This is a genomic window from Nannocystis pusilla, from assembly GCF_026626665.1.
In the GTDB taxonomy this organism is placed as follows: Bacteria; Myxococcota_A; Polyangia; order Nannocystales; family Nannocystaceae; genus Nannocystis; species Nannocystis pusilla.
This window is the reverse complement of sequence record NZ_JAPNKE010000002.1, coordinates 6,230,848-6,346,190: the sequence shown is the minus strand read 5'-3', so window position 1 is coordinate 6,346,190 and position 115,343 is coordinate 6,230,848. Positions and strand designations below refer to the sequence as shown.

Annotated in this window: 83 protein-coding genes and 12 pseudogenes (1 of these 95 running past the window's edge); 43 read left to right on the top strand and 52 right to left on the bottom strand. The window is 70.7% G+C overall.

Annotated elements, in window-relative coordinates; translation table 11 throughout:
* Positions 1-36: 36 nt before the first annotated feature.
* Positions 37-333: pseudogene (locus OV079_RS27980) on the bottom strand (LysR substrate-binding domain-containing protein); the annotation flags it as partial.
* 327 nt (positions 334-660) lie between these two features.
* On the opposite strand from OV079_RS27980, the gene OV079_RS27975 reads away from it, so the two are divergent.
* The 3 genes from OV079_RS27975 to OV079_RS27965 all read left to right on the top strand — a co-directional run bounded on the left by OV079_RS27975 (position 661) and on the right by OV079_RS27965 (position 4,750).
* Positions 661-1,476 carry a hypothetical protein gene (locus tag OV079_RS27975; protein ID WP_267772000.1) on the top strand — a complete coding sequence of 272 codons (816 nt, stop codon included), beginning with the start codon at positions 661-663 and terminating at the stop codon, positions 1,474-1,476.
* A gap of 642 nt (positions 1,477-2,118) precedes the next feature.
* Positions 2,119-3,957, top strand: coding sequence for a tetratricopeptide repeat protein (locus tag OV079_RS27970; RefSeq protein WP_267771999.1), 1,839 nt, complete (start codon positions 2,119-2,121; stop codon positions 3,955-3,957).
* Positions 3,958-4,444: 487 nt separating this feature from the next.
* On the top strand, positions 4,445-4,750 hold the full coding sequence (locus tag OV079_RS27965; RefSeq protein WP_267771997.1) for a hypothetical protein: 306 nt from the start codon (positions 4,445-4,447) through the stop codon (positions 4,748-4,750).
* Positions 4,751-5,248: 498 nt separating this feature from the next.
* Here OV079_RS27965 and OV079_RS27960 read toward each other — a convergent pair whose 3' ends face one another.
* A complete protein-coding gene (locus OV079_RS27960; protein WP_267771996.1) occupies positions 5,249-5,716 on the bottom strand; it encodes an energy transducer TonB in 468 nt (155 codons plus the stop codon).
* A 141-nt stretch (positions 5,717-5,857) separates the two neighbouring features.
* Between OV079_RS27960 and OV079_RS27955 the strand changes: the two genes are divergently transcribed.
* Together OV079_RS27955 and OV079_RS58710 are read left to right on the top strand one after the other, a co-directional pair.
* Entirely contained in the window at positions 5,858-6,019 is a 162-nt protein-coding gene (locus OV079_RS27955; RefSeq protein ID WP_267771994.1) for a hypothetical protein, read from the top strand.
* Between the two features lie 817 nt (positions 6,020-6,836).
* On the top strand, positions 6,837-7,124 hold the full coding sequence (locus OV079_RS58710; protein WP_420829432.1) for a phytochelatin synthase family protein: 288 nt from the start codon (positions 6,837-6,839) through the stop codon (positions 7,122-7,124).
* A 27-nt stretch (positions 7,125-7,151) separates the two neighbouring features.
* Here the strand turns inward: OV079_RS58710 and tnpB are convergent, their stop codons facing one another.
* Complete coding sequence (tnpB, locus tag OV079_RS58705; protein ID WP_420829431.1) at positions 7,152-7,466, bottom strand: IS66 family insertion sequence element accessory protein TnpB; 315 nt, start codon at positions 7,464-7,466, stop codon at positions 7,152-7,154.
* An 820-nt stretch (positions 7,467-8,286) separates the two neighbouring features.
* Here tnpB and OV079_RS27945 point away from each other — a divergent pair.
* The 13 genes and pseudogenes from OV079_RS27945 to istB all read left to right on the top strand — a co-directional run bounded on the left by OV079_RS27945 (position 8,287) and on the right by istB (position 29,088).
* A complete protein-coding gene (locus tag OV079_RS27945; RefSeq protein ID WP_267771990.1) occupies positions 8,287-14,067 on the top strand; it encodes an NACHT domain-containing protein in 5,781 nt (1,926 codons plus the stop codon).
* 423 nt (positions 14,068-14,490) lie between these two features.
* Positions 14,491-14,988, top strand: a pseudogene (locus OV079_RS27940) (response regulator transcription factor); the annotation flags it as partial.
* Positions 14,985-15,269: a hypothetical protein gene (locus tag OV079_RS27935; RefSeq protein WP_267771989.1), complete on the top strand. Its 285-nt coding sequence runs from the start codon at positions 14,985-14,987 to the stop codon at positions 15,267-15,269. The pseudogene OV079_RS27940 and the gene OV079_RS27935, both read left to right, overlap by 4 nt.
* On the top strand, positions 15,221-16,369 hold the full coding sequence (locus OV079_RS56270) for a sensor histidine kinase (protein ID WP_267771988.1): 1,149 nt from the start codon (positions 15,221-15,223) through the stop codon (positions 16,367-16,369). Before OV079_RS27935 ends, OV079_RS56270 begins: the two co-directional genes overlap by 49 nt.
* Positions 16,370-16,442: 73 nt before the next feature.
* Positions 16,443-17,039, top strand: a complete 597-nt coding sequence (locus OV079_RS27925; RefSeq protein ID WP_267771987.1) for a class I SAM-dependent methyltransferase — start codon at positions 16,443-16,445, stop codon at positions 17,037-17,039.
* Between the two features lie 457 nt (positions 17,040-17,496).
* On the top strand, positions 17,497-18,399 hold the full coding sequence (locus OV079_RS27920; RefSeq protein WP_267771986.1) for a carbon-nitrogen hydrolase family protein: 903 nt from the start codon (positions 17,497-17,499) through the stop codon (positions 18,397-18,399).
* A 481-nt stretch (positions 18,400-18,880) separates the two neighbouring features.
* A complete protein-coding gene (locus OV079_RS27915) occupies positions 18,881-20,086 on the top strand; it encodes an alpha/beta fold hydrolase (protein WP_267771985.1) in 1,206 nt (401 codons plus the stop codon).
* A 1,279-nt stretch (positions 20,087-21,365) separates the two neighbouring features.
* Positions 21,366-23,429 carry an nSTAND1 domain-containing NTPase gene (locus OV079_RS27910; protein ID WP_267771983.1) on the top strand — a complete coding sequence of 688 codons (2,064 nt, stop codon included), beginning with the start codon at positions 21,366-21,368 and terminating at the stop codon, positions 23,427-23,429.
* Entirely contained in the window at positions 23,426-24,856 is a 1,431-nt protein-coding gene (locus tag OV079_RS27905) for a tetratricopeptide repeat protein (protein ID WP_267771982.1), read from the top strand. The genes OV079_RS27910 and OV079_RS27905 overlap by 4 nt, the downstream gene beginning before the upstream one ends.
* Positions 24,853-26,184, top strand: a complete 1,332-nt coding sequence (locus tag OV079_RS27900; RefSeq protein WP_267771981.1) for a metallophosphoesterase — start codon at positions 24,853-24,855, stop codon at positions 26,182-26,184. Before OV079_RS27905 ends, OV079_RS27900 begins: the two co-directional genes overlap by 4 nt.
* Positions 26,185-26,600: 416 nt before the next feature.
* A complete protein-coding gene (locus OV079_RS27895) occupies positions 26,601-26,834 on the top strand; it encodes a hypothetical protein (protein WP_267771980.1) in 234 nt (77 codons plus the stop codon).
* Between the two features lie 9 nt (positions 26,835-26,843).
* Complete coding sequence (istA, locus tag OV079_RS27890) at positions 26,844-28,331, top strand: IS21 family transposase (RefSeq protein WP_267778660.1); 1,488 nt, start codon at positions 26,844-26,846, stop codon at positions 28,329-28,331.
* Between the two features lie 16 nt (positions 28,332-28,347).
* The gene (istB, locus tag OV079_RS27885) at positions 28,348-29,088 is read left to right on the top strand and encodes an IS21-like element helper ATPase IstB (protein WP_267771979.1); all 741 of its coding nucleotides are present in this window, start codon (positions 28,348-28,350) and stop codon (positions 29,086-29,088) included.
* 107 nt (positions 29,089-29,195) lie between these two features.
* Here the strand turns inward: istB and OV079_RS27880 are convergent, their stop codons facing one another.
* The 3 genes from OV079_RS27880 to OV079_RS27870 all read right to left on the bottom strand — a co-directional run bounded on the left by OV079_RS27880 (position 29,196) and on the right by OV079_RS27870 (position 31,271).
* Complete coding sequence (locus tag OV079_RS27880; RefSeq protein WP_267771978.1) at positions 29,196-29,438, bottom strand: transposase domain-containing protein; 243 nt, start codon at positions 29,436-29,438, stop codon at positions 29,196-29,198.
* Between the two features lie 3 nt (positions 29,439-29,441).
* Positions 29,442-30,878: a protein kinase domain-containing protein gene (locus tag OV079_RS27875; RefSeq protein WP_267771977.1), complete on the bottom strand. Its 1,437-nt coding sequence runs from the start codon at positions 30,876-30,878 to the stop codon at positions 29,442-29,444.
* An 87-nt stretch (positions 30,879-30,965) separates the two neighbouring features.
* Positions 30,966-31,271 carry a protein kinase gene (locus tag OV079_RS27870; protein ID WP_267771976.1) on the bottom strand — a complete coding sequence of 102 codons (306 nt, stop codon included), beginning with the start codon at positions 31,269-31,271 and terminating at the stop codon, positions 30,966-30,968.
* A 174-nt stretch (positions 31,272-31,445) separates the two neighbouring features.
* On the opposite strand from OV079_RS27870, the gene OV079_RS58700 reads away from it, so the two are divergent.
* Complete coding sequence (locus OV079_RS58700; RefSeq protein WP_420829430.1) at positions 31,446-32,444, top strand: DNA adenine methylase; 999 nt, start codon at positions 31,446-31,448, stop codon at positions 32,442-32,444.
* Between the two features lie 597 nt (positions 32,445-33,041).
* Here OV079_RS58700 and OV079_RS27865 read toward each other — a convergent pair.
* The gene (locus OV079_RS27865; protein WP_267771975.1) at positions 33,042-33,296 is read right to left on the bottom strand and encodes a hypothetical protein; all 255 of its coding nucleotides are present in this window, start codon (positions 33,294-33,296) and stop codon (positions 33,042-33,044) included.
* A 216-nt stretch (positions 33,297-33,512) separates the two neighbouring features.
* Positions 33,513-33,989: an HNH endonuclease gene (locus OV079_RS27860; protein ID WP_267771974.1), complete on the bottom strand. Its 477-nt coding sequence runs from the start codon at positions 33,987-33,989 to the stop codon at positions 33,513-33,515.
* Positions 33,990-34,387: 398 nt separating this feature from the next.
* On the opposite strand from OV079_RS27860, the gene OV079_RS27855 reads away from it, so the two are divergent.
* Positions 34,388-35,428, top strand: coding sequence for a hypothetical protein (locus tag OV079_RS27855; RefSeq protein ID WP_267771973.1), 1,041 nt, complete (start codon positions 34,388-34,390; stop codon positions 35,426-35,428).
* On the opposite strand, the gene OV079_RS27850 is transcribed toward OV079_RS27855, so the two are convergent.
* The 3 genes from OV079_RS27850 to OV079_RS27840 all read right to left on the bottom strand — a co-directional run bounded on the left by OV079_RS27850 (position 35,390) and on the right by OV079_RS27840 (position 38,077).
* The gene (locus tag OV079_RS27850) at positions 35,390-36,232 is read right to left on the bottom strand and encodes a hypothetical protein (protein ID WP_267771972.1); all 843 of its coding nucleotides are present in this window, start codon (positions 36,230-36,232) and stop codon (positions 35,390-35,392) included. The genes OV079_RS27855 and OV079_RS27850 overlap by 39 nt on opposite strands.
* The gene (locus OV079_RS27845; RefSeq protein ID WP_267771971.1) at positions 36,121-36,780 is read right to left on the bottom strand and encodes a hypothetical protein; all 660 of its coding nucleotides are present in this window, start codon (positions 36,778-36,780) and stop codon (positions 36,121-36,123) included. The genes OV079_RS27850 and OV079_RS27845 overlap by 112 nt, the downstream gene beginning before the upstream one ends.
* 385 nt (positions 36,781-37,165) lie before the next feature.
* Positions 37,166-38,077: a hypothetical protein gene (locus OV079_RS27840; RefSeq protein ID WP_267771970.1), complete on the bottom strand. Its 912-nt coding sequence runs from the start codon at positions 38,075-38,077 to the stop codon at positions 37,166-37,168.
* Positions 38,078-38,139: 62 nt separating this feature from the next.
* Between OV079_RS27840 and OV079_RS27835 the strand changes: the two genes are divergently transcribed.
* Together OV079_RS27835 and OV079_RS27830 are read left to right on the top strand one after the other, a co-directional pair.
* The gene (locus tag OV079_RS27835; RefSeq protein ID WP_267771968.1) at positions 38,140-39,087 is read left to right on the top strand and encodes a serine/threonine-protein kinase; all 948 of its coding nucleotides are present in this window, start codon (positions 38,140-38,142) and stop codon (positions 39,085-39,087) included.
* Positions 39,084-40,811 carry a serine/threonine protein kinase gene (locus OV079_RS27830; RefSeq protein WP_267771967.1) on the top strand — a complete coding sequence of 576 codons (1,728 nt, stop codon included), beginning with the start codon at positions 39,084-39,086 and terminating at the stop codon, positions 40,809-40,811. The genes OV079_RS27835 and OV079_RS27830 overlap by 4 nt, the downstream gene beginning before the upstream one ends.
* A gap of 4 nt (positions 40,812-40,815) precedes the next feature.
* Here the strand turns inward: OV079_RS27830 and OV079_RS27825 are convergent, their stop codons facing one another.
* From OV079_RS27825 to OV079_RS27810, 4 genes are all read right to left on the bottom strand, one after another.
* Positions 40,816-41,679, bottom strand: a complete 864-nt coding sequence (locus OV079_RS27825; protein ID WP_267771966.1) for a helix-turn-helix domain-containing protein — start codon at positions 41,677-41,679, stop codon at positions 40,816-40,818.
* A 1,284-nt stretch (positions 41,680-42,963) separates the two neighbouring features.
* Positions 42,964-44,025, bottom strand: a complete 1,062-nt coding sequence (locus OV079_RS27820) for a tyrosine-type recombinase/integrase (protein ID WP_267771965.1) — start codon at positions 44,023-44,025, stop codon at positions 42,964-42,966.
* The gene (locus tag OV079_RS27815; RefSeq protein ID WP_267771964.1) at positions 44,022-44,567 is read right to left on the bottom strand and encodes an integrase arm-type DNA-binding domain-containing protein; all 546 of its coding nucleotides are present in this window, start codon (positions 44,565-44,567) and stop codon (positions 44,022-44,024) included. Before OV079_RS27815 ends, OV079_RS27820 begins: the two co-directional genes overlap by 4 nt.
* Positions 44,568-44,625: 58 nt before the next feature.
* A complete protein-coding gene (locus OV079_RS27810; protein WP_267771963.1) occupies positions 44,626-46,296 on the bottom strand; it encodes a hypothetical protein in 1,671 nt (556 codons plus the stop codon).
* A gap of 154 nt (positions 46,297-46,450) precedes the next feature.
* On the opposite strand from OV079_RS27810, the gene OV079_RS27805 reads away from it, so the two are divergent.
* Entirely contained in the window at positions 46,451-48,820 is a 2,370-nt protein-coding gene (locus OV079_RS27805; protein WP_267771962.1) for an FG-GAP repeat domain-containing protein, read from the top strand.
* Between the two features lie 48 nt (positions 48,821-48,868).
* On the opposite strand, the gene OV079_RS27800 is transcribed toward OV079_RS27805, so the two are convergent.
* A complete protein-coding gene (locus tag OV079_RS27800; RefSeq protein WP_267771961.1) occupies positions 48,869-50,428 on the bottom strand; it encodes a hypothetical protein in 1,560 nt (519 codons plus the stop codon).
* A 615-nt stretch (positions 50,429-51,043) separates the two neighbouring features.
* Here OV079_RS27800 and OV079_RS27795 point away from each other — a divergent pair.
* Positions 51,044-52,732 (top strand): LamG-like jellyroll fold domain-containing protein, encoded by a 1,689-nt coding sequence (locus tag OV079_RS27795; RefSeq protein ID WP_267771960.1) that lies wholly within the window; start codon positions 51,044-51,046, stop codon positions 52,730-52,732.
* On the top strand, positions 52,636-54,825 hold the full coding sequence (locus OV079_RS27790; RefSeq protein ID WP_267771959.1) for a hypothetical protein: 2,190 nt from the start codon (positions 52,636-52,638) through the stop codon (positions 54,823-54,825). Before OV079_RS27795 ends, OV079_RS27790 begins: the two co-directional genes overlap by 97 nt.
* A gap of 211 nt (positions 54,826-55,036) precedes the next feature.
* Here the strand turns inward: OV079_RS27790 and OV079_RS27785 are convergent, their stop codons facing one another.
* Positions 55,037-55,261 carry a hypothetical protein gene (locus OV079_RS27785; RefSeq protein WP_267771957.1) on the bottom strand — a complete coding sequence of 75 codons (225 nt, stop codon included), beginning with the start codon at positions 55,259-55,261 and terminating at the stop codon, positions 55,037-55,039.
* 12 nt (positions 55,262-55,273) lie between these two features.
* On the opposite strand from OV079_RS27785, the gene OV079_RS27780 reads away from it, so the two are divergent.
* The 3 genes from OV079_RS27780 to OV079_RS27770 all read left to right on the top strand — a co-directional run bounded on the left by OV079_RS27780 (position 55,274) and on the right by OV079_RS27770 (position 57,524).
* Entirely contained in the window at positions 55,274-56,035 is a 762-nt protein-coding gene (locus OV079_RS27780) for a hypothetical protein (protein ID WP_267771955.1), read from the top strand.
* Complete coding sequence (locus OV079_RS27775) at positions 56,032-56,415, top strand: hypothetical protein (protein WP_267771953.1); 384 nt, start codon at positions 56,032-56,034, stop codon at positions 56,413-56,415. The genes OV079_RS27780 and OV079_RS27775 overlap by 4 nt, the downstream gene beginning before the upstream one ends.
* A 248-nt stretch (positions 56,416-56,663) precedes the next feature.
* On the top strand, positions 56,664-57,524 hold the full coding sequence (locus tag OV079_RS27770; protein ID WP_267771951.1) for a sulfurtransferase: 861 nt from the start codon (positions 56,664-56,666) through the stop codon (positions 57,522-57,524).
* A gap of 184 nt (positions 57,525-57,708) precedes the next feature.
* Here OV079_RS27770 and OV079_RS27765 read toward each other — a convergent pair whose 3' ends face one another.
* Together OV079_RS27765 and OV079_RS27760 are read right to left on the bottom strand one after the other, a co-directional pair.
* The gene (locus OV079_RS27765) at positions 57,709-58,182 is read right to left on the bottom strand and encodes a nuclear transport factor 2 family protein (RefSeq protein WP_267771950.1); all 474 of its coding nucleotides are present in this window, start codon (positions 58,180-58,182) and stop codon (positions 57,709-57,711) included.
* A 338-nt stretch (positions 58,183-58,520) separates the two neighbouring features.
* Positions 58,521-59,297 carry a YoaK family protein gene (locus tag OV079_RS27760; RefSeq protein WP_267771948.1) on the bottom strand — a complete coding sequence of 259 codons (777 nt, stop codon included), beginning with the start codon at positions 59,295-59,297 and terminating at the stop codon, positions 58,521-58,523.
* 117 nt (positions 59,298-59,414) lie between these two features.
* On the opposite strand from OV079_RS27760, the gene OV079_RS27755 reads away from it, so the two are divergent.
* On the top strand, positions 59,415-59,840 hold the full coding sequence (locus tag OV079_RS27755) for a sporulation protein (protein WP_267771946.1): 426 nt from the start codon (positions 59,415-59,417) through the stop codon (positions 59,838-59,840).
* A gap of 524 nt (positions 59,841-60,364) precedes the next feature.
* The gene (locus OV079_RS27750) at positions 60,365-61,018 is read left to right on the top strand and encodes a hydrolase (protein WP_267771945.1); all 654 of its coding nucleotides are present in this window, start codon (positions 60,365-60,367) and stop codon (positions 61,016-61,018) included.
* 31 nt (positions 61,019-61,049) lie between these two features.
* On the opposite strand, the gene OV079_RS56265 is transcribed toward OV079_RS27750, so the two are convergent.
* A complete protein-coding gene (locus OV079_RS56265; RefSeq protein WP_267771944.1) occupies positions 61,050-61,940 on the bottom strand; it encodes an AraC family transcriptional regulator in 891 nt (296 codons plus the stop codon).
* A 201-nt stretch (positions 61,941-62,141) separates the two neighbouring features.
* Between OV079_RS56265 and OV079_RS58695 the strand changes: the two are divergent.
* Positions 62,142-62,906 (top strand): annotated as a pseudogene (locus OV079_RS58695) (AraC family transcriptional regulator); the annotation flags it as partial.
* A 123-nt stretch (positions 62,907-63,029) separates the two neighbouring features.
* On the opposite strand, the gene OV079_RS58690 reads toward OV079_RS58695, so the two are convergent.
* Entirely contained in the window at positions 63,030-63,671 is a 642-nt protein-coding gene (locus OV079_RS58690; protein WP_267778659.1) for a glutathione S-transferase family protein, read from the bottom strand.
* Positions 63,672-64,088: 417 nt separating this feature from the next.
* Here OV079_RS58690 and OV079_RS27730 point away from each other — a divergent pair, with 417 nt between their 5' ends.
* On the top strand, positions 64,089-64,544 hold the full coding sequence (locus OV079_RS27730; RefSeq protein ID WP_267771942.1) for an SRPBCC family protein: 456 nt from the start codon (positions 64,089-64,091) through the stop codon (positions 64,542-64,544).
* Between the two features lie 154 nt (positions 64,545-64,698).
* On the opposite strand, the gene OV079_RS27725 is transcribed toward OV079_RS27730, so the two are convergent.
* Positions 64,699-65,601, bottom strand: a complete 903-nt coding sequence (locus OV079_RS27725) for a LysR family transcriptional regulator (RefSeq protein ID WP_267771941.1) — start codon at positions 65,599-65,601, stop codon at positions 64,699-64,701.
* Between the two features lie 118 nt (positions 65,602-65,719).
* Here OV079_RS27725 and OV079_RS27720 point away from each other — a divergent pair.
* The 3 genes and pseudogenes from OV079_RS27720 (at position 65,720) to OV079_RS27710 (ending at position 68,116) form a co-directional block, all read left to right on the top strand.
* Positions 65,720-66,497: pseudogene (locus OV079_RS27720) on the top strand (NAD(P)H-dependent oxidoreductase).
* A 385-nt stretch (positions 66,498-66,882) separates the two neighbouring features.
* Positions 66,883-67,482, top strand: coding sequence for a hypothetical protein (locus tag OV079_RS27715; protein ID WP_267771940.1), 600 nt, complete (start codon positions 66,883-66,885; stop codon positions 67,480-67,482).
* Between the two features lie 13 nt (positions 67,483-67,495).
* The gene (locus OV079_RS27710) at positions 67,496-68,116 is read left to right on the top strand and encodes a hypothetical protein (protein WP_267771939.1); all 621 of its coding nucleotides are present in this window, start codon (positions 67,496-67,498) and stop codon (positions 68,114-68,116) included.
* Between the two features lie 31 nt (positions 68,117-68,147).
* Here the strand turns inward: OV079_RS27710 and OV079_RS56260 are convergent, their stop codons facing one another.
* The 22 genes and pseudogenes from OV079_RS56260 to OV079_RS58655 all read right to left on the bottom strand — a co-directional run bounded on the left by OV079_RS56260 (position 68,148) and on the right by OV079_RS58655 (position 97,147).
* Positions 68,148-69,377, bottom strand: coding sequence for a cytochrome P450 (locus tag OV079_RS56260; protein WP_267771938.1), 1,230 nt, complete (start codon positions 69,375-69,377; stop codon positions 68,148-68,150).
* Positions 69,374-70,147, bottom strand: coding sequence for a thioesterase II family protein (locus OV079_RS27700; RefSeq protein ID WP_267771937.1), 774 nt, complete (start codon positions 70,145-70,147; stop codon positions 69,374-69,376). Before OV079_RS27700 ends, OV079_RS56260 begins: the two co-directional genes overlap by 4 nt.
* Positions 70,144-70,785: a phosphopantetheine-binding protein gene (locus OV079_RS27695; RefSeq protein ID WP_267778658.1), complete on the bottom strand. Its 642-nt coding sequence runs from the start codon at positions 70,783-70,785 to the stop codon at positions 70,144-70,146. Before OV079_RS27695 ends, OV079_RS27700 begins: the two co-directional genes overlap by 4 nt.
* 611 nt (positions 70,786-71,396) lie before the next feature.
* A pseudogene (locus tag OV079_RS58685) lies at positions 71,397-72,716 on the bottom strand (acyltransferase domain-containing protein); the annotation flags it as partial.
* Between the two features lie 199 nt (positions 72,717-72,915).
* Positions 72,916-72,990: pseudogene (locus tag OV079_RS58680) on the bottom strand (hypothetical protein); the annotation flags it as partial.
* Positions 72,991-73,574: 584 nt separating this feature from the next.
* A pseudogene (locus OV079_RS58675) lies at positions 73,575-74,723 on the bottom strand (beta-ketoacyl [acyl carrier protein] synthase domain-containing protein); the annotation flags it as partial.
* Positions 74,724-74,856: 133 nt separating this feature from the next.
* Positions 74,857-76,818: a beta-ketoacyl reductase gene (locus OV079_RS27685; RefSeq protein WP_267771936.1), complete on the bottom strand. Its 1,962-nt coding sequence runs from the start codon at positions 76,816-76,818 to the stop codon at positions 74,857-74,859.
* Between the two features lie 40 nt (positions 76,819-76,858).
* Positions 76,859-77,077: pseudogene (locus OV079_RS58670) on the bottom strand (polyketide synthase dehydratase domain-containing protein); the annotation flags it as partial.
* Complete coding sequence (locus tag OV079_RS27680) at positions 76,981-78,927, bottom strand: acyltransferase domain-containing protein (protein WP_420829543.1); 1,947 nt, start codon at positions 78,925-78,927, stop codon at positions 76,981-76,983. The gene OV079_RS27680 and the pseudogene OV079_RS58670, both read right to left, overlap by 97 nt.
* A complete protein-coding gene (locus tag OV079_RS27675) occupies positions 78,864-80,246 on the bottom strand; it encodes a beta-ketoacyl synthase N-terminal-like domain-containing protein (RefSeq protein ID WP_267771934.1) in 1,383 nt (460 codons plus the stop codon). Before OV079_RS27675 ends, OV079_RS27680 begins: the two co-directional genes overlap by 64 nt.
* Before the next feature lie 107 nt (positions 80,247-80,353).
* Positions 80,354-80,656: pseudogene (locus tag OV079_RS58665) on the bottom strand (beta-ketoacyl synthase N-terminal-like domain-containing protein); the annotation flags it as partial.
* A 180-nt stretch (positions 80,657-80,836) separates the two neighbouring features.
* Complete coding sequence (locus OV079_RS58660) at positions 80,837-81,490, bottom strand: phosphopantetheine-binding protein (RefSeq protein WP_420829429.1); 654 nt, start codon at positions 81,488-81,490, stop codon at positions 80,837-80,839.
* A 17-nt stretch (positions 81,491-81,507) separates the two neighbouring features.
* Positions 81,508-84,192 (bottom strand): annotated as a pseudogene (locus OV079_RS27660) (amino acid adenylation domain-containing protein); the annotation flags it as partial.
* A complete protein-coding gene (locus OV079_RS27655; RefSeq protein WP_267771932.1) occupies positions 84,189-85,022 on the bottom strand; it encodes a condensation domain-containing protein in 834 nt (277 codons plus the stop codon). The pseudogene OV079_RS27660 and the gene OV079_RS27655, both read right to left, overlap by 4 nt.
* Positions 85,019-88,630 carry an SDR family NAD(P)-dependent oxidoreductase gene (locus OV079_RS27650; protein ID WP_267771931.1) on the bottom strand — a complete coding sequence of 1,204 codons (3,612 nt, stop codon included), beginning with the start codon at positions 88,628-88,630 and terminating at the stop codon, positions 85,019-85,021. The genes OV079_RS27655 and OV079_RS27650 overlap by 4 nt, the downstream gene beginning before the upstream one ends.
* 155 nt (positions 88,631-88,785) lie before the next feature.
* A pseudogene (locus tag OV079_RS27645) lies at positions 88,786-90,450 on the bottom strand (beta-ketoacyl synthase N-terminal-like domain-containing protein); the annotation flags it as partial.
* Positions 90,447-90,734, bottom strand: a complete 288-nt coding sequence (locus OV079_RS27640) for a phosphopantetheine-binding protein (protein ID WP_267778655.1) — start codon at positions 90,732-90,734, stop codon at positions 90,447-90,449. The pseudogene OV079_RS27645 and the gene OV079_RS27640, both read right to left, overlap by 4 nt.
* A complete protein-coding gene (locus tag OV079_RS27635; RefSeq protein WP_267771930.1) occupies positions 90,689-92,785 on the bottom strand; it encodes a beta-ketoacyl synthase N-terminal-like domain-containing protein in 2,097 nt (698 codons plus the stop codon). The genes OV079_RS27640 and OV079_RS27635 overlap by 46 nt, the downstream gene beginning before the upstream one ends.
* 20 nt (positions 92,786-92,805) lie before the next feature.
* Entirely contained in the window at positions 92,806-94,152 is a 1,347-nt protein-coding gene (locus tag OV079_RS27630) for an NAD(P)/FAD-dependent oxidoreductase (RefSeq protein WP_276602819.1), read from the bottom strand.
* Between the two features lie 88 nt (positions 94,153-94,240).
* Positions 94,241-94,495: an acyl carrier protein gene (locus OV079_RS27625; RefSeq protein WP_267771928.1), complete on the bottom strand. Its 255-nt coding sequence runs from the start codon at positions 94,493-94,495 to the stop codon at positions 94,241-94,243.
* Positions 94,492-96,003 (bottom strand): amino acid adenylation domain-containing protein, encoded by a 1,512-nt coding sequence (locus OV079_RS27620; protein ID WP_267771927.1) that lies wholly within the window; start codon positions 96,001-96,003, stop codon positions 94,492-94,494. Before OV079_RS27620 ends, OV079_RS27625 begins: the two co-directional genes overlap by 4 nt.
* Positions 96,004-96,005: 2 nt before the next feature.
* Positions 96,006-97,147 (bottom strand): annotated as a pseudogene (locus OV079_RS58655) (acyl-CoA dehydrogenase family protein).
* Positions 97,148-97,608: 461 nt separating this feature from the next.
* Between OV079_RS58655 and OV079_RS27600 the strand changes: the two are divergent.
* From OV079_RS27600 to OV079_RS27570, 7 genes are all read left to right on the top strand, one after another.
* Complete coding sequence (locus OV079_RS27600) at positions 97,609-98,052, top strand: class I SAM-dependent methyltransferase (RefSeq protein WP_267771925.1); 444 nt, start codon at positions 97,609-97,611, stop codon at positions 98,050-98,052.
* Positions 98,053-99,578: 1,526 nt separating this feature from the next.
* A complete protein-coding gene (locus OV079_RS27595) occupies positions 99,579-104,126 on the top strand; it encodes a protein kinase domain-containing protein (RefSeq protein ID WP_267771924.1) in 4,548 nt (1,515 codons plus the stop codon).
* Between the two features lie 71 nt (positions 104,127-104,197).
* Entirely contained in the window at positions 104,198-104,806 is a 609-nt protein-coding gene (locus tag OV079_RS27590) for an RNA polymerase sigma factor (protein WP_267771923.1), read from the top strand.
* 199 nt (positions 104,807-105,005) lie between these two features.
* Positions 105,006-105,800 carry a GDSL-type esterase/lipase family protein gene (locus OV079_RS27585; protein WP_267771922.1) on the top strand — a complete coding sequence of 265 codons (795 nt, stop codon included), beginning with the start codon at positions 105,006-105,008 and terminating at the stop codon, positions 105,798-105,800.
* A 478-nt stretch (positions 105,801-106,278) separates the two neighbouring features.
* Positions 106,279-107,811, top strand: coding sequence for an MAC/perforin domain-containing protein (locus tag OV079_RS27580; protein WP_267771921.1), 1,533 nt, complete (start codon positions 106,279-106,281; stop codon positions 107,809-107,811).
* Positions 107,812-107,848: 37 nt separating this feature from the next.
* Positions 107,849-108,442, top strand: a complete 594-nt coding sequence (locus OV079_RS27575; protein WP_267771920.1) for a hypothetical protein — start codon at positions 107,849-107,851, stop codon at positions 108,440-108,442.
* A gap of 108 nt (positions 108,443-108,550) precedes the next feature.
* A complete protein-coding gene (locus OV079_RS27570; protein ID WP_267771919.1) occupies positions 108,551-109,075 on the top strand; it encodes a hypothetical protein in 525 nt (174 codons plus the stop codon).
* 167 nt (positions 109,076-109,242) lie between these two features.
* Here OV079_RS27570 and OV079_RS27565 read toward each other — a convergent pair whose 3' ends face one another.
* The 8 genes from OV079_RS27565 to OV079_RS27530 form a co-directional block, all read right to left on the bottom strand.
* Positions 109,243-109,860, bottom strand: a complete 618-nt coding sequence (locus OV079_RS27565) for a CBS domain-containing protein (protein WP_267771918.1) — start codon at positions 109,858-109,860, stop codon at positions 109,243-109,245.
* A 125-nt stretch (positions 109,861-109,985) separates the two neighbouring features.
* On the bottom strand, positions 109,986-111,347 hold the full coding sequence (locus OV079_RS27560) for a sigma-54-dependent transcriptional regulator (RefSeq protein ID WP_267771917.1): 1,362 nt from the start codon (positions 111,345-111,347) through the stop codon (positions 109,986-109,988).
* Positions 111,347-111,892 carry a two-component system sensor histidine kinase NtrB gene (locus OV079_RS27555; RefSeq protein WP_267771916.1) on the bottom strand — a complete coding sequence of 182 codons (546 nt, stop codon included), beginning with the start codon at positions 111,890-111,892 and terminating at the stop codon, positions 111,347-111,349. Before OV079_RS27555 ends, OV079_RS27560 begins: the two co-directional genes overlap by 1 nt.
* Positions 111,893-111,909: 17 nt before the next feature.
* Positions 111,910-112,161: a hypothetical protein gene (locus OV079_RS27550; protein ID WP_267771915.1), complete on the bottom strand. Its 252-nt coding sequence runs from the start codon at positions 112,159-112,161 to the stop codon at positions 111,910-111,912.
* Positions 112,137-112,934, bottom strand: a complete 798-nt coding sequence (locus OV079_RS58650) for a protoglobin domain-containing protein (RefSeq protein WP_267778652.1) — start codon at positions 112,932-112,934, stop codon at positions 112,137-112,139. The genes OV079_RS27550 and OV079_RS58650 overlap by 25 nt, the downstream gene beginning before the upstream one ends.
* 197 nt (positions 112,935-113,131) lie before the next feature.
* A complete protein-coding gene (locus tag OV079_RS27540) occupies positions 113,132-113,536 on the bottom strand; it encodes a response regulator (RefSeq protein WP_267771914.1) in 405 nt (134 codons plus the stop codon).
* Positions 113,537-113,685: 149 nt separating this feature from the next.
* Complete coding sequence (locus OV079_RS27535) at positions 113,686-114,369, bottom strand: sigma-70 family RNA polymerase sigma factor (protein ID WP_267771913.1); 684 nt, start codon at positions 114,367-114,369, stop codon at positions 113,686-113,688.
* Positions 114,306-114,953 carry a sigma-70 factor domain-containing protein gene (locus OV079_RS27530; RefSeq protein WP_267771912.1) on the bottom strand — a complete coding sequence of 216 codons (648 nt, stop codon included), beginning with the start codon at positions 114,951-114,953 and terminating at the stop codon, positions 114,306-114,308. The genes OV079_RS27535 and OV079_RS27530 overlap by 64 nt, the downstream gene beginning before the upstream one ends.
* Positions 114,954-115,212: 259 nt before the next feature.
* Between OV079_RS27530 and OV079_RS27525 the strand changes: the two genes are divergently transcribed.
* Positions 115,213-115,343: the 5' end (the start) of a hypothetical protein gene (locus OV079_RS27525; RefSeq protein ID WP_267771911.1), read on the top strand. Its footprint extends 316 nt past the window's final position; the window shows 131 of its 447 coding nt (coding positions 1-131); its start codon is at positions 115,213-115,215; the stop codon falls past the right edge of the window.

Sequence of the window (115,343 nt, the reverse complement as noted above, 5' to 3'; positions counted from 1 at the left end):
GCGCTCAAGGAGCCGGGAGAGGTCGAGCGCGAGCCTCTACGACCGACGCACGCCTTCGCGCTGCATTGCCGGGCCGACGCGCTTCGAGGTCGCGCTCATCAGCTCGGCCATGAAGTCGAGGAAGACGCGCACCTTCGGGAGCTGCGCCTTCTCCTTCGCGTAGAGGGCGGTGACCGGCACCTCTTGCTGGAGCTCGGATCGCAGGACCGCTTCGAACGTGCCGCGGACGAGGTCGTCGCGCACGACATGCTCGAAGACTTGAACGATGCCCTGGCTCGCGCGTGCCGCTTCGAGGATGGCCCCGATGCCGTTCGAGAAGAGCCGTCCCGTCGGCGCGAGCGCGAGGTCGCCAAGCTAGAGCGACTTCGGACCTGTCCTTTGTAATACAATCTTGCGCTCAACGCCGCGCCAAGCGGATCTAAACCGCATGCACCGTATTGGTGATGTGGTGTACAGGAGGTGCTAGACCTCCCTACGGGCCCGTATACGAGGAGTTGTCTCGAAAACTGCCCGAATAGCGACAAAATCGGGACGAATTTTCGAGACGACGGGGCTATCACGAGCACAGCGGGCTCGGCTCACTCGCATGGTCGTTCGCTGCAGCAGGCAGGGCCGGCCCGAGCCCTGTATGCCTGCACACGTTCCTGCTACGCCTCGAACATGCAGCTCCCGCTCGCCCAGCTCCTCCGAGCCTACATCCGCGCTTTCTCGGCTCGACCCGACGTATCGATCATCGACGCCGCGTTCGCTCCCCCGCTCACCGCCGAGGAGCGGGCCGGTCTCCCGCTGCCTCCGGAGCTCGACGCCTTCGCGGAGACCCTCGGCGGCGTCGAGTTCACGTGGGTGTTCGAGCAGGACCAGCACAACCCCGACCAGAGCAAGGGAGTCAACGGCGGCCACCTGAAGATCCCGTCGATCCGGAATTTCGCATGGCATCCGCGGCCGAGCGGCGTGCGCGGCAACTTCGCCGCGCGCGCTGTTCTCGACTCCATGACCCCCGAGGGCATCGGCTGGTGGATCCACCGTGCCAACGAGTCACCGAAGCAGGCCCAGACAGCCTTCGAGGACGCCAACGACTGCACGCTGAAGCCCATGGACTCGCTCACGGCCTATCTCACCATGGGGGCCCGTTACGCCTTCGTGTGGTACTGGCAAGCCGGGACCGCGACTGGCCGGGGCTATTACGACCGCCTGCGCCGCGCGAGCGTCCCGTTGAACACGTCGACGGCCAAGATCGAGGCCCGCCTGGTCGACGTCGGACTGCTGCCGGAGGAGGCGGCCGGCCTTACAGTGGCTCGGCGCCAGCGCCGTGCTGCTGCTGCACCGCGACGGCAGCCGAACGACGCCGAATACCACGTCGTCCTCCGAGAAGCCCCCGGCCAACATCACCAAGAATTCGGCTGTCTCGAACGCCACCACCGCGAAGGCGACCGGCGAGAAGACAACCAAGAAACCCGCCGCAAAGGCGACCGGTGAGAAGACAGCCAAGAAACCCCCGCCGCCGCGTCGGCGACTGGCGAGAAGACAGCCAAGAAGCCCGCCGCCGGGAAGACTGGCAAGAAGACCGCGTGACAGCTGCTCGACCCCGGAACCCAGCGCCCGCGCTGGTGATGCCCGACGACTGCGGCGGCGGGCCGACGCGCTGCCAGAACATCCCCCCACCACCGTGACCTCCGCGAGACAGGTAGTCGACGCTGCGGCCGACCTCGATCCGGATCGAGACGTCGGCCGAGCCAGATGCCCCGCCGACGCGAACGCCCGGGATGAAACCGCGGGTACCAATTAGTCGGCGTTGGAGACCGCGTCGAACGACCCGCGTCCTTCGGCTCCACATGCGCACAGCGACGGCTGGGGTTTGCAGTGGCGCGTGAGGCAGCGCAACTGGGAGTGCGCGTCGGCGATGCGACGAGCTCGGACGGCCGGCATCTCGGAGGTGGAGCTCTTCGCCTTCAAAGCCATGTCTGCGCCTACAAAGCCTCTGCAATATCTCGTCTTCTCCTGCCCGACCGTGCTGTCGGTGCTGCTCGTGGCCACCGGAGTGGGCTGCGGCGCGGGCACCGTCGGAAGGCCGTGCGACCGACCTCGCCGACCGCCGCGGAGGCCCTCGGTGCGGCCGAGGTGACTTGTCGCGAGGGGGTGAGCGACGCCCAGCCGCTGGTCGTCGACATGTCATCGTCCGCGCGCGTCGACCTCGAGGTCGCGATGAGAGAAGGCCTCGCGGTCGTGGCCTACGATTGCAAGAGCATGCGTCTGCTGCCCGCGTGCAAGTTCCCGGGTGGCTACAAGTTCGCCGGCGTCAGTCGCAAGGAAGAGGTGGTCAAGCTCAACGATCAGGGCGAGATCGCGGCCAACCTTCCGTTCAACGGCGTCAAGATCGCCGGCGGCATCGACCGCGACGCCGCCCTCGACCTCGCGCTCGTGCTCGTCGGCAAGCAGACCACCCCCACCGACGGCGCCGGTCGACCCGAGCTCACCGGTCGCTGCGACGGCGCGACGCACTTCGTCCGGTCGGCCAGCATCGGCGCGTTCGCGATCGGCGTCGGCGCCCGCGGCGAGGCGCGGATGGTCGCCGACGTGTTCGGCTACGGCGCCAGCGCCAACAGCTCGAGCCAGCGACAGAGCATGAACAAGGACGGTGACCTCGCCGAGTGCCGGGGCGCGACGCCCGACGACGTCAAGCCGCCGGCCCAGTGCCGCTCGGCGATCCGCCTCGAGCTGGTGCCGATCATGGCCACCGCGCCCGCCTCCGCCGACGCGCCGGCGCCGGCGCCGGAGCCCACCGCGATCGTTGCCAGCTGCCCTGCCGGCATGAGCATGGCGGCAGGCAGGTGCACCGCCGACACCTCCGGGCCGTACGTGTGCGCCGCCGGGGACGAGGCTCAGTGCGACGCGCAGTGCCAGAAGGGCAGCGCCGGCAGCTGCCACAACCTCGGCGTCCTCTTGCAAGGCAAGAAGATCGAGGTCGCGGGCGGCGGCTCGATCGTGCAGCAGGTCCAGGAGCGCGACGAGAAGCTGCGCGAGCTGTTCACCACGGCCTGCGAGGGCGGCCTCGCCGAGAGCTGCGATCGTCTCGGCTACGTCCGCATGTCGCTCAAGGCCCCGCGCACTGAGGTGCAGGACGCCTGGCAGCGCGCGTGCAACCTCGGCCATGGGCCCGGGTGCCGCGTCCTCGCGGGCGACTTCCTCCGCGGCGCCGCTCCCGACCTCGCGCGCGGCCGGGGGCTGCTCGACCGCGCGTGCAAGCTCGGCGACGCGTTCAGCTGCGGCTCGCTCGCCGACTCCTTCCTCAAGCCGAGCAGCGGCAGCGCGCCCACGCCCGACGAGGTCGCCCAGGGCATCGCGGTGTTCAAGGACGCCTGCGCCGCGCGCCGTCGCTACGCCTGCCGCGAGGTCGCCAGGCTCTACAGCGACGGCAAGCTGGTCGCCAAGGACGACGTGGTCGCCCTCGAGTACCACGAGAAGAGCTGCGCCACCGGCAACACGCTGTCTTGCCTCGACGCCGGACTGATGGTGTTCGCGGGCCGCGGCGCCGCCCGGGACGTCGCGCGGGCCGAGGTGCTGTTCGAGCGCACCTGCCCGACGGTGGACGCCGGCTCCGCCTGCGCGGACGCAGCCAAGGCGTTCCGCGAGGGCAAGCTCGTGCCGAAGGACACCGCCCGCGCCGCCTCGTACTTGGAGCGCATGTGCGCCGCCAGCGGCAACGGCTGCATGCACGTCGCCGACATGTACCTCGATGGCAAGGACGTGCCGAAGGACCGCGACCGCGCGCTCGGGCTCTACGAGGGCATGTGCACCAAGGGCAACGGCGCGGCGTGCCTGAAGCTCGCCGACCAGCTGCAGCGCAGCGACAAGGCGCGCGCCAGGGAGATCTACGGTTCGACGTGCAGCCAAGGCCTGGTCGAGGGCTGCGACAAGTTCAAGAAGCTCGGCGGCGACCCGGCCACCGTCAAGCCCTGAATAGTCCTTCGACGTCGAGATTCCAGATATTGGTGATGTGGCGTACAACCCTAGCTAGGCCCCTCTACGAGCTCGAATACGAGGGGTTGTCTCGAAAGCTGCCCGAATCGCGACAAAATCGAGACGATTTTTCGAGACAACCGGGAGATCGCATCGTCGCGCATCTCGGTTCCTGTGCATCTCAGACAGTCCAGCGGGACAAGCCTTGAGGCCGCCAGTCGGCGGGCCGCCGTGACAAGGGCTTCGTCCCGCATCAAGCTCCCCGATCTCATGACGAACGACGGCGAGCGCCCAGCAGCGAGGCCCAGCAAGTCGTCGCCGCGGACCCGAAGCCGACACCACCGACACCACCCCCGCGCCGCGTCGACAGCCGGTGGCGGGCGTCGACGTCCCGCGGCAACAGGCGTCGCGGCAAGTGCGCAGTCGGGCATGTTGCGCTTTACTGCCGTTGTTGACAAGGCTATCTTGTCTGCGGAACACGCACATTATGCCCAGCACGACAGACTTTGACGAGTTCATCACATGGCAGAATCTCGGCCGCGATGATTATGAGGAGATCGAGGATCTCTACCGCACAGTTCAGGAGCGTGAAAGCAGCGTTTATTCCTTCGAGAGAACCAACGCAGGGCAGATGCTAGTCAAATCAAACTCCGGCCACACTCTCGTTCTCGCCAGTGAAGCTGCGCGTACCGCATTCTGTCGGTATCTCGAAAAAACGTTTGCGTCCGACCACCACGGTGATATTGAAATGTGGGCAGGGTTTGAGCGAGCAATGGCAAATCCCAACGCATGACGAAATGTGGTCGTTGTTCCTTGCGGGCGGGTCGAAGTCGAAGGGCACGCCGAAGGGCCTGGCCGCGCCCGCGGCGATGGAGAGCACGGCGATCTGAAGCTTGGGGAGCGACTGGTCGTCCCCCGGCGAGCACCCCGGGCTCGTCGAAGTCGATGCACTTGCGGCCGCCGACCGGCTTGCGGACGAGGTCGCGCTGCGCCTGCTGGACCCGGCGACACGTCGCCGGCGAGCCGGTCGTAGATCTTGTGGAACAGCGCGCACGAGGGGCAACATCCGCGGCCTTTGCACGCGAATGGCACCAAAAGCTCGTCGCCGTATTTGAGAGCAGCAAGCTCGTGGGCCTGCCGCATTCGGCGGAGACGAGCGAGATCTCGCGGGTCATCGCCAAGAAGCGCGCCGCTCAGGAGCAGCTCCGCGAGCACTTAATAGTCTCGCACTTGAGGATATGTCCTTTGGGACATCGTCCGGCAGCGAACTGCCCGCGCCCAGGCCGCCCGCTCACAGGAACTTGAGGTTGAACCGCGCGTGCGTGCACACGCGAGCGGCCTTCCCCTCGCGCATGAACGGCTTGAACCGCCAGCGCTCGACCGCGTGGCGGCAGGCCGCCACGAATCGCTCGGAATTCGGCCCCAGCTCCTGGACCTCGATCGCCTCGGTCTTGCCGCTGGTCGTGACGCAGTACGCCAGGACGACGCGGGCCTCTCTGTCCTCCGGCACACGTGCTTCGGCCAGCCGCCGTTGATCCGGCTGCGGCGAGTAGAGCGCGTTCAACTGCGCCTCCTCGGGCGCGATCGACTCGGCGGGCGCGCTGGCGACCGGCGCCGGCTCGATCGGCAGCGGCTCGGCGGGCGGCGACGGCGGCGGCGGGCTCGCGGCCGCAGGCCGCTCCGTGCTCGCGTGGCGCGCGGGGGCGCAGGCCGAGGCGACCGCTATCATCGTGAACAGGTGGCTCCGCAAGGACCTCATTGACGCCATCCTATCAGCGAGCCGCCGGCGCCGCGCGCTACCGTCTCAACACACACCCGCGGTACCGAACCCGCCGCGAGGCCGGATGCGAGTGTCGGTCGTCGCGCGCTGAGCAGCAGGCCGACGTAGAGTCTTGAGATCATGTCGCCGATCGCGTTGGCGATGGCGCGGGAGCAACTGCACGGCGACGCAGACGCCGGAGCCGCGCATCGCCGGCACGGCCAGGCCAAGCGCGAGCAGACCGAGCGCGAGCAAGGGGCCAGCGACGGGGCCGAGCATGTCGGCGGTTCGCTCGAGCTGTAGCGAGAGCAGTCCGTCGAGCCGAACGAGAACGTCACCCGCTGGCCGGGACTAAATCCTTCAACATGCCGCCGCACGCTACGTACTCGTCCGTACTGCCCGCGATTACGACAATGCTGATGTGCCAGTGACCACCCAATCTGGCTTTTTGTTCAGATCGGACTAGCGATGCGGCCGGCAGCTACCCTCTCCGCCATTCCGCTTCGACCAGGGCCAGAAGCCTGGCGGAGAGGGTAGCTGCCGGCCGCATCGCTGTCAAGGAAATTCACAATCCACATTGTAACCCGGCCTACGGCCACTTGCAAGGGGTTTCCGTGAAAAATCTGACAGTCGACTGCCCGCTCTGCCGGGCCACCTCGATCAACTCCGGCCTCCACCTCGGCGACGGCGAAGCATACAACACGTGCATGTGGTGCTGCTACCCTCTTTCGGGAGGGTACGTCGCACACCCCGGGCGTGTCGACGCGACCTGGCTGCACACCGCGGCTGTGCTCGCAGAACTCCCGCGGGATGTCGAGGCGGCCGTTCGGGCCGCCGGTCGCAAGCACAGGCGGTAACCATGTGCCCGCACGAGATTCGCGGCAACGGGTCGCATCGCGCTCACACCAGCTCTCGCTGGCTGCGTTGCGGGGCCCGCGTGCGGCCACTCGGGCGTCCGCGGGCACAAGCCCGGGGGCCGCCGGAGCGGGCCACGTCAGCTCGAGCCGCCGGCGCGGTAGTCTTCTCGGCGTGCAGAGCCTCTACCGCCGTCCGCTTCCCGCCGAGCTCGTCCCCTTCGCTTCGCCGGCGGGTCGCGTGCGAGGCCGGCGCGACCGGCGGCATGGAGGCGTTTTTCCAGCTCATCGAACAGTTCCACACGCAGACCGATCCGGCGTTCTGCGGGCTCGGCTCGCTGGTCGTCGCTCTCAACGCGCTCGGCGTCGATCCTGCGCGGCTGTGGAAAGGACCCTGGCGGTGGTTCAGCGAGGAACTGCTCGACAGCTGCCTGCCGCTGCCCAGCGTGCGCGAGCGGGGCATCACGCTCGACGCCCCAACCGCGCATGCCAACCCTTCTTGGCGAAATGCCGCCCTTGGCCTCGCAGAGGGGCTCTACGTGCCGCTTATTTAGTTGGCACGGCCCGTGTGTCGGGTCGCGTTATCCACGTGATCTTGGACCGCGATCGAAGCGGGGTTTGAGGGACGGTGCGACGACGGGAGCGGGAGGATCGAGGAGGAGGACTGATGCCGAGGGCCCTGTACAGGTCGGCGAGGTCCGCGGCGGTCGGCACGGCGCCGCGGTCGGCGCCTTGACCTGGGTTCGCGCCCGGTTAAAGAAGACGAAGAGGTGCCCCGACAGTGGGTCCTGTGCCAGCACCTCCCGCGCCGCGTTCGCCAGGCCGTCGTAGCTGCACTGCATCCGCACCGGCTCCGCCGCGAAGTAGATCCGCACGCTCGGCGGCAGCGTCAGCATGCCGCCTCCGCCGCCTCGATCACCGCGCGCACCGTCTCGCTGTCAACCGCCCCATGCACCCGCACGAGCCGTCCGCTCCTCAGTACGACCTGGATCGCCGCCTCCGACGCCGCCTCCCTCACCCTCACCGCCACGAACTGCGGCCCCGCTTCCTTCACCCCGTTCTCGCCGAGCCGCGACCTCCAGTACCCCAGACGCTGGCTCGGATTCCGTGCTCCCGGCAAAACTCTTGGGCACTCTGCCCGCTCTCACGCCACCGGCGCATCAGCTCGCGCCCCGCTTCGAGTGTCCTCGCCTGCTCCTGCTCTCGCCACGGTCGGGTCTGTTCCATCATGCTCACACCCTGCCCGCGTCTTCTGTCTATCAGGAAGATGGGACGCGTCGGGTGCTTACGCCAGCGCAGTTCGATGCTCTCGCAAGGACGGCTTCTTTGGACGTTCGGACATGGGAGGCGAGCGACCTTACCATGACACCGTGGCACCTGGTCTGCGGTCGCTGCCCTTCTGACCTCGCGGTGTCGTCCTGCCCCGGTATGTTGCAGTGCAAGTGTTGGCACATGAGAGCCAGCCGCCAGCTGGTCTCGAGCACGTCGGTCTGCGCGCCCGGGGACGGGTTGGGGGCGCCAGTGAGGATCTCAAGGAGTTGCCTGGCGGTCTTTCGGATTGGTGGCGCCGAGCGAAAGTCCGCGTGCGGCGACCAGCAGTCTGGCCAAGACCCTGGCCGGAACCGAGCGAACTCGGTGCGACTGCCCCGGATAACTGCGGCGACTGGCGGCTTGTCACCCGCGCGCCGGATCGGCTTCAATCGCCAAGGAGCCACGTTGACCGCCGCACTGGAGCACTACCGCCGACAGCTCGCCGAGGAGCTGGGCAGGATCGATCTGCGGATGATCCCGGGCCTCGCGGCGGACCCGGCCGCGATCTCGCTCGGGCTCGCGGCGACGATGGTGTTGCCGCGGCTGGTCGATCCGCGGCGCGAGGGCAAGCCGCGCGCCGTCGGCGACGTGCTGGCCGCGGCTCGTCGCGCGGTCGTGCAGGGCGACCCGGGAGCGGGCAAGACGACGCTGCTGCGCTGCCTATGCCTCGCGTACGCGGACGAGAGCTCGGCGCTGCTGCAGCGGATCGCCGGCGGGCGCACGCGCCAGAAGGACGCGCCGGAGCTGCCCGGCGAGCTGGTGCCGGTGCTGCTGTCGCTGTCGAGCTTCCGTCCGACGCGCGGCAGCCCGGGCGAGCTCGAGCGGTGGATCGAGGACCTGCTCGTCGAGGATCACGACGCGACGACCGCGAGCGAGGTGCTCGCGGCCGTGCGCGCGGGTCGAGGGCTGGTCTGCCTCGACGGGCTCGACGAGATCGCCGACGAGGGGATCCGCGGCAAGGCGGGGAGCTCGATCGAGAAGTGGGCCCGGCGCGTCGGCGGGGTCTGCTGGGTGACGACGCGGACCCACGGCGCGCTCGCGCTGTCAGGGTTCGCGGCCCACGCGGTGCAGCCGTTCGGCCGCGAGGAACTGTTCGACTACGTCAGTCGTCGCGAGCTCGCGTGCGGGCGCGGACCGGCGGAGGCGAGCCGGCGCGCGCAGGCGTGGTTGCAGCGCTTCGCGGCCAGGCCGGAGGCGCTCGCGGTGCTGCGGCACCCGCTGCTGCTGGTGATCGCGCTGGCGAGCGAGGACGCGGGGCGCAGCCTGCCGACGGAGCGGGTCTACCTGTACGAGAACGTGATCGACACGCTCGTGACGGCGTGGAACCGGACGCGCCGCCCGGCGGACGCGCTGCAGCGGCTGACCGGGAGCCCGATCGATCCGGACGCGATGCTGCGCGCGCTGGCGACCGTCGCGCTGGGCTTCTACGAGGAGGGTGAGCTCGGTGGAGCGGTGCACCGCGGGCAGTGGGAGCGGGCGCTGGCGCGGCGCCTCGGCGGCGGCGAGCCCGGGGAGCTCTACGCTCGCGACGTCGTCAAGACGCTGATCGAACAGGTCGGGCTGCTGGTGCCCGAGGGGCCGGAGCGGCTGCGCTTCTGGCACGCGAGCCTCGGCGAGTATCTGGCGGCGACGGCGCTCGCTCGCGCAGCGCGGGTCCGGCCGGAGGCGATCGTTGGGCCGACCGGGTCGACGCAGGGGCGAGAGATCGTGCGCATGGCGGTCGCGTGGACGCGGACGGTCGCGGGCGATCCGACGCTGGCCTCGCGCATGCTGGCGACGCTGCTCGACGGCGAGGCCGGCGGACCGTGGACGCGCCTGTTCGGCGAACCGATCGGCGTCGCGGTCGACTGCGTGCGCGACGGGCATCGCCTCGACGCGCAGGGGTTCTCGCGCGTCCTCGGCAGGGTGCTCGATCTGGTCGAGCGCGCGCCGTCGTGGGAGCACGCGGAGATGCTGGCCACGCTCGCGCAGGTGGAGCCGGAATTCACGCCGGCGCCGCAGGAGGCGCGTCGGCTGCTCGCGCTGCCGAGCGCCGGAACGCCGCTGCTGCCAGCGCACGTGTTCGAGGCGATGATGCGATGGATCGCGCGGATGACCGTGGACTCGCCGGAGGCGCAGGCGCTGTGCATGCGAGTGATGGCGGGACGGCACGACGCGGGGAAGCTGTGGGCGGCGCTCGGGCTGCTGCGCGCAGGAGTCGCGGATCCGGAGGTGTGCCGGTGGGTCGCGACGCGCCGCGAGCAGGCGCCCGACGAACCACTGGCGCTGGACGAGCCGTCGGCGCCGCCGGAGCTGCGTGCGAGACGGCGGGCGCAGCTCCGCGCGCTGATGGCCGCGCCGCCGACGCGGGAGGAGCAGCAGGTCGGCCTCGCCGCGGCGGTCGTGCTGGCGCTGCTCGGCGACGACGGCGAGGACGTGCTGGCGACGCTGCTCGACGGTCGTCCGCGCGACTCGTCGTACCGGAGGGCGTCGCGCGCGGCGCTCGCCGGGGTGGCGCGGGCGAGCGAACCGTGCCGGCGCTGGCTCGCGGAGGCGCTGGCCGGCGCGGACGAGGCGCGGCGAGATGCAGTCGTAGATGTCCTTCAGGACATGCTCAATGAGCCAGGCGCGCGGGATGCCGCCGTCGCGGTGGTGTTCCTCGCGCTCACCGGCGCCCGGGCTCGCGGGCTGCTCCCGGAGGCGCGCGAGATCCTGGCGCGCCGCGAATCTATCTTCCGGGACATAAGCTGCACGTTCCACGAGGCGCTGCGGCGGCTGGCTACGAGCGAGCAGGACGGACTGGCGGCGCTGGCGGCTCGCTGCTGCGATCGGGCGGGTGACTTCACGTCGCGGTGGACCTGCGCCGCGGTGATCTGGGAGGCGGCGTTTCGCCAGCGAGGCGCGCTGGTCGGGGAATTCGCGCCGTGCCTGTTCGAGGGGGCCGTCAGCGACGAGACGGAGGTCGCGGTGATGTCCGCGTATTGCCTCGGTCGCACGTGGAGCGAGTGGACCACGAGCGAGCGGACGATTCTGGTCGCGGCGTGGGTTCGCGGGTTCGCGAGCAGCGGCGAGTCGACTGCGAAACAAGACGATCCGTTCGCGGGGAGCGATCCGTGGGCGGGCGCGGAGCACGGGCCGCTCGACGCGATCGCGCGGGCGGCGTGGCGCGTATGCGAGAAGCTCCCGTCACCGCTCGGCCCGGATGAGCGCGCCGTGCTCCGCGCGGCGCTGACGAGCGAGCAGGCGCTGCAGCGCGTGCTCGCGGCGAGCGTGCTGTGGAAGGACCCGGCCGAGCGCTCGCTGTGCGAGGTGCCGCTGGTCGCGGCCCTGCGAGCGGACGACGTGCGGCAGGTGTGGGTCGCCTTCCAGGCGCTCGATCCGGTCGAGCCGGAGCTGCGCGAGGCGGTGCTCGTCGCGGGGATCGAGCTGGTGCTCGCCGGATGGCTGCGGCCGTTCGTCGGACGCCACCCGCCGACCAGGGCGATGCTCGCGACGTACCTCGCTGCGCCGTGCTCGATCGCGCGCTATTCGTGGGCGTGGCGGAGCATGGCCCGCGAGATGCTGCAGTGGCTCGCGCAGCACCCGGACACGCGCGAGCTGGCGCTGTCGCGGCTGCGAGCCGGCGAACGATCGGAGGTAGCGACGGCGCTGCTGGCGAGCTGGATGGACGCGCCGGAGCGGGTCGCGGCGGTCGTCGAGGCGGCGAGGGCCGCCGGGGCGAGCGAGGGGGTGCGCGCTGCGCTGCGCGAGATCCTGCAGCGCGAACGCCGAGAGCCCGAGCCGGCGACCCTGCGCGAGGCGGCCGAGGCAGGGCTCGTGGCGCTGCTGCGTGAGGACCTCGAGAGCGACGAGCTCGACGCGCTGCACGACGCGGTGCGGTGCGCGCAGTGGTACGGTCTGCCACTGGACGTCTCGCCGGCCGTGCGGGCGCGCCTGTTGCAGGCGCCGACGTCGGCGTGGCGCGTCGAGGAGGCCGGCCGGTGGCTAGCGATCCGCTGCGAGCCCGAGCAGCGCGAGTCGTTCGCGCAGCGGTGGTTCGGGCTCGGGCTCGGCGAAATCGCCGCGGCGCTGCGACCGTGCGCCGCCGACGACGATCTGCTGGCGGCGATCCGTGCCGGGTTGCTGCTGTGGCGTCACTTCGGCGAGTCGGAGCCGCTGCGGACGGCGGCGCGCCGGATCCTCGAGCGGCCCGGGGACGACGGGGACGACGGGGACGCGTTCGGCAAGTACGACGATATCTATTTGCTGGTGTCCGCCGCGGCGCGCGGGCTGATCTCGGTGACGATCGTCGATCGTAGACTGAAGGGCCTGCGCCGGATGGCGGTCGCGGCCCTGGTCGAGCTCGAGGACGACTACGTGGTTCCGGCACTGCGACGATTGTTGCTCGCGCCCGAGGGGCTGCGCGAGTGCTGGTGGGACGACGCGCTCGCGTACTGGTGCGCGGAGCACCAGCCGCGCTCCTGCGCGACGATCGAGGCGGAGGTCATCGAGAAGATCGCGTCGCGGCCTGTGCACGAGCTGAGCCGGATAGCCCGCTGGCTGCGCCGCGCGTCGGCCCTGTCGACGCCGGTGCTCGCGGCGCTGGCGGATCGGTGGTCGCGCTGGCTGTACGATGAGGCGTTGGGGCCGGACGTCGGCTTCGCGTCGTTCATCAAGGGCGAGGAGGCGGTCCCGGACGAGGTGCGCCTGGGATGGTCGCGCGAGCTGGACGGGGCGGAGCCGGCCGCGCGCGGACGGGCGGCGCTGGCGCTGGCGCAGTACGGCGAGACAGGCGAGGCGCTCGTCGATCGGCTGATCGAGGTGGGTCGCTGCGCCGGGCAGCCGGCGTGCGGTCGGGCGTACGCGCTGCTGCACCGGCCCGAGCGGGTGGAGCAGTTTCGGCGGCGACGGCGGCCGGCGGCGCAGCGCTGGCAGACTCCGGACGAGGCGCTGCGGCTCGCGGCGCTGTGGCACACGGCGGACGAGGCGGAGCACGAGCGCGAGCTGACGGTGCCGCTGCTGCGCGCCGCCGCGGCCCACCCGGACGAGCGCGACGCGTTGCAGGCCGCGAGCGACCTGTGGCTGCTCGACCGCGCGGAGGGGCTCGCGGCGCTGCGTCTGCTGAGCCCGCGATCCACCGGGGCGGCCGCGTTGCTGATGCACATGTCCGATCCGGCGGGAGAGGATCGGCTGTGGTGGGCGCTCGAGCACGCGGGCGCGGACGACCACGACTGGCACGCGGCGGCGCTCGTGCTGTTTCGCCGCGATCCGGCGGACCCGCGGCTGGCGCCCGCGCTGGCGCGGATCGCCACGTGGGAGCGCGACGGCCGGGCGCTGTGGTTGTTGTATGCGATCTCGCCGGCGCTAGCGACCTGCGCGACGCTCGATCGGCTCGCGCGGACCGGCGTGCACCAATTCAACGAGGACCAGCTGCTGTACGCGCTGTGCCGGGGAGCGCGACCGGGCGCGCCGCCGTCGTCGGTGCTGGGCGGGTGGTGGTCGGAGTTCAAGCTGTCCGACGACGATGACTGGAGCTGGCGCCGCGAGTCGCACGAACATCCCGCGGTGCGCGCGGCGCTGGGCAACGCGTCGACCCTGGACGCCCTGGCGGCGGGGCTGCTGGCGCTGTCGCGGACGGTGCGAGAGGCGTCGCCGCCGCTGCGAGACACGCTGGTCGCGCTCGAGCGCGGCGTCCTGGTGGAGATCCCGGCGGCGATGGCGAGGTCGATCGACGTCGCGCCGGAGCGCTGGACGGCGCTGTGGGAGCGAGCCGGCCGCGGTGATTGCAGCGACACCGAGGTCGCGGAGATCCGCGCGCTCGTCGATGTTCGGGCGACCGATCGGCCGGGACAGCGGCTCGCGCGGCTGTGGCTGCGACGACAGCTGCCGGTCGAGGCGCTGCTCGAACGCGAAGAGCGCTCGCGGCGGAGGATCGGCGACGGCGCGCCCGCTTCGTTGCTCGGCCACCTCGATCGATTGCTCGCTGTCGGTTTCCCGGACGAGAGCTCGCTGCGCGCGTTCCTGGCCGATCAGGGTCTGACGGATCACGTCGCCGGGCTCGGAGCGGCTCCGCAGACGCTCCGGTTCGACGCCGCCCGCGCGCTGCTGTCGCGCAAACACCACGACGAGGCGGTCAGGCGGGCCGTCGAGATGGGCGCGCTGTCCGAGGCCGTGCTCCCGGACTGGGAGGCGCTGCTGCGGGCGGAGGCGGAGCGGGCGAAGGAGTAGCTAACCTCCGGGACCGTCAGATCGCGCCGCGTCGTGTCGGGCGAAGACGTCACGAACGCCCAGCCGGCCCTCGACCGCAGTTCGGCCTCAACGAGCAAGGCATTCTCCGCGCGCGCCAGGTGTGGAACCGCTCGGTTCCACTTGCGCCCTTGTTGGCCTCCAGGTGGTCTGGGAACAATGTTCAGTTATTCGAACTTGGTGATGTGGTGTACAACCGCAGCTAGACCCGTCTACGGGCCCGAATTCGAGGGGTTGTATCGAAAGATGCCCAGATCGCGACGAAATCGGGACGAATTTTCGAGACGACGAGGGGATCGCACGGTCGCGCATACGGCCTTGAGAGCACGCAGGGGACTCCCTCCGGACCAAGCCCTCGGGCCGCGGGCCCGGCGACCGTCGAGACAAAGTACCGCCCCCTGGACGGGTCTGGCCTTACTGCCGACATTGCGCGCGCGCGGCATCGACATTCCGGTGATCGTGCTCACTGCGCGCGGAGAGCTGGAAGACCGCCTGGCCGGCCTGAACCAGGGCGCCGACGACTACCTCGCCAAGCCGTTCGCGGTGGAGGAAGTGCTGGCCCGTCTGCGCGCTGTGCTGCGCCGTCCCGGTCGGCTCGCCGCGGATACGGTGCGGGTCGGCCGCCTGCGCTTCGACCTGCTCCATCGCGAGGCCAGCATCGACGACGCGCCGCTCCTGTTGCCGCGGCGCGAACTGCTGGTTCTGGAAACGCTGCTGCGGCGCAAGGGCCGCACGGTGCTGCGCGGCGCGCTGGAAGAGGCGGTGTACGGCTTCGACGACACCGTGCAGCCCAACGCGCTGGATACCCATGTCTCGCGCCTGCGCGGCAAGTTGGCGCCGGCCGGCGTGGAGATCCACGCCATCCGGGGTGTCGGCTACCTGCTGCGCGAGGCGATCGCATGAGCAGCGGCTCGTTGCGCTGGCGGCTGGTGCGGCGGCTGGTCGCGCTGCAGGCCGCTCTGCTCGCCATCTTCTGGCTGTCGTTGCTGGGGCTGTCGTGGCTGAGTGGCGGACCGATAATGGCGCTCGAATCGGAAGATCGCGTGCTGGACATAGTGCGCGAGTCGATCGCACGCGCGCCCGACGGAGCATCGTCCTTCGCTCCACGCCCGCGTTCACCGCGCTGCGCGCCGACGTGCCAGGCCTCTGGTTCACCGTCCACGACGCGCAGGGACATTGGCTGACGGAGGGCGATGTTCCACCTGAATACGCGCGCATCGGCGATGCCCTCGACAGCATCGGACAGGCGCGCCTGGGCTGGAACCTCGGCGATCCCCCGCGCCCCACCGCTCGCGTGAAGCGCATGGACACCGCCGCCGGCACGGTGCAGATCATGACAGGACCGGGCGGGACGGTGCTCGCGGACCAACTCGCCAGGTTGGCGTTGCTCACGCTGGCCACGGTCTGGTTACCGGGCGTGCTGCTGATGGCCCTCGCCACCCTGGTGGCGACGCCACTGGTGGTACGCCGGACCATGCGCGGTCTTGACCGCGCCGCTGCTGACGCCATGCGCATCGACGTGGAGCAGCGTGGCGTGCGCCTGCCCGTGGCGCACGTGCCGGCCGAGGCGGCACCGCTGGTGGATGCAGTCAACGCCGCGCTGTGCCGCCTGGACGAGGGTTACGTCCGCCAGCAGCGCTTTCTCCTGGACGCCGCCCATGAGCTGCGCACTCCCATCGCGATCCTGCAGGTCCGGCTGGAAGGTCTGCCGGATGGCGCTCACCGCACGCAGCTGCTGGAGGATGTGGCGCGCCTGGCCAACCTCGCCGAGCAGATGCTGGATGCGCAGCGCCTGCGCCAGAAGGACATCGCGTTCGCGCCGGTGGACCTCGCCGCCCTTGCTCGCCGTGTGGCCGCCGACCTCGCGCCGCTGGCCATCGCCGCCGGCTACGGCCTCTCGCTGGAAGACGAAGGCGTCGACGCGATGGTGGTGGACGGCGATCACGCCGCGCTCGAGCGCGCCCTGGCGAACCTGGTGCAGAACGCCATCCAGCACGGCGGACGCCGCGGAACGATCACACTGCGCGTGCTGGCCCCTCGCACGCTGGAAGTGGCCGACCAGGGCGAAGGAATACCGGCGGAGGAGCGCGAGCGCATCTTCGAGCCCTTTCATCGCCTGCGCGCGCAGACCGGCGGCACCGGCCTCGGCCTGCACCTGGCGCGTGAGATCGTGCAGCTCCACAGCGCGCGTATCACCGTACGCGACGAAACCGGCGGCGGCGCCTGCTTCCGCATCGCGTTCCCGCCGACTGCCATGACTCCTCATCTCCCGCCGCGCGCGTGAGACTCGGCGCCACGCCATGTTGCCGCCATGCTCGTGCGGAAAATGGCCCGTGCCCTTCACTTCACGGAGCCTCATGGCGATCGCCCGAGACATCTTGCGCTTCTTCCACCGCTGGCTGGCCGACCCGCGCCACATCGGCGCCATCGTTCCTTCCGGACGCGCGTTGGCCGACCTCATCACCCGCCATGTCCACGGCCGCAGCGGGCGCGTCGCGGAGTTCGGCGCGGGCACGGGCGCCTTCACTCGTGCCCTGCTGTCACGCGGCGTGCGCGAAGCCAACCTGGTGCTGATCGAACGCGACGAGGAATTCGCCACCTGCCTGCGACGGCGCTTTCCTCGTGCCCACGTGCTGACCATGGAGGCGGAGCGCTTCGGCGAGTGGGCGCAGGCGGAACGCTTCGCCGCGGGCGCGATCGTCAGCGGGCTGCCGCTATTGAATCTCACGCATGACAGCCGCAGGCATATCCTCTCCGGCGCATTCTCGAGCCTGTGTGGCGACGGCGCGCTGTACCAATTCACATACGGCCTGACCTGCCCTGTGCCCGGGGCGTTGCTGGAGCACCTCCAGCTCGAAGCCATCTGCATGGGCCGGGTGCTCCGCAATCTGCCGCCGGCCGCCGTGTACCGCATCCATCGCCGCCGCTCCATTTCGGTGGCGGCGTTCGCCTGAGGTCGACCATGGAGCAGACCGGATGGCTCGCCCTCCTGCTCGGCAGCGGCCTCGTCGGCATCGGCGCCGCGGCGTTCGCGGAGAAGCTGCTGCCGGTATTTCCTTCGTACGTGCTCTACGTGTTTCGCGCTGGTGCTGCTGGGCCATGTCACGCCCGTCGTGCGCCTGTGCGTGCCGTTGATCGCCGGCGTGCTCGAACTGCGTGCCGCGACGTTCCTCGGCGCGACCATCCTGGGCAATGCAGTGTGGAACGCACCGCGCATCGGCCTGGGTTACGCACTACGCGGATATACCCGCGAGCCGGTGCACGTGGGACCGTGCAGTACCCGGAGGCCGCGTAATGCGTCGGCCCGAAAGACCACCCGTAAGCCGGGTCCGGGAAATCCGCACGCACGGTTTGAAAGGGGGTCTTGCCCAACTTCTCCGCCACGCGCGGAAAGGAAAGTAGGATCTACCAATGCGCTGCATGCGCCGAGCACGCCTGATCCTCGCCAGCACTGTCACCATCGCTGTCAGCGCCGTCGTCGCCCTCCGCATGATGGCGGCGCCGCCGCCCGCAGGCTTGCAGACGATTGGGCTCGCCGAGTGGCTGCGCGGTGCCGAGCGGCCCGACTCAACGCAGTGGACGCGGCGGATGGCGGTCGCGGTCGTCTCGTCGCCGTCCCAGCCCGACAAGCGGGCGAACCTCGACACCATCGCTGCGACGGCGGAGCGGATCTCGCGCGAACACCCGAGCGTGCGGCTCATCGTCTTCGGCGAGGCGTCGCTCGGGCTCTACCACGACCCCTCCGACCCGCACGGCGCACAGATGCGGGTCGCCGAGCCGATCCCCGGCCCCGCTACCGACGCGCTCGGCGCGCTCGCGCGGCAACTCGGCGTGTACCTCGCGGTCGGCCTCATTGAGCGCCGCGGCGACTCGCTAGCGAACGCACTCGTCCTCCTCGCCCCCAACGGAGGCATCGAAGCGGTCCACCGCAAGATGCTCCTGCACGACCTGGACGTGCGCAACGGCGTCACCGTCGCCGCGCCGAACGCACAGGTGATCGAGGTCGAGGGATTCCGTGTCGGCCTCGCTATCTGCGCCGATGCGAACGCCCGCTGGCTGATCGACTCTTACCACAGCGAGGGAGTCGACCTGCTGGTCTACGCGGTCACCTCCGCTGTCCCGTGGGTGAGCCTCTGGCGCGGGACATGGCCAATGGCGCGCCACTACGGTGCTTGGATCCTCGCTGCCAACCGCGCCGGGACCGAAGGGGAGGACGTGTACCCCGGCACCGCGTTCATCGCCGCCCCCACGGGAGCGCTCTGGGCCGTGCACGAGAAGGGCCCAGGCTACGCAGTGGCCGTCGTCGGCAAGTGACGCGGCCCCGAGACGGCGTGCCACCGTCGAGCGTGTACCACTCGAGCTTGTCAGCGACCGACAACAACTTGCCGCTCTCTTCGAGGCGCGCGAGGAAGTCGGCGAGGTGCCGGCGCACCAACACGTACCACCGGGTGAAGCGACTCATCGACAACCGCTCGACCGAATCATCCTCGTGTACAAGGAAGACCCAAACGACAAGGCTCATGACCTCGCTATGGCTGCGACGGCGTGTCAGGTCAAGCCAGCCACCGTGCCATGTGAGAGTCCTCGCGGCATACCGGCCCTGCTGTCAGTCAAAGAAGCGTGCCGACGGGAACCGTCCATGCACATAAGAAGGCCGATGCGCAGGTCGAGTGTTCCCGGAGCGAAGAAACGCCGACGTCGGCTGATCCTCATCGCTGTCGCTGTCATCGCAGCTCTGGGCGGGCTCTGGGGCTACCTCGAGCTCCGGAGCCTGTTCCGGGTGCCCGATACACGATTGGCGCTCGACGCCTACTATCCCGAGATGCCGCCCGATGATCGTCACCGCTACTTGGTGCTGCCGATCGACCACACGGCTCCGGAGCGCGGGAGCTACAAGGGGTTTTATCTCCTGAGCCCCGGATTTCGTCGGGGGGCGCCGGTCGTCTTCCTGCTGACCGACGGCCAGATGGAGCTTGTCAATACGCATCCGGACTTTGCGTTCTTCGACAAGCTCTTCGGGGAGGTCTCCTATGTCCTGATCGGGGTGCGCGGCCATGCTCCGACGTTGTTCCCGGAGGTCTACCGTGACGACGGCAGCCTCGACCCGGCGACGGCGATGGCGCTGTACGGTTCGGACCAGCAGGTCGAGGACATCGAGGCCGTCCGCCGCGACCTCGAGCGCAGCGGGGATCTGCCGCCCGACAGCCGCATAGCGATCTTCGGCGCCTCCGGGGCCGGCGTTTTGGCGCAGCAGTACCTCGCCAAGCACGGCAGGCACGTGACGCGGACGATCTTGCAGGTGACCGGGGCGCCGGACCTCGCGCGGTCCAGGGGCGAGACGTTCACCCCGGCGTTCGCCGAATTTCACCCCGAGGGTGCAGCCCTCCTTCGCGCCTGCCTTCGCAACGGCGACGTCGACACGGCCGGCCTCTCCTACGTCTTGTACCAGCTCGCCCGCGCGCGACCCGACGCCAGGCAGGCCCAGAGAGAGCTCTTGCAGGATGGGTGCAGCGCTCTCCTGTACCGGATTCGGCCGCAGTACAGCCTCGCGCTGATGAAGTTCATGATGCGCGCGCCGTCGGCAGCCGCTGCCAAAGTCCGGTGGCACGAGCTGGCCGGGCACGATCTCGCACGGTACGCCCCCGGGCGGCCGGAGACGATCAACCTGATGTACGAGTTCGCGGCCGAGGTCCTCGGCGAGTTTCGGGAGATGGCCCCCAAGGAGTTCCAGATCGACCGCGCAGGCTTCGACGGCGAGGTCCTCGTCATCTCCGGTACCGAGGACGTCGTGTTCTCGACCGCGATCGGCCGAGCGCTCGCCGAGGCGTACCCAAATGCCCGGCTCGCACTGTTCGAGGACTGTCACCGGTTGTCGCTACACGAGGACTACTACCGCGAGCTGCGGGCCGCGTTCCTCACGGGCGGCTTCGGCTCGTCGGCGTTCCAGCGCCTCTACGACGATCCCCGCCAGCTCGATCGCCCTGCTCGCCCGTCGCCCTGATCCCAACTAACTCAGCTTGAAGAGGAGCGGGCCAACTTTGGTTCGCCTGTCAAGAGGTCGAAACCATGCACCTGAAACGCCGGTTCCACTTCGACCTGGATTCAGGGCCAGGAAGGAGCTTTAGACAGTAGTCCGTGGAAGATTTTGGTGACGTGGTGTACAGGAGGCGCTAAGTACCCCTGCGGGCCCGTTTGCGGCTGCCAGATCCGGAACCATCCAAAATCGCGACAAAATCGAGACGAATTTTCGAGACGACCGGGAGATCGCGTGACCGCGCAACAAGACCTCCCAGCCACTCTAGGCCCCCCTTTCGACCGAGCTTTCGGGCCGCCGGTTGCTGGGCCGACGAGACAAGCGGAGTGGGGTGGACGGACAAGCCCGAGCGACACGCGCCATCACGCTCGCCGGTGGGCACCCCAGTGGGGGGCCCAGGTCGAGCGCTTGACGTGAACAAAGGACAGGCGGCATCTCTTTTCCCATCGACGACGATGAGCAACTGTCCGCGTTAACCCATCGCCGGGCTGACCCGGCCGGCGGGAGCGCCGCGGGAGGTGCTTGGTGGTTGGCGCCTGCTCGGTCACCGATGCGCAGCACGACGAGCTCACCAGCCTGATGGACTGCATCCGCTAGGCGCCCGCACTATCCAACCCGCTGGGCCGCAGTACGGCCGCGCGGAACGGCGTTCGGATTGGTGATGTACGGAGGCGACGGGCCGTGCGACCGTTGCCGACGTGAAGTCCGCCGTCGCGTCGAGCGCCCACCCCTACAGTGTCACGGTGTCGATCCTGCCGTGCAAGGCGGCGGGATCGTCAGCGTTCGATCTGACGCTCTTCGATCACCAGTACCCGGGGTGGTTCCTCACCTCGACAGAGACGCTCGACTTCTCGGATCCGCAGTCGCGCGACTTCCTGCGCGTCTTCCTCAACCCTGAGCCAGGCGAATTCGTCACCGTGGCGGCCGGACTGGCCTTCGGGCAGCGGCTCGCCGGTCGTCTGTTCTCGCCGAGCGGGCTGGGCGCCGCGTGGAGAACGATCGGCGAGCGACGCGCGAGACGGCCGATCCGTCTCGAGCTCGTGCTTCCCGCGGATGACGGGACGGGGCGGTACGCCTCCGCGGCTAAGCTAGACGAGGTCCCGTTCGAACTGCTTGCGGACGAGGGGGCGGAGGGTTCTGGTTTCGCCGGCCCGGATGGTGCCTGGTGCGAACCTTCGAGGAACTACCTGCACAGCCTTTCCGCATATCGCCGGGAACGCGAGCGTTGTGCGCGTGGGCCAACACGTTGGTCGAGCTCGACAGCGGGACCACGACGAAGCTATCCGAGGCGATCTTCGAGGCGCACGAGGCCGTGTTCATGCGCGAGGCGACTGCGCTAGGTCTGTCGCCGCGGACAACCCTTCGACGTACCACGTATGCGAGCCTGGGTGCATGTCTGCGAGAGCGACCCGAGACGCCTGTGCTGTCGCTCGTCGCCCACGGCGGGACGGGTGGCGGAACGGTCGTACTGCACGCGGCGGATGATAGCGACGAGGGCGTTGGCATCGAGGCGCGGACGTTCGCCAAGGTCTGCCGGGACGGTGGCGTGCAGGTGGCCCTATTGTGGATCTGCCACGGCGCACGGCGTCATGCGGCGTTTTCCTCGCTCGCGGACGCCTTGCTCGCGCCGGACCAGGGAAACGCCGCCGCCGTCGTCGCGTCGTCTGCGGCGCTCGTCGCCGATCGGACGGCAGCATTTCTCGGCCCGCTGTTGCGGTCGCTGCGTGATGTCGCCGGTGGAGACCTTGAGCGTGCGGTCACCGAGGGGCGGTACGCGCTGGCCGAGGACGACCTGCAGTGGGCCGCGCCGGTCTACTACGCCCGGCCGTATCAGGGGGCATCGGTGAGCTTCGAGGTCCGCGTCGACCAGGTGCTCGCCGCGGCCGAGACGGCGGCAACGAACAGGGAGGTGGATGGCATGCCGGCGGCGAGGCCGTGGTTTCGCGGACGGCAGGACGAGATCGCGCGGGTCATCGCGCTGCTGGCAGCCCACCGGCTGGTGACCCTCATAGGCCTGCCGGGTACGGGTAAGACGGCACTGGCGGCAGCGGTTGCAGGACAGGCGTTTCGCGAGCGGCTCGCCGGGATCGAGCACGCTGTGTGGCTGGATGTCGCGGCTCGATCCAGCGTGCCGGCGCTGCGCGAGGCCCTGGCGGCACTGTTCGGCCTCGAGGCTACGCGCTGGAAGGACGACCTGACGCTGGCGAAGGCGCTGGGGGCGAGGCGGGCCTTGGTGGTGCTCGACAATGTCGAGGACCTGCTGCATGCCGACGGCGAGGGGCTGCGGTTGCTGATCGACGCGTTGCAGCGGTACGCACGCGATCTGCGGATACTTGCCACCTCCCGCCGGGCGCTTGGTTCGCTCGACGGCGCAGAGGAGCAGCCGTTCACGGTCCTCAGGCTGCCTCCGGGCGTCGACCGGGAGGTGTTCCTCGCCGTCGCAGGAGCGCGTCTCGCCGACGAGCGGGGCGACGCCGCCGCGGTGGACGAACTGGTGAACGCGCTCGCGGGACATCCTCAGTCGATCGTGCTAGTTGCCGGGCAGGTCGGCCGGGGTCGCTCGCTCGGCGAGCTGCTGGCGCGGGTGAAGGCCGAGGACGCCGAGGTCGTGCACGACGCCGAACTACTGGACGAAGATGTCGCGCAGACGCCGGATGCCCGGCTGCGGACGCGGCGCCTGGTCAGCAGCCTCAACCTCTCGTTCCAACCCCTCGTCGAGCACGTGCCCCGCGCGGCGGAGATGTTCGTGTGGCTCGCGGGATTCCCCGCCGGGCTCCCGCGGGTGCTCATGGAGGAAGTGTTCGGGCCGGGCGCCGAGCGGTACGCGGGCCGTCTGCTCGCCGTGAGCCTGGTCGAGCGCAGTGGCCCGGACGATCGGCTCGTCCTTCCGGGGCCGGTCCGGTGGTACGCGCGTGCTCGCCTGGACGCGACCGTGAACGGCAAACCGGTGATGACCGCTGCACGCAAAGACGAGCTGGTCGAGCGCTCCGTGGCGGCACTGAGCGGGTGGCTCGGGGCGTTGAAGATGAAGTTGGGTCAGCGAGGGGCGGCTGCGGCGTGTGAACGCGCTGCTGCGGAGGGCACAAACCTAGCCTCGTTGTGCGCGTGGCCAGAACGGCTCCCGCCGCGGCTGCACAAGCGAGCCGCTGCCGGATTCGCGGCCTACTCGGCGATGGCACTGCATGGCGGATTTCACCGGACCGCCGTCGTCGTCGGCGAACAAGTGCACGCGACGCTTCATGGCGAGGGCGGGGCCGCTGCCGTCATCGGCGGGGCGCTGGGAATTTGTACGTGCGGGCGGATCGGTTGAAGGAGGCAGAGGAAGCGTACGAGAAGGCGCTGCCGCAGTATCGAGCGAGCGAGGAGTCGCTGGGTGAGGCGAACACGCTTGGGGCGTTGGGAGATTTGTACGTGCGGACAGATCGGCTGAAGGAGGCAGAGGAAGCGTACGAGAAGGCGCTACCGCAGTACCGAGCGAGCGAGGAGTCGCTGGGTGAAGCAAACACGCTTCTGGCACTGGGAGAATTGTACGTACGGACGGCGAGGTTGAAGGAGGCGGAGGACGCGTACGAAAGGGTGCTAGCGCAGTACCAAGCGATCGAGGCGAGGTTGGGTGAGGCGAACACGTTGAAGGCGTTGGGAATTCTGTACGTGCGAACGGAGCGGTTGAAAGAAGCAGAGGAAGCGTACGGGAAAGCGTTGCCACTGTACCAAGTGATCGAGGATCGGCTGGGGGAGGCGAACACGCTTCGGTGGCTCGGAGCTTTGTACGTGCGGAAGGCAAGGTTGAAGGAAGCAGAGGATGCGTACGAGAGAGCGCTGTCGCAGTACCGAGCGATCGAGGATCGACTGGGTGAAGCGAACACGCTTGGGGGGCTCGGAGCTTTGTACGTGCGGAAGGCAAAATTGAAGGAAGCAGAGGAAGTGTACGAGAGAGCGCTGTCGCAGTACCGAGCGATCGGGGATCGACTGGGTAAGGCGAACACGCTTCGGGCGCTCGGAGCCTTGTATATGCGGACAGATCGGTTGAAGGAAGCAGAGGAAGCGTACGAGAAGGCGCTGTCGGAGTTCCGAGCAATCGGGGCGAGGCTAGGTGAGGCGAACACGCAAAAAGTGCTGGGAGATTTGTATGTGCGGACTGATCGATTGAAGGAAGCGGAGAATGCGTACGAGGAAGCGCTGTCACAGTACCGAGCGATCAAAGATCGGCTGGGTGAGGCGAGCACGCTACAGGGATTCGGCGGTCTGGCACTCGAGCGTGGAGCATCCAGCGCGGCGTTCGGGTTTTACCTCGACGCTTTGGCGCTCCAGCGCGAGCTCGACGACAGGCTCGGGATGGCCGGGACTCACGGATATCTGGCGAGGGTCGCCGCCCGGGCCGGGCGCGGCGAAAGGGCGATCGTTCTCGGTTGTCGAGCCTTAGCGATGTTGCAGCAGATCGATGATGTGTCCGGGCAGTCACTCATGGTTCAAGATCTGCTGGTGCTCCTGGTGCAACGCGAAGAGAGTGAAGACGCTGTCCTGGTGTTGGCTTGGGCGCTGGCGAGGCGGCTCGGGGATGCATTTGCGGGTGAGCTCGAACCGATGATTTGGGAACTTGGGATCGACTTGGAGACGGTATCGATGGACGAACTCGTCGATGCGGCTCTGGTGGAGTTGAAGGCCTGGTCGGAGCGGTATGAGCAGATCCTACGGGACCGTGGCGAGGATCCCTACGCTCCGCTGGAGGACGCATGACGGAACGATTGATCGTGGTCTCGGATCTGCACCTAGCGATCCCCGGGGCGCTCAACAATTTTCATGCGGGTGCGGCGCTCGCGGCGTTCTTCGTGGAGCAGGCGCGGCGCGACACGACCCTGATGCTGGCAGGAGACGTGTTCGACTTCCTGCAGGTCGAGGGGCGGTCGGCGACGCTGGACGGGAACAGCATCCCGGGGCTCGTTGAAGCGACGTTCGCGGCGGTGGCGGCGGAGACATGGGGGAGGGACCTGTTTCAGGCCCTGGGGGACATAGTCCGCGCCGGGGGCCGGTGCATTGTCCTGCCGGGCAACCATGATCCCGAAGCGGCGCATCCGGCATTCATTACACAACTGCGTCGGCGGACCGGGCTGGCGCCGGACGACCAGGGGCTCGCGGTTCACGTGGATGGGCCGTGGCGGACGCAGCTCGGACGGTGGGAGGTGGTTGTGAGCCATGGACACCGAGCTGACGTTTGGAACGACATCGACCCGGCGGCGATGCGCGCGGTGCTCGCCGGTGGGACGCTACTCCTGCCGGCGGGATCGCGGCTGGTGCTGCAGGTGCTCAACGCGTTCAAGCAGGCCCGCGACGAGGCCGGAGAGTTGCGGTTTCCGTTCGTCGACCTGCTCAAGCCGGAGGTGCCGGCGGTGCCGCTTCTGTTGCTGTACCTCGACCGTGAGCTGGCGATGCAATACCTTCCGGCAGCGCTGGGGCTTAGGGCCGAAGTGCTCGCGCGCTCCTTGGTTCGGGCGCTAAACGGCCCGACACTGGGGAAAGACAGGCCGGCGGCCGGGTCGTCCCCGGAGGACGAGATGGGCGAGGCGCTCGCGCGAACGTACACGGACGGGCAGCGCCGCAACCCGCCGCGGTGCGCCGACGAACTGCTGGCGTGGCTCAAAGGAGGACACGCGGGCGTACGCGAGGGAACCCTGGCCGTCCACGGCGGAATGCGGGCACGGGTGCTGCGTGCATTCCTGTGGCTCGCGTCGAGGGATGGGCGGTTCTTCATACGAAGTCATTGCAGCAAGGAGGACAGGGCTATCCTCGCCGAGCACATCCCTCCTGGTGCACCTCCCCGGCTCGTCATCGCGGGGCATACGCACGCGGCGCGTGAGGTGTGGCAAGGGCCAGACCACGCGTATCTCAATACAGGTACGTGGACCGACCTCCTCGCCCTGCCGGCGCGTGTCGACGACGCGGCACTCCGTCAGTGGATCGATGCGCTCGAACATCGAACCGTCCCGCGGGTGCGTCACCTGACCTACGCCGAGGTGACGCCGACGACGGCAGAGCTCCGTGAATACATGGGCCATGCGCTCACGTGATAGCGGAAGCGGATGATCTCGCGCGGCTGGGGAGCTCACCGGCGGCGCGCTCGATCGGCGAGACAGTTCTCGACGGCCCGCCTTCACGCAGCTCGGAACGTCCCCCTTCTCGCACGCGGGCGCGACCTCGTCCGTCCCGTCGCTACGGGAGCCAGGCCCGGTCCGCGCGGGCGGCGCCTTGCCGCCCGCCGCTACGACGCCCTCCCGAGCTCGCACGCGCGGTTGAGTCGGAGAGTATCTGTTCGGTAGACTGCGTCGTGACGCCGGGTCGCGGACCGGCTACACCCCGTGGGTATGCGCGGCGAGCGTGGCTGCGGAAAACGGCCCATCGTGATCGCCCGGATCGGTCCATCGTGATCGCGTAGATCGGCATCGTGATCGCGTAGATCGGCATCGTGATCGCGTAGATCGGCATCGTGATCGCCCGGATCGGCATCGTGATCGCGCCGATCGGCATCGTGATCACCCTGCGGCCGGCGCGCCGCCGGGCGGCCGAGCCGCCAACGGAACGGAGGACCCCCAGCGTGTTACGCGCAGCCGAATGCGCGAAGGGGGCGAGGTCGACGCTGAATCACCGGCCATTTCGCGTGGGAGGCGAAATGGCGACGCAGCGACTGACCATGAAGAACATCCGCGAGATCCTGCGCTAGAAGTGGGCGCTGCAGCGAAGCCACCGCGACGTGGCTGCGAGCCTCGACGTCAGCGCCGGCGTGGTCGGCAAGGTCGCCGGCAAGGCCAGCGAGGCCGGCCTCACCTGGGACGCGGTGCAGGCCCTCAGCGACGAGGAGCTGGAGCGCGTCGTCTACGACAGCGAGCCGGCGTCGCAAGCGCGGCCGCAACCGGACTTTTCGTACATCCACACCGAGCGCCGGCGCAAGGGCGTCACGCTCGCGCTGCTGCACATCGAGTACCTCGAGAAGCACCCGAACGGGTACCGCTACACGCAATTCTGCGAGCTGTACCGCGCGTGGCTGAAGCGGCGCGGCTTGACGATGCGGATCGACCATGTCGCCGGCGACAAGGCCTTCGTCGATTACTCCGGCAACAAGCTGCACATCGTCGATCCGAAGACCGGCGAGTGCATCGCGGTCGAGCTCTTCGTCGGCGTGCTCGGGGCCTCGAACCTCACCTACGCCGAGGCGAGCCTGACGCAGCGGGGCCACGACTTCATCGCCAGCAACGCGCGCATGCTCGAGTACTTCGGCGGCGTGCCGGCGGCGCTCGTGCCCGACCAGCTCAAGGCCGCGGTGACGAAGTCGTGCTGGTACGACCCGAAGATCCAGCGCACCTACGCCGCGCTCGCGGAGCACTACGGCACCACCGTCATGCCCGCCAGGCCCGGCAAGCCGCGCGACAAGGCCAAGGTCGAGAACGCCGTGCTGATCGCCCAGCGGTGGATCGTCGCGCGCCTGCGCGACGAGGTCTTCCACTCGCTCGCCGAGCTCAACGCGCGGGTCGCCGAGCTGCTCGAGGACCTCAACACGCGGCCGATGAAGAAGTACGGCAACATCAGCCGGCGCGCCCTCTTCGAACGCATCGAGCGGTCCGAACTGCGACCGCTCCCCGTCGAACGATTCGAGTACTGCGAGTGGAAGAATTGCCGCGTCAACATCGACTACCACGTCGAGATCGATCGCCACTACTACTCGGTGCCGTACACGCTCGTCGGCGAGGCCGTCGAGGCGCGCTTCACCGCGACGACCGTCGAGCTCCTGCACGGCGGCAAGCGCATCACCTCGCACGCGCGCAGCTTCGCCGCGGGTCGCCATACCACCAAGCCCGAGCACATGCCGAAGGCCCACCAGCGGCACGCCGACCGCTCCCCGAGCCGGATCCTCGCGCAGGCGAAGCAGGTCGGCCCGAAGACCGCCGAGCTCGCCCAGGCCATCATGAAGGACCGCAAGCACCCCGAGCACGGCTACCGCGCCTGCCTCGGCATCCTGCGCCTGGGCAAGACCTACGGCGACGCGCGCCTCGAGGCCGCGTGCGCCCGCGCCGTCGCGGTGCGCGCCCGCTCGTACCGCCACGTCGAGTCGATCCTCAAGAACGGCCTCGACCGCGCCCCGCTGCCCGACATCCCCGCCGACACACCGACCGACAAGCCCGAGGCCCACGAGAACATCCGCGGCCCTCGCTACTACAACTGACCGAAAGGACACACCGATGCTGAATCAGCAGACCATGGAAAAGCTCAAGGAGATGCGGCTGAACGGCCTGGCCGCCGCCTGGCTCGAGCAGCAGTCGCGGCCCGACTACGGTGGCCTCGGCTTCGACGAGCGCCTCGGCCTCCTCGTCGACTCCGAGTGGATGAGCCGCCAGAACGCGCGTCTCAAGCGGAACCTCAAGGAAGCCCGCCTCAAGCTCGGCAGCGCCTGCCTCGAGGATCTCGACTACGATGACCGCCGCGAGCTCGACAAGCCGCTGATCCGCCAGCTCGCCACCTGCAACTGGGTCGCGCAGCACCAGAACATCGCCATCACCGGCCCCACCGGCACCGGCAAGTCCTTCCTCGCCTGCGCCCTCGCCCAGCACGCGCTCCGCCGCCGCTACCGCGCCATCTACCGCCGCACCTCGCGGCTCTTCGACGAGCTCGCGCTCGCCCGCGCCGACGGGACCTATGCGAGATTGCTCGCCAAGCTCGCCCGCGTCGACGTCCTGATCCTCGACGACTGGGCCATGGCCCCGCTCGGCCCGGCTGAGCGAAAGGACATGTCGGAACTGATGGAGGACCGATTCGGCGAACGATCGACGATTCTCACCAGCCAGCGACCGCCGGAGCTCTGGCACGACCAAATCGGTGATCCGACCACCGCCGATGCGATCTGCGATCGCATGCTCTCCCAATGCCACCGCCTCATGCTAAAAGGTCCCTCACGCCGCAAGGAGGTCGCCTCCCAGACCTGAACACCCCATCAGCATCGCTTCGCTCCGTCCCCGTCCGCGCCGAGCCCGCCACCCCCGTCGCTCCGCTCCGACCCCTCCGGGGTGATCACGATGACCGATCCAAGCGATCATGATGGCCGGAATACGCACGTGGCGACGCGGAAGACGTTGGCGGCGAGGCGCTGCTGAGTGTCCTGTTGCTCGGCGGTCTGCTTCCAGAAGGCCGGGGCGAGCGCGAGGACGCGGCTCCTGGGCCAGGCGGGCAGGAGGCAGAAGAGGTCCCGGAGGTACGCCCAGGGCTCGATGCCGTGGAGCTGGCAGCTGGCCAGGAGAGAGGTCGGAGAAGCGGCGGGCATCAACGCCGAGCGCACGGCTTAAGTAGCGTCATCTTGAGAGGATCTCGTCATCTCAAGAATGAGGGAGGGATCTATCGTGAGGTTGTGGAGCCGCGCTTTTGAGATTTGCTTGTACTTCGTATATCCCTGTGCGCCGTGTCGGTTAGAATATTCATAACGAACGTTTCCTCGGGCCACTCGTCTGCCGTGAGCCCTCCATTCGTTCTCTTCAGCGTGAGCTCTGCAGAGAAACGGACATGTGTAATCCTGCTCAAGAAACTCAGCCCCGGTTGAGTACCTATCGTATAAGAACACCTCAAAGTCAGCGAGGTGCGGACAACCCCTTACCGAACACTTTGCCGGCTCATTGCGGGGGCGCTGGGCCCCATCTTCCTCTTCCCCATCCTCCTCATCTTCATCATCGTCGTCCATCTCATATGCCTCCTCACCATCTTCGCCATCTGCCTCCTCACCACCATCGATCCACCAAATCGGAAGACTTGTCGTTGAAGTGTCGAGCGAAGTGAGCCACTCGCGCTCGTGCTCACCAAGCGTAGATACAGCATTCATCCCTCCCGACAGCCCTTTCGGCTTGATTCCGTACTTCGACAAGTATGGTCTCATCCGAACTACATGACTTCGCCATCCCCTCTGGCGGAGGAACTCCGTCGTCCTTGCCGACGGTTCAATGTAATTAAGGAACAACACCAGCAACGCATCTATATCACGACGAGCAAGCCGTGGATACTTAACAACAGCAGCAAACACAACCCGGCGCAAAACAAGCCAGGCGACTACCTTTTTCTCAGATTCGGAAAACCTCGCCAAATGGCTCACCTTGAAATCTGAGACTAAGCCTCGAACACCTTTGCCTGCCTTGCACCCTGGCGGAATGGTTCCATCGCGAAACATCTGATCCAAAGCCGAGAAAATGTGCATCCAGTGTTTTGACACCGCATCCAACACATCCCCCCAGCGATCCGATGCACGAACTTCAATATAGTAGCGTCGAATCTCCTTTCGGCATGAATTCGAGAAAGATGGCGAATCAAGCCAAGATGATGGATCAGGCCCCTCTGCGGAGCCCGCCGAGTATGCATTTGTCAGATCTCGCACATCAGCCATAAGATCGGTGACTCGACCATAGCGATTCTCTTGTTTACTCTTGACGCATTTGACGTAAATGCGACGAACTTCATCATCGGAAATATCCGATGGATCAGGGTGGATTGGAATATCCCCCGTGACCATCTGGAAAAGCACCAAGCCCAGTTGATAGATGTCGGAGCGTTCGTTAAGCGATTTTGTATCCCCGCTGCGATGCTCGGGCGACATGTATACTTCCGTGCCGAGTCTCATGCCCGTTCTTGTCAAAGCCGCGTCGACTCTCTTCAAGTCTTTGGCGAAGCCGAGGTCGGCAACTTTCCAGACCCCGTCAACCTGAAGGATATTGTGAGGCTTAATGTCCCGGTGCACAATTCAAGGGAATGAAACGCTTTCACCCCTTCACAAATCTCTAGAAAAACGTTTAGGGCGTCGACGATAACCTCTTTGGTATCCAAACTAATTCACATCCTTAAGACAGTGTTGCGCCAGAGGCATCACCAAGAACGGTAGCCCTGCATGAACCCCATTGTCAAGAACAGGCATGATGTGCTGATGTACAGCAGACCTCATCAACTCGACCTCTCTGGCGAATCTGGCTTCCTCTCCGGTCTCCTTACAAATCTTCAAAGCGACTTCAGTTCCGGAGTTTCGGTCGGAAACTCTATAGACCTGTGCCTTACCGCCGATGCCGTTCCGACAGATTACCTCGTAACGCTCGGCGACAACATCATTGCAGTCCAGAATGTCCGGCTCGTCGTGCATTAAAGCAACGATATCGCGTCCGCGGACGTTTGGCGAGGTAGAATGCGACGTTAAAAACATACAAATCGAACCTTCGGCGTAAGTTTTGGAGGAATTGTTAGCTAGGCGATGTTGAATTTCTTGACGGTGAAGGCCAATACGGGCTACATGTACCTCAACTAGGGCTCCCGAAAGATGATCAAATACCTCGGCTCCAAGCGCACCCTAGTTCCTCAACTATGCGAACTAGTCCTTGGGTTGAGGGCAAAGTCTGCGATTGACCTATTTTCGGGCACGGCGCGAGTTGGTCATGCTCTGAAACGGCTGGGGATTCAAGTGCATGCCAACGATCACAATGCCTACGCCGCAACTTTGGCGCGCTGCTACGTCGAGACAGATCGCAATCTTGTGCTGCGAAACGCTCGTCTACTCATCGCTGAGTTGAACAAACTCCGCGGCGAAACGGGATGGTTCACTGAGAATTTCTGCATTAATAGTCGGTTCTTTCAGCCAAAAAATGGCGCGCGAATCGACGCGATCCGAGAGGCTATTGCGAGAAAGGAACTCGATCAACCGCTGGAATCGGTCCTTCTCGTTGCACTCATGGAGGCAGCCGACAGGGTTGACTCGACGATTGGAGTTCAGATGGCCTACCTCAAACACTGGGCCCCGCGCTCCTTTAACGATCTTGAACTGCGTCTCCCCGACGTACTTCCTCGTGCACGAAATGGAAAAGGCTCAGTTCATCAACTAGATGCTCTTGATGCCGCTCAGGTATTGACAGGCGATGTTGCGTACTTAGACCCTCCATACAATCAGCATAAATATCTAGGCAACTATCACATTTGGGAGTCGCTTATTCTGTGGGACAAGCCAGAGGTATACGGGGTTGCCTGTAAGAGGATTGACTGTCGCAGTCGGTTGAGTTCTTTTAACTCTCGTCTCCTGGCCGTTGATGCAATGCGTTCGGTTGTTTCATGTCTTCAGTGTGAACATTTGATCGTCTCCTTTAGCGATGAAGGATATCTCTCTCGCAGAGAGCTCGAAGAAATCCTCCGCTGTCGTGGGAAAGTCTTGGTTTTGGGACACGATTATAAGCGCCACGTTGGGGCCCAATTGGAGTATACAACCCGAAGGGGGAAAAGGTTGGCACCGTGGGCCGATTGCGAAATACGGAATATATCTACGTCGTGACGGAGTCAAACCTAGCTCTCCGGCGCCTTCATCAACTCTCGTCAGTCGCGACGTGCACGTTCGAGAACAGGGCGCCAGCCATTTAGCGTCTCAGGTTTCTTTTACTCTGGTGTCCGAGCTTTCTCATGGATGCTTCCGCGTCTGCGGATCCATCCCCGCTGCACGCCGCACCACCGAGGCTGCCCTGCTCCCATTGTTCGCGCCGGCGACGCTCGTTCGCGGAGCCGATGACAGCGACAGCGACGAGAACTTGAGCTGCACGGTCGCCACGGCGAAACTCGTCCTTCCTCGCGGCACGCCAGAAGCGCGAGCCCTCCGCCGACCCCGCCGCGAACAGGCCGCCGAACGCAGCGGCGCCCGCGCCCGTGTCGTCAAGGTGGTCGAGCGCGCCTGGGGCGATGCTGGCGACCTTCGCCTGCCACGCGGACGGGACCGGATCGCCTCCTTTGAGCGGCGGGAGTTTCGGCTCCCGGTCCGGGATGCCCGCGCCGAGCTTGAGGCCCTTCGGCCCTTGAGCTTGGGCAGCGCAGGCACACCGCGGTGAGGACCTGCGCGCGCCAGTCGGTGCGGCGGAGGTAGAATGGGCTCCGCCCTGACTTACTCAGTGGGCTTGGTGTCGTACGGGAAGTACCGCTGTGCCTTCAGGACAGCGGGCTCACCACGGTGGGGCGCCTCGAACTGAATGATTTTGACGCCCACCGACGAGGGGGAGAGGATCATGAAATTCTTGCCGGTCTGCGTGTCGCCCATGTCAATGAGGAGGTGGTCGCCCGTGTGGAGAACGGCCGACTGATTGAGGGTGAGGTTGGTAGCGGGGTTCGTGAGGGTGACTTCGCGCTGCCTGTCGGACATGGGGACCCAGTAAGCACGACGGCGCGCGCCGTCAATGCTGGACCCTCGTGAAGGACGCCGATGGACGAGGGTCCGCAGCGTGTTGGTTGACCCGGCCGGCGAGGTCGACGTGACCTGCCGAACGAGCGCCACAGGCCCGTTCAGCCGCAAGTCCACCTGATTAAACAAAAGGCCGTGCTCGCCCGGGGCTGAGCACGGCCCATCTTTGCGAGACAGCTAACGGGTCGCCAGCGCAGCGAGGAGACAGAGGAGCCCACCCGCGACGCTGCCCGCGATGACCCGATTCCTCGCTCGCTGCCGGCTGGTTTCATCGACAACCGGATCGGCGGTCGCCAAGGCGATCAGGCCCCCCACGGCGGCCCCGCCACCGGTGATCGCAACGGCCCGGAGGACTTCCTGACCGGCACTGCGTGGTTCGTCCAAGCGGCCAGCGAGCTCGAGCCGCACCTCGTCCGGATCTCGGATCCCGCGGCCGCTATTACAGCGTTGGTGTGCGATCCGCAGGTTGTCAAAGTGGTCGGTGCCGCCGAAGTACTGCGGCACCAGATGGTCCACGGATCCCGCCTCGCCGCCGTAGAGGCTGAGACAGCCGTAGGTGTGCAGTCCCACGCCCTCGTGGCACAGATGGCACTTCCCGTTTGTGCGGCGCCAGATGGCGTCCACATCACCGTATCGCTTGCTATAGACGATCATGGTTCTCGCTTTCTCAGGTCATTATGGCGCGCTCGGCTGATCTCGCGCAGATCAACCAGAAGTGCTCTTCTGCAATTAAAGGTCTTGACGGGATGTTGATTTTATGGCCGGCGCATCCGGGGTCGAAGCCAGCCTGGACACCCCGCGCGGTGATCCGCGAGGGGTTGGCAACGTATCATGGCGCTACGCGCGGAGGGACGCGCGGCCGATGGTGTACCGCGTTAGATCGACAAGGCGCCGTGCAGGTTGCCGCGGGGCATTGCCCCGACGGGTGACATCGCCCGCTGTACGATGTACCTTGAGCGTATGCGCCGCCTCGCGCTCGCCACCCTCGCCGCTCTCGCCGCCTGCAACAACGGCGACGAGCAGGGCCAGGATTTGGCCCGAGCATCACGACTGTGCCGCCGGGGACAAGCACGAGCGGCGACGCGTCGACGTCGACATCGACCTCCACCAGCTCGGCGGAGGACTCGGCCGCGGCGAGCTCGGCGTCGCACAGCTCCACCAGCTCGGCGAGCTCCGGCATCCCAGACGGTGGCACACCGCCGGATGGTGGCGACAAGCCGCCGCCGGGCTGCATGGGCAAGGTCGATCTCGTGTTCTCGATCAGCTCGCGGTGGACGATGAAGGGCGCTCAGGATTGGCTCAAGGCGAGCTTTCCGGGCTTCATCGACACGCTCGAGACCGAATTCGCCGGCTTCGACTACCACATCCTCGTGCCGATGCAGGGTAGCGGCGTCTGGGGGATCCCGAGCTGCAAGGGCTGCGTCGACACCTGCCCGGCCGGGCCAGAGGACTATCCGTGCGGGGCGGCGCTCGAGCCTTGCGACACGGTGCAGGGCGCGGGCATCACCTTCTCCGCCGGATGGGACGCGAGCAACGAGCGGTGCGACCTCGCCGGCGGCCACCGCTACATCACCGCGGCCCAGCCCGATCTTGCCAGCGCATTCACCTGCGTCGCGTCGGTCGGTACCAGCGGCGGCGGATTGGTAGCCGAGGCCGCCGTCAGCACACTGAGGGACGAGATCAACGCGCCGGCCGGCTGCAACGCGGGCTTCCTCCGCGATGACGCCCTCCTCGTGGTCGTCGCCATCGATGACACGTGGGACGAGGACAGCGAGGGCACGGCGCAGGACTGGGCGGACGCGCTGGTCGAGGCCAAGGGCGGCGACGCGGACGCGGTGGTGCTGCTCGTGATCACGAACGACATCGACGATCCGGATGGCCTGTGCGGCTACGAAGGAGTCCCCCCGGCTATCACAAGCTCCGCACCTGGACGGAGCTGCTTCCCCATTCGGTGTTCGGCTCGATCTGCAACGACCAGGGCTACGCCGATTACTTCGGCGCCGCGGCCGCGAAGATCAAGGCGCAGTGCGACGTGTTCGTGCCGCAGTGAGCGCCTACGGGTAGAGTCGCAACGCGAACGCCCGCGGCTGTAGGTCGGCGAATTCGCTCCCCACGATGGACACGTGACCCCAGGGACCGACAGCGAGTCCCGCGGCGTCATCGGGCCCCTTGCCCGGCCCGTTACGGACGACCTCCCAGACGTGCCCGCCGAGCGGGCCGGGGATGGCGAAGATCCACGCGTCCATGTCGGTGGCCGGCTGCTTGCGCGAGCCGGCGATGATGATCTTGCCCTCGCGGTCCTCGCCGATCGCGTAGCCGATCGCGTCGCTCCCCGGCGTGGGCTCGACCCGCACGGGCCCGGGGTCCCCCGCGGCCGAGAACCAGCGCGTGACCACCTGGCGGATCGTGAACAGGTCGCGCCCCCACCCGGTGACGACGAATCCACCTCCCCGCAGCGGCGCGACGGCCATCCCGCCGTCTTCCTCGAGCTGTTCACCGGGCGACGTCCACTCGCCAAGTGCCTCGCCCGCGATCGAATACCGCAGCACGACCGTACGCCGATAGATCTTGTTGAACTCGCCGATGATCTCGCGCTCGCCGACGACGATGACCTCGTCGCCGACGATCGCAACGCCGCGGCCGATCTCGTCGCGCTCGTTGAACCAGTCGTCGCCGGGCGACATGGCGAATGGCGCCTCGTGGAGCAGCGCTCCGTCCTCGGCCGACAGCCACCACACCCGGAGGTCGTGCGTGCCAGGCGACACCTCGATCCCGCCGACCACGATCACGACGCCGCCAGCGATCGTGACGGCGAGTGCCTTCGTCTTGGGATCACCCGTCGCCGTCCAGTCGAACGACAGCGGCTTGTCGAGCCGCAGCTTGGACAGCGCCCACATCGGCCCGGGTCGCGTCGACGCGACGAACACCGTGTTTTCGCCGCCAGCGGCGATTGCCGGCCCGTTCCCCCCGAAGCGAACGCAATCTTGCCGAGCGCGGCCGGTCCTGCCGCGAGCTTGCCGGTTGCTCCGTCGATCTTGACCGCGACCGCCTCGAGCCCCTGTTGGGTCTCGTAGAAGCCCCCTGCGGCGATCGACCCATCGTCGAGTAGCGTCGCGCTCGTGAAGCCGTTGATCGGCCCGGCCTGTACGTAGGGCGGCCAGACGTCGGTGCCGCCGGGCGCGACGTCGATCGTCAGGTCCTTCTCGGCTTGCCCGCTCACGCCGTCGGCGGCATGCGCGACAGCGCGGATCGTGTGCGTGCCGTCGCCGGGGACGTTGTCCGACGTCACCTCGAACACGCAGACCGGATCCCCCGGCGTCGCGCCGAGCGCGAGGGGCACGTCGCCATCGAACACGTCGATCGTCGCCACCGGGCGCGACGTCCACACCGCGACCTGCACCTCGCCGACCTTGTCCACCGACGTCGGCGTCAGGAACACCTCCACGTTGACCGGCAGGGCCTTTCCGTCGTCGGTAGTGGTGCCGGTCGCGCCGTCGCTCTCAGACCCGCCGTCGGTCGCCGACGCGCTCCCCGACGTCGCCTCACCGCTCGTCGCGCTCGCGTCTGCGGTGCTAGCCGTCGTGTCGGCCGTCGTGCTCGCCGGGCTCGGATCGTCGGCGGTCGATCCGCTGGTCCCGTCGCTAATCGGGTATGCCCCCCTTGCTGCAGGAGCTGATCGAAGTCTCCCGCGCAGGCGGCGAGGACGGCGACGGACAGAAGCGTGCGGCGGACCATCGTTGTGAACGTACCATGCGCGGGTCCGCGCGCGAAGCCGTGGCGCCACGTCCAGGCACGTTGACGGCGCTTTATTTCGCCAAGGGCGTAGCCCGCTAGAAGCGCCCGAAAAGCGAAAGGCCGGCGCCGTGGGGCCCGCCGTAGGGCGCAACGCGGGCCCGGTCCGTCGACGGGCGCAGCTTGCCGCGGGCGACCATGCCGATGCCGACCGCCCCGAGCACCGCCGCCGAGATAGCGAGGCCGATCTTGGCGCCCCTCGTCCACGCCCCCACGGATCCCAGGTCGCTCATGCGCTGCGCCTGCTCCGGCGTCCGGTGGCCAGCCTGCTCGATCTCGGCGATCAACGTCTCGAGGTCGCCGTACGCCCCGGCGCGGCGCGCCTGCACGGGGATGATGGCGAGCGCGGCGAGGGCGGCCGTGCCGAGCAGGACCCCGCCGGCGATCGTCAGGCCGTTGGCGCGCGGAGGCGTGCGGCCCGTCGTCGGCGGTGTCATCGCGGGTGAAGGTTCGCGCACCTGCTCGGGCTCCGCCACGGGGCCGGGCTTCGGCTCAGGTGTTGACTGCACGCAAGGGGGCGCGAGGAAGCCCGCGTCGCCGCGTGCGGCCGCTTCAGCGTGCGAGGCGAGGCCGGCGCGCGCCTCGTCGCGGAAGTCCGTCGCCTCGGGCGGCGGGGTGTCCGTGCGTGCGAGGACCCGCTCCGCGGTGGCGAGTAGTTGGCACAGGTGCGCGGCGTCGTTTGTGCGCTGGTACGCGACGCGGCGCGCGGTCACGGCGAGCGTGAGCAGATCGTCCAGGTCCTTGACGTCGGACGTGTCAGCGAGTCTCGACTCCACCAGCTCGGCAGCGGCGATGAGCCGCTCGAGCGGCGCGAGGTTGTCGGCGGTGATCGTCGGGTCGGCTGCCGTGATCTCGTCGTTGATCTGGGCGTTGGTCGCCGTGGGCGACAGCGGCGCCGCCGCCAGGGTGGGCCCCGCAAGGACGACGGAGAGCAAGGCGCGTGCGGGCATGGGTCCGTTGTACCACCACGCGGGCCGATCGTGCTCTGGCTTGGGTTGAAAGAGGGATGAAGGTGGCCGAACGAGGGATGAAGCGGGGCCGGGCGTGGGACGAAACAGGCGTGAAAAAGGCTGGAAAGGTCATTTGGCGGTCTTTCTCGTTTGGAGCTGTGGCACTCTTGGCGACGATGGACAGCCCCCTCACACCACGCTCCGGGCCAAAGCCGACGTGGCCCATCTACAAGGAAGTAGGCGCCGACTTCATCGGCGAGCTACTCGAAGGGCGCTACAAGATCGTCCGCCGGCTGGCGAAGGGCGGCATGGCCCACGTGTTCTTGGCCAAGGATCTCGCGCGCAAGTGCTACGTAGCGATCAAGCTCCTGCGCGCGTGCAGCCCGGAGGCGCACCGCCGGTTTGCGGTCGAGGCGGAGATCCTGAGCAACATTCGGCACGAGAACATCGTGCGCGCGATCGCGTTCGGTCATACGGCCGACGAACAGCCCTACATCGCGCTCGAGCACCTCGACGGCGAGACCTCGTCACAGCGCCTCGCACTCGGCCCGCTCCCGTGGCGCGAAGTGGCCGAGATCGGCATTCAGATCGCCGACGCGTTGCACGCCTTGCATCGCGTCGGCGTGATCCACCGCGACATCAAGCCCGACAACATCATCCTGACGAGGGACGCCGATCGCAGCGTGGCGAAGCTGATCGACCTCGGCCTGGCGAGCGTCGGGGTTCCGTTCCACGAGGCCCAGGACGCGCGCTTTACCCCGCCCGTGATCCGCCACAAGACCCAGCTCGGGCGGGCGATCGGTACTCCCGATTACCTGCCGCCGGAGGCGGGGCTCTGCGACGCCAATCCGCTCCTGGACGTGTACCTGCTCGGGGCCACGCTCTACCAGCTCTGCACACAGCTCCTGCCGAAGCTGGCGGGGCTCCGGCCGATCCACGAGGTGAACCCCAGCGGCGAGGCGCCAGAAGACCTTCGCGACTTCTCTGCTCGGCGCTCGAGCCCGAGGTGAGTCATCGACTACCGTCCGCCGATCACCTGCGCCGCGGGCTCGAGGCGATCCTCGCCGCGCATCCGAAAACGCCGCGTCGAGAGCACCTGTTCGGCGGCAGCTTCGACCGATTGGAGGTCCTCGGCGTCGGTGCGAGCGCTGTGGCTTTCCGCGCCTCCGATCGTTGGCTGTCACGCGAGGTCGCGCTCAAAGTGCTGCGCGACGCTAAGCCGAGCGAGGACGACGCGATTCGCTTTCACCGCGCGGCGAAGATCCTGTCCGCGCTGCGGCACCCGAACATCCCGCAGATCCACCACTACGGGATCGAGGGCCGAGAGGCGTTCACGATCACAGAGCTGTGCCCCGGCTCGCCGGCGACGGACGTCGCGGGGCCCGACAAGCACCTGCGCCCCGACGAGGTAATCGCGGTCGGCCGTCAGTTAGCGAGCGCACTCATGGCCGTGCATGCGGTCGACGTCGTGTACCGCGACCTGCACGCGGGCAACGTCTTGATCGCGCGCGGAGAAAAGCCGCGGGCCTGGATCTTCGACTTCGACCACGCGCAGGTGTCGCCCGGGTTCTACGCCCACCTGACGGAGCGGTGGGCGACGCCGCCGGAGGCGCGAGCAGAGCCCACGAGCGAGAAACCGCTCCGAAACATGGACTACGCAGCGCCGGAGGTGCGCGGCGGCGGGGCGTTTACTGCCGCGAGCGACGTGTTCGCGTTCGGACTGTTGCTGTACCGTTTGCTCACGGGCTTACGCCCGTTCCCGCCGGGCGGCAGCGAGCCCGTGCCGGCGCGCAAGGTGTGTCCCGAGTGCCCGCCCGGCCTCGAGTTGTTGCTCCTCGCCATGGTGAACCCGAGCCCGAGCGGTCGGCCCACGCTGCGAGCTGTGGAGGAAGCGCTCGCGGCGGAAGAAGAGGAACTTGAAGCGCTCGAGTGCGAGGACGCCGAGGCCGAGCAGGAAGCCGCAGCGGCCGCGCCGACCGTCCCGATCGCGCGGGTCGTGTTGAGCGCGACGCCGGAGAGCGCACCCGTTGCGAGCGTTGCCGCGGTCGAAAGGCCAACATCTTCGCAAGCGGCCACCGCCGCCGCGCCGCCCGTCGACCTGCCGATCGGCACGTCGCGCGAGACTCCCATCGCCCGGCGCGGCGGCATGTGGGGGCTCCTCGCGCTGATGTTTGCGGTCGCGGTTGGCGTGGTCGTGGGACGCGTGACCGCGTCTGGCGATGCCGCGGTGCAGCTTGCCGGCGAGGTGCAGGGCGCCGATGCGCCGATGATGCCATCGCCGACGCCGCCGTCCAGTACGGAGGGGAAGCCGCGCACTTCGACCGGCGACGGGCCGACCAAGCCAGCGACCGCCGAGGTCGCGCCGATGAATTCGGCGCACGAGGGTGCGCCGCCGAAACCAGCCCAAACGACCGACTCGACCAGCAAACGAACCCCGACGTCGCGTCGCGCACAGCCGTCGCCGCGTGGCGCGGTGACGACGGCAGAGGCGACCGCCGCAGCGCAAAATGCCATAAAAGCGCTGCGCGCCTGCAGGGACGTCCCCGGCGCCATCACGGCCGACCTCGACGTCGTTCGGGGCAAGGGCGCCGTGGTCACGCTCAACGCCCGTGCGCCGGCTCCCGACGATCCGCGCTACCCCTGGCACGCCTGCGCCCGCGATGCACTCGAGCGCGTGCGCTTCCCGGTGAGCGAGAGCGCCGGGCGCGTGCGTGTCCGCCTCCCGCTCGAGTGAGTGCTCAGGAGCGCGTCTTGACGTAGCGGTCGTAGGCGTATGCGCCGCCGAAGAGAAGGCCGCCCACGGTGGCCGTCCACAGGGTCGTCTTGCCGAGGATCCGTAAGGTCTCGAGTCGGGCCTCCGCCGCGTCCGCGCGCTCTTTCTCGAGGGCAGCCTGGTAGGCCGCCATCTCCGCGCGCTCGCAGTCCTCACGCGCTCGGGCCTCGGCTTCGTCGGCGCGTTGCTTGGCGCGTGCGGCCTCGGCCTCGGCCCTGCTCGCGCGAGCTCTCTCCTGCTCGATCTGCTGGGTCGTTCGATCGGCTCGCGGCTCCGCTTGGCCGCCCGCTGTCGACTCGTGCCTGCCGTCGTTCGCCGCCGGTGCGTCGTGCGACACGACGTGCAAGCGACGGCCGGGTGCGGCCCCCATGGACTCCGCGCCGACAGCGAGTGCGAGCGGCACGGCTTGGGCGTTGTGGAAGCGCGCCACGATCTGCATTTCATTCTCGGCGCCGAGCGCGGCGATCAACGATGTGAAGACCACGAGCTGCATGTTCGGATCGTCGTCGTTGATGATGCGGCTGAGGTGCGAGCGCTGCATCCCCGCCCGCTTGGCGAGTGCGGCCACCGTGAGGCCGGCGCGCGCGCGGAGCTCGTTGATCCGCGACACGACGTGCCGGGTTGTGTTCGCGCCCGCCGTGTCGAGCCGGGCGCCGGCCGACTCGAGCAGGCTCAGGAAGAGGCGGAGCGTCGGATTTGGCTCCGGGTGCTCGAACAGCGCCAGCACGTAGCCGACGTCGTGGCGCGAACGTCGGGCGACGTCCTCGCGGGTCAGCTTGTTCTTCTGAATCCATGCCGCCAGTCCCGAAAACCACCGCCGCGTGCCCATAAGCAGCCAGATTAGCGCGCGGCGCGGCGAGAACAAGAGTACCGTGCACGAGAGTCCGATACGCGTGCGCGAGCGTCGTGCACGGTCCCCGGCCGAGCTTGACGGGCGGTGCCGCCCGGAGAAACGATCGCGCCATGGGAATGACCACGCGCGAAGCGGAGCAGAAGCGGGCCGAGCTGATGCAGCAGCTTGTAGAAAACGCTCGAATAGCCGAATAATGGCCGAGCGCCTTTAATTCAATTGCGCCAGCGACGGTCAAAGGCCGCGCGCATGCGGGCGGCTTGCTGCTTCGCGGCGACTCTTCGACCCGTGCGGGGAAGAAATCCCCACGCGTCTCCTCAGTTTTCGCAAGCTGGCCCCCCATAAATAAGGCTTTGGGCCGCCTTTCGGCGTGGAACGTCGCTATTGCCATCAATTCCGACATCGTGCGAGCATCGGCCCCCCATAAATAAGGCTAAATAAGGTCCAGGACCCTTATTCGGCCCTTATTGCGACCCTTATTTATGCCTTATTTTATGGTCCGAATAAGGTCGGAAAGACAGCTCGGCTTTGACCTCCATTACGATCTCGCAGGAACGAGCGTGCGCCGGCATCATGTCAGCGTACACGAGCGTCGTGTACGCCGACATGTCAGCCTGCACCCTTACAGAAGGCCCCCGAAGGTCTCCCGAAGGTATTTGCGCGCTTCCGTAAAACCTTCCGTGGCGTGCACGAGGGTCGCATACGCCCGGTTCGACACCTCACCCGTGCACAGCCTCGCGCGCATTAACGAGACCGAGCACGCGCGCGCCTGGCCAGACGGCAAGTTTCTGCGCAAATGGTAAGCGAATTGCCATTCGGCAAGCCGACTAACATTTGTCGATTTCCCTATCAAATGTTCATTTTGCCGTCATTTGATAAGGCGAGCGCTCGTGCACGGCCCACGGCCGCGCGCGAGCCGGCGGTGGCGGTGTGAACGACGCTCGTGTACGGGGCCCACGCTGCGGGCCAGCGGTGTCACGACGCTCGTGCGCGGCCACGGCCGCGCGCAGCTAGCCACCGTCGCGCCCGACGAGGGCGGCGTACACGACGCTCGTGCACGGCCACCGCCGCGCGCAGTAGGCCGACGAGGGCGGCGTGCACGGCGCTCGTGCACGGCCACCACCGCGCGCAGTAGGCCGACGAGGGCGGCGTACACGACGCTCGTGCACGGCCACCGCCGCGCGCAGCGGCGATCTGGAGCGTGGATCGCTACCGCGCCCCCCGGTGGCGACACCGGGAGGCGCGAGGACGATCGGCGAGTTGCTAGAGCGGGACCGAGGTCTCGACCGCCGTCACATCGATAGGTCGGGCGTCACGGTGCGACCTGGCCCGCGGCGGCCGGCGCTCGGGCTTGCGCCCGACCTCGGTCTGCGACAGCTCGAGCGCGGCGGCGATCTGGTGCCAGGTCCCATCGCTGCACCAGCGCTCATACCAGCGCCAGCACGTGGTCGAGGCGCCGAACTCCGCCGGGATCTCGCTCCACTTCGCGCCGGTGTGCAGGACCCAGCGGACCGCGTCCACCGTGCGGCGTAGGTCGATCCGGGGGCCGCCGCAGCGGCCGCGCGTGTTCTCGACCATCGCCTCGATCGTCTTCCACTGCGCGTCGCGCATCGGCTCGAACGGCGCCGGCGGCAGCGCGGCGGTCGGCTGCACTGCCTCCACGATCCGATCCGTCGCGGTCTCGAGCGCGTTGCGGACGTAGTCGTCGGCCAGGTGGGCGTAGCGCTTCGTGGTCCGCTCTTGCTTGTGCCCGAGCAACTTGCCGACGGTGCTGAGCGACGCGCCGCTCATGATCGCGTCGCTGGCGAAGGAGTGCCGGAGGTCATGCAGCCGGACGTCGGGGATCCCGGCGGCGGCGCGGATGTTCTCCCACGTGCGATTGATGCTCCGCAGGCGCTTGCCACTCGACGTCCGCAGCACGTACCCCGAGCTCGGGTTGCCGGTCTGGTCGTGAATGTGCTTCAGGAGTGCGAGCACGCGGGCAGACACGGGCACCTTGAGCTGTCCCGTCTTGGTGTCGGGGAGGTTCAAGAGCGAGTGCTGCCAGTCGACCATGGGCCACGTGAGCGTCAGGATCTCGTCGCGGCGCCGGCCGGTGAGCGCGAGCAGATCGATCGCCCAGACGCTGGCGATCTTCAGGTGTCCCTTGCGCCCGGCGGGGATCTTGAGCCCGGCGAGGATCACCGCCTGCACGCGCTGGCGCTCCTCGGGGGTCAGGAAGCGCTCGCGCTCGGGGATAGTGAAGCGCTTGATCTTGCGGGCCGGGTTGCGCATGTCCGCGAGTTCCCAATCTTCGATGATGCGGGAGTAAAGGCTACCGATCACGCAGAGGATGTATTCGCCACGGAGGGACCGCGCTCCTTCTTGAGCTTCGCATGCAGCGCGGCGATCTCGGCCTTCTTCACGCTGCGGAAGTCGCGATCTCCGAACGCCGGGAGGATCACTGTCTCGAGGTGCTCCTTGTAGTTCTCCGCCGAACCTGTCTTCAGGTGCACGTCGGCGTAGTCGCTGATGAAGCGCTGCGCCAGCTCGCGCACGGTCGTGATCTGAGATGGGGCTGATTCCGGCTGTTCCAGTCGAGCGGGTTTGCCCGCGGCTTGCTGGCCGGATTGCTCATCGACGCTCGCGGCGACGGCTGCGTTAGCGAGCAGCACGGCCCCGCGGCGGCGCGCCTCGTCGATCGACAGTGCGGGCCCGAGCAGTCCGATCCGCTCGCGGTGGTCCTTGCCGTCGAGGCGGTATCGAACCAGCGCGACCTTCTTCCCCGTGGGCAGAACCCGCAGGATGAAGCCCGGGAGCGCTTCGCAGGTGACTTCGTACATCGTCGCGCGAGGCTTGCACTCGCGCACGAACGCAGCAGTGATCATGAACCCCTACCTTCCTACCCCTAGTTTTCGAGACAAATTCGAGCCAAGCTAGAGCGACTTAAGACCTGTCCGAAAGTGCACAATGTCCTGTACAAGGCCGCGCAGGGCGGTTCCAGGACAAGTGTATCACATTGGTGACGTGATACGTGTGTTGATTCCAGATCCGTCGCGCCTGGATCCACCGGTCCTCGACGTCGCGGATGACCTGGACGGTCGGCGAGGGCGGGCCCTGCAGGCTCTGGTTGGAGACGACGACGATCTCGGCGCTGCCGTCGTTGTCGACGTCCGCGACCACCGGGAACTCGATGTACGTGAGGCTGGTGTGCGGGACCTCGAGCAGCGGGTTACCGGCGCCGTCGAACACGAACAGGCTGTATTCGTCGGCGTACATCGCCTGGGCCGCGCCGGCGGCGATGAAGTCGAAGGCGGTGCCGCCGGCGGCGCCGCTCTGGTCGAGGACCGCGGCCTGCCACTGGATGGCGGCCGGGTTGGTGTCGTAAATGGCGTACTGCGCGGCGAAGCTGTGCGAGAACTCGGGCAGGTCGTCGCCGTCGAAGTCGTGGATGGCGGCGGGGCGCAGCCAGATGAAGGCGTGCTCGGGCGCGGCGCCGGTGAGGCGCAGGTCGAGGTGGCCCGGTTTGGTGGTGCCGTCGTGCTCGAGCACGGTCAGGCCATTGCCGGTGGACAGGAGGATCTCCGGCAGGCCGTCCTCGTCGAGGTCGGCGACGTGGGGCAAGGAGGCGATCGGGACGGCGTCGTTGGTGTAATAGGGGGTGCCGTCGTGGCGGTAAGCGCTATGACCATAGACGACCTCGAGGAAGCCGTCGTCGTCGAGGTCGGCGGCGACCGGGGTGGCGTAGCTCCACGCGCCGTCGAGGACGTTCCACAGCACCTCGCCGGTGGCGCTCAGGACGGAGTCGCTGAAGAGGACCTCGGGGCTGCCGTCGGCGTTCAGGTCGGCGATCGCCACGGCGCCGCGCACGGCGGCGGCGGCGACCGGGGCGGAGGTCCACTTGGGGGTGCCGTCGTGCTCGAAGGCGCGGACGACGTCGCCGTGGGCGAACACGAGGAGCTCGGGGACGCCGTCGTCGTCGATGTCGCCGAGGGCGGGGCTCGAATAGCCGTAGACGGGGTCGGGGATCGAGTAATGGAGGGACCCGGTGGCGCCGTCGAGGACGTAGACGTGGCCGGTGTCGGGCTCGACGCCGTCGCCCGGGCCGGCGACGACGACGATGTCGGGGACGTCGCACAGGTCGATCGCGCCGTCGCCGTTGTCGTCGGTGAGGTTGGCGACCAGCGGCGAGACGCCGCTGAACACGTCCTCGCCGACGCCCGGCCAGCTCCACTGGACCTCGGGGCTGAAGGCGTCGGGCGGGGCCTTGGCGCGGCAATTGCCGGCGTCGCCGTCGGCCGCGACCTTGCACAGGTTGGGCGCGCCGGTGGTGCCGCTGTCGGTGTCGTCGCCGTCGCCGACGTCGAACTGCACGCCGCCGGTGCCGGTGGTGCTGGTGCCCTCGCTGCCGCTGGCGCTGGTCGAGGTGGTGGGCGCGGTGGTGGCCGGATCGAGCGTCGCGCCGCCGCTGGTGGTGGCGGTGCCGGTGGTCGCTCCGGCGGTCGCAGAGGTCTGGCCCTGCGGCCGCCCGTCATCGCCGCACCCGGCCTGCTGCGCCGCCACGAGGGTCAGCGAGACGATCCACCCATTGCCAAGACCCGCACGATCGTTGCGCATGCGCGTGCTCCTCGGCCGGCAGGGTTTCACGCGCGGGGCTCGCCTGGCAAGCGCGACGACGAGGCGCGATCCCGGGCCGCGCAGACCGTTGCACGCGCGCGTGCGCGGAAGCGACGCGCTCGCGTCGGCGAGCAGGCTTCGTTACCCTGCGCGCATGAAGCCCACTCCGAGGATGCTCTTGTGCTGGGGTCTCGCGGCGAGCGCGGCCTGCGGCGACGATGCCCGCGAATCGGCCACGGAAAGCCTCACCTCGAGCTCGCCCACGACCCCCGTGACGGACGGCGGCACGGTGCCGACCGAGGCCGGCAGCGACGGCAGCACCGGCACCGCCGGCGACTCGCAGGCGACCTCGACGACGCAGACGAGCGAGACCGAGAGCACCGACGCCACCACCGCGGAGCCGGTGTGTCCGGCCGACTGCGCCGACCAGGGCGGCACCTGCATCGGCGGCGAGTGCTGCCCCACCGAGGATCGCACCTGCGGCGATGTCTGCTGCCCGGAGGGCGGCTTCTGCTCGTTCAACACCTGCGTGACGCCCGGCGACACCTGCATCGACGCCAGCGAATGCGCGGACGAGGAGTATTGTGAATACTCGCTCGGCGAGCCGGAGATGATGGGCGGCATGTGCCAGGGCGGGGTGACGCCGGCGACCGGCAAGTGCCTGCCGGCGCCGCCGGTCTGCCTCGACGGCCAGGACCCCGGCGATCCGCCGACCTGCCTGTCGAAGTGCGAGTACAAGCCGCCGCCGGGGGCGTTCACGCCGGTGGTCAAGTACCACTGGGACAAGGGCGACGTCATGATGACGCCGATCGTCGTCCAGCTCGACGACGACAACTGCGACCTGATCGTCGACGAGCGCGACATCCCCGAGATCGTGTTCTCCACCTTCGACAACGGCGACTACAACAACAACGGCACGATCCACGTCATCTCGATCGTCGGCGGCCAGATCGTCGAGAAGTGGACCTACTTCGACGCGGTCGACCCGATCGCGCCGGGCCGCGAGCTCGCGGGCGGGGACATCGACGGGGCGCCCGGCAACGAGGTCGTCGCCACCACCACGACCGGCAAGGTCGTCGCGTTCCGCGGCGACGGCACCGTCCTGTGGACCTCGCCGGCGCAGGGCTCCGGGGTGTTCGTCTCGATCACCGACCTCGACCAGGACGGCGCCCCCGAGGTGCTGACCCCGAGCGCGGTCCTCGACGGCAAGACGGGCGCGATCGAGACCGTGCTCGGCGGTCACATCAATACCGCCGCCGACCTCGACGGCGACGGCCAGCTCGACATCGTCCACGCGACGGGCGCCTACAACGCGGCCGGCGGGGTGATGGCGGCGACCGGCCTCGAGGGGGCGTGGAGCGCGGTCGCGGACCTCGACCTCGACGGCAAGGCCGAGGTCGCCACCATCGCCAACGGCGGCGCCCTGCTGGCGCACCACCTGATCATCTGGCGCCACGATCCGATGGCCGCCAACGGGGTGCAGATCATCCGCGCCGGCATCGACATCAACGGCGCGCTGTCGCCGGACCTGTGCCCGCCGGGCTCCGCCGGCAACACCGTCGGCGGCGGCCCGCAGACGATCGCCGACTTCAACGGCGACGGCACGCCCGACGTCGCGGTCGCGGGCGGGGTCGGCTACGCGGTGTTCGACGGCAAGAAGCTGATGGACCCGAACGTGGCCGACGCGGACACGTTCCTGTGGATCAAGCAGACCCAGGACTGCTCGTCGGCGGCCACGGGTTCGTCGGTGTTCGACTTCGACGGCGACGGCTCGGCCGAGGTCATCTACTCCGACGAGACGACGCTGCGCGTGTACAAGGGCAGCGACGGGACGGTGCTGTGGAGCACCTGCAACACGACCGGCACGCTGGTCGAGTACCCGCTGGTGGCCGACGTCGACGGCGACGGGCACGCGGACATCGTCGCGGTCTCCAATGATTATTCAGGCATCACCTGCGACGGCACCAAGCAGACGGGGGTGCGGATCTTCGGCGACAGCCTCGGCACGTGGGTGCGGACCCGCCGGGTTTGGAATCAACACACGTATCACGTGACCAATACGGAGGAGAGCGGGGTGACCCCGCAGGTCGAGGTCGCCAACTGGACGGTGCCCCGGCTCAACAACTTCCGCCAGAACGTGCAGCCCGAGGGCGAGTTCGCGGCGCCCGACCTGATCGTCGACCTGCGCCTGCAGTGCGCGCCGGAGACGTACGGGCTGACGGCCCGCGTGCGCAACATCGGCGAGGCTTCCGTGCCGGTCGGGGTGCCGGTGTACTTCTACGAGGGCGACCCGGACAACGGCGGGGTGGCGCTCGGGATGGGCTTGACGACCAAGGTGCTGTACCCCGCCGAGGCCGAGGAGGTCGTGCTCGAGCTGGCGAACCCGCCGCCCGGAGTGGTCGACGGCAGCTCGGTGGTGTGGGTGGTGGTCGACGATGCGATGCCGATGCACGCGTGGCACGAGTGCCGGGTCGACAACAACCGCGCGTCGGGCACCGGCAAGTGCCCGCGCCCGCCGGGCTGAGGCGCCTCCAGGCCGGGCCCCGGAGGGGCGGTCCCTCCGGGCCGTCTTTCACATCGGCGTCCCTTCGGCGGCCCAGAACTGCACGATGGCGTCGCGCGTGACGCCGTCCTCGGTCTCGGCCGTGACGCCCGGGCCGTCGGTCCACAGGAAGACGTCGAGCGTCGGCACGTAGCGCCAGCGACCCCACGCGCCCTGCATCGAGTCGGCGGCGGCGATCGGGCCCTGACCGTTCGCGGGCTCGCGGCCGCCGTACGACTCGCGCGACCACGACCACGTCGCCGCGCGGAAGTCGGTCGAGCTCGGCGTCAGCACGTGGGTGAACGCGTCGCCGAGGCCCTCGTAGAGCACGACGCGCTGACGCTTGCTGTCCCACGCCGCGCCGACGTTGAGCGCGCCGTGGGCGAAGCCCGTCGGGCCCGCGGGATGGAACGGGATGTCGACCGCGGCCATCGTCGGCGTGCCCGACGCGAAGTCGACGAGGAACACTCCGAGGCCGCTGTCGACCTCGCCGTTGCCCTGGAACAGCAGCGCGGCCTTCGCCTCGGGGACGAACAGCCACGTCACGTCGTAGACGATCGTGTAGCCGTCGTTCGGCGCGCCGGGCTCGACCGCGACGGTCGTCGTCTCGAGCGGCCGCGGCACCGGGGCGTCGAGGTCGTGGTAGCGCACCATCGACGTGCCCTGGGCGAAGTACCACAGCTTGCGGTTCACGGTGTCCTTGACCGCGATCATGCTGCCCGAGGAGATGCCGGGTCCCGGCTCGCCGGCGAGCGAGCGCTCCATCCGGCCGTCCGTCAGGTCGAAGGTCCACGCGCCCCACGCCGAGGGCTTGCTCGCGGTCTGGTCGCCCTCGGCGTTCGCCGTCAGCAGCGAGCCGGTGACCGGCGCGCCGCCCTCGTCGGGGGCGAGGTCGCCGACGGTCGCGTACTGGTGCGCGAGCACGATGATGCGGCTACCCTGATGATCGTAGTCCAGCCAGGTCGGATCGCGGGCGTCCGGGACGCTGCCGTAGGGGTGCCCGCCGCTCCACATGTCCTCCGCGGGGAGGTTGAGCTCCGCGCCGACCTGCTTCCACCGGCGCGAGGTGACGTCGAACAGATACGAGAAGCAGCCGATGTTGGCCCCGTGGCCGCCGCCGAAGTGGACGAGCGCGCCGTCTTCCGAGTAGCCGTCGGCCCACACCGCGCCGTTCCACGCGCGCGCCATGCCGGCGAAGCTGTTGCCGCCGTAGAAGCCGTTGTACCACTTCATCGGCGCCGGGTCGCCGCCGTCGATCTCGACCTCCGACCCGCTGTTCTGATTGATGTTGGTGATCCCGCCCTTGGCCGGCATCCAGAAGTCGGCGTGCCCGGTGTCGCCGTCGGTCGTGTCCCCGCTGCTCGTGACGTCGCTCGTCGCCGCGTCGGTCGTCGTCGCCGCCGCGGTCGTCGTCGGCTCGGGCGCGCCGGTGGTCGGGTCGGTGCCGCTCGTCGCATCCTCGGTGATCACAGAGGTGCCGGTGCCGGTGGTGCCGCCGGTCGACGAGGTCGTCGCGGCGGTGGTGTCGGTCGCTTCCCCGCCGCTGTCTCCGCACGCCGGCAGCGCGCCGAGGAGGACGGCCCAGAACATGGATCGCAGGCGATTCAAGCCAGACATCGGGCGAGCAGACCAGAGGCGGGGCGAAGGGACAAGCGACGGGAAACCCGCACGTCGGGAGGAGCCCCGGGGGGCCGGCCGCGGGGATGCGCCGCACGGCGCGACGCCACGCGGGAGTGAACTCGCTGTTGCGCGCACGTGCTCGCCAGCGATGACCCGCGCGTCGCGAATGCGCGCAGTCGATCGTGCGCGGCTCGCTGTCGCGTCGATCGCGGTCGCGGAAGAGCCGCCGGCGAACCGGTCGCGCATCGGGGCGCTCGCCGTCGGGCCGCATGCGCGGAGCGGGCCGGTGCGCGCCGTGGCGTGCTCGCAGGAGGTCGACCGCCGGCCCGTTCGTGCGGGCGAGCCGTGCGCGGCCGCGGCGAGGCGCTCGCTTCCTGGGCAGGGGCTGGCCATCTGCGGCCATCATCGCCGGCCGCGACGGGACAGATTGATCGCGTGGTCGGTGACGCGAAGGGTCGCGCGCGTTCGACCGACTCACGCCTCTCACCGGTACGCAGGTTCGATCATGCTCAAGACGCTCGCGTTCTCTCAGGTCTCCCACAAGCTCTCGGCGCCGTCGATCACGGGGGGCTGCCGCAAGGGCTGGTGATTCAGCTGTGGATCCGCCGCACCACGGGCGGCTCCGGCGGTTCGCGCCAGCCGATCGTCGCGCTCACGGGGTCGGACACGAAGGTGGTGCTCGGCTCCGGCGAACAACCGGACGCGCTGCTGCTGACGGTGACGACGCCCGAGTTCACGTACGAGCTGGCGGCGCCCGGGGCGATGCCGGCCGACCGCTGGGCGCAGGTCCGGGCGGTGCTGCGCCCGAACGGGACGGCGACGCTGTCGGTGCTCGGGATGACGGTGGCGAGCAACTTCGTCGGCATCGTCGGGACGTCGCCGCTCACGCCGACGATCGGCGGCGGCAGCTTCACCGGCGACCTGTCGCAGCTGCAGATCTGGACCCACGCGGCCCCGGCGAAGCTCTCCGACGATCCGCCGCCGCTCGACGCCGCCGAGCTCTGGGCGTACTACCCGCTCGAGGCGCTGAAGCAGGGGGCGAACGCGCAGCAGTTCGTGACGCCCGACGCGGGGCCGAACAAGCGCGACGCGGTCGGGGCGGTCGAGCAGACGGTGCGCTGGCACGACGAGGCGCAGGCCGACGGCGACGGCTCGTTCCTCCGCTTCGCCGGCGACGCGGCCGAGGCGCGGCTGTCGCCCATCAGCTGTCTCTCGGGACAGCTTGCGATGGAGGCGTGGGTCCGCGGCGAGGCCGACGACGCGAAGCCGGCGGCCGTGATCCAGCTGCTGGGCGCGCACGGGCAGGCGGCGCTGATCGCCGGCGGCAAGGACGGTCAGGTCGCGCTGGTGGTGATCCCCGACGGGGTGACGATCGAGGTGTGCTCGGCGAAGGGGCTGATCAAGAAGAACGAGTGGTCGCACGTGGCGGCGACGGTCGGCTTCGACGCGGCCAAGCAGACGATCGTGGCACGGGTGTTCCACCAGGGCGCGCAGGTGGCGGCGGCGGAGCTGTCGGCGCGGACGGACCAGCAAGGGCCGCCGAAATTCGCGCCGCTCCACGCGTTGCTGCACGAGGCGCTGGTGACCCGCTGCGTGCTCGGCGGGGCGGTGCCGGGCGGGGCGCGCTTCCGCGGCGGCATGGCGGAGGCGCGGATCTGGCAAAAGAGCGCGCCGGAGCGGGTGGGGGCGATGTGGCTGGCGCGGGCGCACGGCGGTGAGCCGGCGCTGCTGGCGGCGTATCGCATGGCCAGCATGACGGCGGGCGTGTTCGACGACATCGGGCCGCGACGCGCCCGCGGGACGGCGAGCGGCGAGGTGACCGTCGTGACCAGCGGGGGGCCGCCGATCGCGTCGCTGCGGGCGGCGCGGGCGTTCCGCGTGGGCGGGCGCGCGAAGCTGGTGCGCGAGTGGCTGCCGGCCGAGCTCGCAGGTTCGCCGGCGACCGGCAAGGCCGGGGCGCACCGCTCGGTGTTCGACGCGACGCTCGAGGTGACGGCCCGCGACGGCGGGGTGCCGACCGACCGCAAGCTCGAGGTCCGGGTCGACCGCGCGATGACGGCGCTCGTCGAGACCGACGGGGTCGTGAAGAAGACGGCCTGGGCGGCGGCGACGTCGTACCTGCTGACGATCCCCAATTCCGGCCGGCTCCGCGTGCGCATGCTGGCCGACAGCGTGTCGTGCCCGACGCTGCGGGCGCGCGTGGCCGGGGCGCCGGGGGGCTGTGGACGATCCTGCGCCCCGACCAGACGGCGCAGAGCCGCCTCCGCGCGGTGACGGGGACGTCGCTGCTGTCGCCCGGCGCAGGCCGGACGTCGCCGATGCCGGCCGGCTCGACGTCAGCCGACGCCGATGCGCTGGCGGTCGCGCTGCGCCAGCTGGCGACGCAGTGCCCGCCGCGGCCGCAGTCGGCGACGCCGGCGGCCTTCAAGCAGAAGAAGTGGGTCATCCAGACGTTCGGCCTCGGCGACATCGGCGGCGTGTTCGACGACATCGGCGACGCGGCGGAAGAGCTGGGCGAGGTCATCGTCGACACGGCGGAGGACGCGGGCGAGGTCATCGTCGACACGGCGGAGGACGCGGGCGAGGTCGTCGTCGACACGGCGGAGGACGCGGGCGAAGCGATCGCCGGGGCGGCGGTCGACGTGAGCAACGCGGTGGTCGGGTCGGCCGAGACGGTGGTGACGGGGGCGAAGCGGACGGCGAAGTCGGCCGCCGGGCTGCTCGAGCAGGGCGAAGCCCAGGTCGCCGCGCTGCGGGTGAAGGCGAACAAGACGGCGGCGCGCGTCGGGCAGGCGGCGATCTCGACGCTCATCGACAGCGCCGACTCGCTGGCGATCTTCGTCGACGAGACGGTCGAGGCGGCCGGCGGCTGGGTCGAGGTGATCGGGACCAGCATCGTCAACGGCGCAGAGGTGGCGTGGCGGACGGTGGTGTCGGGGGTGGAGGACGCGCTCACGGCCGTGACGGCGCTGCTGAAGCGCATCGGCGCGGAGATCCAGCAATTCATCGATTACCTGGCGTATCTGTTCGCGTGGGGCGACTTCCTGGCGGAGTCCGACAAGCTGTACGGCACGCTCGAGCAGAGCATCCAGGGGCTCGGCGGGATGCTTCAGCAGGCCGGGTCGTACAAGGACGAGCTCGGCAAGACGCTGCGCTCGACGGTGAAGAAGGCGGTGGGCAACCGCACGGTCGGCGACCTGTTCGGGCTGCGCATCGATCGCTCGAACCCGGCGATCGAGCACCTCGAGTATTTCCTCGAGCAGGTGCAGCGGGCGATCGAGTCGGTCGAGGCGGTGTTCGAGGGCGTGGCCGACGTGGCGACGGGCGAGGTGTCGCCGTCGCCGGCGTTGCTCGGCAGCGCCGAGGCGAGCGCGGCGCGGCTGCCGATGTCGTCGCTCGCAAACCCGCTGACGCTGCTGACGACGCCGGTGAAGGACCTGCTGGCCGGTAACGGGGCGCTGGCCGACGGGTCGTCGTCCCTGCTCGACGCGGCGTTCTCGGAGATCGTGAGCTCGGGCGGTCAGGCGATCACGACGGCGGTCGACCAGGTCCGCGCGCGCATCAAGGTGCCGTGGCTGACCGACATGATCGAGACGGTGATCCTCGGCGGCCGCTCGTTCACGCTGCTGCGCGCGGCGGCGCTGGCCGGGGCCATCCCGTCGGTGCTGACGAGCAAGCTGTCGGGCGGGCAGAAGAAGGAGGAGGCGTCGGGGTCCATCACGGGGATCGTCGGGCCGAGTTCGCAGCCGAAGCCGACCAAGACGCCGCAGCAGAAGGCGGAGGCCGAACGCTCCCGGCGGGCGCTGTGGGCGTCGACCGGTCTGGGCCTCATCAACTCCGCGGTGGTCGTCGGCAAGACGGTGCTCGAGATGCGCAAGGTGAAGCAGGGAATCGGCATCCTCACCGTCAGCAGCGGGATCTGCATCTGCATGCGCGGCTACTGCACGTCGTTGCTGCTGAGCCGCTATTCTCAGGAGGCGCGGCCGTTCGCGAAGACGAATGTGTGGTTCGACGTGATCGAGGGCGTCTATACGGTGCTCCGCGGGCTGCGCAAGGCGGAGTCGGACGCCAAGTGGGCGAAGTTCGACATGGCGTTCCACGGGATCCTCGGACTGGCGATCACGACGTCGTCGGCGATCGCCCTGGGCTCCGGCAAGCTCGGCGACGCGCAGGCTCGGACCGGCTTCGCGTTCCGCTGCACGTCATGGGTCGGCAACTCGATGGTGCGCCTCGCCGAGAAGAGCGACGACGTCATGACCTCGCCGACGGCGAAGAAGTGCACGCTCGGCCTGGCGGCGATCGTGGCGGTGGTCGAGATCGCCGAGGCGGTCAACGGCAACGTCGACGACGTGCAGTCGACGGAGTGAGCCGCGGGGTCGGGGGCGGCGCCTCGCCGCAGCGCTGCGGCGTGACGGCGTTGTCGGCCTCGCCTCTCGTCGATCGGGTACTCGACCCCGCTCGCTCATGAGGAGAACTCCTACGCGGAGTAGACCGGCCGAGCTGGACAGTCCTTGAGCCCTGAGCTACAGGCGACGCGATGAGCGAGCTTCAGTGGAACAGCAACGAGCGGCGCAAGCTTCACGGGTGGCGCAGCGCCCATGAGGCCGATCCGGACGACGCCGCGCCGAGCCTGGCCGAGGCGTGGTCTCGCATTTGCGCGGTGAAGCTTCCGAAGTTGGAGGGGACCGCGTCCGCAACTGCAGCAGCGGTGGCCAAATCGCTGAAGCAGGTCCAGCCGCCCAAACAGCTGAAGATCCGCGAGGAGGTGCTCCGCGCGACGCTGGTCTTCAGGCCGCCCAGCACGAACTGGGAGGCGTGGAGAGCTGGGCGAGCGCGCGTGCTCTGGTGGCGCTCTGGACCGAAATCGGCGGCCTCCGCTTCGCCGTCGACGTGCTGTCGTCGCAGCCTCTGTTTCACGTCATCAGGAAGCTCGGCCTCGACGGCGCGGTGGCCGGGCTCGAAATCGACGACATCGGCGATCCGGAGACGGAAAATGCCCGCGGACCGTGGGACCTGGCCCGGGAGCTGGAGCCCCTCTGGTGGGCGCTGCGCTGTCGCGTATCGGCGATGAGCGAGGCGGAGCTCGCCAAGGCCTGTGCATCCTGCAAGGACTTGTTGGAAGGCTTGCCCGCCGGCGCGCCGTCCAGGACGGGGTCCGACGAGGGCGGTCACTGGTGGCGGCGCAGCCTGCTCACGTTCGTGCTCTCGCGGAACACCTCGCTGGCGGCCGAGCAGATCGATCGCCTGATGAAGGCGGTGGGGAGGTCCGAGTGGGGCGGAGCCGAGATCCTCATGGCGGCCGCGCCCGACGCTCGGCGGGCCGCGGCGATCGCCGAGCGGGCCGCGTCCAACGGCTTGCTCCGGCTCGGCGACTACGCCTTCGACATCGTGGAGGCGCTCGGCAGCGACGCCGCTCCGATCCTCGAGAAGGCCTACGCGCACGCGCGCAAGGTCTCCGCCAAGCAATACCTCGTCGCCCATGAGCAAGCGCTGAATCTCGCGCAAGGCAAGGCGCTCTCCGGCGCGAAGAGGGCTCCTGTCGGGCAAAGAAGCCCGCGAAGCAGGTCCCGGCGGTGACGAAGGCAGCGGCGGCGAAGGCATCGACGGCGAAGGCATCGGCAGCGAAGGCATCGGGAGCGAGGGCATCGGGAGCGAAGAGGTCGCCGGTGGCGAAGGCATCGGGAGCGAAGAAGGCTGCAGCGGCGAGGGCATCGGCAGCGAAGAAGGCTGCAGCGGCGAAGAAGGCCCCTGCTGTGAAGGCATCTGCAGCGAAGGCATCTGCTGCGAAGGCTCCTGCCGCGAAGGCATCGGCAGCTGCGAAGGCTCCAGCGGCGAAGGCATCGGCAGCGAAGAAGGCTCCTGCCGCGAAGAAGGCAGCGAAGAAGGCGCCTGCTGCAAAGAAGGCATCCGCTGTGAAGAGGGCGGTCGCCGCAAAGAAGCCGGCGCGCGCCAAATAGGCTCAGCTCGGTCGGCGCTCGCCCGATCGTGGGTGCGCGGGCAGCGAGCGCGGCGGGGGCGCGCGGCGGGGCGGCTCGTTGCGCTACAATCCTTCGGTGCTCGCGAGCCTTCGAGAATCAGAGCTCGGCTGCGCCGCTCGCGGCGCCGGTCGGCTCGAGCTCGAGAGGGTTCGAGCCGGTGATGCGATGGTCGAGCTGTCGCGGCGGCGAAGAGCGCCGGGTCGACCGGTTGATGATGAGGGGAGGCGATGATGCGTGCGTGGTCGATCGCGTGGTTGTGCGTCGCCGGCGGGTGTCGGCCCGAGGCGATCGCCGAGGCGTCGCGGGCGCCTGTCGGTGTGGTCGCGGTCGACGCATTGCTGCGAGCGCCGGCCGATCCGGAGCGGGTCATCGTCGACGTCCGGCCCGCCGACGCGTACGCCGGCGGGCACATCCCCGGGGCGCTCCACCTCGACGTCAAGCAGCTGCGGGCCGAGGTCGACGGGGTGCCGGAACAGCTGGCGCCGCGGGCGGCGATCGAGGCGGCGATGGCGGGTCTCGGGGTCGAGCTCGGTGACGAGGTGGTGGTCGTCGACGAGCGCTCGAGCCCGCCGGCGGCCCGCGTGGTGTGGACGCTGCGGTGGTTCGGCCATGCCGCCGACAAGGTCCGGATGCTCGACGGCGGTCACGCGGCGTGGGTCGCAGCCGGCGGGACGCAGACGAGCGAGGTGCCGACCGTCGCCGTCGGGGAGGGTCCGCGGCTCGGCGAGGAGCAGCGCCGGCTCGGCGTCGACGCGGCGTGGATCGCCGCGCGCTTGCAGGACCCCGCGGTCCTGCTGCTCGACGTGCGCAGCGACGACGAGTGGAAGGCCGGACGGATCCCCGGCGCCTGGCACGTGCCGTGGCAGTCCGCCGTGACCGAGGACGGTCGCCTCGAGGAGTTGCCGACGCTGCGCGAGCTGTACGCTCGCGCGCTCGAGCGCGAGACCGTGGTCGTCTACTGCAAGTCGGGGATGCGCGCGAGCTTGACCTGGCTGGTGCTGCAGGTGCTCGGGCACGCCGACGCGCGCCTCTACGACGGCTCGTGGAACGAGTGGGGCGCGCGGCCGGACTTGCCGAAGGAGAAGTGACGGGTGGGGGCCGGTTGCCGCTCGTCGAGCCTCGAAGCGCCGCCGATGCGCCGGCGCTCGTTCGGGCTGCTGCGGTGCGTCGAGCCTCGAAGCGTCGTCGATGCGCCGTTGCTCGTTCGGGCTGCTGCGGTGCGTCGAGCCTCGAGGCGTCGACGACAGGTCTGTGCTCGGGCGCGCGGATGTATCAGCCGGGCTGCTGCGGTTTATTAAACCACAGGGCGTTGACGATCAGCCAGCGCTCGCCGAAGCGGCCCATGTGGAAGTAGTCGACGAACCACGGGGTCTCGACGCGCACGACTGCGGCGGTGCCGGTCACGTCGAGCACGCGCACCGAGCGGTTCCACTGCTCTTTCGGCGTCTTGAGGGCGCCCTGGCGGGTCAGCTCGATGAGCTCGTCGGCGCTCATGCGGCGCAGCGGGAAGACCTCGCGCGAGGTTGGCCCGGCGCCGACGACGGCGCGCTTGGCCAGGTCGGGGTGCAGCGCTCGTGCGACGCGGGCGGGGTCGCCCTCGAGCTGACCGTCGACGTAATCGTAGGCGACCGCCTCGATCGCGGCGCGCGTCCTGGCGTCGATGGTGGCGGCCGGCGGCGGGGCGGCGGCTTGGGGCGCGGCGGCCTGGGTGAGGAGCAGGGCGAGGGCGAGGGCGAGGGACTGCATGATCTCGAAGCGGGCCGGAATGCTAGCCGAGCCGCGCCGGCGAGGCCGCGCGAGCGCCCCGGCGGGCCCTCGAAGCCGGGAGAACCCGGCGGCCCGTCGACTGCGCGGGCCTCGCGCGTGCTGTGACGATTTCTCGCGCTGCGGTGAAACATCGCCGCGGGTCTCAATACGGAGACCTGTCACAGTCGCCAGGACCACCCGAGTCACGCGCGCCCGGGATCCACGCATGGCGCATAGGACATGTTTTTAAAGCAGGTCGATCCGCGGCCCGATCATGCGGGAGGGGCGAACGAGCCCCACCCACCCGGCCGACCGATCTGTCCCTGAGGCCACGTCGCTCACGGCACGGCGGCGGCGCGGGCGACCGAGCGGTCGCGCCGGCGGGCCCGGACTTCCTTGGCGATCCGGTCGGGGAGGAAGCTCAGGGTGATCGCCAGCAGCATCATCGCCGCGGGCAGCAGGAACGCCAGGAACTCGACGCGATGGGCGAGCGGGACGGTGACCGCGGCGCCGGCGGCGAAGGCGGCGATCTTGCCGGCGCGCAGGGCGGCGTGGCGCTTGGCGTGCGCGCGCGCCTCGTCGGTGGAGAAGAACAGCTCGGCGAGGTGGATGCCGAGGTCGGTCGCGGGGCCGGTGAGGTGGGTGGTGCGGACCAACAGGCCGGTGCTGGTGGCGATGGCGGCGTTCTGCAGGCCCATGGCGAAGCTGAGGATCGCCAGCAGGAGGAAGTCGACCGTGTGGGTGACCGCGCCGCCGAAGTTGCCGAGCAGGCCGAAGTGGCCGCCCAGGGCGGTGAACAGCACCAGCCAGAAGGCGATCCACAGCGGCACGCCGAACAGCGGGGGCTTGCCCGCGTGCGCGCGCCCGTTGATGAGCAGGCCCGAGAGCATCGCGCCGCCGATGAAGCAGCCGAGCACCAGCGCGAAGTCGAGGAACGGCTCGAAGTGGATGACCTCCATGCCCAGGCGGGTGACGGTGCCTGTCACGTGTGTCACGTAGGTCTGGCAGGCGAGCAGCGCGGCAGCGTTCACGGCGCCGGCGGCGAAGGTGAACAGCAGCCAGCTTGGGGCGTGCCGCGGCGAGAAGATCGATTCGGGTCGGTAGAGCGTCAGCATCGTCCTGTTTCGCGTCTGTCGAATGCGGAGAAGCTATTCCGGTTCGAAGGAGGGGTCGTACCACCATTGGTGGGAGCCGCCTGCGTCCGGTTGGTATTATAGTATAGTCGCGATAAGATGAAATTCATCCATCGATTGAAGAGCGCGGTCGGTATCGGTACACCCACCCTCGCCATCGAGGGCGTCGTCGGCCCGGTGCGCCCCGGCGAGGTCCTCCGCGGCACCCTGGTGCTGCTCGGCGGGACCTACGAGGTGCCGGTCGAGCGCGTGCTGCTCCACTTCGACGAGCAGCACCTCACGCACATGGTGCCCAGCGGGGCGGCGCCGCCGGACCGCGAGAGCCGGCGCCAGGTGGCCGCGGCGGAGCTGGCCCTGGACGCGCCGGTGCTGCGCAGCGGCGAGCGGATCGTGCGAGAATTCGCGCTGCCGCTGCCGCCGCAGCTCGAGCCGAGCGACGGACCGCGAGCCTACGCGCTCCTGGCCGAGGTGCCGATCGCCGGCGTCGACCCACGCGCCGAACTCCCGCTCGACGTCGTGGCCTGACCCTCGCGCTTCCGCCGCGGCGCCGCCGAGCGCCCGCCGAGGCGCCGCCGCGCGACCAGCCGCGGCGTGAGCGATCGCAGGTCGGATCGAGCGGCGAGAACCCGCCGGTACCACGAATCCGCGTTCGCGGCGGAGGATGCGCCGCGAGGCGCTCGTGAGGTGTCACGAATGACAGCCGCGGACCTATCATTGCAGTGACAGCGCGGTGATCGTTGCAGTGCCGTCATTGTTGCGCTGCCGTCATTGACGCCCGACTCGCTGCCGTGATTCTGTCCGGCGCGACAGCTCGCCCGCACGCGCGCCGGCGCGTGAGGGTGGCCGGGCGGCCGGCAGGTCGATGCGTCCTGCCGGTCGGAGCGCGTGCGGCGTTCGCCGGCGCTGCGCTCGGCGCGGCTCGGAGCGCGGCGTCAGGCGAGCCCGCGGCACGGATCGACCAGGACGGCACGATCGTCCAAGCGCCGCGACCGGGCCCCTGGCTAGGGTTCGCCGGCGAGCGAGCCGTCCGCGGCTCGCCAGGAGATGCCATGACCAGCCAGAAAACCGGCCTCGACGCGCTGCTGACCCCCGACAACTGCGTCCTCGTGCTGATCGACCATCAGCCGTTCCAGTTCGCCAACCTGCACAGCCACGACCCGACGATGGTCATCAACAACGTCGTCGCCCTGGCGAAGACGGCCAAGAGCTTCGGGGTGCCGACGATCCTGACGACGGTGCTCGAGGAGCGCGGCGGCTACCTGATCCAGGGGCTGCAGGACGTGTTCCCCGAGCAGAAGCCGATCGACCGCACGTTCATCAACACCTGGGAGGACAGGCGAGTGGTGGACGCGGTCGCGGCGACCGGGCGCAAGAAGATCGTGATGGCGGCGCTGTGGACCGAGATCTGCCTGGCGATGCCGACGATCCACGCGCTCGGCGAGGGCTACGAGGTCTACATCGTGACCGACGCGTCGGGCGGGGTGTCGCTCGAGGCCCACGAGATGGCGGTGCGACGCATGATCCAGGCCGGCGCCGTGCCGATCACGTGGATGGTGTTCGGCTCGGAGCTGCAGCGCGACTGGGCCCGCGAGGCGAGCGTGCCGGCGCTGGCCGAGAACATGATGGCCCACGGCGGCGGCACCGGGGTGGCGTTCGCGTGGGAGATGCAGCTGCTCCGCACGGGCAGCCGCGGCGCGGGCTGAAGAAGCCCGACTCGGCGGCGCGCGCGAGCTGCTAGCGCGCGCGCCGACCGTGCGCCCGCCGCCACGCGCTCGGGGTGGCGCCGACGACCCGGCGAAACACGCGGGTGAGGTGCGACTGATCGACGAAGCCGAGCTGCAAGGCGATGTCGGCGAGCGAGACGTCGGCGCGGAGCAGGAGCTGCTGCGCCCGCTCGACCCGGGCGTTGAGCTGCCAGCGGTGCGGCGGGACGCCGGTCGAGGCCTTGAAGGCGCGGCTGAAGTGCGCCTGCGACATGCCGCCGAGGGTCGCGAGCTCGCGCAGGCCGACGGGCGCGCCGAGGTGCTCTTGCATGTACGCGCACACCTCGCGGAGCTGCCGCGGCGACAGGCCGCCCTTGCGCGAGGCGGGCGCGCGCTCGCGGACCGCCCGCAGGTACTCGACGAGGAGCGCGAGCACGAGGCTCTCGCCGTACAGCTGGCCGAACTCGCCGCCGCCGCTGACCTCGGCGGAGAGGAGCTCCGAGAGGGCGAAGATCCGCTCGTTCGACAGCCAAAACCGCGGCGCGAGGTCGAGGTCGTCGCGCAGCGGCTCGCCGAGGCGGGTCGACAGCTCGGCCGCGTCGAACGACAGCGCGAGCTCGTGGCAGTACGAGATCCGGTCGCTGTAGCCCCACAGGGGCATGCTCGCGGGGGTGAGGGCCAAAAAGCGCGCGCCGGGGTTGCGGGTGACGCCCGGTCGCCCCAGCGCGGTACGGCCCTCGCAGTAACCGCCGACCTGCTGCAGGAGGACGCCGAGGCGGAAGCGCTGCGGGGTCAGATCGAGGACGACGCGCCCCTCGCCGGCGCTGTAGACGTCGATGGCCGCGACCTCGACGCCGCTCCAGACCTTCCGCTCGGCACGGATCGCGCGGATGTTCTCGGCGCGGGGTGACTGGCCGGTCACGGCGAGCATCTTAGGCCAAAGCGGTCCGGCGCGCGGGGCGGGGGACGCGGCCGCTCGGGCGCTCGGATTACCGGCTCCGCGCGGCTCGATGCGCGGGTCGGAGCGCTCGCGTCCCCGAGCGCAGACGGCCGGCGGTCGGGGGATGTCCCAGGGGACAGGTCGCGTCGCGAGCGCTGGCCGGCGCGGTGCTAGGCTGGCGTCATGAACCTCGCCGAACTCGCCGATCGGGTGGGGCGGCAGCTGCCGCCCCCGAACGGCTCCGGCATGCAATACGTGCGGCCTCTGCCGATGCTCGGGGTTCTCCGCCACCACCGGCCGACCTCGTTCGAGGCCGCGGTCTACGAGCCGGTGGTCATCCTCGTGCTCGAGGGGCGCAAAGAGACGGTGCTCGGCGCCGAGTCGTACCCGATGGGCGCCGGCGAGTGTCTGCTGGTCAGCCACGACCTGCCGGTGATCGCTCGCGTCAAGAAGGCGCCGTATCTCGCGCTGCTGTTCGACGTCGACCTGGACACGCTGCGCGGCCTGTACGACGAGATCGCCGACGCGGCGCCCTCGACCACCGAGTGTCGTCCGCTCGCGGTCCACGCGTGCGATGGGTCGCTCGTGGATGCGTTCGCGCGCTACGTCGCGCTCGCAGGCACGCGGACGGACGCGGCGGTGCTCGGGCCGCTGATCGCGCGGGAGATTCACTATCGCCTGGCGACGGCGCCCATGGGCGCAATGTTGCGCAGCCTGGCTCGCCACGACAGCCACGCCAGCGCGATCGCGCGGGCGATCGCGCTGCTGCGCCACGACTTCCGCTCGCCGGTCGCGATCCCGGAGCTCGCACGCAGCGTCGGGATGAGCCCGTCGTCGTTTCACAAGCACTTCAAGGCGATCACCGCGATGTCGCCGCTGCAGTTCCAAAAGGAGCTGCGGCTGCTCGCGGCGCGGCGCCTGCTGCGAGCCGGGGAGGCGTCGGTCTCGGACGCGGCGTTCGGCGTCGGCTACGAGAGCGCCACGCAGTTCAGCCGCGAGTACACGCGCAATTCGGCGCCTCGCCGAAGCAGGACATGCCTCGCTCGTCGTCGACGTGAGACGTGCGACCGCTCAATCGAGCATCGGCACGAGGTCCGGATCGCTCTCGGCGATCGCGCGGCGATAGGCCGGCCGCTCGCCGATGCGCTGCAGGTAGGCGAGGATGCCGGGATACGGCCGCAGGTCGACCGGCTGGAAGAGCCGCATCGTGGTCAGCGAGAACACGCTCATGATGTCCGCCGCCGTGAATTCGCGGCCGGCGAAATAGGGGGCCTCGCGCAGGCGCGCGTCGACGAGCTGCATCACGCGATCGAGCCGCATCTGCACCGAGGCCAGCGCGGGGTGAGCTGCCGGCAGGCCCGCGCGGCTGACCGTCATGAGCCGGAGGAGCGCGGGCTGCAGGTTCCCGTTTGAGAAGTGGAACCAGTAGAGATAGGCCGCGTAGTCGGGATGATCGGGGTCGAGCCGGAGCCGGCCGGAGCCGTGTTTGACGATGATGTATTCGACGATCGCGGCCGACTCGGCGAGCAGCAATGCGCCGTCCTCGAGCAGCGGCGCGGCGCCGAGGGGATGCAGCGCCGCGAGCTCGGGCGGCGAGAGGCGCGTGACCGCGTCGCGTCGGTAACGGCGCAGCTCGTAAGGGACGCCCAGCTCTTCGCAGAGCCAGACGACGCGCTCGGATTGCGAGCGGCCGAGGTGATGAATCTTGAGCATCATTTTAAAAGAACCTCCTGGGGGCCGAAGCCGGGGACCGGAGCCTCACCGTCACGCGTGGGCTTCCGCGTCTTGCCGACGGTCACGGCGTCAACTTACGTCGCCCGCACCCTGGGGTTCATGCCAGAACTTCTTCGCTTCGTGCCCGATCCTCTTCATGGCGGGAGGACCCGCGAGGGCGCGGACCGGCCTGCCGTCGCGCGAGCCGCGCTCGTCGCGGTCCCGTCGTCGCGGGCGAGCCGAGCCGGTCGTGTGCGCTCCGGTCGAGCCCGCCGCCGCGGCAGCGTTCGCCGGGGCCGTACGCCACCTTCCGCGGGCTCCACGATTTTTTGCGGGCCGCGACCGATGGTTGTCGAATTCGCGGCGGCTCGTTCGACGTGGACATGAGGCCCCGCCTCCACCACCGAAAGGAACCACATGTCCGCCAAGAACAACACCGTTCGCCTCCATCGCGTCTTCGCCGCCCCGCCGGAGCGCGTCTACAAGGGCTTCCTCGACGCCGCCGCCCTCTCGAAGTGGCTGCCGCCGCACGGCTTCACCTGCACCGTGCATCACCTGGAGGCGACGGTCGGTGGCACGTACCGCATGAGCTTCACCAACTTCTCGACCGGCAACAGCCACAGCTTCGGCGGGAGGTACCTGGAGCTCGTCCCGAACGAAAAAATCCGCTACACCGACGCCTTCGAAGATCCGAACATGCCCGGCGAGATCGTGACCACCGTCGAGCTGCGGAAGGTCTCGTGCGGGACCGAGGTTCGCGTGACCCAGGAGAACCTGCCGGACGCGATCCCGGTCGAATCGTGTTACCTGGGGTGGCAGGATTCGCTGTACCTGTTCGGATTGCTGGTGACGCCGGAGATCCCGGAGGGTTGACCCGCCGGACGCGAGGTCGCCGGCGCGACCTCGCGGTCCGCATCGCGGCGGAGCAGCCGTTCGCAGCCTCGATCGCCGACCCGATCGATCTGCAGGGCCGCCGGTGAGCCGGCATGGTCGATGAGCCATATGTCCGGAGAGACACGTCAAGGGGTCAGACGCCCCTGGCGAAGCTGCGCACGCGGTCGCGGAGCCAGGTGATCGCCGGGTGTCGGGCGGCTCGACGGTGCCACACCATGGTGATGGCGAAGCCGGGGACGGGGACCGGGGGCTCGAGCAGCTGGAGGCGGTCGGCGCGGTCGCGGGCGATGCGTTCGGGGACCAGGGCGGCCAGGTCGGAGCGGGCGACCAGCTCGGGGACCATGAGGAACGAGGGCACCGAGAGGACGACGCGGCGCTCGCGGCCGTGGGCGGCCAGCGCCGCGTCGGTGGGGCCGGTGAAGCCGCCGCCGCTCGGGCTGACGACGACGTGGTCGAGGGCGCAGAGCTGGTCGAGATCGATCGGGGCCGCGACGTGCGGGTGGCCCTTGCGGACGATGACGACGTAGCGCTCGTCGAGGAGCTTGCGGCTGCGCAGCTGCTCGGGCGCGGACTCGGGGGTGAGGAAGGCGAGGTCGACCTCGCCGCGCTCGGCCTGGGCGGCGAGCTGGGCGACGTCGAGGGCCCGCCAGGCCAGCCGCAGGCCCGGGGCCTCGCGCCGCAGCTGGAAGGCGAGCGGCATCAGCACCGCGTATTGCATGTAGTCGGAGGCGGCGACGGAGATCGTCAGCCGAGCGGTGGCAGGATCGAAGCCGGCGCCGGTGGCGAGCGCGGCGCGGACGCCCTCGAGCGCCTCGTGCAGCGGGGCCTGCAGCTCGAGCGCGCGCCGGGTCGGGGTCATGCCGCGCTGGGCAGGGACGAGGAGCGGGTCGCCGAGGAGGTCGCGCAGCCGCTGCAGCTGGGCCGACAGGGCCGGCTGGCTGAGGTGCAGGCGCCGGGCCGCCCGCGTCACGTTGCGCTCGGCGAGCAGGGCGTCGAGCGCGACGAGCAAGTCGAGGTCGAGGCGGCTGCTATCCACGCGGGTGATAGCAGCACACAAGCGCGGCGATTTCAACGCGGGCGGGGGCGGGCCCAAGATCGAGGGCGTCCGCCGGCGCACGCCCGGCGGCCCGCTCGTCGCGAAGGACCAGGATGCCATGAAGATCTTCATCGTCTACGCCCACCCCGAGCCGCGCTCGCTCAACGGCTCGCTCCGCGATCGCATGGTCGCGACGCTCACGGCCGAGGGGCACGAGGTGATCGTGTCCGACCTCTACGCGCAGGGCTGGAAGGCCGCGCTCGACGGCGCGGACTTCCCGGCCGAGGCCGCAGGGGCGCGCCTCGACGTCGTCGCGGCGTCGCACCGCGCGTTCGCCGAGGGCACGCAGACCGCCGACGTGGCCGAGGAGCAGCGCCGGCTGCTGTGGGCCGACGCGGTCATCCTGCAGTTCCCGCTGGTGGTTCTCGATGCCGGCGATCTTGAAGGGCTGGGTGGAGCGGGTGTACGCGCACGGGTTCGCCTACGGGGTCGGCGAGCACTCGGACCGCCGCTGGGGCGATCGCTACGGCGAGGGAGTGTTCGCGGGCAAGCGGGCGATGCTGGTGGTGACGACCGGCGGCTGGTCCGAGCATTATCATGAGCGCGGGATCAACGGGCCGATCGACGACCTGCTGTTCCCCATCCAGCACGGAGTTTTGTTTTATCCCGGCTTCTCGGTGCTCGATCCGTTCGTGGTCTATCGCGCGAGTCGCATGGACGCGGGGCGCTTCGAGAGCGTGGCGACCGAGCTCGATAGTCGTCTTTCACGGTTGTTCGTCGATGCACCGATCGCGTATCGCCGGCAGAACGGCGGGGACTACGAGATCCCTTCGATGCGATTGAAAGAGGGGCTGGAGCAGGCGGGGCAGCAGGGGTTCCGGCTGCACCGGCGCTGAGAGGGGCGCGCGGCACCTGCAGTCCGGGGCGTCGGATCGAGCTCGGACCTGTGGGCAGAACCCCCCGCGCACCCGTCGAGTTCGTCCCCACATGTCGCGAGCACGACCGGCACGACCGCGAGCGTCACGACCGCGAGCGACCCGCCGACCACCGGCGGGACGACCGAACCGGCGGCGACGGACGTCGACTACGAGGCGCTGGCGCAGCTCCCGATCACGCTGCTGCCCTGAGCCGACGCGCGGGGCGCACCCGCGGTCGCCCGCCTCGACAGCGCCTCCTCCGCACGATGAGAGGCGGCATCCCTACACATAGGCATTCAGCGATCACGACGTCGATTTGCGTGGTGGCGCCATCGACGCCCATTCAGTGCCGTACGGAAAGGTGATGCACGCCCTCACCGTCCTCTCCCTCCTCCTGTCCCCTGACCTCGACAGGGCGCCCTTGGCGACCGGCGCGCCGGGCGAGGACGTGCAGACCGTGCTAAACAGCCTTGAATCGTCGATCGAGCTCCGGGACGTCGTTGCTGTCGTCGAGCCCGGGGACGAGGCTTTCATGCGGGTTGATTATGACATCCCGCTAGGCCACGTAGTGATTGCCGCGCGCATCGGCGAGGATGGCGCCGGCGTGGCGCGACTGACCCTCGACCGCCGCGTACTCGTCGAACTGGAATACCTGGGCGGTGAGGTCGTGGCGGAGAGCACGGCCTTCGGCGACCTCACCGGCGAGGAGGCGCATCTCTTGTCCGCGAGCGTGTATCAGGTTTGGGACTACAACGTCGTCCTTGAGTTGCTGACCGGCAAGGAGAGGTTCCTTTGCGCAGTCGCAGCCGGGCTCAGTGGCCTGGCAATCGCCGCCGGCGTCATTGCGGGGTGTGAATGGGGGACCGTAGGTCTCGGCACCCCCGCCTGTGTCGGTCTGGGCACTCAGGTGGGCGCTCAGACCGGGGCGATCGTGCATAAAAAATGCGGGGACGCGCAGAACTAGAAGACGGGACCCCATGTCTGCGCTCAGTGTCTATACACCGCTACCGCCTCAGCCCTGGGGCTGGTTGCCGACCGAGCAATTCTGGGCGCGGGCGTTCCTCACGCCCATCGCGCTCCTCTTCTGGCTGCCCCTCTTTCTGCTCCTCTTTCCGCTCACGCTCTATTTTCCGGTGGCTTGGTGGCAGAGCGCGCTGGCGTCCTATCTGTACTATCAAGTCTGGGGTGGCCTCGTGGAGCGGCTCGCCCGCCAGTGGCTCGCCCGGCGACATCGGCGCAGGCCGGTCATGGATGCGGGCATGGAGCCCTCGTCGACGGAGAGAGCACCTGCGCCCTGTTCTCGGTGGAACATGGGCGGACTCGATGACTACGAAGAATTCATGTCGCGCTCGTTCGGGAGATGCGACCGCCTGGTGCATCACGTCCTAAACCTCGGGTTCTTCTTTTTCGTCTTCTACCCGGGATGGTGGACGAAAGCCCTGGGCGTCCTCTGGCTCGCCGCCTTCACCGGCTTCGTGCGAGCGTCGGCTCGGCGTCGTCGGCTGCGCGCGCCCGTCGAGCCGGCGCTCTCGCCTGCGCTCGATCGCCCAGAGCCCCAGGCTCTTCATTACATGTCTCATGAGACATCTATAGAATAGATGGCCTGGGGGCTCGACTTCTCGATGGGGTTCACGCGGCCGGGCCGAGGTGCACGGGGAGGTGGCTGATCTTGCGCAAGAAGGCGTGGCTCTCGAAGGTCGGCGGGCCGGCGAGGGCGAGCTCGGGGTAAAGGGTGACGAGCGACAGGACGGCGGTCTGGCTCATCATGCGGCCGAGGGAGGCGCCGGCGCAGAAGTGCGGGCCGCTGCCGAAGGCGATGCTCTGGGCCTGGCTGCGGCCGATGTCGAAGCGGTCGGGATCGGGGAACACTTCGGGGTCGCGCAGGGCCGAGCCGACCAGGCCGATGACCATCTCGCCGCGGCGGATCTGCCGGCCGCCGAGCTCGACGTCCTCGAGCGGGAAGCGCGGGACGCCGCCCTTGCCGAAGTGGTCGAAGCGCAGGACCTCGTCGACGGCGCCGCGCACGAGGCCGGGATCGGCGCGCAGGCGGGCGAGCTGGTCGGGGTGGCGCAGGAGGTCGAGCACGGCGAAGCTGACGAGCTGGACGGCGGTGTCGGTGCCGGCGGTGATCATGCTGCCGGCGAGGGCGACGAGCTCGTCGCGGGTGAGCCGCTCGCCGGCCTCCTCGGCCTCGATCCAGGCGGTGAGCAGGCCGGGCTCGTGGTCGCGGCGGCGCTCCTCGATGACCTCGTTGAGCATGTCGAGGCCGGCGGGGATCGGGGCGATGGTGGCGGCGAACTCGTCGGGCGAGAGGGCGACGCTGATCGAGTCGATGAGGGCGAGGCCGAAGCGGCGGAAGGTCTCCTCGTGGCGCTCGGGGATCTGCAGCATCCGGCCGATGACGCGCAGGGGGATCCGCTCGGAGAACTCGCGGGCGAGGTCGACGTCGTCGCGGCCGGCGAGGCGGGCCAGCGCGTCGCCGACGACGGCGTCGACGTCGCGCTGGAGGCCGACGAGGGTCCGCGGGCTCATCGCCGGGGCGACGAGCCGGCGGATCCGCTGGTGGTCGACCTCGGGCAGGCGGAACAGGCTGTTCTTCATCAAGTGCTGGTAGGCGGTCGGCTGGGCGCCCGCGGGCGGCGGGGCGGCGAACTCCCAGTGAGCGTCGTCGAGGCTGAATCGACGGTCGCGCAGGACGGTGACGACGTCGTGGTAGCGACTGACGACCCAGATCCGCGCGGGCTCCCAGCGATACACCGGGGCCTGCTCGCGCAGCCGGCGATAGGTCGGGTAAGGGTCGGCGATGAAGCCGAGGTCGCTCGGGTCGAAGACGATGGGTGCGGCGGTGGTGGCGGTCACGGGAGCTCCTGAGCGCGAGGCGCAGACAACAGACGCGAGAGCCGGGCGAGCAGGTCGGCCCGGGCGGTGTGGAGGAAGAAGTGGCCGCCGGGGAGGACGTCGAGGGAAAAGCCGCGGCCGGCCTGGAGCGCCCAGGCGGCGACCTGGGCCGGAGGGACGCCGCGGTCGTCGCTGCCGGCGAAGGCGTGCAGCGGCAGGTCGAGGAGCGGCTCCTGGCGGTGCTCGTAGGTCTCGAGGACGGTGAAGTCGGCGCGCAGGACGGGGAGCATCAAGGCCCGCAGCTCGGGGTCGGCGAGGGCGTCGTCGAGGACGCCGTGGCGCTGCTGCAAGGTGGCGACGAACTCGTGATCGGCGAGGCGGTGCAGCGGGGTGGCGGGGTCGGGCAGGTGCGGGCCGCGGAAGGCGGACACGCACAAACGCTCGGGCAGGGGGCCGCGGCGGCGACGGAGGGCGCGGGTCCACTCGAAGGCGACGAGGGCGCCCATGCTGTGACCGAACACGGCGAAGGGCCGATCGAGCAGCGGGGCGGCGGCGGCGTCGAGGGCGGCGACGAGCGGCTCAACGGCGGTGTAGGCGGGCTCGGCGAGGCGAAAGGCGCGACCCGGGAGCTGGACGGCGCAGACCTCGACGTCGGGCGGGAGGCCGGCCGGCCAGGCGTGGAAGACGTGCGCGGCGGCCCCGGCGTGGGCGCAGCAGAACAGGCGCAGGCGGGCGTCGGGGCGCGGGCGCGGGCTGTGGAACCAGAGCGCGGCGGGGTCGCGGGCGGTCACGTGGAAGTCCTTTCGGGGGCGGCGAGGCGGGCGAGGAGGCAGGCGGCGAGGGCCCGGACGCTGGGATGTTGCCAGACGAGGGCAGCGGCGATCTGCAGGCCGAGGCCGGCGCGCAGAGCATCGCGCAACTCGACGACCATGATCGAGTCGAGGCCGAGGTCGGCGAACTCGCCGTCGACGCCGATCCGCTCGGGGTCGATGCGCAGGACGCCGGCGAGGAGGCCGACGAGGTGCTGCTCGAGCAGGCGCGGGCGCTCGTCGGCGGGGAGGTCGAGGAGGCGGCGGCGGAGGTCGGGGGAGACGGATTGGGGGGTGGTGGCGTGGAGGCGGACGCCGTCGAGCTCGGCGATGGCCTGGCCGTGGTCGTCGAAGAGGGTGAGGTCGCCGATCACGAGGCCGGGGTCGGCGGGGCGAATGACGATATGACTCCAGAGACAGGTGCCGCGCGGGCGGGCGCGCAGGCGGACGCGGTCGATGCCGCCGCCGACGAGGGCGAGCGGGGCGTCGCCGGGCAGGGCGGCGGCGAGGACGTGGACGCAGGCGTCCATGACCGCGGGGTGGAGGGAGGTGAGGGCGTCGGCAGGGAGGCCGGGGGCGGGGAGGATGCGCGCGAGCAACTGCTGGTCGCCGCGCCACAGGCGATCGACGCCGCGAAAGGCAGGGCCGAAGCTGCTGCCGCCGGCCTCGGGCGGGCGTAGAGGGCGGGGAGGTCGACAGGCTCGCGGCAGGCCTCGCGCACGGCGGCGAGCGCGGGGGAGCCGGTGAATTCGCCCGCGGGGACCGAGGGGTCGTCGGGGCGGTGGGGTGATTCGGCGGCAGCGAGGTCGGGGGAGCGCGAGAGGCCCGCGAGGTCCGGGTCGCTGGCGAGGTGCGAAGATTCGCGGCCCACGAGGTTCGTGGAGGCGCTGGGGAGGTGCGAAGATTCGCGGCCCACGAGGTTCGTGGAGGCGCTGGGGAGGTGCGATGATTCGGCGAGAGCGAGGTCGGGGGAGCGCGAGGGGTCCGCGAGGCCCGGACGGTCACCGGCGAGGTGCGATGATTCGGCGAGAGCGAGGTCGGGGGAGCGCGAGGGGACCGCGAGGTCCGGACGGTCACCGGCGAGGTGCGATGATTCGGGGGCGACGTCTGCGGCAGAGATTGTGTCGCCGATGTGCTGTGATTGGGAGCGATTCGTGGCGGCCGGTGATTCGATGGTGGCCGAGAGGTGGCGGGTCCACGGGGCGCGCGAGTCGTGGGGGCGGCTGGCGATCGTGATGCGCCAGCGGCCGTCGCCGGCGGGCACGAGCGTGGTCTGGAGGGCGCGGGCGGCGTCGTCGGCGAGGAGCAGCGGGGAGCAGTGGCGGAGGTCGCTCAGGTGCAGCGGCGCGGCGGCAGCGGGGCCGAGGTCGAGGGCAACGGCGGCGGCGGCGGCGACGAGGTCGAGGAGGACCGCGCCGGAGGCGACGGGCTGGTCGTGGACGCGATGGTCCCGCAAATAGGGGGTGCGCCGCGGATCGATCTCGCCGCGCCACAGGTGGCCGCCGGGCGGGTCGGCGAGGTCGAGGTGCTCGCCGAGAGCCGGGGGTGCGGCGGGGGCCGGGGCGGGGCGGCGCGGGGCGTAGTCGATCCAGTGACGCTCGCGCTGCCACGGGTAAGTGGGCAGGGCGACGCAGCGGCCGGCGGGGGCGTGCTGCTGCCAATCGACGGGATAGCCGCGAGTGTGCAAGGCGCCGAGCGCAGCGCGCATGGCCGTGGGCTCGTCGAGGCCGCTGCGCAGGCTGGCGAGGGCGAGGCGCTCGGGGCCGGCGGCGCGCAGGGCGAGGTCGAGGAAGCCGAGCAGGCTCGGTCGCGGGCCGACCTCGAGGAAGAGGGTGATGCCGTCGGCGAGCAGGCGGGCGACGGCGTCGGCGAAGCGCACGGGGGCGCGGAGGTTGTTGACCCAATGCGCGGCGGTGAGGCGCGATGGATCGAGGGGCAACCGCTGACCGTGGAGTAGGGGGACGGCGCCGCGGGTCGGCTCGAGGTCGCGGAGCGCGTGCGCGAGCGGGGCGCACAGGGGGTCCATGTGCGGGCTGTGAAAGGCGATGTCGACCTTGAGGCGGCGGGCGTCGAGGCCGTCGGCGGCGAGGCGGGCGAGGAGGTCGTCGAGGTCGGCGGCCGGACCGGAGACGACGGTGGCGGCGGGAGCGTTGTGGGCGGCGACGACGAGGCGGCCGGCGAATTCGCCGAGGCGCGGGAGGAGTTGCTCGGGGGCGAGGTCGACGACGGCCATGGCCCCGCGAGCGCGCGGGTCGGTGAGCAGGCGGCTGCGGGCGCAGACGATCCGGGCGGCGTCGTCGAGGCGGAGGGCGCCGGCGACGTGGGCAGCGGCGATCTCCCCGAGGCTGTGGCCGACGACGGCGTCGGGCCGGACGCCCCACGATTGCCACAAGGCGGCGAGGGCGACCTCGACGGCGAAGAGGGTCGGCTGAAACACGTCGACGCGGGTCAGGAGGTCGTCGTCGGCGAGGGCGGCCCGCACGTCGATGTCGCCGTGGCGCCGCACGGCGTCGGCGGCGTCGGCGAAGGCGCGGGCGAACACGGGCTCGTCGGCGAGGAAGCTGGCGACCGACGCCGGCGCAGCGCGTGCCCATGCCGGGGAAGACGAAGGCGATGCGGGGGCGACCGCCGGGACGCAGGTGGCCGTCGGCGACTGCGCGGTGGTCGCGACCGGCGAGCCAGGCGTCGAGGCCGTCGCGCAAGTCGTCAAGGTCGCGGCCGGCGACGGTGAGGCGGTGCGAATGATGGGTGCGCCGCCGGGCGGCGGTGTGGACGAGGTCACGCAGCTCAGGGCGATCGGTGAGGCGATCGAGCCGGGCCCGCAGGCGCTCGGCGAGCTGACGCAGGGCCGCCGGAGCGCGGGCCGAGAGCGGGAGGAGGAGGGGCGGGTCGGCGGAGATGCTTGGCTGCGCATGCCGGGATCCCGGCGAAGCGAGGGCGCTGGGCGCGGGCGCGGAATCGTGGGTGGCGAGGGGATGGGCGGCGGGCGGCGAGTGGGGACCGGCGAAGGGTGATGAATGCGACGCGATCGAGGTTGCAGTGAGGGCGCTCGACGCGGGCGTGGAATCGTGGGTGGCGAGCGGCCGGGCGGCGGACGGCGCCTGGGGGCTGGCGAAGTGTGATGAATGCGGCGTGGTCGAGGTCGCAGCGAGAGGGCTCGGTGAGGACGGCGAGTCGCTCGGCGCTGATGGGTCGGAGAATTCTTCGATGAGGACGTGGGCGTTGCTGCCGCTGAAGCCGAAGGCGGAGATCCCGGCGACCCGCGGGGCGGGCCGGGCTCCCAGGCGGTCACGCCAGCGGCGACGACCAGCGGCGTGTTTTCAAGGGACATCCGCGGGTTGAGGGTGTCGAAGTTGAGGTTGCCGGGGATCTGCCGGTGCTGCAGGGCGAGGACCGCTTGAATTAATCCGGCGATGCCGGCGGCGGCTTCGAGGTGGCCGGTGCAGGTCTTGAGGGCGCCGAGGCGACACTGCGAGCCGTCGTCGCGCGGGCGGCCGTAGACGGCCTTGAGGGCTTCGATCTCGATCGGGTCGCCGAGCAGGGTGCCGGTGCCGTGGGTCTCGATGTAGCCGACCTGCTCGGGGGCGAGGCCGGCGCGCGCGAGGGCGTCGCGCAGGAGGGCCTGCTGGGAGAGGACGTTGGGCGCGGTGAGGCCGGTGGAGCGGCCGTCCTGGTTGATGGCGCTGCCGCGCACGAGGGCCCAGATCCGGTCGCCGTCGCGGCGAGCGTCGCCGAGGCGCTTGAGGACGACGACGCCGCAGCCCTCGCCGCGGACGAAGCCGTCGGCGGCGGCGTCGAAGGTGCGGCAGCGACCGCTCGGCGAGAGGGCCTGGGCCTGCGCGAGCATGTGGGTGGCGACGGAGAGAGGATCAATTGACGCCGCCGGCGATGGCGAGGTCGCACTGCCGATCGCGCAAGCTGTCGCCGGCGAGGTGGACGGCGGTGAGGAGGAGGAGCAGGCGGTGTCGACGGCGAGGCACGGGCCCTGGAGGCCGAGCAAATAGGAGAGCCGGCCGGCGGCGAAGCACTGGCTGTTGCCGGTGAGCGAGTAGACGTCGAGGTCGGTCGGTTCGCCGCCGAGGATGCGCTGCTGGTAGTCGAGGGTGGTGAGGCCGACGAACACGCCGGTGCGGCTGCCGCTCAGCGCGGGCTGAGGCTGGCCGGCGTCCTCGAGGGCCTCCCAGGCGACCTCGAGCAAGAGGCGCTGCTGCGGGTCGAGGACGGCGGCCTCGCGCGGAGAGATGCCGAAGAAGCCGGCGTCGAAGCGGTCGACGTGGTCGAGGAAGCCGCCCCAGCGGGTGGCCGCGGCGGACTGCAGCGCAGGGTCGAAGGGCCAGCGGGCGTCGGGCAGCTCGCGCACGACGTCGACGCCGCCCTGCAGGACGCGCCAGAATGCTTCGGGGGTGTCGGCGCCGCCGGAAAGCGGCAGCCGATCCCGACGATCGCCAGCGGCTCGCGCGCGTCCTGCTCGCGAGCAGCCAGCGCAGCGCGCAGCTCGGCGACCTTCTCGAGCGATCTTTTCAAAGGGTCCGAAGTCAGGGGTCGATGGGTCGCTCATGGCGGTCCGGGGCGAGGGGCGAGGGCGGCGAGTGATTCGCGGGACAGGTTCTCCGCGACGATCAGAGTCGGCGAAGGTGTCCTCGAGGACAGGTCGATGTCGTGGCGCTGTTTCGGTATGGATGTCCCCAGGGTCATGTGAGGAGTTGCTCGCCGAGCTCGAGCAGCTCCTGGTCGGAGAGGGTGTCGAGGTCGAGGGCGGGGGCGGGGGCGGGTGCGGGCGGCGGGACGTCCCAGCCGAGGCGTTCGCCGAGGTGGCGGGCGAGGTCCTGGACGGTCGGCCAGGTCCAGATCAGGGTGGCCGAGAGGGTGAGACCGAGGCCGGCCTCGAGGCGGTTGCGCAGCTCGAGGCCGAGCAAGGAGTCGAAGCCGAGCTGGCGGAACGGCAGGTCGCGGTCGACCCGCGCGGGGTCGATGCGCACGATCTCGGCGACCTGCGCGGTGATGAAGCGATCGAGCGCGGCGCGGCGGCTGGCGAGGTCGCCGTCGTGCAGGGCGGCGCGCAGGGCCGCGGTCGCAGGGGCGGCGGGGCGGGTCCGCGGGCCGCGGCGCAGCAGCGGAGCGAGCACGGTCGAGGCGGCTCGCTGCGGATAAAACTCGAGCCACTGCTGCGAGTCGAGGAGGGCCACGCCGAGCTGCGGGCGGGCGCTGGCGATCGCCTCGAAGAGGATGGCGGCGCCGTCCTCGGGGCGGAGGTCGCCGACGCCGCGCGAGGACAGGCGGGCGCCGGCGTCGGCGACGAGGCCCATGCCGACGCCGGAGAACAGGCCCCAGTCGATGCTGGTGGCCGGCAGGCCGAGGCGGCGGCGATGGTGGGCGAGGGCGTCGAGGGCGGCGTTGGCGGCGACGTAGTTGGCGAGGCCGGGGGCGCCGAGGACGGCGCTGACGGAGGAGTAGAGGACGAAGAAGTCGAGCGGGCGGGCCTGGGTGAGGCGGTGGAGGTTGCAGGCGCCGTACAGCTTGGGGGCGAGGACGGGGCGCAGGCGCTCGAGGCTCTGGCCGGCGATGAGGCCGTCGTCGAGGGCGCCCGCGGCGTGGAGGATGCCGCGCAGCGGAGGCATGGCGAGGTCGAGGCGGTGGAGCGCGGCGGCGAGGGCGTCGAGGTCGGCGACGTCGACGTGGACGAGCTCGACGCGGGCGCCGCGGCGGGTGAGGGCGGCGACGGCTTCGGCCTGGGCGGGGCCGGGGGCGCTGCGGCCGAGGAGGGCGAGGTGGCGTGCGCCGCGATCGACGAGCCAGCCGGCGGCGAGCAGGCCGAGGCCGCCGAGGCCGCCGGTGATCAAGTAGGTGGCGTCGCCGCGGATCGGCGGAGCTTCGGCGGGCGGAAGCTCGAGCGGAGTGACGCGCGCGAGGTGGCGACGGGCGCCGCGCAGGGCGACCTCCTCGTCGGGATCGTCGGCGCACAGCTCGGCGACGAGGGCGTCGACGGTGGCGAGGTCGTCGTCGATGTCGACCCGCTTGCACCGCAGCTCGGGGTGCTCGAAGGGGACGGTGCGACCGAGGCCCCACAGCGGGGCGTGGGTGGGGTCGATCGCTGCCGCGTCGGGGAGGGCGGCGAGGTGCTGGGTGACGAACCACAGGCGCGGCGGATCGCGCCAGGCGAGGCGGGCGAGGGCCTGGACGGCGTGGAGGCCGAGGCCGTAGCCGCGGCGCTGGGCGGCGTCGAGGGCGGCCGGGTCGAGCGGGGCGACGCTATCGGGGCCGAGAGCGCCGAGGTGGACGAGGCCGCGCAGCGGGAGGCCTTCGCGGCGGGACTCAAGGGCCTGGACGAGGGTTTCGGGGTCGGCGGCGAGGTGGAGCGGGAGCTGCTCGCAGGCCTGATCGCGGGCGCGCAGGCCGGCGATGACGGCGTCGACGAGCGGGCCCGGATCGGCGAGGAGCAGCCAGCGGCCGGGTCGTGCGGCGGGGGCGGGGAGGGGGCCGGGCTGCCACTGCGGGGCCATGTAGGGGATCGCAGGACGCGGGGCGTGGCGGGCTCGCACGGCGGCGAAGTCGATGCGGCGCAGCTGCAGGCCGACAGCGGTGAGCACGAGGCTGCCCTGCAGGTCGCACAGGTCGAGGTCGGCGAGGAGGCAGTCGGCGCCGGCCTGGCGCACGCACGTGGCTGTGGGCGACGCGGCCGGGGCGGGCGTGGAGGACGAGCCGCTCGATGCCGGCGAGGACGCGCGCGCCGGCGGCCGGATCGACGGGGCCGCAGGCCGCGAGCAGGACCTGGAAGGCGGCGTCGAGCAGGACGGGGTGCAGCGGGGCGTCGCCGGTCACGCCGTCGGGGAGGTGCAGCTCGCCGAGCGCCTCGCGGTCGCCGGCCCACACGCGGCTGACGGCCTGAAACGCGGGGCCGTAGGCGAGGCCGATCGCCGCGAGATTGTTGTAATAGTCGGGGCCGGCGAGCGAGGGGCGGGCCTGCAGGGCCGCGAGGCTGGCCGAAGGGTCATGTGCGAGCGGGCTGGTCTCGGATCCGGAAGGATGTCCGAAGGGTCATGTCCGATCGGGCCGGTCGCTGCTTCGCGGATGCTGGCCGAAGGGACATGTCCGATCAGTACGGAGGCGTCGGGGCGGAGGGTGGCGGTGACGTGGACCTGCCAGGCGTCGTCGCCGGCGGGGCTGGCGATCTGGACGGTGAAGCCGTCGGGGTCGGCGCGCAGGACGGTTTGCAGCTGGAGGTTGCCGTCGTCGGGGACGACCGCGGGGCTGTGGAGGGCGAGGTCGACGAGGGCGTAGGCGCCGGCGCCGACGACTTCGGCGGCGGCGAGGGCCATGGCGATGAACTCGGCGCCGGGGACGAGGACGAGGTCACCGAGGCGGTGGTCGGCGAGGTAGGGGGCGGCGGCGAGATCGAGGCTGCGCTCCCAGAACCAGGTGCGGTCGAGCGAGGAGCGCAGGGCGCCGCCGAGCAGCGGGTGGGCGCCGTGGACCTTGCCGATCGCGGCGGCGCGGGTCGGGGCGATCCAGTGGCGCGTGCGCTGCCACGGGTAGCGCGGCAGCGGGAGCGGGCGGCCGCGTCGCGCGTGCAGCTTGGACCACTCGACGGGGAAGCCGCGGGTGTAGAGGGCGCCCAGGGCGGCGAGGAGGACGGCGCGCTCGTCCTGGTCGCGGCGGCCGCTGACGACCGCGAGGTCGGGTCGGCCGCGCTCCTGGATCATCGACTCGACGAACGGCAAGAGGACAGGGTGCGGGGCGATCTCGACGAACACGGCGTCGCCGCCGACGAGCAGGCGATCGATCGCGGCGGCGAACTGGACCGGCTCGCGGAGGTTGCGGACCCAGTACTCGGGGCCGAGCTCGCGGCCGGCGACGTCGCCGAGGTCGACGGTGGAGGTCATCGGCACGCGCGCGGGCCTGGGCGCGAGGCCGTGCAGGGCGGTGAGCAGCGGGGCGCGCAGCGGGTCGACCTGCGGGCTGTGCGAGGCGACGTCGACCTTGACCTTGCGGCAGAACACGCCGTCGCCGGCGAGCTCGCCGAGGAGCTGCTCGAGAGCGTCGGGGTCGCCCGAGAGCACGGTGCTGCGCGGGCTGTTGCTGACGGCGATCGAGACGCGGTCCTCGCGGCCGCGCAGGCGCTCGCGCGCGGCGGCCTGCGACAGCTCGACGACGGCCATGGCGCCGCGTCCGCCGAGCGGGCGCATCAGTCGGCTGCGCACGCAGACGATCCGCGCGGCGTCGTCGAGGTCGAGGACGCCGGCGACGTGGGCCGCGGCGATCTCGCCCATGCTGTGGCCGACGACGGCGTCGGGGACGACGCCCCAGGCGCGCCACTGGGCCGCGAGCGCGACCTGGACGGCGAACAGGACCGGCTGCAGATGATCGATGCGGCCGAGCCAGGCGGCCTCTTCGGACTGGAGGGCGGCGATCGGCGAGAAGCCGGCGTGGCGCTGGACCGCGGCGTCGACGGCCTGCAGGGCGGCGCGGAAGGCCGGCTCGCGGGCGAGCAGCTGCCGACTCATGCCGGCCCACTGCGAGCCCTGGCCGGGGAACACGAACACGACCCGCGGGCGTGCGCCCGGGTCGCGGCGGCCGCTGTCGTCGAGGCCGGCCTCGAGGCGCGCGAGCTCGGCGTCGAGCTCGGCGCAGTCGCGGCCGACCGCGGCGAGGCGCCATGGGTGATGGGCCCGGCGAACGCCTGCCCCATGGGCCAGGTCTGTCAGGTCGAGGTCGGCGTCGGGCTCGGCCAGGCGAGAGCGCCAGGCGCCGACGAGGGCGCGCAGGGCCTGCGGGTCGCGGGCGGAGAGCGGGAGCAGGAGAGCGTCGGTTGCCGGGGCGGACGGAGCCGCGGAGCCGGTCGAGAGCGGCGATGATTCGTGGCGGTGCTGCGAATCAGGGCCGCGAGAGGTCGCGGGGCCGGTCGAGGGGAGGGGCGATGATTCGTGGCGGTGCTGCGAATCGGCGCCGGGGAGGTCGCGGGGCCGGTCGAGGCGAGGGGCGATGATTCGGCGCGGTGCTGCGGATCGGCGTCGCGGGAGGTCGCGGGGCCGGTCGAGGCGAGGGGCGATGATTGGTGGCGGTGCTGCGAATCGGGGCCGGGGGAGCTCGCGGAGCCGGTCGAGGCGAGGGGCGATGATTCGTGGCGGTGCTGCGATTGAGGGTCGTGAGAGAGCGCCCCGCCGAGGTTGGTGGGGCCGGCCCGGTGCTGTGATTCGGCGCGGGGCGAACGCTCGGGGATCTTCGCCGTCGCCGGGGCCTCTTCAACGACCACGTGAGCGTTGGTGCCGCCGATGCCGAACGAGCTGACGCCGGCGCGGCGCGGCTCCTGGCCTTCGGGCCAGGCGGCCAGCGCGGCGTTGACGTGCAGGGCGCTGCCAGTGAGGTCGATCTCGGGGTTGAGCTTGTTGAAAAAGAGGCTCGGCGGGAGCTGGCGGTGACGCAGCGCCAGGACGGTCTTTATTAAACTGGCGACGCCGGCGGCGGACTCGAGGTGGCCGATGTTGGGCTTGACCGAGCCGACGGCGATCCGGCGCGGCGGTTTGACGTCGCGGAACACGGTCGACAGGGCGGCGAACTCGATCGGGTCGCCGAGGGGGGTGCCGGTGCCGTGGGCCTCGATGTATTGAATGGAGGCCGGGTCGACGCCGGCGATCCCGAGGGCCTCGCCGATCACCCGCGCCTGGCCGGCCTGGCTCGGGGCGGTGAAGCCGACCTTGTGGGCGCCGTCGTTGCCGACGGCCGAGCCGCGCACGACGGCGTGGATCGGGTCGCCGGCGGCCAGCGCGTCCTCGAGGCGGCGCAGGACCACCACGCCGCAGCCGTTGCCGAAGATCGTGCCGCGGGCGTCGGCGTCGAAGGCCCGGCAGCGGCCGTCGGGCGCGAACAGGGCCCCGGGTTCGTAGAGGTAGCCGGCCCGGTGCGGCAGGCGGATGGTGACGCCGCCGGCGAGGGCCAGGTCGCACTCGCGGTCGAGCAGGGCGGTGCTCGCCAGGTGCACGGCCACCAGCGAGGTCGAGCAGGCGGTCTGGACGGCGACGCACGGGCCGCGCAGGTCGAGCAGGTAGGCCAGGCGCGTGGCGAGGTAGTCCTTGTCGTTGCCCATGAAGGCCTGGAACCACCGGGCCAGCCCTGCGCCGCCGGGGCACCGCGCAGGTTCTCGGCGTAATAGGTGCTCATGGTCGAGCCGGCGTAGACGCCGATCGACCCGGCGAAGCGCGAGGGGTCGCAGCCGGCGTCCTCGAGCGCCTCCCAGGCGCACTCGAGGAACAATCGCTGCTGCGGGTCCATCAGCTCGGCCTCGCAGGCGCTGACGCCGAAGAAGCCGGCGTCGAACGACTCGATGTCCCCGAGGACAGGTCGCGCGCGCACGTACTCGGGCCGGGCCGCCAGCGCCGGGTCGACGCCGGCCGCCCGCAGGTCGTCGTCGCCGAGGCGCGCGACCGACTCGACGCCGTCCCGCAGGTTGCGCCAGAAGGTGTCGAGGTCGGGCGCGCCGGGGAAGCGACCGGCCATGCCGACGATGGCGATCGCGTGCTCGGGGATGTCAGTCATCGCTGGCTCCGTGGTCGTGGCGAAGGTCTTGCCGGATCGGTCACGCAGTGGCGCGACGCTGGGCGGGTCGCCATCGACGGCGCTGGCTCCGCGTGCGTGGTGACGCGGGGCTGCTGTGATTCGCGTCGACTAGCGATCGCGTCAGGCATCGCTGCCTCCGCGGCCGCGGCGGCCTCGCGCGGCCAGGCGGGCCTCGACGCGGGTCTGGGCCTGTTGCTGGATCTGGGTCGCGGCCTCCTCGGCGGCGCCGAGCTCGAGCTGGCCGGCCAGGACGCGCACCGTGGCGGCGCGGAACAGGGTCGTGACGGTGACCTGGCAGCCGAGCTCGGTGCGCAGGCGGCCGGCGATCCGCACCAGGTGGACCGAGGTGGCGCCGAGTTCGAAGAAGTTCTGATCGCGCTCGAGGCGATCGACCTTCAGGACGTCGGCGACGATGGCGGCGATCCGCTCCTCGAGGCCGCTGGCGGCCGGCGCGGGGGCATGGGCGTCGGCGACGCTGCGGGCGGCGAGGGCCTTGCGGTCGAGCTTGCCGTTGGCGGTGCGCGGCAGGGCGTCGACGAGGACGTAGGTGGCAGGGACCAGGGCCTCGGGCAGGCGCGTGCGCAGCCAGGCGCGCAGGCCGGTGGGGCCGAGCGGGCCGGTGGGGGCGGCGGTGGTTTGGACGTCGGGCAGGCCGCCGACGTGGCTGTGGAGGACGACGTGGCCGTCGTCGAGGCCGAGCGGGCCGCGGAGGGCGGCGTCGTCGAGGCCGCCGATGGGGCACAGGCCGAGGCCGTGCTGGGCGGCGGCCAGCATGAGAGCTGGCTGGCGTAGCCGGCCTCGAGCAGGCAGAAGTCGCGGGCCTGGGCGCCGTAGAGCGGCTCGATGGCCCGCCGCTGGCCGACGAGGAGCAGCGAGAAGGCGGCGGCGGTGAAGGCGGGGCGGTTGACGGGGGCGTGGACGCCGGCGCCGGGGAGGTCGTCGCCGAGGCGCACGAGGCGGTGCTCGACCGGGTCGTAGTGATAGGCGCCGCCGTCCAGGCCGTCGACACGACCTGGCTTTACGAACATGTACACCTGGACAGGGTAGAGGCTGCCGGCCGAGGGGTAGCCGCGGCGGGTCAGGTCGCCGTCACGGTGGGCGCGCAGGCCGGCGAGCAGGCCGGCGAGGGCGGCCAGCGGGACCGGGTCGGAGCGGAATGCGCGGTGGCTGCGGCGGGCGGCGACGAGGGCGGACAGCGGGTCGCTGTCCGATTCGGGCAGGGCGACCGCGGGGCGGCCGGCGAGGTCGCTGCGCAGCTCGTGGTGGCGCAGCTTGAACTCGAGCTTGGCGGCAGGGTCGTCGAGCGACGGGTCGGCGCCGTGCGGGCGCGGGGCGGCGTCGGCTTCGGGCCGGGCGTCGGTCTCGTCGGGCACGACGAAGGCGACGAGGTGACGCGCGCCGCCCGGCTCGCCCCTGGCGATCACGGCGCAGGCGCGGACCTGCGGGTGACGCCCGAGCTCGGCCTCGATCTCCTCGAGCTCGATGCGCACGCCGCCGACCTTGACCTGGTTGTCGGCGCGGCCGAGGAACTCGATGTTGCCGTCGGGCAACCACCGCCCGAGGTCGCCGCTGCGATAGAGGCGCTCGCCGGTGACGGGGTGCGTGACGAAGGCGGCGGCGGTGCGGGCCTCGTCGCGCCAGTAGCCGCGGGCCAGGCCGGCGCCGCCGATCCAGAGCTCGCCCGGGACCCAGGTCGGGCACGGGCGCAGGCCGGGGTCGAGGACGTGGTAGCGGCTATTGGTCAGCGGCTTGCCGTAGGGGATGCTGCGCCAGGCCGGGTCGACGGCGCCGATCGGGTACCAGATGTCCCAGATCGTGGTCTCGGTCGGGCCGCCGGAGGCGACCATGGCGACGCGCGGGAGGTGGGCGCGCAGGCGGTCGGGCAGGCCGACGGGGATCCAGTCGCCGGCGAGGATGACCCACCGCAGGGCCTCGGGGACGTCGCCGGGGCTGTGTTCGAGGTGCTCGACGAGCATCTCGAGGAAGGCGGGCACCGAGTTCCACAGGCTGACCCGCTCGCGCCGCATCAGCGCGGTCCAGTGGGCCGGGTCGCGCGTCGCGGCGGCGTCGGGCATGACGATCGTGGCGCCGGCCGCGAGGACGCCGAAGATGTCCCACACCGAGAGGTCGTGGTGCAGGGCGGTGAGCGCGAGGCAGCGGTCGTCGGGGCCGACGCCGGCGCGCCGGTTCACGTCGAGCATGCGGTTCACGACGCTGCGCTGCTCGATCATCACGCCCTTGGGCTGACCGGTCGAGCCGGAGGTGTAGAGCACGTAGGCGAGGTCGCCGGGGCGCTGCGCGGGGGGCAGCGGGGCGTCGTCCTCGCGGGCGAAGTCGTCGCCGTCGACGCGCAGGCGCTGCACGTCCGCGGGCCAGGAGAGCCCGGCGTCGAGGTGCGACTGCGTCAGGACCAACTTCACTTCGGCGTGCGCGAGCAGCCAGTGCAGGCGCGCCGGCGGGACGGCGGGGTCGATCGGGACGTAGGCCGCGCCGGCCATGTGGATGCCGAGCGCGGCGACGACCTGCTCCCAGCCCTTCTCCATCACGATCGCCACCAATGCGTCGGGCACGGCCCCGAGCGCGCGCAGGCGGTTGCCGACCTGGCAGGCGCGGCGGTGCAGCTCGGCGTAGGTGAGGGTGCGGCCGCCGGCGATCACGGCGGGGTGGTCGGGGCGGCGCGGGACCTGGGCCTCGAACAGGCGGTGCAGCAGGACGTCGGGGATCGCCGCCTCGGTCTGGTTGGCGGCGTCGTGGCTGGCCAATTGGTCAGGTGGCGTCAGCAGCAGCGGGCCGCGCCAGGCCTGCTCGTCGTCGGCGAGGCGGCGCAGCAGGCGGCAGTGGGCGGCCAGCATGTCGTCGACCATGCCGGGCGGGAACAGGCCCTCGACCGCGTCCCAGGTCAGGCGCAGGCCCTCGGCGTCCTCGTGGACCTGGTAGTCGAGCCACACCTGCGGGGTCTGGGTGAGGATGAACTCGACGCTGCCGAGCCGCTCGAGCGCGGTGTACAGCGGGGCGAAGCCCTTGGCGCCGAGGTTCAGCATGTTGGTGAAGACGATCGGCATGATCGCGCCGGCGTACTGCTGGCGGACCCGCGCCAGCTCGCGCAGGACCTCGATGCCGCTGACCTCGTGGTGCTCGAGGTCGTGCCACAGCTGCTGCTGGATGGCCCGCGCGCGCGCCTCGAAGTCGGCGTGGGCCGAGCCCTCGACGCCGAGCAGGATCATCGAGGTGAAGTCGCCGAGGATCGCGTCGACCTGCGGGTGGACCGGCAGGCGGTTGAACAGGGTGACGTTGAGGGTGAAGTCGGGGCCCTTGCCCCACGCGGCCAGGACCTCGGCGTAGGCGGCCGCGAGCACCGACGAGACGGTGAGGTCGCGGGCGGTCGCGGCGGCCTTGAGCCGCTCCCACGCGGCGCGCTCGACCTTGGCGGTCTTGTGGACGAAGCGGGTGCGGCCGCGCGGGCCGCCGGCGGTCACCAGCTCGGGCGCGGGCGGCACTGCGGGACGCGCTGCTTCCAGTAGGCGAGCGACTGCTGGTAGGCCGGCGAATTGCGCATCTCGAGCTCGGCGAGCACGTAGTCGCGGTAGCTGAACTCGAGCGGCTCGAGCGACGTGCTCGCGTCGAAGTAGGTCCGGGTCCACTCGTCGAGCAGCAGCATGAGGCTGCCGCCGTCCATGTTGACGAGGTCGACGCTGAGGTGCAGGCGCGTGACGCCCCCGGGCAGCAGGGAGGCGCGGATCTCGAAGGCCGGCCAGCGGTCGTTCGGCAGCACCTGGTGCGAGAGCTCGTCGCGGACGGCGGCCAGGGCGGCGTCGACGTCGGCGGCCTCGCGCAGGTCGGCGACGATGAAGCGATAGTCGGGGACTTCTTCGAGGATCCGCTGGCGGCCGTCGGCGGCGACGACCGAGTGCAGCATGTCGTGGCGCCGGACCATGCGGTTCCACGCGGCCTCGAGGCGCGGCAGGTCGAGGCTCTTGCCGTCGACCTCGACGTAGAAGTGGATCGAGACGTCGCCCTGGTCGAACTCCGACATGCGGCCGACCCAGTAGGCCTGCTGGATGTCGGTCAGCGGGAACGGCTGATGACGCGCGGCGAGGTCGGGGGTGACGCGGGGGACGGCGGGCTGGGCGTCGGCCCGGACGTCGCGGCGCAGGAGGGCCAGGATCGCGGGCTTGTGCAGCTGCAGCTGCTCGCGCAGCCACGGGGTCAGCGCGCCGCGAGGCGCCCGCACGGTGAGGTCGTCGCCGTCGGCCGCGATGCGGATGTTCTGCTGCGCCAGTTCGTTGAGGAGCTGTGTCACGTTCATAAGCGGGTCACTTCCCATTCGTCGGCGGCTTCGTCGGTGTCGCCGCGGTCGCGCATCGCCTCGACGAGGCGCTCTTCGGTCCATCGCTCGCCGAGCTCGCGGCCGAGCTGGCGCAGCGTCGTCCCCTGCAGGAACGACACCACCGGCAGCCGCACGCCGAGCCGCGCGTGGACCCGGTTCTTCAGCTCGATCGCCATCAGCGAGTCGACCCCGTGGTGCTTCAGCGGGGCGTCGTGATCGATCTGGGTCGGGGACAGGCGCAGCACCTGGGCGACCTGGTCGCGCAGGAACTGCTCGCACAGGCGCGCGCGCTCGGGCGGCGTGGCGGTCGTCAGCGCGGCCTGCAGATCGGGGTTGGGCTCGGTCTCGGCGATCTGCTCGCGCAGGCGCGCGAACAGGCCGCTGCGGGCGATCTGCGGGTGGTACTCGAGCCAGCGCGCGGGGTCGAAGGCGGCGACGCCGAGCTGCAGCTCGCCGGCGGCGAGCAGGCGACCGAGCAGGGGTCCGCTGCTGGCCGGATCGAGCGAGGCCATGCCGCGCTCGGCCAGGCGGGCGCCGCGGTCGGCTCGCGCTGCGGCGAGGCCGACGTCGGCGAAGGCGCCCCAGTGGATCGCCAGCGCCGGCAGGCCGGCCGCGCGGCGCTGGACCGCGAGGGCGTCGACGAAGGCGTTGGCGGCGGCGTAGTTGGCCTGGCCCGGCGAGCCGAACAGCGAGGAGGCGGAGGAGTAGAGGACGAAGAAATCGAGCGGGAGGTCGCGCGTGGCCTGGTGGAGGTTCCAGGCGCCGCGGACCTTCGGCAAAAACACGCTGCGCAGATGCTCGCGGTCCTGGTCGACGACGAGGCCGTCGTGGAGGACGCCGGCGGCGTGGACGATGCCGGCGAGGAGCGGAAGGTGCAGGTGCATCGATTCGAGCACGCGCGCGAGCTCGGCAGGCTCGGCGATGTCGGCCCGCTCGACGACGACCTGCGCGCCAGCCTCGGCGAGCGCGGCGATCGCCGCGACCTGAGCGTCGCTGGTGACACCGCTGCGGCCGACGAGCACGAGGTGACGCGCGCCCGCCTGCACCAGCCAGCGCGCGGCCTCGAGGCCGAGGCCGCCGAGGCCGCCGGTGAGCAAGTAGGTGGCGTCGCCGCGGACCGGGAAGGAGGAGGGCGGGGGCAGCGGGCGCGAGACGATGCGGGCGACGCGGCGAACGTCGCGGCGAAGGGCGACCTCGTCGTCGTCGCGCCCGGCGAGCAACTCCGCGGCGAGCTCGGTGAAGGCCGAGGGATCGGCGAGGACGTCGACGCGGGTGCAGCGGAGCTCGGGGTGCTCGTAGGCGACGGTGCGCCCGAGGCCCCAGGCCATCGCTGCCGACGGATCGTTCGCAAAAGATTCGCCGCCGATATCGTGGGCCTGGCGGGTGACGAGCCACAGCCGTGGCGCCGCGTCGCGACCGACGAGGGTTTGAATGGTGGCAACAGCGCCGAGCCAGCCGCGCTCGCCGAGGTCGCCGGCGCGCTGCGGGATCATGCAGACCACGCCGCGCGGCGGATCGCCGGCGAGGGCGGGGGCGAGGTCTTGATGAAGACGATCGAGGGCGACGGCGGTGACGCGCTGGTTTTTGTGTACGAGCGCGGCGGTCAGCAGGGCGAGGTCGTCGGGGTCGCCGACGACGATCCAGCTGGCGGCGGTGTCGTCGCCGGGCTCGGTCGGTGAGGTCGGTTCCCAGGCGACTGCGAAGGCGGCCGGTTGAACTTTGGCTTCGAGGCGCTGGACGCGGAGGCCGATGATTTCGGCGATCACTGCGCCGCGCTCGTCCAGCAGCTCGATGTCGGCGGTCGCAAACTCGCCTGCCCCCGGGCGCAGGCGGACGTGGCTCGTCAGGGTGGCGCCAGGGCGGGCGTGCAGGCGGACGCGCTCGGCGGCGATCGGCAGGGCCGGGCCGGTCGCGCGCAGGCCGTCGGGCAGGGCGGCGAGGATCGTGTGAAGGCCGGCGTCGAGGAGGGCCGGGTGGATCCGGTGGCGCTCGGCGGTGGCTGCGAGCGCGGACGGCAAGCGCAGCTCGGCCAGCGCTTCGCCGGGGCCGTGGACGATGGACTGGACGCCGCGGAAGGCCGGGCCGTACTCGAGGCCCTGACGCGCCAGGGTTTTATAAAAAGTGTCGCCGGTCAGGGACTCGCGGCAGCGGGCGCGGATCTCCGCGAGGTCGCGGAGGATGGGCGAGGTCGCGTCGCAGCGGGCCGCGCGGGCGGTGGCGTGGATCGTCCAGGCGGCGTCGGCGGTGCGACTGGCGAGCTGGATGGTGGCGGCTTCGGCTTCCGTCGTGACGGCGACCTGGACCTGGCGCGGGTCTTCGGCGAGCACCAGCGCGGTCGAGAATCCGACGTCGGTGAGCTGCCATGGGCCTGTCCCGAGGGACAGCTCGGCGGCGGTCAGCGCCATCTCGAGGGTCGCGGCGCCCGGCAGCACCGTCGCGCCCTGGACCTTGTGGTCGGCCAGCCAGGACGGGTCGTCGGCGGCCAGGTCGGTCTGCCAGAACTGCGTCGGCGTGGCGACCGAGGCGGCGAAGCGGGAGCCGAGCAGCGGGTGCTCGCGGCGGGCCGCGTCGGCGCGCGGGCGTTTGCGCGGGGTCGGCAGCCAGTGGCGCTGGCGCTGCCACGGGTAGCGCGGCAGGGCCGCGTGCGGGGCCTTGCCCGGCCACAGGCGGGCCCACGCGAGCGGGTGGCCGTGGACGTGCAGGGTCGCCAGGCCGGCCAGCAGCGCGGGGCGCTCGTCCTGCTCGCGGCGCAGGCTCGCCAGCGCCAGGGCAGGGCCGTCGCCGGGCTCGCGCGCGTGGGCCTCGGCGGCCATCGCCGAGAGGAACGGCAGCACGACCGGGTGCGGGCTGACCTCGAGCAGGACGTCGTGGCCGTCGCCGAGGAGGCGCTCGATCACCGGGGCGAAGCGGACCGGGTCGCGCAGGTTCTTCCACCAATAGGCGGGGTCGAGCTCGGCGCCGTGGATCCGCTCGCCGGTGACGGTCGAGTGCAGGGGCACCGCGCCGGCGCGCGGGCGGATGTCGGCGAGGGCGCGCAGGAGGTCGTCGCGCAGCGGGTCGACCATCGGGCTGTGCGAGGCGACGTCGACCTTGACGCGGCGGCAGAACACCTCGCGCGCCTGCCACTCGGCGAGCAGGACGTCGATCGCGGCCGGGTCGCCGGCGATCACGGTCGAGCGCGGGCCGTTGAGCGCGGCGATGGTGACGCGACCGCCGTGGCGAGCGAGGGCGATCGCCACGTCGGCGGCCGCGAGCTCGACCGCGGCCATGGCTCCCTGGCCGCCGAGGCGGCGCATGAGGCGGCTGCGCTCGCAGATCACCTGGGCCGCGTCGTCGAGCGTGAGCGCCCCGGCGACGCAGGCGGCCGCGACCTCGCCCATGCTGTGACCGACGACCACGTCGGGCTCGACGCCCCACGAACGCCACACGGCCGCGAGGGCGACCGACACCGCGAACAGGGTCGGCTGGACGACGTCGATCGAAGAGAGTTGCGGGGCGTCGGGATCGCCGGCGAGCACCTGCGACGCCGACCAGCCGGTGAAGCGGCGCACCGCGACGTCGACCTCGGCCAGGGCGGCGCGGAACACCGGCTCCTCGGCGAGCAGCGGCGGCCCATGCCGAGCCACTGCGAGCCCTGGCCGGGGAACACGAACACGATCCGCGAGCGGGCGCGCGGGCGGGCGCGGGCGGCCTGGCAGTCGGCGTGGGCGGGGTCGTCGGCGAAGCCGCGCAGGCGGGCGGCGAGGTCGTGGTGCGCGGCGCCGACGACCGCGAGGCGGTGCTCGTGATGATCGCGGCGACGGGCCGCGGCGGCCGCGACTGCTGCCAGCGGCGGGGCGGCGTCGGCCTGCAGCAGGTCGGCGAAGGCGCGCGCCTGGGCCTTCAGCGCCTCGGGGCTGCGGGCCGAGACGACGAGCAACTGGGCCCGCGAGTCGCTCGCAAGGGCGGCGGGCGACTCGGCTCGGCCGGCGACGGATGCGGCTGTGTCGGCGACGGACGCAGGCACCTCGGCTCGGCCGGTGCTCGGCGCGGGCGGCTCGGCGAGGACGACGTGGGCGTTGATGCCGCTGAGGCCGAACGCGCTGACGCTGGCGATCCGCGGCCGGCCCTCGTCGGGCCACGCGGTGGGCGACGTCGGCACGCTCATCGCGTGGCTGTCCCACGGGACATGTGCGTTGCGGCTCTGCAGCGTCGGGTGCGGCGGGAACTCGCGCCGCGCCAGCACCAGCGCGGCCTTGACGAGGCCGGCGATGCCGGCGGCGGCGTCGAGGTGGCCGATGTTGGCCTTGAGCGCGCCGAGCCGCAGCGGGGCGGCGGTGTCGCGGCCGGGGCCGAGGGCGGCGGCGATCGCCCGCGTCTCGATGAGATCGCCGAGCTCGGTGCCGGTGCCGTGGGCCTCGTGGTAGCCGACCTGGCGCGGCTCGACGCCGGCGTCGACGAGGGCGGCGCGGATCAGGGCCTCCTGGGCCGCGCCGCTCGGGACGGTGAGGCCGCCGCTGGCGCCGTCGTGGTTGATCGCCGAGCCACGGATGACCGCGACGATTCGGTCGCCGTCGCGCTCGGCGTCGGCGAGGCGGCGCAGCACGATCATCGCCGCCCCCTCGCCGCGGCCGAGGCCGTCGGCGCCGGCGTCGAAGGTCTTGCACAGGCCGTCGGCCGCCATCACCCGCGACTTCGACAGGGCGATCGTCAGCTCGGGCGTGATCACCAGGCTGACGCCGCCGGCCAGGGCCAGGTCGCACTCGCCGGCCCGCAGGCTGCGGCAGGCCTGATGCACCGCGACCAGCGAGGAGGAGCAGGCGGTGTCGATCGCCAGGCACGGGCCCTGGAGGCCGAGCAGGTAGGCGATCCGGCCCGGCGCGAACGACATCTCGTTGCCGGTCAGCCAGTAGGTGTCGATCGCGGCCGGGTCGCCGTCGGCCAGCAGCTTGCCGTACTCGCTGCTCATGATGCCGGCGAACACGCCGGTGCGCGTGCCGGCCAGCGCCGCGGTGGCGAGGCCGGCGTCCTCGAGCGCCTCCCAGGCGACCTCGGCGAGCAGGCGGTGCTGCGGGTCGATGCGCTCCGCCTCGCGCGGCGAGACGCCGAAGAAGGCGGCGTCGAAGCCGGCGACGTCGCGCAAGAAATGGCCGTAGCGGCTGGCGACCTTGCCCGGGGCGGTCGGGTCGGGGTCGTGGTGGGCGGCGATGTCCCAGCGCTCGGCCGGGACCTCGACGCGGGTGGTGCCGCCGGCGCGCAGGAGCTGCCACAGGGCGTCGGGGTCGTCGATGCCGCCGGGCAAGCGGCAGCCGACGCCGACGATGGCGACAGGCTCGCCGCGGCCGCGCTCCAGCTCGTCGACGCGGGCCTGCAGGCGCTCGAGCGCGAGGAGGGCCTGCTTGAGCGGGGACAGCTCGGGGGTGGTCATGGCAAGTACCTCCGGAGGTGCTCGAGGCGGCGGGCCAGCTCGGCCTCGGCCTCGACCTCGGTGAGCGCGGCGACCTCGCGGGCGCGGGCGTCGACCGGGGTGTCGGCGACGCCCGTCGGGAAGGCGGCGGCGAGCAGGCGCTCGGCGAGGCCGTCGAGGCTCGGGTGATCGAACAGCAAGGTGGGCGAGAGCTCGCAGGCGAGCTCGCGCTGGAAGCGGGTCCGCAGGGCGAGCGCGGTCAGCGAGCTGACGCCGAGGTCGAACAGGCGCGCGTGCGGAGCGATGGCGAGGTCGTCGGGCAGCTCGAGCGCGGCGCGCAGGGCCTGCTCGACGTGGCGCTGCAGGCGAGCGCGCCGCAACCCGGGCGGGACATCGCGCAGGGCGGCGAGCAGCGTGCCGGCGTCGTTGACGGAAGGGGCTGGCGCGGAAGCGGCTGAATCAATTCTGGCGGAAATTTCGATTTATCGTCCAGGAGCGGCGGCTCGGCGAGCCACTCGAGCCACATGCGCTCGCGCTGCCACGGGTAGGTCGGCAGCGAGACGCAGCGGCCGGCCGGGACGACCGCGCGCCAGTCGATCGCCTGGCCGGCGACGTAGGCGGCGGCCAGGCGGTGCAGCTCGGCGAGCTGCGGATCGCTCGCGGCGTTCGGCCGCGAATCGTCGCTGCTCGCGCCGACGAGGTCCGAGCGCGGATCGCCGGACGTGGGGCGAGGATCGCCGGAGCTCCCGCGATCCGGGCGCCAATCACCAGAGCCGGCGGACGCGGGACGCGAATCACCGGCGTCGGTGGGAGCGGCGCTCGCGTCGGCGAGCCAGCGCGCCAGGGCGTCGGCGAGCATCGGGGCCGAGTCGCCGACCACCGCGACGCGATGCGCGTGGTGGCTGCGCAGGACCGCGGCGGTGAAGCAGACGTCGCGCAGCGTGGGGAGGTCGGCGCGATCGAGGCCGCGGAGGACGTCGATCATCGCTTGGACATGAGCCCGCAGCGCCCGCGGGTCGCGGGCCGACAGCGGCAGCGCCCAGGGGCCGCGCGACGCCGGCAGGTCCGCGCTTGGATCGACCCCCGCGAGGACCGCGTGGGCGTTGACGCCGCTGAAGGACGTCGTGGTCACGGCGGCCAGCCGCTCGCGCCGCGGCCACGGCGTCAGCTCGGTCTGCGCGGCGAGGCCCAGGCCGGCGAGGTCGATCGTGGGGTTGACCCGCTCGAGGTGCAGCGTCGGCGGCAGCTCGCCGTGGTGCAGGGCGAGGCACACCTTGATGACGCTGGCGATCCCCGCGGCCGGCTCGAGGTTGCCGAGGTTCGTCTTGACCGAGCCGACGGCGCACGGCCGCGAGCGCGCCGCGCCGCCGAGGACCGCCCCGAGCGCCGCGGTCTCGGTGGCGTCGCCCTGCGGAAAGCCGGTGCCGTGCAGCTCGACGTAGTCGATGTCGGCCGGGTCGACCGCGGCGCGGGCGAGGGCGTCGCGGATCGCCGCCGTCTGGGCCTCGGCGCGCGGGGCCATGATCCACGGGCCGCGGCCGTTGTGGTTGATCGCGACCCCGCGGATGTAGGCGTACACGCGATCGCTGGCGGTCAGCTGCGAGCGCAGCTTGAGCGCCACGAGGCCGGCACCCTCGCCGCGGACGAAGCCGTCGCCGGCGGCGTCGAGCGCCCGGCAGCGGCCCTGGGCCGACAGCACGCCGGCCTTGGACATGATGATGGCGCTGTCGGGCGCGAGGATCAGGTTGACCCCGCCGGCCAGGGCGAGCGTGCTGTCGCCGCTCCACAGGCTCTGGCAGGCCTGGTGCAGCGCGACCAGCGAGGCGGAGCAGGTGGCGTCGAGGGCGACGCTCGGGCCGCGCAGGTCGAAGGTGTAGGAGATCCGGTTGGCCGCGAACGCCATCGGCGTGCCGGCGGCGGCGTAGCCGTCGAGGCGGTCGCGGTCGCGCGACTGCATGCGCGCGTAGTCGTTCCAGGTCGCGCCGACGAACACGCCGGTGCGGCTGCCGGCGACGGCCTCGAGCGGGAGACCGGCGTCCTCCAGCGCCTCCCAGGCGACCTCGAGCAACAATCGGTGCTGCGGGTCGATCGCCTTGGCCTCGCGCGGGGACAGCCGCAGGGCCCGCCAGTCGACGCCGTCGACCGCCGGCAAGAAGCCGCCGCTCCTGCACAGGGTGCGCCCGGGTCGCTGCGGGTCGGCGTCGTACAGCGCGGCGGCGTCCCAGCGCGAGGGCGGGACGTCGACGATCGCGTGACGACCGGCGCGCAGCAGCGACCAGAAAGCGGCGGGGTCGGCGGCGCCGGGGAAGCGGCAGCCGATGCCGACGACGGCGACGGGCTCGAGAGGCGTGGCCATGAGGGTCCCCGGCGAGGCGCTCAGAACACCTCGGAGAACGTCGACGACGTCAACGAGCCGAGGTACTTGTGCCAGATGTGCTGGTCGTTGCGCTCGACCTCGCGGACGATCCGCCGCATCTCGGCCAGCACGGCGGGCTCGTCCTCGTCGTACATGTCGCCCTGCAGCAGCTTGAGCACGTCGATGCGGTGCCGCGGGTCCTGCACGAACGCGGTGAACAGCACGTTGAGGCGGTAGTAGAGGTTGATGAAGTGGTACCAGTTGCGGGTGCCGCGGCGCATCAGCGCCTCGAAGGTGCGGAACCGTTCGTGGCGGAAATCGCCGTGCTCGGCGGCGGCGAGGATGTCGTGCGAGATCAGGCGGCCGCTGTTGAGGGCGATGCTGACGCCGCTCGAGAAGATCGGGTCGACGAAGCGCGCGGCGTCGCCGACGAGGGCGAAGCCGTCGCCGCAGATCTCCCGCATCGCGTAGCTGTAGTCGCCCTCCTCCTTGAGCGGCGTGACCTGCTGGGCCGCGCGCAGGCCCTCGTACAGCTCGGGGCGGCTCCGCAGGCACTCCCAGAAGAACTGCTCGCGGTCCTGCCGGCTCCTGGCGAAGTTCGACTTCTGGGTGACGACGCCGATGCTGGTGACGGTCTCGGTGATCGGGATCTGCCACACCCAGGTGTTGGTCAGCGGCAGGAAGTGGATGAAGATGTACTCGGGCTGGCCGCGGCCGTGGGACAGGCGGTTGCGGTCGTAGCCCTCGAACCAGGTGTGCAGGGCGTATTGATTGAAGACCGGGTCGAGCACCTTGAGCCTTAGCTGGTTGCCGAGCAGGGTGTGGCGGCCGCTGGCGTCGATCACCATGCGCACGCGGGTGCGGATGTCCTGCTGGCCGAGCTTGAAGTGGACGGTGGGCTGGGTCGGGTCGGACAGGTCGACGCCGCGCACGCGCACGCCCTCGTAGACCTCGGCGCCGAGCTGGTGCGCGTGCTGCAGCAGCATCAGGTCGAACTTGGCCCGGTCGACGTGGAAGGTGTAGTTGCGGTCGACGCCGGCCTGCTCGCGCTCCTCGAAGCGGATGTCGACGTGACAATCGGCCGACAGGCCCTCGAACTGCATGGCGTAGACCGGCGCGCGGTCGGCCGACGTCCAGGCCGCGCCGTACTTCTTGGGGAAGCCGGCCTTCTCGAGCGTGTCGAGGAAGCCGATCTCCTTGAACACCCGCGTCGCCGCCGGCACCAGGCTCTCGCCCACGTGCGGCCGCGGGAACAGCTCGCGCTCGAAGACGACGCACTTGAGGCCCGCGCGCGACAAATACGAGGCGGTGGCCGACCCGGCCGGCCCGCCGCCGATGATCCCGACATCAAAATCCACGTTCGACATTGACGATTCGCTCCACTGCAGACAAAAAGAATCTCCGGCCCCGCCGCGACTGCGGCGGTGCGATTGCGGCGACCAGGCGAAGCCCGGGTCAGCCCTTCAGCGAGGCCACCAACGCGGTCAGCGCGCGCAGGTCCTTGAAGTGCTCGGCGGTCACCGACTCGAGCGGCACGACCACGCCGAATTGCTCGCGCACGAACCCGAGGAGCCGCGCGATCTCCAATGAGTTGATGACGCCCCACTCGAGCAGCGGCGTGTCGGCGTCGAGGCCGATGTCCTTGCCGTCGAGGATCTCGCGGGCGACGTACTGTTTGAGGGCTTGTTCGATAGCGACGGACGTGCTCATGGCTGCTCTTTGGCTGGAGGAGACGAGGCCGCCGCGAGCCGCGCCAGCGCGAGGCGGTCGACCTTGCCGTTGCCGGTCCGCGGCAAGGCGGCGATCGGCGTGAAATCATCGAGGATCATGTACCTCGGCAGTCGCTCGGCGCAGTGGCGCTTGAGGCCGAGCAGCGACAGCTCGGCCGGCGGGGCGACGACGACGAAGGCGTGCAATCGGGCTTCGATGCCGACGCCGCGCACCGCGACCGCGACCTCGCGGATGTCGGGGTGCTGCAGCAGCGCGGCCTCGATGTCGCCGAGCTCGACGCGGTGGCCGCGGATCTTCACCATGGCATCGCGGCGGCCGACGTACGTGTATTCGCCGTCGTCGTCGGCGCGGACGATGTCGCCGGTGGCGTACGGCCCGCGCTGGGGCGGCTGCCCCCAATAGCCGAGCATCACCGTCGGACCGGCGACCCAAAGCTCGCCCTCCTCGCCCGGGCCGGCGCGCTCGCCGTCGGCGCGGACGGCCCACACCTCGTCGCCCGAGCAGGCGCGGCCGATCGGGACCGGCGCGCTGCGATCGTCGGCCAGAGTCGTGACCTCGTAGAAGGTGCAGACATTGGTCTCGGTCGGGCCGTAGAGGTTGAACAGGCGCGCGTCGGGGAAGCCGCGCCGCAGTCGCCGCAGCGGCTTGACCGGGAACGGCTCGCCGGCGAACAGGATCGTCCGCAGCGTCGGCGCGGCGGCGGCGTCCAGGGCCCCCTCTTCCATCATCAGCGCGAGCGCCGACGGCACCGAATACCACACGCTGATCCGGTGACTCTGGATGAATTCGACCAGCCGGCGCGGGGCGTACGAGAGGCCCTCGGGCACCAGCGCGACCGCGCCGCCGGCGAGGAAGGCGACGTAGAGGTCGAGCACCGAGAGGTCGAAGTGGAACGGGGCGTGATTGGCGAATCGGTCGCTGGCGGCGGCGGCGATCGCCCCGGCCGCCCATTCGACGAAGGCGAGCGCGTTGCGGTGGCTGATGCACACGCCCTTGGGGCGGCCGGTCGAGCCCGACGTATAGAGGATGTAGGCGAGGTCGTCCGGCCCGCGAGCCGGGGGCGGCGACGAATCGGCGGACTGGTGCTGCACCTCGTCCCAGTCGGTGTCGACGTGCAGCACCGCGAGCTCGGGCGGCGCGCCGGCGGCTGCCAGCGCGGCACGGCGGGCCTCGGTCGTCACGAGGCAGCGCACCTCGCAATCGGCGAGGATGCCGGCGATGCGCGGCGCGGGGCTCAGCGGGTCGAGCGGGACGTAGACCGCGCCGAGGCGCAGGCAGGCCTGCATCGCCGCCACGCCGCGACCGCTCTTCTCGAGCCACAGGCCGACGCGGTCGCCGGCGGTCACGCCGCGGCGTTCGAGCGCGCGGGCCAGGCGATGGGCGAGCGCGTCGAGCTCGCCGTAGGTCATGGTCCCGTCAGGGCCGATCACCGCAGTCGAGGAGGCGTCGCGGCGGGCCGCTTGGAGCACGAGGTCGGCGAGCAGCATCGTCACAGCCCCATTTCACGCGCGATGAGGTCGCGCTGGATCTCCGACGTGCCCGAGAACAGGGTCGCCGGCACGCTGTCGCGCAGCATGTGTTCGACGTTGTAATCGGCGGCGAAGCCGATCCCGCCGTGGATCTGGATGGCGTCGAGGCTCGACAGGCGGGCCGCCTCGCTGATCGCCAGCTTCGCCAGCGAGACCTCGGCGACGGCCGGCGCGCCGCGGTCGCGCAGCCAGCAGGCGCGATACAGAAGGAGGCGGGCCGACTCGAGGCGCAGCTTCATCTCGGCGAGGCGGTGCGCGACGGCCTGGTGCTTGCCGATCGGCTTGCCGCCCTGCCTACGGGTGCGCGCGTACTCGACGGCCTGGGCGAGCTGGCGCTCGAGCATGCCGACGTAGCCGGCGAACAGGCACGAGCGCTCCCATTGCATGGAGGCCTGGAAGACCGCGCCGCCCTGGCCCTCGCGGCCGAGCCGGCGGGCGGCGGGGACGCGGCAGCCCTCGAGGTAGAGCGAGCAGGCGGGCGAGCTCTTGAGGCCCATCTTCATGAGCGGCTCGCCGAGGCGCAGCCCGGGCGTGTCGCGCGCGACGACGAATGCGGTGACGCCGAGGTAGCCGTGCTTGCGGTTCATCGTCGCGTAGACGACGAACTCGTCGGCGACCGGGCCGTTGCTGACGTAGCTCTTCGCGCCGTCGAGTACGTAGAATTCTCCTCGCGGCGGGCCTCGGTGCGCAGGGCGAACGCGTCGGAGCCGGCCTCGCCCTCGGTGATGGCGTTGGCGCCGATCGCCGCGCCGCGCGCCAGCGCGGGCAGCAGCGCCGCCTTCAGCGCCTCGTCCCCGTATTCGACGATCGGCATCACCGCCGCGAACAGGTGGGCCGCGGCGGAGAACACCAGGCCGGTGTCCTCGCAGCCGCGCCCGAATGCCTCGACCACGCGGGCGGTGGTCAGCGCGTCCAATCCGAGCCCGCCGTACGCCTCGGGGACGCACAGCCCCATCAGCCCGAACTCGGCGCAAATGTCCCAATGACCGCGGTCAAAAGCGTGATCGGCCCAGACGCGGCTGGCGCCGGCGAAGTGCCGCTGCGCGAGCTCCAGCGCCCGGCGATACAGCTCGTCTTGCGAATCCGACCATTGAAAGTCCATACGGCATCCAGTGTTTATTCGCGCGCTGGCGCGTGCCACGCGGTAATGGTGAGCGCGGCGGGGGTGGAATATACACAGGCGAGAACCACCAGCAAGGCCTTAATTCGCGCGATGCGACGCAACATCGTGGGGCTTTAAAACGACATGCTCGCATCGCCGATCGTGCGCTTGACTTGGTTGAATGCCACTGATAACCACACCGCCGATGGAGGTACATTTGGAACACGCGATCGATTCGGACGTCGCCGAGACTCTCGATATGGCCACGGAGGCCGGACAGGCGGCGTACACCCGCTCGTTCCTGCCGCGCTACGACTTTTTGGTCCTGAACCTCAACAACAACCTGCTGTGGCGCTGCCCGACGGCGCGCATGCTGGAGCACTACGACGCGCACGTCAGCGACCGTCACCTGGACGCGGGCGTCGGGTCGGGGTACTTCCTCGATCATTGTCGTTTCCCGGGTGTCCCCTCATATCGCGCTCGTCGACCTCAACCCCAACACCCTGGTGTTCGTGCGCGAGCGGATCCGCCGCTACAGCGACGTCACCCTGTATCGCCGCAACATCCTCAAGCCGCTGCGGATCCCCGAGAAATTCGACTCGATCGGCATCAGCTACCTCCTGCACTGCCTGCCCGGCCTCATCGAGGACAAGGCGGTCAGCGTGTTCGAGAACCTGAAGGGGTGCCTGAACCCCGGCGGGGTGGTGTTCGGCTCGACGCTGCTCTACGACCTGAGCATGAAGCACTTCTTCGCCCGCCTGGCCCTCGACGTGTATCAACGCTCCGGCGCGATGTCGAATCGCTGGGACACGCTCGCGGGCCTCGAAGCCGCCCTGAAGCGCAGCTTCTCCCGCTACGAGCTCCACACCGTCGGCTGCACCGCGTTCTTCTCCGGCCGCCCGTGAGCCACGAGTGCCGCGATTCACCGCGGCGCGCCGCTCGGCGTGTTGCGGTGATTCGCGAGGAATGATGACAGTGCGCCGGGGCCTGCCGACCCGGTCGAATGTCCAGACGATCGTCCGCCGTCGGCGTTTGCTGTCACGATGAATCGGGCATGGCGTCTGCGAGCGCGCGTGGGGGCCGCCGGACGGCCGCGGCTGGCGCGACGAGCCGGCGCGGACTCAGCGGGGGCGGGCCCGCCGTTTCGTCGGCGCGGGCGACCGCGGCGCGCGGCGAGCCCCCCGGGGAATCGTGCGGGGGGTCCGACCCCGATCGGAGCGGAGAATGATTCGAGGGTGAAGGTTGCACGTCGGCTCTCGGCGGTGACGACCGTCGACGCGCAATGGTGTTTCGGCGCGGCGCCGCGTGTCGCGGGCCGCCCGGTTGCGCTCTTTGGGTCTTCCCCGGGCTAGTGACCGCCGAGCCAGGAACAATTGCCGGGCGTGATTCTTTTTCATGGCGTTGGGTCGGCGCCGAATCCGCGTCGGGCGATTCATTCGCCGAGGGCGATCCACCCCCAACCGAATCGCACGCGACGGTCTCCTTTAAAAATTAGGAGGCGTCGAATGAGACAGGTCGAATGCGGGCGAGAGCGCGCCGCGTGAGGGAGGTTGCGGCTGCCGGCCACCCATGAATCGCGGACAGGCGACCTCCGGGACGCGCCGACAAATCTCGCCGCCATGAGTCGACAGCGCTGCCCGTGGTGCTCGACGCCGGCGCTGGCGTCGGGTCGGTCTCCTCGCGCGCGGCCGCGCGGGATCTGTCTTTATAGACATGTCGTGGTCACGGAGGTCGACTCAAAGCGCGCCGGCGTCGCCTGGCGGACGGAAGGGAGGCGAGCGAAGGCCGGCGCTTGCGCTTCAGCTCCCGCAATGAGAACCAGCATTTGCTGGCCTTCACGACGCGATTCGAGCTCGGCGGGGTCGGGCGGGAGCGACTCCGGCGCGAACATACGGACACCGGTTGCAATTGCGGCCGTGGTGCCTCCTGCGAGGCGGAGGAGAATGACCGCGAAGGGGGCGGCTCGGCCGCGTCATGCTGCACCGTTCCAGCGGTGAAAGCGGGCCATCCTTGCTGGGCGGTGTGGAGTGTCTCGGGAGATCGAAATGAGAATCGTTGCTCCGCGGCCGGCACCTCTGCGGCGGCTCTATCCTGACCGGCGGCCGAAGTGTCCCATTAGGCACGACCGCTTCGGCTGCGGCATCGATCTGAACGAAGGGACAGGTCCAGAGCTGCGACTCGGGCTCCCCGCGCGCGTCGCTCGCACGGGTGCGCGCGTCGGCGGCAAACCCGGCAGCACTGACCAGGACCGGTGGCGCGGGACGACGCGCCAGGTGGGCGAGCTCGAGCAAACTGCAGCTCGGCTCGTTGTGGGCCGGCGCGGCCCGCGGCGCCGTCGTGCTCGCTCGGGCATGAACCCGTGCGTCGATGTGGGCGAGTCCTCTGCCGCGGGCCCGGCCAGGCCGATATCCTGCGCGTCGGCGGAGCGAGGATGGAGCGCGGGGACAATCTTCCGGACACCGGCGTCGGCGGCTCGCTCGAGCTGGAGCACCTGCGCCGGACGCTCAAGAGCCGGCTGTTTCGTCGGCCCGACGAGCCGCTGAAGATCGATCGCTTCGTCGTGCTCGAGCGCCTGGGGCAGGGCGCCATGGGCGTCGTGTTCGCGGCCTACGATCCGCTGCTCGACCGCAAGGTCGCGCTCAAGATCCTGCGCGGTCGCGCGGCCCGGACCGAGGAGCCGCGACGCCGCCGCATGCTCCGCGAGGCCAAGGCGCTGGGGCGCCTCGAGCACGCGAACGTGATCAGCATCTTCGAGGCGGGCGAGGTCGACGGCGCCGTGTTCCTCGTGACTGCCTTCGTGCGCGGCCAGACCTTGCGCGCGTGGTTCGCCGAGCGGCCCCGCTCGGCCGTGGAGATCGTGGCCGTGATGCTGCAGGCCGGCCGCGGGCTCGCGGCGGCGCACGCGGCCGGCATCGTCCACCGCGACTTCAAGCCCGAGAACGTCATGATCGGCGCCGATGGCCAGGTGCGCGTCCTCGACTTCGGCCTCGCCGCGCTGCACGCCGAGGCCGAGCCGCCCGCCGATCCTGCGGCGGCCGCGGACGCCAACGTCCCCGGCGACTCCGATCTGACGCGCACCGGCGTGGCGCTCGGGACCCCCGCGTACATGGCCCCCGAGCAGCGGGCCGGCGCTCGCCCCGACGCCCGCAGCGACCAGTACAGCTTTTGTGCGGTGCTGTACGAGGGGCTCCACGGCGTCCGCGTGCGCGACACGGACATCACGGCGACGACGGCGACCGACGACCCCGAGCGGCCGGTGCCGCCCTGGTTGCGCGAGATCGTCGGTCGCGGCTTGCAACCCGACCCGGCGTCGCGCTGGCCGTCGATGCCGCACCTGCTCGCTGCGCTGGCCGCGGATCCGGTCGCGGCGCGGCGGCGGCGACGACGGCGGGCGGCCGCGGCGGCGCTGCTGCTCGGGCTCGGCGGCCTCGTCGTGGCGCTCGTCGTCGTCGGGGCCGCCGCCTGGTCGCGCGCCCGCGCCGAGCGCGAGGCCGAGGCGCGCCTCCTGGCCGTCGAGCCGCGCATCGAGCAGTGGACGCGCGAGGGCCGGCGCGCCCAGGCCCGCGACCTGCTGCGCGAGTTCTCCGGGCTCGCGGACGCCGGCGGCACCGCGGCGCTGGCCCGCGCGTGGCTGCGTCAGGCCGTGCGCGAGCGCGAGGCCGGCGACGTCCAGGGTACCGTCGAGAGCCTCGCCGAGGTCTACGTCGACCGCCCCGGCGGGCCCGAGCAACGGGTCGCGGCGCGCGGCCTGGCGGAGGTGTTCCGCGACGACCACGACTGGTACTCGATGGCGGCCGTCGTCGGCGCGCTGGCCGACGACGAGCTGCGCCGCGACGCCGAGCTGCGCGACCTGGCGATCACCGCCGCCGCCGCCAACCGCGACCTCGCGCGCGCGACCGACATGGCGACATGGACAGGTCCTTCGGAGCATGTCCGAGAGGTCACGCCGGTGCTCGCCGCGCTCGCGGCCGCGACCGCGACGCAGGTCGCCTACACCGCGCTCGCGCTCGACGGCGACGGCGACGGCGCGGGCGAGCTGCTGCTGCGCGACGCCCCGCCGGGGGCCCCCGCCGTCTTCACGCTGGTGCGCGCCGATCCGTCGCTGACGGCGCTGCGGCGCGTCGCCGGGCTGCCGCCGCGGTTCTTGCCGCTCGCCGCCGTGCCGCGGGCGGACGGGCCCGACCTCGTGCTCGGGAGCGACGACCCCGACGCCGTCCTCCTGTCCCTCGGGACAGACGATCCGCGCGAGCTGCTGCGCTGGCGCGAGGGCACGCTCCTCCACGCGGTGACCGCCGACCTCGACGGCGACGGTCGTCGCGAGGTTTACGCCGGCGCGGGCCCGCCCAGCCGGCGTCTGCTCGAGCTGCGCGGGCGGGAGGTCGTCGACGCTCACCCGGCGACCTCCGGTTCGGATATCACGGCGCTGCTCGGCGCCGACCTCGACGGCGATCATGTCGACGAGCTCGTGGTCGCGGCGGGCCCTTGGCGCGCGTACGACGTGCGGGTGCTGCGGCGGCGGGGCGAGGCGCTGGTGTCCGGCGAGCGCCGGCAGCTCGGCCACGTCACCGGCCTGGCCGCGCTCGCCGTCCCCGGCGGGGCGCGGCTGCTGGTCGCGCTCAAGAGCGATCGCAGCGCGAACCGGCGGATCTTCCCCGAGGACAGCCCGGCCGGGGCCCCGCCCGGCGTGTACCTGTTCGAGCTCGTCGGCGACGCGCTGACGCAGCGGGCGTTCCTGCCGGCCCCGCGGCGCCTCCGCGATCGCATGCCCCTCGACCTCGCGGGCCTGCACGTCGGCGACCTCGACGGCGACGGCCTCGACGACCTCGTCATCCACGCGCGCCGGCCGGTTCGGCCCGGCGACGTGCTGCAGGGCGCGCTGCGGGCCCACGACCACGACCTCCTCGTCTACCGCCAGCTCCCGGGGCTGCGTTTCGCGCCGCTGCTGGTCGGCGGGCTCGCCCCGGTCGCGCTCGCGCAGCTCGACGACGACGCCGCCAGCGAGCTGCTCGCGCGCGACACCGCGGGTGGCTCGCGCCTCTTCGTGCTCGGCGCCGGGGAGGGTTCGCTGCCGCCGCTCGTCGGCGCGGCGACGACGAGCGCCGCTCTACCCGAGGCGATCGATCCGTGGATCGCCGGCGTGTGGCGGCGCGCCGAGCAGCTCGTGCACCTCGGGCTCCGTGACCGCGCGAGCCGCCTGCTCGAGCGCACCGCCGAGCTGGGGGTCCCGATCGACGTGCAGGCCGAGCTGCACCTGCGCGCCGCCCACCTCGGCGCGCTCGATCAGCAGTACACGCGCTCGGCGGCGCTGTACGAGCAGGCCGCCCGCTCGCCGCGGGTCCGCGAGCGGGCGCTGCGAGCGGCGATCCACGACTGGAACCGCGCCGGCCGGTTCGCCGAGGCGCTCCGCGTCGCCGACCTGCTGCTGCGCGCCGAACGGCTCGACGCCGGGCTCCGCCGCGAGATCGGGGCGCTGCGCGACCTCGCGGAGCGGCTGCTCGCCGACCAGGCGCAGCCGATCGGGCGCTTCGATCGTCCCCTCGACCCGGCGTGGCAGCTCCATGACCCGCTCGGCCTGCGCCGCTCGCCGCACGAGGGCGCGTTGCACGTGCACGCGTTCTCCGACCAGGGCACGATCGCCGCGCTGCCGGTGCGGTGGGACGCGCGGCACCTGACCCTCGAGCTCGACCTCGAGCTCCTGCGCGCCGAGTGGAGCTCCGGCGTGCGCTTCGAGGTCGTGCCGGTCGGCGGCCAGGCTCGCGTCGCGTCGATCCAGGTCACCTCGGGCGGCGGCGGCGGGATCGCCGAGCACCAGGTGCAGTGCGACCTCCCGGACGGCGCCCGCGGCAAGTTCCTGGTCCCGGCCGGCGGCAGCACCACCGACGCACCGGCCCAGCGCCTCGTCGTCCGCCTGGACCTGCTGCCGCTGCTCGGCGAGTGGGGCTGCATCCTCGCCGCCCCCGACGGGCAGGTGCTCCGGCAGGAGCGAGGCGCCCTCGCGGTCGCGCCGAACGCCGGCGAGTATCACCTGCGGATCACCGGGCTCGCCGACCGCCCCGGGGACACCAGCGCGTGGGCCGAGCTCGCGGTCCGGCGGTTGACCCTGCTCGGCGCCCGCGCGACGCCGCGGCGCGAGCTGACGGCCCTCGATCGCTTGCGGCACGCGCTCGTCGACGGCGACCCGGCCGCGACGTTGCGGCTCGCCGACGCCGCGCTCGCGCCGGTTCGCCCCGCCGCACTGCACGGGACGGAGGCCGAGAGTCGACGCGCCGACGCGCCTGCCGGCGAGCGCGGGTCCCCGCATCCTGCGGAGCGTCGACACGCCGACGCGACCCGCCGGGAGATCGAGCCGGCGCGGCTCGCCGCGCTGCTCGAGCTCGGGCGCTGGCGTGAAGCCGAGACTCGCCTCGCCGACGCGCTCCGCGAGGACGCGCCCGTGGCGGTCCGGCGCGACCTCCTGCACCTGCTCCGCACTCACCGCGAGGCGTTCGTCCCGCTCGCGCGAGGCGCCGATCCGGCCGCGTTCTCGCGCCTGTTCTGGCGCGGGTGGTCGGCGACGATCACCCATGCCCGGGGCGACACCGTCGCCGATCGCGCGCTGCTGCTCGACCTCGCGGACCCGCCGCTGGTGGCCGCCGGCGGGCCCGTGCCGGCCCACGCGCTGCAGCTGCTCCTCGCCCGCGCGCGCGTTCTGGCCCGGGCCGGGCGCTGGACCGACGCGGAAGCCGACCTCGAGGCGGCCCTGCGCGCCCTCGCCGACGGGCGCGTGGTCGGCCCGCTGGCCGGCGACGGAGAGCACGCCGAGCTCGCGGCTTCGCTGTGGATCGAGATGGCCGAGCTCGCTGCTCGCGAGGGCCGCGCGGACGAGGCGCAGGGGCACGTGCGGCGGGCGCTCGAGCGCGCCGACGATCGGCACTACGTCCAGGCGTTGCTGCAGCGGCGACCGCAGCTCGCCGCGTGGGCGACCGGCGCCGCCCGATGATCGAGATCCCGCGCCGCGCCGCAACGCCGACGCGATTGGCTCCCCGCGGTCGGCCCGCTAAGCTCGCGGCCGTGCGCAGCGACGAGGCCCTGCTCGAGGCGTGGAACGGCGGCGACGCGGAGGCCGGCGAACAGCTGTTCGACCGCTACTTCCTCCGCCTCGTCCGCTTCTTCCGCCCCAAGGTCCACGGCGACATCGACGAGCTGGTGCAGCAGACCTTCCTCGGCTGCCTCGAGAGCCGCGCGCGCTTCCGCGGGGACGGCAGCTTTCACGCCTTCATCTTCGGCATCGCCCGCAACGTGCTGTTCAACTTCTACCGCGCGCGGCAGCGGGTCGACGCCACCGTGGCGATCAGCGAAATCTCGCTGCACGACCTCGATCCCCGGCCGAGCGCCGTGCTGACCGAGCGCCGCGAGCAGCAGATCCTGCTCGAGAGCCTGCGCCGGATCCCCCTCGACGCGCAGGTGCTGCTCGAGCTGCATTACTGGGAGGGCCTGACCTCGGCGGCGATCGCCCGCGTGCTGCAGGTGCCGCACGGCACGGCCCAGACCCGGATCCGCCGCGCCCGCGAGCTGCTGGCCGCCGAGGTCGAGCGCCACGCCGGCGGGCTCGGTCTCGCTCCGCCGAACTTCGACGACTGGGCCGGCTCGCTGCGCGAACTCGTCGACCGCAGCCCGTGACGCGGGGGCCGGCGACGGCCCGTCTGATTTTTTGCGGCGCGACCAATGAAGCGCCGCCCTGCCGTTACAGATCCAGACGAAGGAAGGCGCGCCCGTCACGCGCGCGCCGAACGATCGTCATGCGAACACACTGCAATCAGCATCAGGTCTGGATCCTCTCTTTGCTCGCGCTCGTCGCGGCCTGCGATGATTCCGCGGAATGGGCCACCGACTCCGACGCCAGCGCGAGCGACACGAGCGAGGAGGAGGACATCGCGGCCGAGGCGGACCTCCTGGACGAGCTCGCCGCCCCGCCCGAGACCAGCGAGGCCCCGGAGCGCCGTGCCGGATCCTCGCGCTCGGCGACTCGATCACCTACGGGCAGAACTCCAACTACGCCCAGAGCATCGACCCTTACGGCACCTACAACGGCGGTTACCGGGCCCACCTGGTCGCCAGCTTCGCCCTCACGCCGTCGGCGGCGGTCGGCCCGATCCAAATGGTGGGCGCTCGCAACGATCATTATACCCCGCTGATGTACAGCTGGAATCAGAGAGGGCATTCGGGCTACCCGGGGTATACGAACGCCCAGATCGCCGACACGGTGGCGCAAGGGTCGACTGCCTACAATCCCCACGTCATCCTGCTCCACTCGGGCACCAATGACATGTGGGCCCAGCCGTACCCGCAGCACGCCTTCGCCCTCACCGGGCTGTACGACCTGCTCGACGAGCTCAAGACCGCGAACCCCGGCGCGATGGTTTTGATGGCGAAGATCATCCCGGCCGCCGGAGCCTGGGCCGGGCTCAACACCCAGATCAACCTCTACAACGCCCACCTCGACACGGTCGCGGCCGCCCGTCGCGCCATCGGCCAGACCGTCTACACCGTCGATCACAACACCCTGTTCCCGGCGGCGACGATCGAGGACGGCCTCCACCCCAACTGGAGCGGCTACTCCGACATGGCCGCGCGCTGGCGGCTCGCGCTCGATGCCCGCGGCTGTACACCCTGACGGGCGGTAGTGCGGACGCTGCCCGGCACCGCGTCATCTTCATCCACCGGCGACGGACGCTAGCGAAGGCTCGCGTCCGTCGCCGCTTGCGCGCTGCGATGGCACCCGCCGAGGCGGGCATGCCGCGGCGGATGACGCTCTCTCAAGTGGCAGATCAACACGCACGAGCTCTGCTGTGAGGTCCCCCGCGGGACGGTTCAGACGCGGCTGTGGCGAGCCGCGGAGTTGCTCGCCGAGCAGGTCCAGCGTCACAGGCGCGAGCTCGGCGGCACCGCGCAGGTCGCCGACGACCTCGACGCGAGGGCCTTCGCGGTGCGGAAGAACGCCGGGCCTGGCCGGCGCCGAATCTTCGATCGTCGAAAATTCTTTCAGCCGGACCGCACTATCTTCGTCGTCCTCGGACCTTTCTGGTGAGCCCGGACGCCGGCCGCGACGCGCGGCGGCGGGGGGCGCCACTCGCAGCACCAGGAGAACGACGATGACCAGCACGCTCACACAGACTCTCACCCAGGCGAATTTCCTCGGCCAGGGCTTCGACATCAGCGGCGCCTATCACATCCCGGGGGAGCTCCTCCGGCCGATCCTCGACCCCGACAAGGTCGGCACGAGGTCGTTCAAGTTCCTCGAGCAGGAGTACACGATTCCCGACTACGTGACGGGCATCGTCGATACCGAGGGCAAGTACCTCGTCGACACCGTCGAGACGCGGGAGGAATTCCAGAGCTCGTTTTCGGCCAAGGCCGGCGTCCATGTCAGCGCCGGCGGCTTCTCGGGGCAAATGGAGGCAGCGTACAGCCAGACCTTCACGCGGACGTCCGAGTACGCGTATTCTTTCACGAACCTGTATCAGCGGCTCGCCCTGCTGCGGCTCGACCTGAATCGCGCGGTCAAGGCGCTGTCGAAGGGGTTCATCGACGCGTACAGGTCGCTGCCCGGCGAGGTGACGCCCGCGACGCTCCCGGCCTTCGCCGCCTTCTTCCACGACTTCGGCTTCTACTTCGTCGCCGAGCTCGCCCTCGGCGGGACCCTCGAGTACTACGTCGCCGTCAACAAGAGCTCGACGCTGAGCACGCGCAGCATCGCCGTGCAGGTGAAGGCGGAGTACAACGGGGTCTTCTACGCCGGCGAGGTCTCGGGCGAGATCAAGCAGTCCGAGGAATTCAAGAAGTACCTCAGCAGCCGCACCGTCAACATCCTGGCCCGCGGCGGCGATCCCGGGCTGCTCGCACGCCTGATCTCGGTCGACCCGGGCCAGCCGAGCAGCGAGACGGTCGAGGCCTACGAGCGCTGGCTGGACTCGATCCGGTCGGCCCCCGGGGTCGCCGACTTCCAACTCCTCGGCGTCTGGGAGCTCATCCCCGAGGACGACCGGCGCAAGCTCGTCCAGGACGCCTTCGTCAAGCTGCTGTCGACGCTGCACCCGCGCATGACCGCGGTCGTGCCGTCCCTGCCGGGCGCCGTGCCCACCATCGTGCTCGGCAGGCCCTTGACCCCCGACGAGCCCGCGGCGCGCCCGAACGGCTTTCAGATGATCGTCCTCGACCGCGAGAAGATCGGCCCGGACGGCGTGATCTACGACCGCTATTACGGCGCCGAAAACGCGTCGGTCGCCGCCTACCAGGCGATGTACGACCGGATCGCCGCCGACCTCGTCGGCTTCGACTTCTCGGGCACGGGGCAGGTCCTCGTCCTCGCCAGCTTCGGCCTCAGCGTCGATCGGGCCCCGACGGCCAAGCTGGCCGCGCTCCTGCGGGCCGCCGGCGCCGGCGACATGCTCTCGTTGTGGATGGAGCGCAGCCAGCCGTCGCGCGACCCCGCGGCCTCCCCGCTGAGCTACCTGCTCGTCGGCATCCCGGGCATGGGCCCGCACACCGGCGTCGAGCGCCTCGACACCAGCAAGAAGCCTCTGTCCCAGGAGGTGCTCTTCTACTGGCAGCGCGACGTGCGGCGCTACACCTTCTCGGCGGGCTCCGCGGTCCTCGCCGAGGCCGACCCGACGCCCACCGCGTGAACGACGACGACGACACACCCTTGCGGAGACAGACGTCATGAATCCATCAACACCGGAAACCCGGGTCTACTACGCCACCAATGGACACATCCCGCCCGCCATCCATTTCAACGCGGACCCCAGGATCCTGGGCCCCTACCGCTACCCGATCAAGATGATCGGCGTCGACGAATACAATAGCGGCGTCTGGAGGCGGGTGGAGGGTTATGTCGGTCGTAACAGCGACGACGCCTCGACGCCGATCGAACGCCGGCAGCGCTCCGGCAGCTACACGTTCGGGATCGACTCGTGCATCGGCGTGGCGCTCTTCGTCGACGACCCCGTGGCCCGCAAGGTGGGCTCCAGGCTGGTGCACGTCAGCTCCGACGTCGCGCTCGACGTTCCCGGCGCCCTGCACACGATCCTCGGCGACATCGTCGTGCGCGGCGCGGTGCGGGTCGCCACGATGATGCTGACGGAGCACAACGAGCGGCGCCAGGAGCTGATCGAGGCGACCACCGTGGAGCTCCTCCATCTCGGGGTATCGACGGACGCGATCCGCATCGGCATCGACCAGCGCGGCGGCCCGAGCAAGCTCGCGGTCAACGACGCCGGCCAGATCGGCACGTGGCAGGGCCCGCCGCCGAGCTGAAGCAACCGCCGCTCGACGAGGCCGCGCGCGGATTCGCCCGCGGCCTCTCTCGAAGGGCCCCGCAATTCTCTGTCGCGTCGCGGCGACTTCACCGCTGACGTGACCTGCATGCCGACGACTCCGACCCTCCTCCGCCGCCTCACGAGCGCGACCCTGCTCGCCGCCCTGGCCGCCGAGCCGGCCTCTGCCCGCGCGAGCCAGCAACCAGAAGGGCTGGAGGCGCCCGCTGCCGCCCCGATGCCCGAAGCCAGCGCCGACGCGGCCCAGCAGCCGGAAGGGCCGGAGGCGCCGGCAGCCGTCCCGATGCCCGAAGCCAGCGCCGACGCGGCCTTGAGGCAGTGGACGCAGCAGCGGCGCAAGCTGCGGATCCAGCTCGGCCTGTCGGCGGGCTTCACCGCCGCGTTCCTGTTGAGCGGCACGCTCGCGCTGGCGATCCCGGTCAGCTGCCCAGACGACCCGCTCGTCGACTGCGAGCCGTACGGCCGGTGGATCGCAGCGGCGGTGATGTTCCCGGCCGCCCTCGTCGCCGCGATCCCGACCGCCGTCTACGGCGTGCGCCTGCGCCGGCACAACGAGCGCCGCCCCGTCGCGCGCATGCAGCTCGCGCCGGGCGGCCTGGCGATCCGCTTCTGAACGCGACCATCCGTCGCGGCCGCGCGACCCGAGCTCGCGTCGCTCCCCGATGACTTTTGAAGGGTCCCGGCCCTCAACCCGGACCGTTCATCGAACGACGCGGACGGTGCGACGAAACGCGTCGTGACGGCACGGCCGGACCGGACTGCACCGGTGGGGCATGAGCTTCACGTGCCGGCTGCCGATGGACGGGCATCCTCTGCAGAGTCAGCAGCGCCCCGCTCACCGACCACGATCGCGCTGCTCCGACCCACCGCGATCACCGTCCACTCGTGCTGCGGGTCGCTGCGCTGGGTCTCGTCGCGGCGCAGCAGCCCGACCAATGCCTGTAGCACGTCGACGACGGTGAGGATCCCCAGCAGCGCACCATCCCGCATCACCAGGGCGGCGCCGTACTTGTGATCGACCATCGTCTGCACGACCTCCTCGAGCGGCGCCTCGGGATCGCAGACGTACGGGTTCGGGCTGCACGCTTGCTCCGCCGTGCACTTGTCGGGGTCGATGCCGCGCCACCCCGCCATCTGAGCGATGTCCCGGTCGCTCAGGATGCCGATCAAGTGGCCCGACGTGTACACCGGCAGGTGGCGCGCGTGGATCTGGAACATGCGGGTGGCAGCGTCGCTGAGCGTGAGGCCGCCGTCGATGATCACAGGGCTGGGGGACATGAACTGACGGACGATGGGTCGTGACATGGCATCTGGAGCATCAGCAAGCGCCGTGCCACGCGCTCGGCGGCCATAGGCGTCGCTGCAGCGCCTCTCTTCGGCGGCGCGCGTGAATTGCATGCGCGCAGGTGCAGGAACTGCATTGCCGGTGACACCTCGCGCGGCACGGCGAGCGAGCCACGGCTCGAGCGCGTCTTCGGACGGGGACGACCGTGGCTGCGGGCGTCGAGGCCGCGCGAGCGACCTCAGCGCCGGCCGTAGGTGTGCATGCGGTACTGGATCGTCCGCACGCTGAGATCGAGGATCTCGGCGGCCCGCGCGGTCGAGCCGCCCACGGCGTCGAGAGTGGCGAGGATCGCGTGGCGCTCGATCTCCGCCATCGTCGCGCCCGGGATCCGCACGCCGCCCTGGACGTCCGGCGCGCCCTCGAAGGGCAGGTGGTCGACGCCGATCATGTCGCCGTCACACATCACGACGGCGCGCTCGATCGCGTTCTCCAGCTCGCGGACGTTGCCGGGCCAGGTGTGTCGCACGATCTTCTCGCGCGCCCGCTCCGTGAAGCCCTTGATGCTCGAGTGGTTCTCCTCGACGAATCGGCGCAGGAAGTGCTCGGCGAGCAGCAGCGAGTCACGCGCGCGCAGGCGGAGCGGCGGCAACTCGATGTGGACGACGTTGAGGCGATAGAACAGGTCCTCGCGGAAGCGACCTTCGCGGACCTCGCGGGCGAGGTCGCGGTTGGTCGCGGCGATCAGGCGGACGTCCACTTTGATGGACTCGCCGCCGCCCACGCGTTCGAAGGTCCGCTCCTGCAGCACCCGCAGGAGCTTGACCTGCAGCGTCGGCGAGATTTCGCCGATCTCGTCGAGGAAGAGGGTGCCCTTGTGGGCCTGCTCGAAGCGCCCCTGGCGCTGGCGGTCGGCGCCGGTGAACGAGCCTTTCTCGTGGCCGAAGAGCTCGCTCTCGAGCAACGACTCGGCGAGCGCGGCGCAGTGCAGGGCGATGAACGGCTCCTTCGCGCGGGGGCCGAGGGCATGGATGGCACGAGCCAGCTCGCCCTTGCCGGTGCCGCTCTCGCCGGTGAGCAGGACCGTCGCGCGCGAGCCCGAGACCTGCTTCGCCATGCGGTAGACGCTCTGCATCGCCGGACTGGTGCCGAGCAGCCCTTGCAGCCCGCTGCCGTCGCGGTCGCGGGCCTGGCGGCGCAGGTTCTCGGCCTCGATTCGCAGCGACCGACGCTCCATGGCCCGCTCGATCGACAGCACCAGCCCGTCGATGTCGATCGGCTTGGTGATGTAGTCGTCGGCGCCGACTCGCATCGCCGCCACGGCCGAGGAGATGTCGCCGAAGGCGGTGGCCACGATCACCGGGATGTCGCGGTCCTGCTCGCGCAGCCGCTTCAGCAGCTCCATGCCGTCCATGCCCGGCATGCGCAGGTCGGTGACGACGACGTCGGGGACGAACTCGCCGGCGGTGCGCAGCGCGGCGGCGCCGTCGGCGTCGATGCGGACCTCGTAGCCCTCGTGCCGCAGCAGCTTCTGCAGCCCCTGGCGCGCGTTCGGCTCGTCGTCGACGACGAGGATCCGTCCTTTGACTTGGTCTTCGGCCATCAGAACCTCTCGGGTCGTGTGTCGGGCGGTCCGTCGATCGGCAGGACCAGGCGGAAGATCGTACAGCCGCTCCGACTGTCCACGTCGAGCGACCCGCCGTGATCGGTGACGATACGGTGCGAGATGGACAGGCCCAGGCCGGTGCCCTGCGCCTTGGTCGAGAAGAACGCGTCGAAGATCGGCGTGCCCGGCGGGATGCCCGGTCCGTCGTCTTCGACCTCGATGGTGACGGTTTGCGGCTGCCGCCGCGCTCGCACGGTCACCCGACCGGCGCGCCCGTCGTGGGCGATCGCCTCGATCGCGTTCTGGGCCAGGTTCAGCAGCACTTGCTCGAGCTTGGCGCCGTCGGCGACGAGCGTCAGCGGCGAGGGCGGGACGTCGAGCAGGAGCGTCACGTCGTGCTGGGCCGCCTGCGCCGAGGCCATCTGCACGGTGCGCTCGAGCAGCGTCTGCGCCGTCACCGCCTTGACGAGCAGCGGCTTCGGCCGCGCGAACGCCAGGAACTCGGAGACCAGCCCGCCGAGCCGCGTGATCTCGTCGGCCACGACGGCGACGGTCTCGATCAGCTCGGGGTGGGCCCCCGACTTCTTGAGCGAGCGCGCGAGGTAGGTGACGTGAGCTGGGCCCCGTTGAGCGGATTGCGGATCTCGTGGGCGAGGCCCGCCGCGAGCGTGCCGATCGCGGCGAGCTTCTCCTGTTGTTGGGTGCGCGCGAGCATCGCCTGCTCGTCGGTGGTATCGCGGCCGATCGCGAACACACACACGTCGTCGCCCCGGGCTGGCGCATAGGTCAGGTTCCACAGCAGCGTGCGCATCTGCCCGGCCCGGGTGTGGATCTGGGTGTCCAGCACATAATCCGGAGGGCGTTGGGCAGGGACGGCGGCGCCGGTGCGTCCGCCTCGCCGTGCGGCGGGGCGGCGGCGAATTCGGCCAGGACCGCGCGCAAGTCGTCGCCGTGGGCGGACTCGTCGAGCGACAGCACCTCGGGCAGCGTGCGCCCGAGGACCTCGTCGCGGGCGAAGCCGGTGACGCGCTCCGCCTCCTGGTTGAACAAGAGGATCGTGCCGCGCGCGTCGAGCCCGACGATCAGCACGTGGGCCAGCTCGACCGCGTTGATGTATCGATGCTCGGTCCGCGCCAGCGAAGCGCCGAGCGCCTGGCGTTCGAGCCGCTCCACGTGCTGCAGGCGGGCCACGAAGTCGTCGCGGTAGCTCTCGAGCATGATCGCCAGCTCGAGGTCGAGGAGTCGCGAGATCGCGTCCACCACCGCCGGCCCGCCCGGCGAGCTGCCATCGGCCAGGCGAATCAGCGACGAGCGGATCAGGGCCATCGCCGTGAACATGTAGCGCTGCGGCAGACCGACCTTGACGTGCACGCGCCCGATCTTGGCGGTACCTTCGAAGTAAGCCTCGTCGTAGCAGCCACCGAACAGGCGCTCCATCCATTGCACGAGCGAGCGCTGCAGCCGAGCGATCTGGGCCTCGCCCGTGAACACCGCGTGGGCGTCCTCGTGCTGGCGGATTCGGTCGTAAAACTCTTGCGCGATCCGGACGAAATGCGGCGACGCGACGTCACGGAAGGCTCGCAGCCGCGAGGCATCCTCGGCCGAGAATGCGACGTAGCGCTTGAGTTCTTCGAACCGCGTCTCGAGGGGAGGGAATCGCGCAACGGGCTCCGCGAGGCGAACCGCGGGATCGCCGCCCTGGCCGGCTGCGGTCCGACGCTACCATTTCGGTTTGTCCATCGACAAGGCGCGCTTCCGCACGCCCCGTGCGACGTCCCCCGTCAGGCGGCCCGCAGCAGACTTACGAGGGCCGGGTAGTGGATCGGCTTGGTGACGATCCGGCGGTCGGCCACCGACCCTCGGGCGAGCGCCTCGACCTGCTGGGGATGCGCCGTCACGAGGATGATCGCCAGCGAGGGATAGCGGGCCCTGATTCGTTGCACCGCGGCGATGTCGTCGTGGGTCAGGGATACGTCGAAGACGAGAAAGTCGGGTAGCGGCCCGCGCGCCAGCCGATCGATGGCCTCGGCCACGTCGACCAGCACCTCCGCGCGGAAGCCGTCGATATGGAGCAGCTTGGCCAGCACGCCGGCGGTCTTGGCGTCGTCGTCGACGACGAGGACCGAGACGGGCGGCCCGAGCGTGACGCTCGAGCTCGCCTGCTCTGCGGGGACGACGTGGGTCATGGGGCCGGGCGCGGCGGCTCGCCGCGCAGGCGATGGAAGGCAGATTCGTGCCACACGCCGAGAGCCGCGAACGAAGGCTTCTCGGCGGATCCGCCGGCCTTCCGCGCCGGCCTTGCGTGGAGGTGCAAGACCTGCACGTCTTCGCTTGTTCAAGCCACGCCGTGTCGCCGCAGCTCGGCGCGCAGCTTGACCAGGGCGTGCTTGCGGATCTGGCGAATGCGCTCGCGCGACAGCGAGTACGTGCGACCGATCTGCTGCAGCGTCTGGCCGTCGTCCTCGTCGTCGAGCCCCAGGTGCTTGCGCAGGATCTCCATCTCGACCGCCGTCAGCCGCGCAAACGCGTGCTCGACCCGCTCCGCCACGTCCGCCTCGTCCATGCGGTCGGGCACGGCGAGCTCGTCGCGGTTCGTCAGGACCTCGTGCAACGCCAGGCCGCCGGACTCGGCCACCGATTGGTCCAGGCTCAGCGGCGCGCCGACCAGCGCCGAACGCACGCGCTCGAGCCGCTCGCCGCTGATGCCGGTGGAGGCGGCCAACTCCGCGTCGGTCGGCGCGCGGCCGTTCTGCGCCTCGAATTCGCGGGTGACCCGGCGGACCTTGCTCCGGGTCACCCGGACGTGCGCGGGCAGCCGGACGTCGCCCGACTTGTCGTGGATCGCGCTGTACATCGCGTGGCGGATCCACCACGCGGCGTAAGTCGCGAAGCGACAACCACGGTGAGGTTCGAAGCGATCGACGGCTCGCATGAGGCCGATGTTGCCCTCCTGAATCAGGTCGGGCAGCGGTAGGAGGCCGCGGTCGTACTGCCGCGCAATGGTGATGACCAGCCGCAATTGGCCTGGATGAAGGCGTTCTTGGCGACGACGAGCGCGCGATGGCTGCCCCGCACTTCGGCCGCGTAGCGCACGAAGCTCGGGTCCTTGGCGGGCAAGCGGCTCAGCCCGGCCATCTCGTCCGCGCCGGCCGCGACCGCGCCGATACCGGCGACGAGCCGGTCGACGACGGCGCCGTCGACGTCCGCGAGGCTCCGGCACAGCGAGTCGCGCACCGGTTCGAAGGCGCCGCTGTCCGGCAGCTCCTGGTCGAAGCTGCGGGCGATTCGCGTCAGTTCAGCGCGTCGTTCGGGTCGGCCGTCGTGGCTCAGCGCGGCGGCGACGAAGTCGCAGATGGCCGAGACGAATGGCACGTGGCCGAAGATGATTCGCCACAGGTTGGCGCGCAGGGCCGCGATCCGTGTCGCGGCGGCGACCTCCTCCTCCCTGGTCATGACCGTGTGCCCCGCCAGCTCGCGGAAGTAGGCCGACAGCGGACTTTGCGGCGCGCGGCCGGACGCATCGGCAGAGGTGACGGATGCCGCAGCTGCCGGGCGAAGCGCGACGAATGAGGTTTGGTGGGCGAGCTGCGTCGAGTGGCGCATGGTCCGGCGACCTGAGCAATGACCGTGCCATCGCCGCAGGTGACGCGACGTCCCAATCCTGCCGGGCGCTGGGCTCGGCCGACCCCGGCTCGATTTGCGTCGAGGTGCAGCTTCTGCGTCCCGCCACGAGACGCCCGCGCCGGGCGACGCACTCCCCCGAGTCATGAGCCGGATGCGCGACCCCATCCGCGCAACGTTGACGACGCGCGACGAAATTTCCGCGCGACGGGACGCAGCGCCAGGCGCCCATGGTCCCGACATGAACGCCACGAAGTTGTTCGCGACGGTGCTGCTCGCCCCTGCGCTCGTCCTCCTCGGTTGCGACGCCTACTCCGATGGCGGTGCGGCTTCCGAGCTCGAGCCGACGGCCCGCTCGACCGCGCTCGCCGC

Bases quoted from the DNA above. Each gene is read 5' to 3' on its own strand.
- OV079_RS27975 (WP_267772000.1), top strand. From the start codon at position 661: ATGCAGCTCCCGCTCGCCCAGCTCCTCCGAGCCTACATCCGCGCTTTC.
- OV079_RS27965 (WP_267771997.1), top strand. From the start codon at position 4,445: ATGCCCAGCACGACAGACTTTGACGAGTTCATCACATGGCAGAATCTC.
- OV079_RS27960 (WP_267771996.1), bottom strand. From the start codon at position 5,716: ATGAGGTCCTTGCGGAGCCACCTGTTCACGATGATAGCGGTCGCCTCG.
- OV079_RS27955 (WP_267771994.1), top strand. From the start codon at position 5,858: ATGTCGCCGATCGCGTTGGCGATGGCGCGGGAGCAACTGCACGGCGAC.
- OV079_RS58710 (WP_420829432.1), top strand. From the start codon at position 6,837: ATGGAGGCGTTTTTCCAGCTCATCGAACAGTTCCACACGCAGACCGAT.
- tnpB (WP_420829431.1), bottom strand. From the start codon at position 7,466: ATGCTGACGCTGCCGCCGAGCGTGCGGATCTACTTCGCGGCGGAGCCG.
- OV079_RS27935 (WP_267771989.1), top strand. From the start codon at position 14,985: ATGAGCAGCGGCTCGTTGCGCTGGCGGCTGGTGCGGCGGCTGGTCGCG.
- OV079_RS27925 (WP_267771987.1), top strand. From the start codon at position 16,443: ATGGCGATCGCCCGAGACATCTTGCGCTTCTTCCACCGCTGGCTGGCC.
- OV079_RS27920 (WP_267771986.1), top strand. From the start codon at position 17,497: ATGCGCTGCATGCGCCGAGCACGCCTGATCCTCGCCAGCACTGTCACC.
- OV079_RS27900 (WP_267771981.1), top strand. From the start codon at position 24,853: ATGACGGAACGATTGATCGTGGTCTCGGATCTGCACCTAGCGATCCCC.
- istB (WP_267771979.1), top strand. From the start codon at position 28,348: ATGCTGAATCAGCAGACCATGGAAAAGCTCAAGGAGATGCGGCTGAAC.
- OV079_RS27870 (WP_267771976.1), bottom strand. From the start codon at position 31,271: ATGCACGACGAGCCGGACATTCTGGACTGCAATGATGTTGTCGCCGAG.
- OV079_RS58700 (WP_420829430.1), top strand. From the start codon at position 31,446: ATGATCAAATACCTCGGCTCCAAGCGCACCCTAGTTCCTCAACTATGC.
- OV079_RS27865 (WP_267771975.1), bottom strand. From the start codon at position 33,296: ATGTCCGACAGGCAGCGCGAAGTCACCCTCACGAACCCCGCTACCAAC.
- OV079_RS27860 (WP_267771974.1), bottom strand. From the start codon at position 33,989: ATGATCGTCTATAGCAAGCGATACGGTGATGTGGACGCCATCTGGCGC.
- OV079_RS27850 (WP_267771972.1), bottom strand. From the start codon at position 36,232: ATGTGGGCGCTGTCCAAGCTGCGGCTCGACAAGCCGCTGTCGTTCGAC.
- OV079_RS27840 (WP_267771970.1), bottom strand. From the start codon at position 38,077: ATGCCCGCACGCGCCTTGCTCTCCGTCGTCCTTGCGGGGCCCACCCTG.
- OV079_RS27825 (WP_267771966.1), bottom strand. From the start codon at position 41,679: ATGGGCACGCGGCGGTGGTTTTCGGGACTGGCGGCATGGATTCAGAAG.
- OV079_RS27815 (WP_267771964.1), bottom strand. From the start codon at position 44,567: ATGATCACTGCTGCGTTCGTGCGCGAGTGCAAGCCTCGCGCGACGATG.
- OV079_RS27810 (WP_267771963.1), bottom strand. From the start codon at position 46,296: ATGCGCAACGATCGTGCGGGTCTTGGCAATGGGTGGATCGTCTCGCTG.
- OV079_RS27805 (WP_267771962.1), top strand. From the start codon at position 46,451: ATGAAGCCCACTCCGAGGATGCTCTTGTGCTGGGGTCTCGCGGCGAGC.
- OV079_RS27800 (WP_267771961.1), bottom strand. From the start codon at position 50,428: ATGTTCTGGGCCGTCCTCCTCGGCGCGCTGCCGGCGTGCGGAGACAGC.
- OV079_RS27770 (WP_267771951.1), top strand. From the start codon at position 56,664: ATGATGCGTGCGTGGTCGATCGCGTGGTTGTGCGTCGCCGGCGGGTGT.
- OV079_RS27765 (WP_267771950.1), bottom strand. From the start codon at position 58,182: ATGCAGTCCCTCGCCCTCGCCCTCGCCCTGCTCCTCACCCAGGCCGCC.
- OV079_RS27760 (WP_267771948.1), bottom strand. From the start codon at position 59,297: ATGCTGACGCTCTACCGACCCGAATCGATCTTCTCGCCGCGGCACGCC.
- OV079_RS27755 (WP_267771946.1), top strand. From the start codon at position 59,415: ATGAAATTCATCCATCGATTGAAGAGCGCGGTCGGTATCGGTACACCC.
- OV079_RS27750 (WP_267771945.1), top strand. From the start codon at position 60,365: ATGACCAGCCAGAAAACCGGCCTCGACGCGCTGCTGACCCCCGACAAC.
- OV079_RS58690 (WP_267778659.1), bottom strand. From the start codon at position 63,671: ATGCTCAAGATTCATCACCTCGGCCGCTCGCAATCCGAGCGCGTCGTC.
- OV079_RS27730 (WP_267771942.1), top strand. From the start codon at position 64,089: ATGTCCGCCAAGAACAACACCGTTCGCCTCCATCGCGTCTTCGCCGCC.
- OV079_RS27715 (WP_267771940.1), top strand. From the start codon at position 66,883: ATGCACGCCCTCACCGTCCTCTCCCTCCTCCTGTCCCCTGACCTCGAC.
- OV079_RS27710 (WP_267771939.1), top strand. From the start codon at position 67,496: ATGTCTGCGCTCAGTGTCTATACACCGCTACCGCCTCAGCCCTGGGGC.
- OV079_RS27675 (WP_267771934.1), bottom strand. From the start codon at position 80,246: ATGGGCAACGACAAGGACTACCTCGCCACGCGCCTGGCCTACCTGCTC.
- OV079_RS58660 (WP_420829429.1), bottom strand. From the start codon at position 81,490: ATGCTGGCCGCCGCCCAGCACGGCCTCGGCCTGTGCCCCATCGGCGGC.
- OV079_RS27655 (WP_267771932.1), bottom strand. From the start codon at position 85,022: ATGAACGTGACACAGCTCCTCAACGAACTGGCGCAGCAGAACATCCGC.
- OV079_RS27635 (WP_267771930.1), bottom strand. From the start codon at position 92,785: ATGGCCACGCCTCTCGAGCCCGTCGCCGTCGTCGGCATCGGCTGCCGC.
- OV079_RS27630 (WP_276602819.1), bottom strand. From the start codon at position 94,152: ATGTCGAACGTGGATTTTGATGTCGGGATCATCGGCGGCGGGCCGGCC.
- OV079_RS27625 (WP_267771928.1), bottom strand. From the start codon at position 94,495: ATGAGCACGTCCGTCGCTATCGAACAAGCCCTCAAACAGTACGTCGCC.
- OV079_RS27620 (WP_267771927.1), bottom strand. From the start codon at position 96,003: ATGCTGCTCGCCGACCTCGTGCTCCAAGCGGCCCGCCGCGACGCCTCC.
- OV079_RS27595 (WP_267771924.1), top strand. From the start codon at position 99,579: ATGGAGCGCGGGGACAATCTTCCGGACACCGGCGTCGGCGGCTCGCTC.
- OV079_RS27585 (WP_267771922.1), top strand. From the start codon at position 105,006: ATGGGCCACCGACTCCGACGCCAGCGCGAGCGACACGAGCGAGGAGGA.
- OV079_RS27580 (WP_267771921.1), top strand. From the start codon at position 106,279: ATGACCAGCACGCTCACACAGACTCTCACCCAGGCGAATTTCCTCGGC.
- OV079_RS27575 (WP_267771920.1), top strand. From the start codon at position 107,849: ATGAATCCATCAACACCGGAAACCCGGGTCTACTACGCCACCAATGGA.
- OV079_RS27570 (WP_267771919.1), top strand. From the start codon at position 108,551: ATGCCGACGACTCCGACCCTCCTCCGCCGCCTCACGAGCGCGACCCTG.
- OV079_RS27565 (WP_267771918.1), bottom strand. From the start codon at position 109,860: ATGCAATTCACGCGCGCCGCCGAAGAGAGGCGCTGCAGCGACGCCTAT.
- OV079_RS27560 (WP_267771917.1), bottom strand. From the start codon at position 111,347: ATGGCCGAAGACCAAGTCAAAGGACGGATCCTCGTCGTCGACGACGAG.
- OV079_RS27550 (WP_267771915.1), bottom strand. From the start codon at position 112,161: ATGCGCACGCTGCTGTGGAACCTGACCTATGCGCCAGCCCGGGGCGAC.
- OV079_RS27540 (WP_267771914.1), bottom strand. From the start codon at position 113,536: ATGACCCACGTCGTCCCCGCAGAGCAGGCGAGCTCGAGCGTCACGCTC.
- OV079_RS27530 (WP_267771912.1), bottom strand. From the start codon at position 114,953: ATGCGCCACTCGACGCAGCTCGCCCACCAAACCTCATTCGTCGCGCTT.